General features: G+C 45.3%; 84 protein-coding genes (1 of these 84 running past the window's edge). 29 read left to right on the forward strand and 55 right to left on the reverse strand.

Annotation, left to right across the window (positions count from 1 at the left end):
- The 4 genes from MJ611_RS16240 to MJ611_RS16255 form a co-directional block, all read right to left on the reverse strand.
- Nucleotides 1–713, reverse strand: partial view of a TonB-dependent receptor domain-containing protein gene (locus tag MJ611_RS16240; RefSeq protein ID WP_250431239.1) — the 5' end (the start) only. It extends 1,723 nt beyond the left edge of the window; the window shows 713 of its 2,436 coding nt (coding positions 1–713); its start codon is at nucleotides 711–713; the stop codon falls past the left edge of the window.
- A gap of 315 nt (nucleotides 714–1,028) precedes the next feature.
- Nucleotides 1,029–2,159 (reverse strand): three-Cys-motif partner protein TcmP, encoded by a 1,131-nt coding sequence (tcmP, locus tag MJ611_RS16245; protein WP_250431241.1) that lies wholly within the window; start codon nucleotides 2,157–2,159, stop codon nucleotides 1,029–1,031.
- A 378-nt stretch (nucleotides 2,160–2,537) separates the two neighbouring features.
- The gene (locus MJ611_RS16250; protein ID WP_250431243.1) at nucleotides 2,538–2,972 is read right to left on the reverse strand and encodes a hypothetical protein; all 435 of its coding nucleotides are present in this window, start codon (nucleotides 2,970–2,972) and stop codon (nucleotides 2,538–2,540) included.
- A gap of 252 nt (nucleotides 2,973–3,224) precedes the next feature.
- Complete coding sequence (locus MJ611_RS16255) at nucleotides 3,225–3,728, reverse strand: ankyrin repeat domain-containing protein (protein ID WP_250431245.1); 504 nt, start codon at nucleotides 3,726–3,728, stop codon at nucleotides 3,225–3,227.
- A 253-nt stretch (nucleotides 3,729–3,981) separates the two neighbouring features.
- On the opposite strand from MJ611_RS16255, the gene MJ611_RS16260 reads away from it, so the two are divergent.
- The 5 genes from MJ611_RS16260 to MJ611_RS16280 all read left to right on the forward strand — a co-directional run bounded on the left by MJ611_RS16260 (nucleotide 3,982) and on the right by MJ611_RS16280 (nucleotide 8,445).
- Nucleotides 3,982–4,815 (forward strand): MBL fold metallo-hydrolase, encoded by an 834-nt coding sequence (locus MJ611_RS16260; protein ID WP_250431247.1) that lies wholly within the window; start codon nucleotides 3,982–3,984, stop codon nucleotides 4,813–4,815.
- A gap of 425 nt (nucleotides 4,816–5,240) precedes the next feature.
- Nucleotides 5,241–5,954 (forward strand): ferritin-like domain-containing protein, encoded by a 714-nt coding sequence (locus MJ611_RS16265; RefSeq protein ID WP_250431249.1) that lies wholly within the window; start codon nucleotides 5,241–5,243, stop codon nucleotides 5,952–5,954.
- A 12-nt stretch (nucleotides 5,955–5,966) separates the two neighbouring features.
- A complete protein-coding gene (locus MJ611_RS16270) occupies nucleotides 5,967–6,767 on the forward strand; it encodes a ferritin-like domain-containing protein (RefSeq protein ID WP_250431251.1) in 801 nt (266 codons plus the stop codon).
- 297 nt (nucleotides 6,768–7,064) lie between these two features.
- A complete protein-coding gene (locus tag MJ611_RS16275) occupies nucleotides 7,065–7,619 on the forward strand; it encodes an RNA polymerase sigma factor (protein WP_250431252.1) in 555 nt (184 codons plus the stop codon).
- Complete coding sequence (locus tag MJ611_RS16280; protein ID WP_250431254.1) at nucleotides 7,612–8,445, forward strand: anti-sigma factor; 834 nt, start codon at nucleotides 7,612–7,614, stop codon at nucleotides 8,443–8,445. The genes MJ611_RS16275 and MJ611_RS16280 overlap by 8 nt, the downstream gene beginning before the upstream one ends.
- A 38-nt stretch (nucleotides 8,446–8,483) precedes the next feature.
- Here the strand turns inward: MJ611_RS16280 and MJ611_RS16285 are convergent, their stop codons facing one another.
- The 5 genes from MJ611_RS16285 to MJ611_RS16305 form a co-directional block, all read right to left on the reverse strand.
- Nucleotides 8,484–9,008 (reverse strand): GreA/GreB family elongation factor, encoded by a 525-nt coding sequence (locus MJ611_RS16285; protein WP_250431256.1) that lies wholly within the window; start codon nucleotides 9,006–9,008, stop codon nucleotides 8,484–8,486.
- Between the two features lie 123 nt (nucleotides 9,009–9,131).
- Nucleotides 9,132–9,950: a 3'(2'),5'-bisphosphate nucleotidase CysQ gene (gene cysQ, locus MJ611_RS16290; RefSeq protein ID WP_250431258.1), complete on the reverse strand. Its 819-nt coding sequence runs from the start codon at nucleotides 9,948–9,950 to the stop codon at nucleotides 9,132–9,134.
- Nucleotides 9,951–9,991: 41 nt separating this feature from the next.
- Nucleotides 9,992–11,545, reverse strand: coding sequence for an N-acyl-D-amino-acid deacylase family protein (locus tag MJ611_RS16295; protein WP_250431260.1), 1,554 nt, complete (start codon nucleotides 11,543–11,545; stop codon nucleotides 9,992–9,994).
- Nucleotides 11,546–11,696: 151 nt separating this feature from the next.
- Nucleotides 11,697–12,188 carry a DUF2231 domain-containing protein gene (locus MJ611_RS16300; RefSeq protein ID WP_250431262.1) on the reverse strand — a complete coding sequence of 164 codons (492 nt, stop codon included), beginning with the start codon at nucleotides 12,186–12,188 and terminating at the stop codon, nucleotides 11,697–11,699.
- Nucleotides 12,189–12,192: 4 nt separating this feature from the next.
- Nucleotides 12,193–12,510 (reverse strand): hypothetical protein, encoded by a 318-nt coding sequence (locus tag MJ611_RS16305; protein WP_250431264.1) that lies wholly within the window; start codon nucleotides 12,508–12,510, stop codon nucleotides 12,193–12,195.
- 231 nt (nucleotides 12,511–12,741) lie between these two features.
- Here MJ611_RS16305 and MJ611_RS16310 point away from each other — a divergent pair, with 231 nt between their 5' ends.
- Nucleotides 12,742–13,884, forward strand: coding sequence for a DEAD/DEAH box helicase (locus MJ611_RS16310; RefSeq protein ID WP_250431266.1), 1,143 nt, complete (start codon nucleotides 12,742–12,744; stop codon nucleotides 13,882–13,884).
- Nucleotides 13,885–13,936: 52 nt separating this feature from the next.
- Here the strand turns inward: MJ611_RS16310 and MJ611_RS16315 are convergent, their stop codons facing one another.
- Nucleotides 13,937–16,483 carry a phytase gene (locus MJ611_RS16315; protein ID WP_250431268.1) on the reverse strand — a complete coding sequence of 849 codons (2,547 nt, stop codon included), beginning with the start codon at nucleotides 16,481–16,483 and terminating at the stop codon, nucleotides 13,937–13,939.
- 185 nt (nucleotides 16,484–16,668) lie between these two features.
- Nucleotides 16,669–18,954 carry an InlB B-repeat-containing protein gene (locus MJ611_RS20655; RefSeq protein ID WP_250431270.1) on the reverse strand — a complete coding sequence of 762 codons (2,286 nt, stop codon included), beginning with the start codon at nucleotides 18,952–18,954 and terminating at the stop codon, nucleotides 16,669–16,671.
- A gap of 52 nt (nucleotides 18,955–19,006) precedes the next feature.
- Here MJ611_RS20655 and MJ611_RS16325 point away from each other — a divergent pair, with 52 nt between their 5' ends.
- Nucleotides 19,007–19,372 (forward strand): hypothetical protein, encoded by a 366-nt coding sequence (locus MJ611_RS16325; protein ID WP_250431272.1) that lies wholly within the window; start codon nucleotides 19,007–19,009, stop codon nucleotides 19,370–19,372.
- Nucleotides 19,373–19,898: 526 nt separating this feature from the next.
- Here MJ611_RS16325 and MJ611_RS16330 read toward each other — a convergent pair.
- The 10 genes from MJ611_RS16330 to MJ611_RS16375 all read right to left on the reverse strand — a co-directional run bounded on the left by MJ611_RS16330 (nucleotide 19,899) and on the right by MJ611_RS16375 (nucleotide 32,125).
- A complete protein-coding gene (locus MJ611_RS16330) occupies nucleotides 19,899–21,326 on the reverse strand; it encodes a T9SS type A sorting domain-containing protein (RefSeq protein WP_250431274.1) in 1,428 nt (475 codons plus the stop codon).
- A gap of 516 nt (nucleotides 21,327–21,842) precedes the next feature.
- A complete protein-coding gene (locus tag MJ611_RS16335) occupies nucleotides 21,843–22,934 on the reverse strand; it encodes a glycosyltransferase (RefSeq protein WP_250431276.1) in 1,092 nt (363 codons plus the stop codon).
- Nucleotides 22,931–23,911: a glycosyltransferase family 2 protein gene (locus MJ611_RS16340; RefSeq protein WP_250431278.1), complete on the reverse strand. Its 981-nt coding sequence runs from the start codon at nucleotides 23,909–23,911 to the stop codon at nucleotides 22,931–22,933. The genes MJ611_RS16335 and MJ611_RS16340 overlap by 4 nt, the downstream gene beginning before the upstream one ends.
- A 181-nt stretch (nucleotides 23,912–24,092) precedes the next feature.
- Nucleotides 24,093–25,106 carry a glycosyltransferase family 2 protein gene (locus MJ611_RS16345; protein WP_317233148.1) on the reverse strand — a complete coding sequence of 338 codons (1,014 nt, stop codon included), beginning with the start codon at nucleotides 25,104–25,106 and terminating at the stop codon, nucleotides 24,093–24,095.
- A complete protein-coding gene (locus MJ611_RS16350; protein ID WP_250431281.1) occupies nucleotides 25,103–26,035 on the reverse strand; it encodes a glycosyltransferase family 2 protein in 933 nt (310 codons plus the stop codon). Before MJ611_RS16350 ends, MJ611_RS16345 begins: the two co-directional genes overlap by 4 nt.
- 7 nt (nucleotides 26,036–26,042) lie before the next feature.
- A complete protein-coding gene (locus MJ611_RS16355) occupies nucleotides 26,043–26,990 on the reverse strand; it encodes a polysaccharide deacetylase family protein (RefSeq protein WP_250431283.1) in 948 nt (315 codons plus the stop codon).
- A 75-nt stretch (nucleotides 26,991–27,065) separates the two neighbouring features.
- Entirely contained in the window at nucleotides 27,066–28,688 is a 1,623-nt protein-coding gene (locus MJ611_RS16360) for a glycosyltransferase (RefSeq protein WP_250431285.1), read from the reverse strand.
- Nucleotide 28,689: 1 nt separating this feature from the next.
- On the reverse strand, nucleotides 28,690–29,955 hold the full coding sequence (locus MJ611_RS16365; protein WP_250431287.1) for a glycosyltransferase family 2 protein: 1,266 nt from the start codon (nucleotides 29,953–29,955) through the stop codon (nucleotides 28,690–28,692).
- A gap of 19 nt (nucleotides 29,956–29,974) precedes the next feature.
- Entirely contained in the window at nucleotides 29,975–31,258 is a 1,284-nt protein-coding gene (locus MJ611_RS16370; protein ID WP_250431288.1) for an ABC transporter ATP-binding protein, read from the reverse strand.
- A 12-nt stretch (nucleotides 31,259–31,270) separates the two neighbouring features.
- Nucleotides 31,271–32,125, reverse strand: coding sequence for an ABC transporter permease (locus tag MJ611_RS16375; RefSeq protein WP_262921678.1), 855 nt, complete (start codon nucleotides 32,123–32,125; stop codon nucleotides 31,271–31,273).
- 850 nt (nucleotides 32,126–32,975) lie between these two features.
- On the opposite strand from MJ611_RS16375, the gene MJ611_RS16380 reads away from it, so the two are divergent.
- The 7 genes from MJ611_RS16380 (at nucleotide 32,976) to MJ611_RS16410 (ending at nucleotide 43,582) form a co-directional block, all read left to right on the forward strand.
- Nucleotides 32,976–34,241: a polysaccharide lyase gene (locus tag MJ611_RS16380; protein ID WP_250431290.1), complete on the forward strand. Its 1,266-nt coding sequence runs from the start codon at nucleotides 32,976–32,978 to the stop codon at nucleotides 34,239–34,241.
- Between the two features lie 381 nt (nucleotides 34,242–34,622).
- Nucleotides 34,623–35,480 carry a polysaccharide lyase gene (locus MJ611_RS16385; protein WP_250431293.1) on the forward strand — a complete coding sequence of 286 codons (858 nt, stop codon included), beginning with the start codon at nucleotides 34,623–34,625 and terminating at the stop codon, nucleotides 35,478–35,480.
- A gap of 363 nt (nucleotides 35,481–35,843) precedes the next feature.
- The gene (locus tag MJ611_RS16390) at nucleotides 35,844–36,845 is read left to right on the forward strand and encodes a polysaccharide deacetylase family protein (RefSeq protein ID WP_250431295.1); all 1,002 of its coding nucleotides are present in this window, start codon (nucleotides 35,844–35,846) and stop codon (nucleotides 36,843–36,845) included.
- A 66-nt stretch (nucleotides 36,846–36,911) separates the two neighbouring features.
- Complete coding sequence (locus MJ611_RS16395) at nucleotides 36,912–38,042, forward strand: aminotransferase class V-fold PLP-dependent enzyme (protein ID WP_250431296.1); 1,131 nt, start codon at nucleotides 36,912–36,914, stop codon at nucleotides 38,040–38,042.
- Nucleotides 38,043–38,131: 89 nt separating this feature from the next.
- Nucleotides 38,132–39,826: a GNAT family N-acetyltransferase gene (locus tag MJ611_RS16400; RefSeq protein ID WP_250431298.1), complete on the forward strand. Its 1,695-nt coding sequence runs from the start codon at nucleotides 38,132–38,134 to the stop codon at nucleotides 39,824–39,826.
- Between the two features lie 69 nt (nucleotides 39,827–39,895).
- Nucleotides 39,896–41,578, forward strand: coding sequence for a GNAT family N-acetyltransferase (locus MJ611_RS16405; RefSeq protein WP_250431299.1), 1,683 nt, complete (start codon nucleotides 39,896–39,898; stop codon nucleotides 41,576–41,578).
- A 597-nt stretch (nucleotides 41,579–42,175) separates the two neighbouring features.
- Nucleotides 42,176–43,582 (forward strand): undecaprenyl-phosphate glucose phosphotransferase, encoded by a 1,407-nt coding sequence (locus MJ611_RS16410; protein ID WP_250431301.1) that lies wholly within the window; start codon nucleotides 42,176–42,178, stop codon nucleotides 43,580–43,582.
- 177 nt (nucleotides 43,583–43,759) lie between these two features.
- On the opposite strand, the gene MJ611_RS16415 is transcribed toward MJ611_RS16410, so the two are convergent.
- The 13 genes from MJ611_RS16415 to MJ611_RS16475 form a co-directional block, all read right to left on the reverse strand.
- Nucleotides 43,760–45,067 carry a nucleotide sugar dehydrogenase gene (locus tag MJ611_RS16415; protein WP_250431303.1) on the reverse strand — a complete coding sequence of 436 codons (1,308 nt, stop codon included), beginning with the start codon at nucleotides 45,065–45,067 and terminating at the stop codon, nucleotides 43,760–43,762.
- Nucleotides 45,068–45,071: 4 nt separating this feature from the next.
- Nucleotides 45,072–46,091, reverse strand: a complete 1,020-nt coding sequence (locus MJ611_RS16420) for a DUF354 domain-containing protein (protein WP_250431304.1) — start codon at nucleotides 46,089–46,091, stop codon at nucleotides 45,072–45,074.
- 91 nt (nucleotides 46,092–46,182) lie between these two features.
- Nucleotides 46,183–47,133: a glycosyltransferase family 4 protein gene (locus MJ611_RS16425; protein WP_250431306.1), complete on the reverse strand. Its 951-nt coding sequence runs from the start codon at nucleotides 47,131–47,133 to the stop codon at nucleotides 46,183–46,185.
- Nucleotides 47,134–47,201: 68 nt separating this feature from the next.
- Nucleotides 47,202–48,362, reverse strand: coding sequence for a glycosyltransferase (locus MJ611_RS16430; protein WP_250431308.1), 1,161 nt, complete (start codon nucleotides 48,360–48,362; stop codon nucleotides 47,202–47,204).
- Between the two features lie 73 nt (nucleotides 48,363–48,435).
- Nucleotides 48,436–49,179, reverse strand: a complete 744-nt coding sequence (locus MJ611_RS16435) for a class I SAM-dependent methyltransferase (protein WP_250431310.1) — start codon at nucleotides 49,177–49,179, stop codon at nucleotides 48,436–48,438.
- A gap of 129 nt (nucleotides 49,180–49,308) precedes the next feature.
- Nucleotides 49,309–50,565 (reverse strand): O-antigen ligase family protein, encoded by a 1,257-nt coding sequence (locus MJ611_RS16440; RefSeq protein ID WP_250431312.1) that lies wholly within the window; start codon nucleotides 50,563–50,565, stop codon nucleotides 49,309–49,311.
- Nucleotides 50,566–50,649: 84 nt separating this feature from the next.
- Nucleotides 50,650–51,612: a glycosyltransferase family 2 protein gene (locus tag MJ611_RS16445; RefSeq protein WP_250431314.1), complete on the reverse strand. Its 963-nt coding sequence runs from the start codon at nucleotides 51,610–51,612 to the stop codon at nucleotides 50,650–50,652.
- Nucleotides 51,566–52,375, reverse strand: a complete 810-nt coding sequence (locus MJ611_RS16450) for an aminoglycoside phosphotransferase family protein (protein ID WP_250431316.1) — start codon at nucleotides 52,373–52,375, stop codon at nucleotides 51,566–51,568. Before MJ611_RS16450 ends, MJ611_RS16445 begins: the two co-directional genes overlap by 47 nt.
- Nucleotides 52,375–53,814: a lipopolysaccharide biosynthesis protein gene (locus tag MJ611_RS16455; RefSeq protein ID WP_250431317.1), complete on the reverse strand. Its 1,440-nt coding sequence runs from the start codon at nucleotides 53,812–53,814 to the stop codon at nucleotides 52,375–52,377. The genes MJ611_RS16450 and MJ611_RS16455 overlap by 1 nt, the downstream gene beginning before the upstream one ends.
- An 8-nt stretch (nucleotides 53,815–53,822) precedes the next feature.
- Nucleotides 53,823–55,061: a nucleoside/nucleotide kinase family protein gene (locus MJ611_RS16460; protein ID WP_250431319.1), complete on the reverse strand. Its 1,239-nt coding sequence runs from the start codon at nucleotides 55,059–55,061 to the stop codon at nucleotides 53,823–53,825.
- Nucleotides 55,062–55,095: 34 nt separating this feature from the next.
- Nucleotides 55,096–55,596 (reverse strand): UpxY family transcription antiterminator, encoded by a 501-nt coding sequence (locus MJ611_RS16465; RefSeq protein ID WP_250431321.1) that lies wholly within the window; start codon nucleotides 55,594–55,596, stop codon nucleotides 55,096–55,098.
- A gap of 198 nt (nucleotides 55,597–55,794) precedes the next feature.
- On the reverse strand, nucleotides 55,795–57,951 hold the full coding sequence (locus tag MJ611_RS16470) for a GumC family protein (RefSeq protein WP_250431323.1): 2,157 nt from the start codon (nucleotides 57,949–57,951) through the stop codon (nucleotides 55,795–55,797).
- Nucleotides 57,952–58,138: 187 nt separating this feature from the next.
- A complete protein-coding gene (locus tag MJ611_RS16475) occupies nucleotides 58,139–58,942 on the reverse strand; it encodes a polysaccharide biosynthesis/export family protein (RefSeq protein ID WP_250431324.1) in 804 nt (267 codons plus the stop codon).
- Nucleotides 58,943–59,614: 672 nt separating this feature from the next.
- On the opposite strand from MJ611_RS16475, the gene MJ611_RS16480 reads away from it, so the two are divergent.
- Together MJ611_RS16480 and MJ611_RS16485 are read left to right on the forward strand one after the other, a co-directional pair.
- Nucleotides 59,615–60,220, forward strand: coding sequence for a hypothetical protein (locus MJ611_RS16480; RefSeq protein WP_250431326.1), 606 nt, complete (start codon nucleotides 59,615–59,617; stop codon nucleotides 60,218–60,220).
- Between the two features lie 174 nt (nucleotides 60,221–60,394).
- On the forward strand, nucleotides 60,395–61,501 hold the full coding sequence (locus MJ611_RS16485) for a CapA family protein (RefSeq protein ID WP_250431328.1): 1,107 nt from the start codon (nucleotides 60,395–60,397) through the stop codon (nucleotides 61,499–61,501).
- Nucleotides 61,502–61,614: 113 nt separating this feature from the next.
- Here MJ611_RS16485 and MJ611_RS16490 read toward each other — a convergent pair whose 3' ends face one another.
- The 6 genes from MJ611_RS16490 to MJ611_RS16515 all read right to left on the reverse strand — a co-directional run bounded on the left by MJ611_RS16490 (nucleotide 61,615) and on the right by MJ611_RS16515 (nucleotide 67,467).
- A complete protein-coding gene (locus tag MJ611_RS16490; protein WP_250431330.1) occupies nucleotides 61,615–62,580 on the reverse strand; it encodes a calcium/sodium antiporter in 966 nt (321 codons plus the stop codon).
- 128 nt (nucleotides 62,581–62,708) lie between these two features.
- A complete protein-coding gene (locus MJ611_RS16495) occupies nucleotides 62,709–63,056 on the reverse strand; it encodes a hypothetical protein (RefSeq protein WP_250431332.1) in 348 nt (115 codons plus the stop codon).
- A 78-nt stretch (nucleotides 63,057–63,134) separates the two neighbouring features.
- The gene (locus MJ611_RS16500) at nucleotides 63,135–64,571 is read right to left on the reverse strand and encodes an RtcB family protein (RefSeq protein ID WP_250431334.1); all 1,437 of its coding nucleotides are present in this window, start codon (nucleotides 64,569–64,571) and stop codon (nucleotides 63,135–63,137) included.
- 224 nt (nucleotides 64,572–64,795) lie between these two features.
- A complete protein-coding gene (locus MJ611_RS16505) occupies nucleotides 64,796–66,079 on the reverse strand; it encodes an exo-beta-N-acetylmuramidase NamZ family protein (RefSeq protein WP_250431336.1) in 1,284 nt (427 codons plus the stop codon).
- A 54-nt stretch (nucleotides 66,080–66,133) separates the two neighbouring features.
- Nucleotides 66,134–67,018 (reverse strand): phosphodiester glycosidase family protein, encoded by an 885-nt coding sequence (locus MJ611_RS16510; RefSeq protein WP_250431338.1) that lies wholly within the window; start codon nucleotides 67,016–67,018, stop codon nucleotides 66,134–66,136.
- A 101-nt stretch (nucleotides 67,019–67,119) separates the two neighbouring features.
- On the reverse strand, nucleotides 67,120–67,467 hold the full coding sequence (locus MJ611_RS16515; RefSeq protein ID WP_250431340.1) for a hypothetical protein: 348 nt from the start codon (nucleotides 67,465–67,467) through the stop codon (nucleotides 67,120–67,122).
- A gap of 141 nt (nucleotides 67,468–67,608) precedes the next feature.
- Here MJ611_RS16515 and MJ611_RS16520 point away from each other — a divergent pair, with 141 nt between their 5' ends.
- A complete protein-coding gene (locus tag MJ611_RS16520) occupies nucleotides 67,609–70,347 on the forward strand; it encodes an alpha-L-rhamnosidase-related protein (protein WP_250431342.1) in 2,739 nt (912 codons plus the stop codon).
- Between the two features lie 313 nt (nucleotides 70,348–70,660).
- On the opposite strand, the gene MJ611_RS16525 is transcribed toward MJ611_RS16520, so the two are convergent.
- The 4 genes from MJ611_RS16525 to MJ611_RS16540 form a co-directional block, all read right to left on the reverse strand.
- Complete coding sequence (locus MJ611_RS16525; RefSeq protein ID WP_250431344.1) at nucleotides 70,661–71,116, reverse strand: cold-shock protein; 456 nt, start codon at nucleotides 71,114–71,116, stop codon at nucleotides 70,661–70,663.
- A 62-nt stretch (nucleotides 71,117–71,178) separates the two neighbouring features.
- Nucleotides 71,179–71,406 carry a hypothetical protein gene (locus MJ611_RS16530; protein WP_250431346.1) on the reverse strand — a complete coding sequence of 76 codons (228 nt, stop codon included), beginning with the start codon at nucleotides 71,404–71,406 and terminating at the stop codon, nucleotides 71,179–71,181.
- Nucleotides 71,407–71,546: 140 nt separating this feature from the next.
- Entirely contained in the window at nucleotides 71,547–71,738 is a 192-nt protein-coding gene (locus MJ611_RS16535; RefSeq protein WP_250431348.1) for a cold-shock protein, read from the reverse strand.
- 340 nt (nucleotides 71,739–72,078) lie between these two features.
- The gene (locus tag MJ611_RS16540; protein WP_250431350.1) at nucleotides 72,079–73,062 is read right to left on the reverse strand and encodes an ABC transporter ATP-binding protein; all 984 of its coding nucleotides are present in this window, start codon (nucleotides 73,060–73,062) and stop codon (nucleotides 72,079–72,081) included.
- Nucleotides 73,063–73,368: 306 nt separating this feature from the next.
- On the opposite strand from MJ611_RS16540, the gene MJ611_RS16545 reads away from it, so the two are divergent.
- The gene (locus tag MJ611_RS16545) at nucleotides 73,369–75,504 is read left to right on the forward strand and encodes an elongation factor G (protein WP_250431351.1); all 2,136 of its coding nucleotides are present in this window, start codon (nucleotides 73,369–73,371) and stop codon (nucleotides 75,502–75,504) included.
- A 41-nt stretch (nucleotides 75,505–75,545) separates the two neighbouring features.
- Here MJ611_RS16545 and MJ611_RS16550 read toward each other — a convergent pair whose 3' ends face one another.
- On the reverse strand, nucleotides 75,546–76,205 hold the full coding sequence (locus tag MJ611_RS16550; protein ID WP_250431352.1) for an SOS response-associated peptidase: 660 nt from the start codon (nucleotides 76,203–76,205) through the stop codon (nucleotides 75,546–75,548).
- A 78-nt stretch (nucleotides 76,206–76,283) separates the two neighbouring features.
- A complete protein-coding gene (locus MJ611_RS16555; RefSeq protein WP_250431354.1) occupies nucleotides 76,284–77,261 on the reverse strand; it encodes an SDR family NAD(P)-dependent oxidoreductase in 978 nt (325 codons plus the stop codon).
- A gap of 154 nt (nucleotides 77,262–77,415) precedes the next feature.
- Here MJ611_RS16555 and MJ611_RS16560 point away from each other — a divergent pair, with 154 nt between their 5' ends.
- On the forward strand, nucleotides 77,416–77,667 hold the full coding sequence (locus MJ611_RS16560; RefSeq protein WP_250431356.1) for a hypothetical protein: 252 nt from the start codon (nucleotides 77,416–77,418) through the stop codon (nucleotides 77,665–77,667).
- A 5-nt stretch (nucleotides 77,668–77,672) separates the two neighbouring features.
- Here the strand turns inward: MJ611_RS16560 and MJ611_RS16565 are convergent, their stop codons facing one another.
- Nucleotides 77,673–79,841, reverse strand: a complete 2,169-nt coding sequence (locus tag MJ611_RS16565) for a S9 family peptidase (protein WP_250431358.1) — start codon at nucleotides 79,839–79,841, stop codon at nucleotides 77,673–77,675.
- Between the two features lie 281 nt (nucleotides 79,842–80,122).
- On the opposite strand from MJ611_RS16565, the gene MJ611_RS16570 reads away from it, so the two are divergent.
- Entirely contained in the window at nucleotides 80,123–81,163 is a 1,041-nt protein-coding gene (locus MJ611_RS16570; protein WP_250431359.1) for an alcohol dehydrogenase catalytic domain-containing protein, read from the forward strand.
- A gap of 271 nt (nucleotides 81,164–81,434) precedes the next feature.
- Here MJ611_RS16570 and MJ611_RS16575 read toward each other — a convergent pair whose 3' ends face one another.
- Complete coding sequence (locus MJ611_RS16575) at nucleotides 81,435–81,851, reverse strand: hypothetical protein (protein ID WP_250431361.1); 417 nt, start codon at nucleotides 81,849–81,851, stop codon at nucleotides 81,435–81,437.
- A gap of 521 nt (nucleotides 81,852–82,372) precedes the next feature.
- Here MJ611_RS16575 and MJ611_RS20685 point away from each other — a divergent pair.
- The gene (locus MJ611_RS20685) at nucleotides 82,373–82,474 is read left to right on the forward strand and encodes a hypothetical protein (protein ID WP_377497520.1); all 102 of its coding nucleotides are present in this window, start codon (nucleotides 82,373–82,375) and stop codon (nucleotides 82,472–82,474) included.
- A gap of 15 nt (nucleotides 82,475–82,489) precedes the next feature.
- Entirely contained in the window at nucleotides 82,490–82,615 is a 126-nt protein-coding gene (locus MJ611_RS20690; protein WP_377497523.1) for a GIY-YIG nuclease family protein, read from the forward strand.
- Nucleotides 82,616–83,052: 437 nt separating this feature from the next.
- Here the strand turns inward: MJ611_RS20690 and MJ611_RS16585 are convergent, their stop codons facing one another.
- Nucleotides 83,053–86,544: a class I SAM-dependent DNA methyltransferase gene (locus MJ611_RS16585; protein WP_250431362.1), complete on the reverse strand. Its 3,492-nt coding sequence runs from the start codon at nucleotides 86,542–86,544 to the stop codon at nucleotides 83,053–83,055.
- Nucleotides 86,545–87,060: 516 nt separating this feature from the next.
- Between MJ611_RS16585 and MJ611_RS16590 the strand changes: the two genes are divergently transcribed.
- Complete coding sequence (locus tag MJ611_RS16590; RefSeq protein WP_250431364.1) at nucleotides 87,061–87,900, forward strand: hypothetical protein; 840 nt, start codon at nucleotides 87,061–87,063, stop codon at nucleotides 87,898–87,900.
- 203 nt (nucleotides 87,901–88,103) lie between these two features.
- Here MJ611_RS16590 and MJ611_RS16595 read toward each other — a convergent pair whose 3' ends face one another.
- Together MJ611_RS16595 and MJ611_RS16600 are read right to left on the reverse strand one after the other, a co-directional pair.
- Entirely contained in the window at nucleotides 88,104–88,652 is a 549-nt protein-coding gene (locus MJ611_RS16595; RefSeq protein WP_250431366.1) for a serine acetyltransferase, read from the reverse strand.
- A 121-nt stretch (nucleotides 88,653–88,773) separates the two neighbouring features.
- Nucleotides 88,774–89,421: an SIMPL domain-containing protein gene (locus MJ611_RS16600; protein WP_250431368.1), complete on the reverse strand. Its 648-nt coding sequence runs from the start codon at nucleotides 89,419–89,421 to the stop codon at nucleotides 88,774–88,776.
- Between the two features lie 220 nt (nucleotides 89,422–89,641).
- Between MJ611_RS16600 and MJ611_RS16605 the strand changes: the two genes are divergently transcribed.
- Both MJ611_RS16605 and MJ611_RS16610 read left to right on the forward strand, forming a co-directional pair.
- Nucleotides 89,642–91,180, forward strand: coding sequence for a M20/M25/M40 family metallo-hydrolase (locus MJ611_RS16605; RefSeq protein ID WP_250431370.1), 1,539 nt, complete (start codon nucleotides 89,642–89,644; stop codon nucleotides 91,178–91,180).
- A 247-nt stretch (nucleotides 91,181–91,427) separates the two neighbouring features.
- Nucleotides 91,428–91,835: a PaaI family thioesterase gene (locus MJ611_RS16610; protein WP_250431372.1), complete on the forward strand. Its 408-nt coding sequence runs from the start codon at nucleotides 91,428–91,430 to the stop codon at nucleotides 91,833–91,835.
- 37 nt (nucleotides 91,836–91,872) lie between these two features.
- Here MJ611_RS16610 and MJ611_RS16615 read toward each other — a convergent pair whose 3' ends face one another.
- Both MJ611_RS16615 and MJ611_RS16620 read right to left on the reverse strand, forming a co-directional pair.
- A complete protein-coding gene (locus MJ611_RS16615) occupies nucleotides 91,873–92,433 on the reverse strand; it encodes a 3'-5' exonuclease (protein ID WP_250431374.1) in 561 nt (186 codons plus the stop codon).
- Between the two features lie 98 nt (nucleotides 92,434–92,531).
- Complete coding sequence (locus tag MJ611_RS16620; RefSeq protein WP_250431376.1) at nucleotides 92,532–94,022, reverse strand: peptide MFS transporter; 1,491 nt, start codon at nucleotides 94,020–94,022, stop codon at nucleotides 92,532–92,534.
- 311 nt (nucleotides 94,023–94,333) lie between these two features.
- Between MJ611_RS16620 and MJ611_RS16625 the strand changes: the two genes are divergently transcribed.
- Nucleotides 94,334–95,248, forward strand: a complete 915-nt coding sequence (locus MJ611_RS16625) for a pirin family protein (protein ID WP_250431378.1) — start codon at nucleotides 94,334–94,336, stop codon at nucleotides 95,246–95,248.
- A 249-nt stretch (nucleotides 95,249–95,497) separates the two neighbouring features.
- Nucleotides 95,498–96,214 carry a 3-ketoacyl-ACP reductase gene (locus MJ611_RS16630; protein ID WP_250431380.1) on the forward strand — a complete coding sequence of 239 codons (717 nt, stop codon included), beginning with the start codon at nucleotides 95,498–95,500 and terminating at the stop codon, nucleotides 96,212–96,214.
- Between the two features lie 147 nt (nucleotides 96,215–96,361).
- On the opposite strand, the gene MJ611_RS16635 is transcribed toward MJ611_RS16630, so the two are convergent.
- Complete coding sequence (locus tag MJ611_RS16635; protein ID WP_250431382.1) at nucleotides 96,362–97,330, reverse strand: TerC family protein; 969 nt, start codon at nucleotides 97,328–97,330, stop codon at nucleotides 96,362–96,364.
- 257 nt (nucleotides 97,331–97,587) lie between these two features.
- On the opposite strand from MJ611_RS16635, the gene MJ611_RS16640 reads away from it, so the two are divergent.
- Nucleotides 97,588–98,490, forward strand: coding sequence for a magnesium transporter CorA family protein (locus MJ611_RS16640; protein WP_250431384.1), 903 nt, complete (start codon nucleotides 97,588–97,590; stop codon nucleotides 98,488–98,490).
- A gap of 417 nt (nucleotides 98,491–98,907) precedes the next feature.
- On the opposite strand, the gene MJ611_RS16645 is transcribed toward MJ611_RS16640, so the two are convergent.
- Nucleotides 98,908–99,315: a hypothetical protein gene (locus MJ611_RS16645; protein ID WP_250431386.1), complete on the reverse strand. Its 408-nt coding sequence runs from the start codon at nucleotides 99,313–99,315 to the stop codon at nucleotides 98,908–98,910.
- 379 nt (nucleotides 99,316–99,694) lie between these two features.
- Between MJ611_RS16645 and MJ611_RS16650 the strand changes: the two genes are divergently transcribed.
- A complete protein-coding gene (locus MJ611_RS16650) occupies nucleotides 99,695–100,624 on the forward strand; it encodes a hypothetical protein (protein WP_250431388.1) in 930 nt (309 codons plus the stop codon).
- The last annotated feature ends 596 nt before the right edge of the window (nucleotides 100,625–101,220 follow it).

The following is a 101,220-nucleotide window of genomic DNA, read 5'->3' on the forward strand; positions in this document are numbered from 1 at the left end:
ATCGTACCATTGGTGCCAAGGTTTTTATCGCGTTTCAGTTTGATATCGATGATGCCTGCGTTGCCGGCAGCGTCATACTTAGACGATGGATTGGTGATCAGTTCGATCTTATCAACGGAATTGGCCGCCATGCCGCGGAGCATATTCGCCAGCTCCGTGCCCGACATGGGTACCTGCTTGCCATCGATCATCACGATCACACCCGGGCGGCCGCGCATGCTGATGTTGTCGTTCTGGTCGATCACTACGCCGGGTGCTTTCTCCAGAACTTCCAGGGCGGTGTTACCTGCTGCTGCAATGCTGTTCTCTACATTCAGCACGGTTCTGTCGAGGTGCTGCTCGATGAGCGGGCGCTGTCCTTCCACCACTACTTCTTTCAGATTGGTGCTGCTTTGTTGGAGCATAAGAGGAGGAAGGGTGATGCTTCCGCTGTTTTCAGTTACTGTTACTTCGCTGCTTTTGGCTTTGGCATACCCTACCATGCTGGCTACAACGCGGTATTTGCCTGCTGCTACACCTTCAAACAGAAAAGCCCCGGTAGGCTCCGAGAGCATACCTTTCACCAGCGAAGAGTCCGCGGCATGAAGCAGGAGAACGTTGGCATAGCCCACTTCTTTTTTAGCTTCGTCCAACACGGTTCCTTTTATACTTGCCTGCTGTGCGTAGATGCTTGTGCTCAACAGCAGCAAAATGGGTAAAATTATGTACTTCATAGTTTTATAGATTTGGTTGATGTGTTCACAAGGGAGGTGGTTTTAGATCAGCTTCCTGAAAGGACGCATGACAACACTCGTGCCATTTGTGTAAAGTATTAATATTCAGTGTCTTGTTGTTGTAAGTGCTACGTGTAGAGTAGCTTCTGAACAGGGGCTATTGTCCAGTTGCGAACACCAAAACGTATGAAATCGAACACTGCGGCTGTGCGTGTGCTACGCAATTGCAGGTATGAAATGGGAGAGTTTCAGAGGTGAGAAGTATAAGCCGGAGTAGCAACCTTGACGATTTCTCCGGCTTATTACAGTGTCTGTTTATTTATACTTGATGATGGAGGCAAGGGTAGGTTTTCGGATCGCCTGCAGGGTTTTAGGATTCAGGATCTCTACTTTGCCCTGTACGCGCAGCACTTCAAAGGCTGCCAGGTAGTTATCAGCAATATAAGGGGTACCGCTGCTGTGGTCTTCGCTTATCTTTTCGATCGACTTGAATTTATACTTACCTGCACTGGTAGCCAGGTCTTCTGCCAAAAGCGAAACAGAATACCTCCGCCGCTGTGGGAACAAGGAGAGCTGCGGCTGCAGGGCATGATTGGCCGTAAACATGGGCACCCCGTCCTCATGATAATCACTGTAAGAAAGCATCAGCTCCCTGAAACGTTTAAAAGCCTTCTTGTTTTGCGAAGAAAAGAGGAGGTAATATGCGGTTTCATCTGCGTCAGGCTTGTTAATTTTAAAAGTAAGCGTGAGTAACTTTCGCTCCAGCAGTATACTTTCCAATTGCTCCGCTATGTACTGCTGCCTGCGCCGTGTGTTTTTCTCTTTCTTACAGAAGCTTGCGATTTGCACCAGCCGCTCACCAAACAAGGATGCCAAAGCTGGGCTAACTTTTTTCGCAGACAGGGCTTTTAGCATACTTTCGGGGCTGAACAGCAACAGCAAATCTGCATTGCCGGCATCAAGTGACTGTTGGAGCACTTGCTGCGCAAGCACGGAACTGAACGGATCGCCGAGCAGGAGGGAAGGATAACCGAGGGCCTGCAACTCCGCCAGCATGGTTTGGCTTACCTGCTCTGCCAGCGCTACTGGTGGGTGTACTAGGTTATCATAACAGGGCAGCGAAGCTAGCTTCTCGCCTATACTTTCGTGCACGGTCTTGTTGGCATCAGCAAAGAAGGCTCTGAGCAACGCATTTGCACCTTTATTATTACTCAGTGCTTGGCAAAGGTTTTCCAGCAGGTTGTCGGGTAGGGTTGCTAGCCCGGAAGGTACTAAGCCAGCTCCGGAGTTGAGATCAATGTAAAGGATTGCCTGCTCGTCGTCTGTTTCCGGAAGAGGGGGAAGTATGCCGCACCAGTCAGCAAGAAAGTTGCCGATCACCTCGTCTTTTATCTCCGCAAAGCTGCAATGCTCTTTAAAGAAGTCCTTCGGTACTGCTGCAGGCATAGGTAGTAGTAGCGGTGCAACAAGCACCTGGCAAGTATAATTTTTCTGTTCTCATTCAAGTATAGGCAGCCGGCTGACTATACTTGAATGCTAAATTACTTAGTATTTTGTTGTGTTTGCTATACTTGTTAGCTGATTTTATTTGTTGAATTCAGTCAGTTTTTACTAACGCGTTGTCAGCCAACTGCTTATGTTGCTTTCGAATATGGCAACCTCTTTTTGGTTTGTCATACTTAAACGATGGTGCTAACCAAGTATAAACTTCCGCTTGTCTACGGCAATAAACTGGTTTTGTGATAAGCCTTAAAAAACAAAGCAGCCGCTTCATCTGTAAGACAAAGCGGCTGCTGTAAAATGTACGTTGTTGTGAACGAAGGCTTAGTTATTTGGCCAGGCGTTCCAAGGAATACGGCTCAGGATCAGAATCAGGGCCAGACCGTAGAAAATAGCAATGCTCTTAAAGCCTCTTGAATCACCCAGTTGGCGCTTGGCACGGGAGTAACCGATCGTGATCAGCACTACAGCAATGATCATGGTAAGCGGGTGCTCCAGGATGTAAAGTCTTGAAGTGGAGTCTTTCATTGCCTCGCCTGAGAAATTAGACATACCCAGCGGCGAAACAAAGTATAAAATAAGGCCGATCACCCACTGCAGGTGCGTCGGAATAAGCCCCAACAGGCTGAGTTTTCTGTTTTTGTCTGTGAAAGACTTGTTGCCCAACCAGCCCGCCAGCGCAAGCAGAAAGCTGATACCCACCCCCAGAAGCACCAGGTAGGTTGTGTAAGAGTGTAAATGCTGTAGTCCTGTATACATAGTATCGTTTAGTGAAAACGGTTAACAATGTACAATATTAGCTAAAAGAGATGTACTTTGGAAGAAAACAGAGGAACTTACTGTCGGGGGCAACGTTTTGTTTTGCACTCAGCCTAGGGCCTATATGGCGTGGTATGCACAGGCGAGCGCACAGGTATAACCACCTGGCCTGTCTCAGGTGCAGTGAAGCGTACACCTTTGTCGTGCCGAAGAAACCAGAACCACTACTTTTCTTTCTGAGCGGGGAACCAGCTAAACAGATTTTTCTTTTTTCCCCTGGAATAGCTTTAATGCTTCGGCATTGCCAATGTTAGCAGCCATTTCCATAGCCGTCATGCCGCGGCTGTCGCGGAGGCTTTTATCTGCACCATGCTCCAGCATCAGCTCCACGAGCTTGTTACGGCCAAACATCGTGGCAAACATCAGCGCGGTTCCGCCGCTGCCGTTTTGAATGTTGAGGTCAGCTCCGTTCTCTATCAGCAGTTCTGCTATGTCGGACCAGCCGTTGAAGCATACGCCCATCAGCGCTGTGTTTCCGGCAAAATCCTGTGCATTAACATTTGCTTTCGCCTCCAATAAGAATTTAGTGGCTTCCATGTGATTGTTATAGGACGCGATGATCAGGGGAGTGAAGCCTCTGGGGCCTTGCACATCGATTGCCACACCTTCAGCCAGCATTTGCTTCAGTTGAGCGACATCTCCCTTTCGGGCGGCATCAAAAAACAAATCTTCCGGGTTAGTTGAATAAAATGTCATGTTGGGGCAGGTTTGGGTGTTGAACTTTAGTAGCTTAGAGATTTATTACGGGAAAAATGGGAGTAAGTATAAGATTGGGAGGAACGAGGAAGTATAAATTGCTGTTGCTCCTGATACATTACTGCCCATTTCCTGCATGAGCAGCGTAGGGGCAACATTTTGTTTTGTTGCGAGAACGAGCGTATTGCAGATCTTTTTCTCTGGCAGTTAACAAAATGAATAAAAGCTATAAATCAGGTTTCTTTGCATCTGTATGCAATTGTTTATAACATCCTTAAATTCCGGAAGCAACGGTAACTGCTATTACATCGGCAACGAGCGCGAAGCCGTATTGGTAGATGCCGGCATTTCCTGCCGCGAAACAGAAAAGCGGATGAAGCGCCTGGGCCTCTCCATGCGCAAAGTCAAAGCCATCTTTGTATCGCATGAGCATTCAGACCATATAAGAGGGATTGAGGTGCTGGCCCGCAAGTATGAATTGCCGGTATACATTACGCCTGATACGCTCCGCTATGCACGCATGTCGCTTGACCGGGTGGAGGTGGTACCTTTTGTAGCGCACGAGCCGGTTCAGATCGGTAATCTCTCTGTTACGGCCTTTCCTAAGTTTCATGATGCGACCGACCCGCACAGCTTTGTTGTTTCCTATGAGGGCGTAACGGTAGGCGTTTTCACCGACATTGGTGCGCCCTGCGAGCACGTTATCAACTACTTCCAGCAGTGCCACGCCATTTTCCTGGAAACCAATTACGACGAAGCTCTGCTTGACCAGGGATACTACCCGTACTACTTGAAAAGGCGCATCCGAAGCGACAGAGGGCACATGTCCAACGACCAGGCCCTGGAGTTGTTTGTCAACTATAAACCTTCCTTTATGAGCCATGTGCTGCTGTCTCACTTGTCGAAAGACAACAACTGCCCGAAGCTGGTAAAAGAGCTTTTTGACACGCATGCCGACGGAGCCGAGATAGTGGTAGCCTCCCGCTTCGAAGAAACACCCATCTTCAGCATCGACACAAACTTTGTAGCCATGGAAAAGCCAAAGGTGTTTATGGTGCCGGAAGCGCAGCAGCTTTCGTTGTTTTAAAGATACCTATACCTCTCCTCTTAAGGCTTATACTTTCAAAGGTATAAGCCTTTTTGTTTTCAGTCATGGCATTTAAACTGGTTTTGATCTATACTTCCTGGTGCCTCACCGGCAAGCATGGCTTAAACAGGTATACTTTTGCTTCCAATTTTTTCTGCCTTTGTGTTCAATCTCCTCCTCCTAAAACGTCATAGCTGCAAGTATGAATCCGCTTTCGGACACTGTTAAAAGTGTATCCTTCAGACGCTGATGTCGACTCGATCAGATAACCCTAACAGCTGCCTCTATTTATACTTCCAGCACCACTCCCAAAATTATTTTACTTAGCTGCAATCCGGACATCCTGGTCGGTTCGTAGGTCTCGCAATTCTACAGCGCATCAAACAGTCTGTAGAGGTAGAACTACTAATCAAAATTTAGGAATTATGGAAAAACCAACACACAAGCCTGAGCCAAAGGAAACAAGCTTATCGAGCTCGCTTATCGTTCCCATGCAGCGGCGACTTTTCTTTCGCTATGCCGGGGCAACGGCACTGGCCACAACGCTGCTCTTATCCACCACCTCCTGCGACGATGACGATGAGATGCAGCCAACCGACCCGGGCGTAGTTGACCTGGGAAGTGGCGACGCAGGCATTCTGAACTACGCCTATGCGCTGGAGCAACTTGAGGCCGCTTTTTATACTGAAGTGGTGGCAAAGTCGATGAGTATTTTTAATCAGTCGGAACAACAGATCATGCAGGACTTGAAAGGGCATGAAGGCATACACCGTGATTTTCTGAAAGCAGCTCTTGGCAGCGCAGCCATTCCGGCACTGGAGGTTGATTTCTCTTCGATCAACTTCAACGACAAGAACAGCGTGCTTACCACGGCCCGTACTTTTGAAGACCTGGGCGTAGCAGCTTATAACGGGGCAGGGCAGTACTTACAGGACGCCGGCTTCCTGACTTTAGCCGGTAAGATTGTGTCGGTGGAGGCGCGCCATGCAGCCGTAATCCGTGACCTGATCTCGAACGGTACTTTCTCTGATACCGCCAACAACCAGGGACTTGATCCTGCTATGAAGCCGGCCGATGTGCTTTCTGCCGCTTCTGCCTTCATCAAAACAAAAATATCTGCCAACAATCTGCCAAAATAAGGAGGACCCATCATGAACATATTCAGAATAATAGAAGAGATCGAAAAAACAGACCCTGAAGTATACAATCGCCTGGACTCTCGCCGCAGCGCTTTTAAAAACCTTGGCAGCATAAGTAAGAAAACAGCATTGGCAGCCTTGCCACTGGCACTTGGGTCGGTGTTTCAGAAAGCCTACGGTCAAAGCAACGGCACCGTGCTGGAGGTGCTGAACTTTGCCCTGAAGTTGGAATACCTGGAGCGTAATTTCTATACCCAGGCACTGGCAGCAAACGGGCTTATTACGGATGCTACTGCCAGAGGCGCCATTCAGAAGATACAGCAGCACGAAGCAGCGCACGTAGACCTGCTAAAGACTACGATTCAGAGCCTGAACGGAACGCCGATTGCGGAACCAACCTTTAACTTTGGTAAAAACTTCCCGGACTGGAATACCAATTACCAGACTTTCCTAACACTGGCGCAGGCTTTCGAAGATACCGGTGTACGTGCCTACAAAGGACAGGCGGGTAACCTGATTAACAACGATACAGTGCTGACAGTAGCCCTGCAGATACACTCCGTAGAAGCACGGCATGCAGCCCATATCCGTCGCATGCGCAACACGCAAGGCTGGATCATTGGTGCCGGTGAAAACAGCAACGTACCGGCAGGTGCACAGCCTGTTTATGCCGGTGAAGAAAATGTAATGCAGGGAGGTATCAACGACATCAAGACATTAGGCAGCGGTTACTCGGCCGCCATCGCGACGGCAGCCTTTGATGAGCCGTTGACTAAAGAGCAGGTAGCAGCCATAGTTTCTCTTTTCGAATAAGCAGCTTTAGAGCATTTGAATTAAGAAGAGAGCTGCCTGTGGTAGCTCTTTTCTTTTGTATGCTGTTGAATTTTTCTCATGCATGAATTTAAAACAAATTACCAGACAAGTATCAACTGATACGTGAAGGTTGTTGTTTTTAACTCATGTAAATTATAGTAGGATGTTTATTTTCACTTAATTATAAACAACGTGTAACAAAAAGACATAAATGCGGTTGAGTACATAGTTTCCGTTAAATATTCTTAATTTTGAGCAGGCTTCGCTTAAGGGGCTTTGTTTGTAACAGTTGATTCATTGCCAACTCAACCCGCACAGAAAATAACTGAAGAAGCCCTGGTGGCCCGCTTACGCTCCCGCGACAGCTCGGTAGTGTCGGTTTTGTATGATATGTACAGCCCGGCACTCTACGGTGTTGTGTTGCAGATTGTAAAAGTGGAAGAGATAGCGGAGGATGTCCTGCAGGATGCCTTTGTGAAGATCTGGGGATCGTTTGACAGGTATGATGAAAGCAAGGGCAGGCTATTTACCTGGATGATTAATATCTGCAGGAACCTGGCTATCGATAAGATCCGGTCTAAAGAGTACCGCATGCGGGGCTCCATGGATGGCTTGGAATACAACGGGCAGGTGGGATTTGCTACCGAAGCATTTAATCCGGAGCACATTGATATCAGAGAGGTGCTGGAAAAACTCAACCCGGACCAAAAGCAGATTATTGACCTGATGTACTTTGAAGGACTAACTCAAAGTGAGATTGCTGAAAACTACAACATCCCTTTGGGTACAGTAAAAACCAGAGCCCGCAGCGCAGTGAAGTTCTTGTCAAGATTATTTAAAGGGCGTGACTAACGAAGAATATATAGCATCCGGAATGCTGGAGCTTTATGCAGCCGGCGGGCTTACTCAGGCAGAGCGTGAGGAGGTAGAACTGCGTGCGGCAACTTCAACTGAAATTCGCGCAGCACTTGATGAAGCCTGTGCCGCTATGGAAGCATATGCCCGTCTCCATTCGGTGCAGCCTGCGCCCGCGCTGAAGAATAGGATACTGGCAAGTATGCAACAGCATGATGCAATAAACGCGAATGCAGAAGAAATTGATTCGGATCTTGTACAGATGTACCCGGCGGAGGTGGACGAAGGATCGCCTTACAAGTGGATGTTCGCCGCAAGTATAGCATTGTTCCTTTTATCCGGGCTGGTAAGTTTTCATTTTTATAACAAATGGCAGCAAGCCGAAGAACGCTTAGCAGTAGCCATGGCCTCCGAACAGCGCTTTGCCCAGAATCTGGAAGTGGTTTCGCTGAAAGCCCAGCAGCAGGAGCAGGCATTGGCTGTATTGCGGGACCCGGCTTTCAAAACTGTTAAACTCGTTGGAGTAGAAGGACACCCTGACGCCAACATGCGCGTCTATTGGAATCCACAGCGCCAGCAGGTGTACGTGGATCTGGTTAACCTGCCACAGCCACCGGCAGGTAAACAGTACCAACTCTGGGCGCTTGATAACGGCAAGCCTGTTGATGCAGGTATGATCGCTTACAGAGGCACTAACCTATCCATGCAGCAGATGAAGGCGATCGGTTCGGCACAGGCCTTTGCTGTAACATTAGAGCCTGCAGGCGGCAGCAAGAACCCGACACTCGAGCAACTGATGGTAATGGGCAAGGTAGAATCCTGAAGTATAGCTGTGATTTCAAAGTATGGAATCTCGATTCGTCAGCTGTTTTCATAACTGATTTTTACCACCTCCACTACTTCTTCCGTTCTGCCCAGGCGTAACGTTACAGACTCACCTAATTTGGCGCCGGTTACGGCGCGTGCAATGGGGGCTACAAAGGCTACGCGCCCTTCTGCCACCGATGCTTCGTCCACACCAACAATGGTAAAGCGTCGCTCAAAGCCTGGTTTACCGCCACTGCGCGTGCGTAAGGTAACGGTAGCTCCAAAGCGTACTTCATTTGTTGGTTGGTTGTGCGGTTCCACCAAGCGGGCGGTTGCAATGCGCTGGTTAAGTGCGCTGAGTCGGCCATTCAGGATCAGCAACTGCCTGGTACGATTAGCCTCATCCTCGCGATTAGCCTCTGCCTGTGTACGTTCCGTTTCCAGTTCCGCAAATTCAGCCCGCAGCAATTCCAGTCCACGGGGAGTTACATAGTTTGGTACACCCGGCGGCAGGGCGGCACGCGGAGGTATAATGGGCGGTTGCCCTGCATCGTCTTCTTTTACAAACGCTCTGCTCATAGTGCAGCTTAACGCAGGTGAATGCTACAGGTTACTTTTCTGATTCCATGAAAGCTTTTGCTTACGATGCTAAGGCAAGGTTACAGACGGATGTGTTTTGTAAAAGAGCCTTGGAGTATTGCACTAAAAAGCCACGAAAGAAGGGTTCAGCAACTGGGGCTTGTTGTAGATGAGCTCGGTTTCCAGATCAGCCTGGTAAATGCTTCTGTTCACTGCCCTAAGTATAGCATGTGCCGCTGCGGTATCCCATTCCATGGTAGGAGCGAAGCGCGGGTAGAGGTCCGCTTTGCCCTCGGCCAGCAGCATGAACTTTAAAGAACTGCCCATACTTACAAGTTGCACATTGCTGAACCGTGCAATGAACTGCTCTGTTTCCTCTGTCATGTGCGAGCGGGAAGCGATGATCTTTATACCTGATTTTTGCTGCAGCGCGTCAAAGCTGGTTCTTTCCGGCAATGGCTCCAACTGAGTCCGCTTGCCGGCTTGCTCCTTGTACACACCGGTTTTTTTAGAGCCAAAGTATAACGTACCCAGGGTGGGGGCATACACAACTCCCGCAACCGGAGTGGTTTTATACATCAGGGCGATGTTTACCGTAAAATCACCATTCCTATTGATAAATTCTTTCGTGCCATCCAGCGGGTCCAGCAGCCAGTACCATTCCCACTGCGCTCTCTCCTGGTAAGGACTGTGGAGGCCTTCTTCTGATAGTATGGGTAAACCAGTTGGCTCTAAGAGGTTGCTGATGATGGTATGGGCTGAACGATCGGCACGGGTCAGGGGCGAGTCGTCTGGTTTAAGCGCTACTTCCACATCGCCTGTTCTGTATATTTCCAGGATGGCTTCACCTGCCTTCAGTGCGGCCAGGCGCGCAGTTTCCAGCAGCTTTGTTATACTGGAGCCCCCTGCTGTAAGGGGATGATGTTCTGTTAATACTGACATGTTGTTTAGTAGCCTATGTGCACAGCCATTGTACCATCTTGCTAGTGTTTTACTCCCTTACGCAATACGTATCCCTGACGATCTGCCTGTAGGTTAGTTCCTTCTTTTACCACTTTGCCGTTCACCATTACAAAGTTGAAGCCTTCGGCCAGTTGATGCGGGTTTTGGTAGGTAGCTGTTTCATGCACCTTTGCCGGATCGAATAGCAGCAGATCCGCTTTGTAGCCTTGCCTGATGTACCCACGGTCTGAGAGACCAATGGTCTCAGCCGGCAACCCTGTCATTTTGCGGACAGCTTCTTCCAATGTCAGCACTTTCTTTTCCTGCACGTAGGTTTCAAGTATGCGGGCAAAAGCACCGAAACTGCGGGGGTGGCGCATGGTTGGGCTGCCATCGGTGCAGATCATGATATGTGGGTCTGTTAGAAAAGTTTGTTGCAATGCTTCGTCCATGATGAAGTAGGCTCCGTCAGCTCCGTAAGGGCCAATGTCATCCATCATCACTTCTTCGAAAGGCTTTTTCAATTCCTGTGAAATCTGCAGCAGGGTTTTGCCGCTGTATGGTCCTGAGCCGATCAGGGTGGCTTCCGGTCCGTTGCGTTTTGTAATCTTGTTTGTCAGGAAAGTATAGAGCTCTTTTCTTCTGGTTCGCAGTACTTCCTGGTAATTGTTCGGCTTTTTTGCCCAGTCCGGGAACAGGATCTCGATGCTGGTGTAGCTGGCGGTGTACGGGTAAAAGTCTGCCGTTAGCTTCATGCCGCTGGTTCTGGCACTGTCAAGCAGTTGCAGGATCTGTTGCCCTCGGTTTTTGCCTTTTCCATACACCACTTTAATGTGCGATACGTGAACCGGGCTATACTTGCCCTGCTCCAGTAGCTCACGGATGGAGGCCTCTACAAGAGCATCGTCCTCGTTCCGCAAATGACTCATGATAAGCCCTTGCTTTGCACCTACAATTCTGGCCAGTCGGTTCAGTTCAGTGCTCTTGGCATACAGGGCAGGTGTATACTCCAGCCCGGTTGTCATACCGTAGCAGCCGGCATCCAGCGCGTCTTTCAGCAGTTTTTCCAATGCCGTCATTTTATCTTCGGAAGGGATGGAGTCGTAGCCAACGCCGGACAAAAGACGCAGTGTACCGTGTCCGGCAAATAGCGCGACATTTACAGCAGGTTTGATTGTATCTACCGAATCCATCCATACTTTCAAATCCTTATGATTTGGACTAAATCCATCCTGACCAAGGCAGATGGTGGTAACACCCATTGAAAGGAAGTTCTTGAAATCGGGTGTTTTAATCGGATCTCCGTGCGCGTGGGTATCAATGAAGCCAGGTGTTAAGACCAGTCCTTTTGCATCTACCGTTCTGGTTGCCGGATAAGTTGATGTGGTGTCCCGATCGATCAATGCAATGGTGTCTGCCTTGATGAGCACGTTGGCGTAATAAGGTGTTTTGCCTGTTCCATCCACTACAGAAGCTTTCTTTATCAGGATGTCGTAGGTAATGACTTCTTTCTGGCTGGTTTTGCAAGAGGCCGTTAGGGCAGCTAACGATAGCAAAAGGGAGAGTTTACGTACTGTCAGGTTTAACTTCATCATGCTTAAAGTTAAATCATTATACCTACAGAACAATAGCCTTTACCCTGGGGGCTTTAAAAATGATTGGCAGCGCACTACGGCCCGCAAATTTATACTTGCTGGTGGAGTAGGGGAGAGTGGAAGGGAATTATGGATGTAAGTATACCATCTGCTATTCAAAGCCGGCACAGTCGGAGGCAGGTACGTTTACGCCGCCAGCCTGCTCGTATACTACCCGGGCACCCAGATGGCCGGTATACATCAGAAATGCGGAACCGGCTAGCATAAGCACTACCACCAGCAGGTGCAGCATTTTCTCCCGCATACGGATCAGCCTGAAAGCCAGAAAGAGATCCAGGGCAGTAGCTGCTGTAAACAAGTAAGCTAATGTAAAAGCGGCATTTTCATGGTCTTTCAGCACAGTAGGGTCGCATATCTTCCGCGATACAATGCCATCGGCCAGATCACCGGTGTAGATGCTGAACCAGGCTGCCACACAGCCTGCATAAAGAAGGTAGGAGCCGACCCGCTGCCAGAAACGATAATTTGCATCCTTTAGCAAAAGTGTTGCTGCTTTGGCCAGGGTGGCAACAAGCAGCAACGCAATCGGGAAGTGAACCGATAACGGATGATAGATTTCTGTTCGCCAGAAGGTCGGCTCCATTATATTACTCCAGAATCGTTACAGCTACCGGATCGAGTCGCTGACCAACTTTTTCAACCTGTACTTCCACTTTGCCGCCTTCCTTCAACTGATCGAAAGCTACGGTTTCACCGTTTTTGGTAAGTGTGGTAGAATCAGTGAAGTATAGTTCCAGCACTTTGTCATCGGCAGTTTTTACATAAATTTCTGTCTTTTCAGGTTCTACTTCCTGGATAACACCCTGGTAGGTACCTGACTCTACCACATCGGTTTTTTCTCCGCAGCTATAGAACAGCGGTGCAGCAGCAACAAGCGCCGGCATAAATAATTTCGCAATTTTCATGATACCTGTTTATTTGTGTGATGGCTAAGTTATGAAAATATATCCATAAGTAATTATTGATTTTATACTTAAAACCTGATTTGCAGTTTTGAATCATTGTTAATGCTGCTTACCCTTTCATAGGTTTAAGCAGATTCGTTTATGATCAGAGTATAAATCCAGGTATCCTTACTAAGAACACTTTCATAACACGTATCTTTACAGCAAAAGCACTTTATACTTTACAGCCCTATGTCTTTTTCCTCTCTTGGTTTATCGGAACCCCTGTTAAAAGCAGTGGCGGCACAAGCATACACACAGCCTTATCCAATACAGAAGGAAGCTATACCAGCCGTACTTATAGGCAGCGATGTGCTGGGTATTGCCCGAACGGGCTCTGGCAAAACGGCTGCCTTTGTACTGCCCATTCTGGAGCGGTTGCAGACTGAGCATGCCATCAGAAACAGGTATGTGCGTGTGCTGGTGCTGGTGCCTACCCGGGAGTTGGCTGTGCAGGTAGGAGATGTTTTCAAAACGTTTGGCTCTTCGCTGCCGAGGAGGGTGAAATCGCTTGCTGTGTATGGCGGGGTATCTATAAACCCCCAGATGATGCAGCTGCAGGGAACACAGGTATTGGTTGCTACGCCGGGCCGCCTGCTTGACCTGGTAAATTCAAAAGCTGTGCATCTTTCAGAAGTAGAAACCCTGGTGCTGGACGAAGCAGACAAAATGCTGAACCTTGGTTTTAAAGAGGAGATGGACAAAATCTTTTCGCTGCTGCCTGCCAAGCGACAGAACATACTTTTTTCTGCTACGCTGGGTCAGGATGTGGAGAATATCCGGGAGGTACTCCTGCACGATCCGGTTAAAATAGAAGTGAAAGAAGAAAGCCTGAACCCGGACCAGATAAAGCAGGTGGCCTATCATGTTGGTGCCGACCGGAAGGGCCCCTTTCTAAGGTACCTATTGAAGCAGGGCAACATGCAGCAGGTGCTCGTGTTTGTGTCATCTACAAAACGAGCTGACAATGTAACAGACAAGCTGAAGAAGAATGGCATCGAAGCGGTGGCCATGCACAGCAAAAAAAGCCAGGGAGGCAGAACCGAGGCACTCCGCAAGTTCAAAAACGGAAGTATCCGGGTACTCGTCGCCACAGACATCGCCTCACGCGGCATCGACATCGAAGCCCTGCCATACGTGATCAACTACGACCTGCCCCGTTCCCCAAAAGATTACGTGCACCGCATCGGCCGAACCGGCCGCGCTGCAGCAGAAGGTGAAGCCATCTCCCTGATCTCGCCTGAAGAGGAACATCACTTCAAGGTGATCCAGAAAAAAATGGGCCGCCGCGTGTCTGTGGTTGAGACAGATGACATTGAGTTGAAGGGGTATTAAATTTCTTATTTTCAGGTATACTTTCAGATGCTATGACTTTGATCCTTAAGGTCTACTTGTTGAGTAGAAGGGGTACGCTTCTGATTCCTCTTTTCGTTTCCAGTTTAACAATGTATAGCCCTGAGGCGAGTACTTGTCCGTCCAACTCTATTTTGCTTGGCTCGCCTGCAAGTGATTTGCCCTGGATGGTTTCTGTTACCTGTAGGCCCTTACTATCATAAACTGCAACGGAAAAGCTTTCATTTTTTTCGAAAGTAAAGCTTATTGTCGCTTCAGTTGTGAAAGGGTTGGGGTATACCTTTATATCACTAGACAAGCCAATTTCTTCTACTGCACTTGTAATGGGGTCGGCAGGTGTCGCAGCCAGTTCCAGGTCGAAGGCCAGTTCAGCATTGGAGGGATTGCTTTGGTGCACTTCAACTGCGATGGTGTTGATACCCGTTTTAAATGCAGTATCAGGTATGGTAAAAACTACAGGTGCAGTCCCGCCGCTGTGGGTTGTAGCCAGCGTAGTATAAGATGCGGTTCCGACAGGCATGTTCTGGCGGAATACCTCTGTGCCATTCAAGTATACCAGAACCCCGTTATTGCTCTCTACCTTAGCTGTATAGGAAGTATAAGCAGCCGAATCGGGAATGGTAATGGTTTTGCGGAAGTAAGTGGTAATATACTTTTGATCCGGGTTGCCGCCATAGCTGATTGTAGTAGCAGCAGTAGTGATGCCATACCCGAACTTGCCGTTTCCTGTCTTCCATCCTGAGTCGTTGAAGTCTGTAGCCTGCCAGGCGTTGCCCTGGTCGGAGCCGTCGTCCTGGTACCTCCACGAAGATTGAAAGGTAACCAATTGTTGCAGATTAGAGGGTGCAGGCTCGATGGTATAGGTCTGCCCTGTGGTAAAGCCCCCAGCAATGGCATTGCCAGAGACGTCTGTAATATTGGTCCCGCTACTCTTCAGATCTAGCCTTAATGTACCGCTGCCACTAATGGAACTGATAGCAACATCGTATAGATCCCCAGCCGTGCCAACACTCTGTATTGATGCCACAGTACCTCCTGCATTGCCAGAAACTGACGTTAGCGTGAAATCTGTCGCGTCTACACCGTTAACTTTTTCAGAGAATGTCGTTCTGTAAATAACTGACGTGTTACCATTGGTTTCTTCGGTGGGACTTTGTCGATTGATACTTACCACAATGGGCTTTGTTTGATCAGCTCCTACTATAGTATAGGTTTGCCCACTAGTATAGCCACCGCTAATGTTGTTGCCCGAAGTATCGGTAATGCTGGTGCCAGTATTTTTCAGGTCCAGGCGCAGTGTACCTGTGCCCGTAATCGAACTAACTGTCACATCATAGATTGTGCCGGATGTTCCGACAGCTTTTCCCTCGCTTATAGTTCCGGTTATACTACTGGTAACAGCTGTGATGACAAAGTCAGACGCGTCCACACCGTTTACTCTTTCAGAGAAGGTAGCTCTGAAAATAACAGATGTGTTACTCGTGTTTTCTGTGGTGGGATTTTGCCGAGTGATACTTAGAACAGTAGGTGCTGTTTTATCCGAAGGTGTTTGATTGATGACAGGAGGTTGTATTTTCAGATCGTTTCCTGCAATGTCTTCCCAGCGGTAGAGGTGAAACGTTTTATCAGTAGACATGGCTACAAAAACTCCTTTGGGAAAGTGCGGGAGCAGTGGGAAGTTGGCTACATCTGAGCCATCGCTTTCATGTGCTGCTACTTTCACTACCTTCACTAATTTATGGTCATGCGGATTTGCTGCTGTTCCATCCCGGGTAAAAATGTGGAACTCATCCGCTTGCTGATCTGAAACTAAGATATAGCCCGTGCCATCTTCAATTTTATAGATAGAAATGCCTTCATGTTCGCTTGCAAACCCATTGGATGCAAACAGGGCTAATTCATTGTCTCCTTTTTCCGGATCAGCATAATACTTTCTTACGCCGGCTTTTTCGTCTGAATAGTATATATACCCCAGTTCATCATCAACGGCAACAGACTCAATTTCCTGTCTTCCGCTATATTTGCCAAACTTCCTGACCAGTGTTCCTTTTACACTCCCCTTTCCATCGTCCTCCAGCAGATACTGCCAAAGGTATTCCCCGTCTGTTGGACCAGATTTTCTACTGACAATTGCGTAAACTTTACCATCTGTTGGCCTTTCGTATAATGCAATACCCATAGGTTCATCAATGCCCTCACCGGTTTCGCCTGCAAACACTTCTATACCACCATTATCAAGAGTCTGCATGTCGGGTACAGAAAAGATCCTAAGCTTGCCGGCATAGCGCTCCGTAGTAACGGCAATATCTACGCGCTTGCCATTTAGCATCAAGCCATAAGCTACATCAACATTATTCGGACGCTTCAAGTTTTTGATTACCTTATCGGCTATTATCTTGCCCTCCATGTTAAAGACATAGAGTGCGCCATCTTCATCTTTATCGGTACCTAGTATCAGACTGGCCGAAGGATCCTGCTTGTTGATCCAGATGGCTGGATCATCAGAATCATACTTTACCGGTTCTGTTACAAATAAAGGGGCAATAGCTTTCTGAGCATAAAGTTGAAGGGTAACGAACAAGAACAAATAAGCGAGTAAACAACCTAAAGCGGGCTTGATCATACTAATAGAAAACTTAAAAAGATGTATCATGCACCATAAGCTAATCCGGTATTAGAGGAATAGCAATATGAAGTATGCGCAAGTATAAAAACCATATTGCCACTGCCGGTACAGCAGCAGTGGCAGAGAAAAGCATACTTCTATTACCTGTCGAGCAGCAGCTTTACAAATTTGGTTCCTTCATTTGTATGGAGCCTGATAAAGTATAGTCCGTTGGCTAGTCCCGCACCGTCTACCTCTATACTGGTTAGCTGGCCTGCTTGGGACATACCATTTTTCAGAATTCTGACCTGTTGTCCTTTGCTATCATATAAGCCAACAATGTATTCACTTTCTTTAGCAAGAGTAAAGTTTAAGGTTGCCCTACCAGAGAACGGATTCGGATACACCTGTGCCTGAAGGGTTTTTGAATTATCCAAGGTACTTGCCTGCGATGTACTGTTAGCTGTCATTCCCGCTTCATTAACAATGGTGAAGTTAATGGTCATAGGAGTGCCAGCTGAACCACCACCGCTTGTAGCTGAATAAGGAGTAGCCGTTAAGGTATAATTTCCAAGGGCAGGCGGTCCCCAAACGCCAAAATAGTAGTTGCCGTTGCCATCGTCTCCGAACAGCGAGTAAGGCGGAGCGTTATCGGTGTAGTTCCTTGTTTGTGGTCCGGTGAGCACTAGCCGTACACTGCCAACAGTGGCCGGTGAAGTGTTAGCCCGAATACTAAGCTTAGTACTAGGCAACGTGGCCAGGTTGATCTGCTCACCTGAAACAATGGTCTTGATGTCCTGATCTGCCGAGGCATTGATGAGCGTAAAACTCACCACCTGCTGGCTGGAGGAGACAGGGGTGAAGGTGGCAGTTATAGCTTTGTTATCATTCATTGTCACAGAAAGCGGGTTGGTTGTACCGGAGGCATCGCCGCTCCAGCCCGAGAACTGGTAACCTGTGGCCGGCGTGACTGTCAAACTTACGGTGCTGCCGCTGGTGTAGGTAGCCTGATCAGGATTTTTGGTAACCGTGCCATTGCCAGTTGTGTTTACAGTCAGGATATACTCTGTCGATGTTTGCGTTTGTTCGATCGTATAAGTCTGGCCGGAAGTAAAGCCTGTGGTAATGGCATTACCGGCAGCATCGGCGATGCCTGTGTTGCTACTCTTTAGGTCGAGCCTGAGCGTGCCGGTGTCGGTGATGGAGCTCACGGTGGCGTCATAGGTAGTACCGCTGGTGCCAACGGCTACTATGGCATCTGAAGTAAGTGTGCCTGTTACCGTTCCCGAAACGGCCACCGGAGTAAAGTCAATTGCATTAACCCCTGAAACGCTTTCTGAGAAAGTAATACGGTAAGTAACAGCGGTAGCGCTTGTTGTGGCTGTTGAGGGTGACTGCCGGTTTATGCTGAGTACAGTAGGTGCTATTTGGTCAGACGGTGGTAATGTTGTGTTATCTTGAGCCAGCACACCAACGGCTTCGGAGCTACTTGAAGCCAAAACAACTATATCATCGGTAAAATTATCTTTTGTACTTGTGGAGTTATTATAGGTACCTCCTGTCATGAGAACAAGAGGCGAACTGAATGCAATAGTCGAAAAGGAAGATTCCCTGTACAGGATATCACCTCCGCTGTCTGCTTTAGTATAAATAACACGTATTTTGTCTATAGATTCATTCAGGAGCACAATAGGCCTTGTGCCTATAGGGGAAACTTCATAGGCTTTATGCCAGCCACCAGATGAGGATCGAACTAAAAGCATGATCTCTGGATATCCTTTAGTCTCATAACTGGTTTTTACAGCACAATAAAGCGTGCCGTCTCCTGCTACGGCCATGTTGAGGTGGTCGTCAGCCATTCCCCCGCCAATGCTCAATGCCGATTGTGAAGCAGGTACTTCGTCAGCAGACCAGGAGGTGGGGCTTGCACCATCAGCATGGGTTTTAAAGCCAAACTTTTTTGTGGTCTGATTAGACCAAAGTACCCCGATCTTACCAGGCATCGCAATCACAGCACCGATATCATCCGTCGTTACGCCTGACGCTACAGTTATTGGGGAGCTCCAGGTGTTGTAAGGGGCATCGCTCCACCTTACATGAATGGTTGTGCTACCGTCCGAAGCCAGCCACATCCTCCCGGTGCCATCAATATCGATGGTAGCCGTCTCAACGCCCTTTTCGAAGGTTAGCCCCACCGTAGACGTTCTCTTGGACCAGAGCTGGTAGGTGCCGGTGGCCGATATGTACTCCACCGAAACCATTTGGGAGGAGGCCCCCTGAAAGAGAAGTATGTGTGCCACGTTTCCCACCATCTTACAATCTGCTTTCGATGTTGTTTTTGTGGAGAGGCGTAAGACATTGGTCCAGGTAGTGCCATCCAGTCGCCATAGGTGCGTTCCGGAAGAGTTGGGAATTACCGCCCAATGTTTTCCTGCATAGGACCACACCTTTGATTGTGGTTTTTCTCCTGTATTAGTAGAGATGGAGATGGGGTTAAGCTTGGTTAATGAAGTAAATCCTACCGATGCAGGCTCAGGTAAGATTTCATCATTAGTAAAATCTTCAGCAAATAAGAAACTATTATCTATAGTACTTTTTGTATATTTAGAGATTTTTGGATTCGAGAATACTGATGTAGGTCGTATCGTTCCTGTCTTCCAACCGGTATCACTCTTCGGCTTAATCCCTATAGCACTGCTATGTTTAGCACCGGTAATGAGGTACTCCCAGGAAGAATTAAATAGTACAAAGTTAGTGTGTGCAGCTAATAGGAAGGATGAAAATAAAAGGCAAAATAGTGTAGTAGTAAACTTTATCATAACTAAAACGATAATTCATTGCTACAAATTTTTAGGTCAAGATTAGAGCCAGGCATTGTCCTCCTATTCATGGAATTCAGCCTGTGACAGTTCCTAGAATTGTGTAAGAGCCTTAAAGTAAATGGCTCAAACATTACCGTACTGGCGCCAGTTAAATTCTTTTATAAGTATTAATAATAAGATAGTTGTACTTTAAAGGGGTTTACTATGTTGAAGCCTTTATTAATTGAGGGAACGTTGTGTTAAGCTTCGTGAATAAAGAGGCAGGATAATGGCATAACAATATACAATGTTAGTAATGTACAGAAGATTCTCTTGTGTACAACGCGGGAGAAAGAGAGGCAGACGTGAGCTTTTCCTAAATAGAATAGTAGCTCTGTTTAGGTCTAAATTATCCTTTTAATTAATTTATGTTTTTTTAAGCATTCATAAAAATACTTTCTAATCGATAAACCTGCTACTGACGGGAATCTGGATGTGACAAGTCAACAAGTATACGAATACACAGTTTAGAACACTTATACTTTGAATGAAATGTAAAGCAAGCGGCTCAAGGTGGTGTTGATAGCCTGTTACTTATTATAGATTAGTTTCAGCGATTTACTTTCAGACTCAGCTTGTAGCCTTATCATATAAAGACCTCTGGATAAAAATTCTCCGTTTAGTTCTAGTGTATTCTCTCTGCGTGCCTCAGCTCTGCCTTTACCTATTGTGGCTATAAAGGATCCTTTGCTGTCGTAAAGGTCAATTGTGTAATCAGTAGCTTTTCTAAACAGGAAGTGTAACGTTGTTGTACTTGCAAATGGGTTCGGGTATACAGTAAAAGTATCACTGATGTTGCAAGCGTCAGAAGGCGAAGGGTTGTCAGATGCTAACACGCCAGCTACATACTTGTCATCCGAAGCTAAAATTACCACTTCAGAGCCCGGGTTGCTCTTCATGCTAGTGGGGTTATTATAGAATCCTTCAATTAAGGTATATTGTTCCCCAAAGGAGATATTATTAGTAGATGTTTCCCTATAAACTATTTTTCCGCCTGCGTCAGCAGATGTATAAACGACCCTTAGCTTACCCAGATCTTCATTAAGAAGAACAATTGGTCTGGTGCCTCTGTTGTTCACTTCATATAAATTGTCCCAGGTTCCGGAAGGGCGACGTACGATCAGGGAAACCAAAGGATAAGGTAATCTTTCATATTCTTTCCTGTATTCTGTCTTTATAGCGCAGTATAAGGTACCGTCTTTTGCTACTGCCATATTGATATGATCATTGGCCATACCTTTGCCAATGTCAAGTGCTGATTGCGAAGCAGGTATCTCATCTTCTGACCAGGTAGCCGGATCATCACCATCATTGTGGAGTTTAAAGCCAAATCTCCTTATGTTTTGATTAGACCATATCACCCCCACCTTTCCGGGAAGGGCTACTACGGCAGATATATCATCAGCATGTATGCCCTTCGCCAATAATATTGGTTCGCTCCATTCTTTATAAGGAGAGTCGCTCCACCGAACGTTGATATCATCCACACCATCTGACGCCAGCCACATCCTGCCGTTGCCATCAATATCAATAGTAGCCGTCTCCACTTCATTATCGAGCGTTATCGTTACGGCTGATGTTCTGTTAGTCCAATACTTGTAATTGTAAGCGGCAGAATCATACTCTAAGGATACCAGTCGGGATGTGATGCCCTGATAGAGAAAAACGTGCACAACGTTATCTACAACTTTGCAATCGGCTTTTGAATCTGTCTGATCTGAGATCGTAAGCATTTTGGTCCAGGAGTCATCGTCTAATCGCCAGAGGTGGGTTCCTGTTGCATTAGAGAAGACTGCCCAATGATAACAATCATAAGACCATACTTTAGACTGTGGCCTGTCTCCTGTATTGATCGTTGTTGCTTCCTGTTTAAGATTTGTAAGAGAAGAAAACTGTGCACTTAATTTTAAGGGTAATATTAAAATAAGGAGTATAAGGGAGGTAGAGATTTTTGCCATAGATAGACCTGTATAGTTAATATCCTTTATTGAACATATGGAAGAATAACGGCTAATCTACTTTAGAGCTCTGGAACAACCGTTGCCCTAAAATCTTAAGCGGTGTCTGGTAAATGACTACAGGAATCTTAGCTCCAGCATACCATCACTAGTAGAAGTCAACAAGTCTGGAGCCTAAGATCCGCAAGCGAAGAATATGTACTATAAAACGAAAAATTTAAAATAAAGATAGACGATTTGATATCTTTTTTCAGATATTTTAAAGGTATAAGATCTAAGAGAGATGGAGTTGAAGAGAATGATAGGTATATGTAAAAAGTTGATCCTGGATATATAGTGAAGCTTACATATTTAGGGGTGGCACAAAGTATTTGTTTCCTGTCTTAGATCAGGTACAGTAAGCCTCATGTATTTTGTAGTGGTAACACACATTGGCTGAAATTGGAAACAATTGTTACCCGTGGGCTACGAGTGTTCTAGTAGCTTATCCCTATACTTGCTGGATGGAACTGCTGGTTATAAGAAGATTTCTTTATTAAGAATTTTTCCTTTAGACAGATCTTCTTTCGAAAAGGAGGTCTTTTCCTTTTGCAGACTAGGCCGTAGTTCTGTTCGCTCAAAATCAACGATCCGGGAGAAGTTTCGACGCATGGTATTGTATTTACTGAAACTCAGTATCCTTGCTTTAAGAGCTATTATTCGTAGCGTATTCAGTTTTGCCTCATCAGACTCCGGTTTTTGCCATTGTTTCTGTACTAGCAGCGGCACCAGCTTTCGGATGTATGTCAAAAACGTTTTCAGATATTTTAGATGGAAGGACAAATTGCTCTTACCACCCATACTTACTCTAATGCGGTAGGGGATCAATACATCAAGACTTTGTGCTCCTTCTTTGTATAGGCGGACACAGTATTCCCAGGTAATTCGCTTCTCGGGCATAAAGTGCTTAAACCGGAGTTTTTCTTCATACCATATATCATAACCAGCCAAGGCAATAGCGTAACATAATTCGTAGTCGCCGCCAGCACTGAGGCAATTGGCTATTCTGTCGGTAAGCATCGGCCGGAAGCCTGCTTTTGCTATTGAATTATAAGCTGCTTTTCTTAAAATGAAGCCAGCACCATAGACATAATTGTGCTTTACCTTACCTGAACTTTTTCCCTGAGGCCCGCTTGCAAAGGATGTAAGCCCTTCGGCCCATTTGGGAGGAGGGGATTCGAATACCAGACTACCGTAGCCACCCAGCACACCTATCAAAGGTTGCTGCAGCATCAAATCATAGGCTATGTTTATGTAATCCGGGTTTAGCCAGTTATCATCGTCGCAAAACAATACGAATTCATACTTAGACTTTTCTAAAGCCAGCTCGCGGGCATAGGATAAGCCTTGCTTGGGTTGGTAAAGTAGAGAGAAGCTAACCGGATTTTTATACTTATCCCACTCTGCCTGAGCAACTTTAGCTGTGTTATCTGTGGAGGCATTATCTACCACGATAAACTCCCAGTTGATCTCCGGCCGCACTTGCTGTTGCGCAATATGCCGGATGGTTGGCGGAAGTAAGGAGGCTCCGTTGTAGGTGCAAACAATAACTGATATACCTAACCTCATGCTTTTTTGAAAAAAGTTTTTAAGTAAAACAGGGCAATCAGCAGGTATAATTTAGGGCTTCTGTCCAGGTTAAGAATCTGCTTTATCTGTGCTTCTACTATCTCTCTGTCATGGAATCTGTTCCAGAGCTTTTCCGCAATCTTCAATCCATAGGAGGCATAGTATCTTCTCGATTTACTTAATATTGTCTGTTTATTCTCATCTGGCAGGTGCTCCTGTATCAGCTTCATTACTGTTAACAGGTCCTGCAGATGTTCACCACTCCGGTACTTGCTCCCGGAAACCGAGTCGTGATGCATCCGGTATTCTGCTAAAACTTCTGGTGAATAGGCAACTGGATAATCACGCGCTATGCGCACCCACATCTCCCAGTCCTCACCATAAGAAGGACCATAAAAGGTTCCTAATTTTTCATATACTTCTCTTTTTACGACTATTGCAGCATACTGTATCCGCTGGCATTCACCTATGGCTGTAAGCCAATTTGGCAAAATCCCTTCATGCTGCATTTCAGGGCGTTTGTCGTGTAGAGTGCAGTCGTATTCATCTATATACCTATAGCGTGTAAAAGCCGCACCTGCTTCGGGGTACCTTCTGAAAAGATCTTCTATTTTATGATAATAGCCTTGCCTTACTTTATCATCTCCGTGCAGTAAATGGATAAACCTGCCCTGTGAGCGATTCAGGCAGGTCTCGAAATTGCGAAGGTTTCCCACATTGGTAGCCTGTCTGTAATACCTGACCCTGCCCTTGCCTATGTTATTTACCAGCAATTCTACGTCTGCATCCGTACTGCTATCATCAACTACTTCAATCTGCATTTTTGCTTCCGGTATATCCTGCATTAAAATACTTTCTAAGGTTTGCGGTAAGAACTTAGCGCAATTATAAACCGGTACCATAACAGACCACAAAGGCCTGTTTTTATTTTCAGGGAGCGGAAGTATAGCGGGGGGTGAGCCAAATATATTCGCCATTAGCAGATTTTATTCTCCTACATATTTGATTGATATACGGTGAAAGTAGATAATAGTATTCATATTTTGGTAAGATATATAAATTAAGTAAGTAAAAAATATATAAGACATGGTTTATAATTGCTTGTAACTGGTAGGTAACGCCTAAGCTATTACAGCTGGGTTAAGAAAGTGTGCTGTGTTATCGGTAAACAAATCTTTTTAAGGTCACTTTAAGCTGTTTGATAAGCGATTCAAATGTTTCGAGCTGATACAATAGCATAAGCTTCTGTAACAGGGGAAGTTGGTTGGTTAAATAGGAGATGATATACCTTCTTTTATAGTAAGAGGCAAGTTTGACTGGCGCACGCTCTAAATTAGGATTTGCTGTATTAAGTATAGATTGTGTGATGTAGTCGAGCTCTTTAACACAAGCAACAATGCGGTTAAGCTTTTTCTCAGCTAGCAGAGGCTGAAAGTTATGGCGGTAGCATTCTATAAAACTTATTGGAATTGTGTAGGAGTTACCGGCATAATAACGAAGGTTACGAAGCACCTGCGCTTGCTGGGCTTGCTCGTATTCTTCCTTTTTCAGGACCTGGTGTAAGCTCTGGCTTGTCTCCCGGTAGTCCAGCAGCGTTGCCGGCAGGGTGTGTATCCTGTATCTTCGGGAGAGTTGCCAGAAGAGCTCAAAATCTTCAGAGTAGGTTGCCGTATACATACCTACCTCCTTTACAGAATCTTTCCGGTACATAACTGTGGGATGATAGATCCAGCAGATAAAGGTCAGGTTATAGTAAAAATGCTCACTCTTCATCCTGTCCTGCCTGACAAATTGCCCACCTTCGTCTATTATTCTGGCAAAAGAAGATACCATGGCGCAGTCGGGGTTTGTCTGCAGGTAATGCAGTTGTTTTTCCAACCTGTCCGGGTAGCTTACATCATCCGCATCCATTCTGGCTATATAGTCTGTTTCGGCCAGTTCTATACCTTTGTTTAGCGTGGCTGATATACCTAAGTTTTTCTCATTTTGATAAAATCGTATGCGGGGGTCCTGGTACGATTGAATGATAGTTACGCTGCTGTCAGTAGAGCCATCATCAATTAACAGGAAATCGAAATCCTTATACGTCTGCTGTAGAATGCTGTCAATAGCTTCTCTGAGAAACCTTTCAGCATTATAAACTGGCATCAAGACAGTTAAACCTGGCATCATTTCCGGATTGCTTTTCTTATTCCTTTTCTGACGAAGCGTTTTACCTTGGCCGGTAGTTGTTCTGTAATAAAGTATAAATTGGGATACCGGTAAGGTACAAGCGCTTTCTTTAAGAGTTGGAGTGTCTTCTTATCCTGAATATGCTCCCGTATCAGGTACGCCTCTAGCCATTCCAGAAAGTAGCGCCGGACCAGGTGGTACTGTCCCTCTTCGTGCACCTGTTGCATAATAGAGCCGATGCGCTGGCGGTATTTGTTGTTACAGGAGGCAGATATAAATACTTTTTCCTTAAGGTATATCTTATGCAGGAAAGCCTGGTCCTCGTACAGTTGATACTGTTTTGTGAATGATTCTTCAAAGCCTCCGGCGTTTATGGCTGCCTGTTTTGCAACCATTAGTCCGGAGGGACACGGAGCCGCGCCATTGCTTAAAGGGTAAAGATAGCGCACCAGCTCTGCAGGCCGGTAAACTTTGCCCGCGGGCGCTCCCACAGGTATAGCAACATTCTTTTTATCATCACTGGCCCCACTGTACCAGTAAAGAGAGGCTTCTGCCACCATGGCAATATCTGGGTTTTGCTCAAAAATTTTTACCTGGTCTGACAATTTTTCAGCTAACCATACATCATCTGCGTCTAGAAAAGCCAGTAAATCTCCTTTTGACTGCCTGATGCCTTCGTTACGGGTGGCACTCAAACCTTTGTTGATGTGCCCGGCATGTTCGCAGTACATGATTTTACCCGGATGTCTCGCTGCGTATGCTTTGGCTAACCCCACACTTCCGTCTGAGGAGCCATCATCAACCAGCAGCAGCTCCCATTGGGAATAATCCTGTAGCAGCACGCTCTCTACAGCTTCGTGAAGAAACTGTTCCTCGTTAAAGAAAGGAATAATCACCGAAACAAGAGGCTGTTGGCTGTTTTGCATCATACTATTTTTAACAATAAAGGCTCCAATACTTTAGTCTGCTTTCAAATGCGGGGGCAGCTAAATTCTTTACCTGAAACCTGCCCATTTGATAAGCGGAACTATGATTGGTAATTATTTTTTCCTCTGTTGTGAAGGCTGCCAGAAAACCAAGGTCAGCGGCAAGAGCCATGGTTTCGCTGTTATAATTGCCATAGGGGTAGGAGAGGGTAGCCGCACTTCTGTTTGTTTTTTTCTCCAAATAACTTCTGTTTTCCATCAGCTCCTGTTTTTGGTAACTGGCAGGGTGATAACCTAGAGCTACATGCGAGACGGTATGAGCACCAATTTCAAAGAGACTATTCTTGGCCAATTCCTGCAACTGCTCTACTGACATGCTTCTGTAGTCCGACCTTATACTCTGTGGAGTGCCAACCCATTCTCTTATTGTTTGCAACTGGTGCTGTTGCTTTTGCGGTGGCAGCTCTTTAAGCAATTGCCATACTTGCAAAAACAGACGGCTTCGTACAGATACAGGAGGCTCATCAATTGCTTTCCATTGGCGATGTAAACTGTGTAATTCTTTATTTAGTATAGATTCTTGCCCCAGATTTGCTTCAACCAAAGTGCCAGCTATTTTTATACTTATAGTTTGTGGTAATTCATCCGTAAAAAGAAACAACTGCTCGAGTTCGTCCCACCAAAACTCTGCTTCTGTTCCTATATTTCCTGAGGTTACAAAAAAAGTGGCCGGTAAATTATACTTCTCCAGCAGTGGTTTCGCTACTACATAGTTATCCGCATAGCCATCATCAAACGTAATGGCTACCGTATTGCATCTTAGTTTTTTTCTTCGCACACGTTCTGCCAGTTCTTTTAAAGGCAACACCCTATAGCCTGCTTTCAACACCTGCAGTTGCTGTTCGAAGTTCTCCGGGCTAACAGCCATGTCCCAAATATCAACATCTGGTATTGCCACGCGATGGTACATCAGCACCAGGGCCCTGGGCTTAAAATACCTATTGATAATATGCCTAAGTTTGGCTCTCAACGTCTATCTTTTTACAGCTTTAACAGCAACAATAACCTGGTAGTGGGGGTCCTGTATATCCAATTTCTTTTGAGGTACTTCCGGCAGACCTACACCGTACAAAAAGGCACTTGCTGCAAATACGTTTCCATACGTTCTTATATCTGTGGCTCCTGCATCAAAGGTCTCCTCAAACAATTTTCGCATCGCTTTATCGGTAAAAGACCAGTACCAGGTTTCTTTCCATTCGCCATGGTCGATGGGCGTTATACCGGGTACAGTGAGAAGCAGCGTGCCTCCAGGTTTTAAGATGCGGTAGCAGGTGCCAAGCGCCCCTTTGAAATCATAGATCATCTGGAGTGTTTGCGTAAGGATAATACAGTCGAATAGATCATCCGGTATTTGTGGTGCATTGCTCAGATCGCCTATCAGGGTTGCCATCGGGTTACTTTCATTTACATGCAGTATATCGCTTTGCATTACCTTGGTGCCGCCAAACTGCAGGGTGTACTCGTTGTCACCTATTTCCAGCACCCGGCCTTGTATACTTGCTGCTTCTTTGCCCAGAAACTGCTCAATGTAATACCGGTCTATGGGGCCGCCTCTGTCGTAGCCAAAATCGGTACTAAGTGGCGTGGTTTTGTACAAGTCGCTTGGTTTAGCTTTGCCGGGCGCAGGGATGTAACTTTTGACAATTCCCATTCTGTGGAGAAGCCTCAAACTGGTAGCTGGCATTAGCTTCTTTACGTTCGCTTTGATCATGCTTTTCCTGCTCTTGAGTATGTACCGCATCAAAAGGGGTGGCCTGTACTTTAATAAGGTTAGTAAATTGGCTTTGGAAGGAGCTGTTTTATTCTGGCTCAGATTTTCGTAAAGTTCATGGCAGTAGTACTTTTTCCATATTTTTTGACCTGTTTTAAATGCCTTTCGCTCTTTTTCCGTTGTCAGCTTGTTTCTTTGCCGGTCCAGTGTACCCAGTACGCCGTTGAGCATCATCGGAACGTTGTTCGACATATTGGCCGAATGGATCCGGTAGACTGCTATCTTGTTCTGGTGGTGAAAAACCGGGTATTTCCGAGCAATGTTCAGGTATAGATCATAGTCTTCGCAGTTTCTTAATCTGGTATCATACAGGAATTCATCAAAAACCCATCTTCGGAAAAGGACAGTGGAGATCATGCCAATGTAATTGCCTTGTAGCAGGCGGCAGTAGTGGTCTGCGTGTACTTCCAGAGCCCCTTCCTTTATCGTATTTTCATTTATATAAAAGGCATCGAAAGTGCCAGAAACAAAAGCCAGCTCTTCATGCCGCGCTAGATAGCAGGTATTTACTTCTATGCCCTTCGGGTATAGCCAGTCGTCTGCATCCAGGAACAGTATAAAATCACCGGTACTATGGCGTATGCCTGTGTTGCGGGCTGCAGACAAACCTTGGTTCTGCTGGTAGATATACTTTACCCCCTCATACTGTTCTGAAACAGGCTTTGTATTGTCAGTAGAACCATCGTCTACTACAACTATTTCTGTGTACTTGTATGTCTGACGCAGTACACTTTCGATGGCCTTGTGCAGGTACTGCCCATGATTATAGCATGGGATGATAACAGAAACCAAAGGTTGGTTGCCAGTATGAGTACCTGTAGCCATACTATTTAGATATAGCGTTATTAAGTTTTCCCTTATTTCTGAAATAGTAAGCAAGACCAGATGCTGCACCACTTATTTGTGCCCACAGGGTACTATACTTTGCCTGATAATCAGGAAAGCCTTTTACAATGGATCTCGTGTATGCTTTCAGAAATAGCTTAAGAAGGTAGCGCTTGTAGCCTGCCTGCTGATGCTGCTTTTGTTGTGTAAGTGCTGCAGCGGTATGTCCGCGCATGTAGTAGAAAATCTGTTTCTTTAGCCCTGCTAATTCTTTCCTGTGCTCATGGAAAACGATGGCTCTTGGGTTATAAGTTATCGTTTGGCCATGTGCCAGGATACGGTACCACATCTCAGAGTCGCCGTTACATCCTGCAGCGCCTACATCCAGCATTTCATTGAAATAGCCAACTTCGTTGAAGATATCTTTTCTAAATGCCATGTTAGCTCCGGCTCCAATTCTCCATACCGGTGGCCCTTGTGTGAGTGTGGCACTAAAGAAAATGCGGTCGTATACTTTGTCGACGTAGCCTCTGTTAAAGCTCCAGTATTTTTCGAATAGATACTGTGCTCTTGTTGCTAGTTCAGAAGTGATAACCAGTCCTGTCATAGCTGCAACAGCTGGGTTCTGCAGGGTTTCCCACACATAATAGATCCACAGGGAGTGTGCCTGAACATCATCATCCACAAAGGCAACAATTGGAAAGGATGCTTTCTGTATACCAGTATTCCTGGCGATGTCAAGTCCTATCCTGGGCTCCCGTACATACTTCGCTTCCAAAAACTGATTTACTGTGTTGACTATGCTGTTTTCATCATCGGAAGCATTGTCCACTACTATAATTTCGGACGGTTTGCATCGTAGCTGGCTTAACATGTTAAGGCAGTTTTGCAGCTGAATAGGCCTGTTGCGGCTGCAAACGATAGCGGTCACCGGTACGATCTCAGGAAGCACAGCATGCGAGTAAGGCAGGAGCAGTTCACGCATCCAGCTGCTCCATTCTTCAAACTGATGGTTTATGATCCAGTGGTACCAGTTGGTGGCTTCTTTTTCCTGTAGTTGTGTATAGTAATTGATGGCCGGCGCTATAGCTTTTAATAATTCTTCACTATAGTTTATTTCTGTAGCGGGCTCTATAAATAATTGCCCCAAAGCTACATCCTGCCACCAGAACACCAGGTAGTTACCCTGCTGCGTAGCCAACTGTGGCTGTGTCAGCTGCTGATCTAGGTAAACATGGATGATGTGGTAGGGTGAATACTCTTTCATGAGGCACAGCTTGCTTGTGTTATTGATGAGCAACCATACTCTTTTGATGGAACAGGAACGGAAGCTTAGGCCGAACCGCTCCCCACCACTTGCCATACCACTGTATGTTTTCTCTGTAATCTTCCAGTTCAAACGACAGGCATTCCTCTAAGTAAAATAAAGAAACAGAGGTATCCTTTACTATGATAAGGGACATGTAATAAGCTCCGTCGTTGAGGAAATTACCCGGTATGGTGCACTCGCCTTCTACAATTCCTTTCTCGCATACTACCGAAGGCGAGGGAACATCAAAAATACATTCGCCGCCAGCAGTAAAAAGATGCAGACCAGACCCAAGCACGACACCATCCTGCATGTTCCAGAACTGAAATTTAACTGTTAACGGCACCCTGATGTCCAACGGATCCTCCGGGTTTTCCAGGTGTGGCACCAGTTCAACTGATTTAATGCGTACGTATTCGTTGCCAGGTGCCTCTGCCGATGTTTTCCAGCTTTGCCTGTACTTGGATTGCTGTATGCTCGAAATGTATTTGTTTACTACACCTGCCACCTCCCCAAAAGCCTGCATTTTGCCTTTGTTCAGCCAGATCCCTTTATCACAGAGGTTTTTTATGGCCTGCATGCTGTGGCTGACAAACAAGATGGTTCTTCCGTTTGCCTGGGATACTTCCCTCATCTTGCCTAGGCATTTCTTCTGAAAATCGGCATCGCCAACGGCCAATACCTCATCTACGATCAGTATATCTGGCTCTAGGTGGGCGGCTACCGCAAAGGCCAGACGTACGTACATGCCTGATGAATAGCGTTTTACAGGTGTGTCGATAAACTTTTCTACACCGGAGAAAGCTACAATCTCATCAAACTTGGCTTTAATTTCCAATCTGCTCATGCCAAGTATATACCCGCTGATGTAGATGTTCTCCCGGCCGGTCAACTCCTGATGAAAACCTGTGCCAACCTCCAGCAAACTACTTACTTTGCCTTTGCCTCTGACCACACCTGCTGTTGGCCGCACTATGCGCGAAATAATTTTGAGCAGTGTAGATTTACCCGAGCCATTGCTTCCGATTATACCAATCACATCGCCTTGCCTGACTTCAAAACTGATGTCCTGCAACGCCATAATAGACTGTGCTTGTTTAGAGGAATTGTATTCGTCTTGTAACAGGAAGAAAGGGTCTTGCCTTTTCAGAAAAGTGGAGGTCCACCACCGCTGCAGGTCCTGGCGAAAAGAGCCTGTACCGATTGTTCCCAGTCGGTACATTTTGTAAAGATGTTCTACTTCTATAACTACTTCAGACATGCAGCACCAACTTTATACTATATCAATCAACTTATCTCCCTGTTTGTTAAACAGCAATGTTGCCCCCAGCAACAGTAGGGCGGCAAATACAAAACTATAGAGTATCTGCAGCGGGGTAACATAACCCTCACCCAGCAAAGAAAAGCGAAACAGTTCAAACAATGGAGTCAGGGGGTTTAGGAGCACTATCCAGCGTACCTTCTCATTGATTACTGCCATAGGATAGATAACAGGTGTTACAAACATCAACAGGCGTACTCCCAAGGCAACCAGGTTATTCATGTCTCGGTATTTGGCGGTGAGTACCGAAAGCAAAAGCCCCATTCCCAAACCTATTGCCCCAATCAGTATGATGGCAACAGGAAACATGATCAGCTCTTCACTAAGGTGTACAGGCATACCTGCAAAAAGGCTGAAGTATAGGATTACTAATAGGAACATCAGCAGCTGCATCAGAAAGCGTAAAAATTGCGTGCTCAGCACAGCCATGGGCATAATGATCCTGGGGAAGTATACTTTGCTGAATATCTGCGCATTTTCCCGGAATGTGCTGGATGTGCCTGTAAAGCTTTCACTAAAGAAATTCCATAAAATAATACCGGAAGCATAAAATACCACAGGAGGTAAACCACCTGTTGAAATGCCGACAAGTTTGTTGAATACCAGGACATAGGTTGCCAGAGTCATAATCGGCTGGAAGAGTATCCATACGGGCCCAAGTATAGTTTGCTGGTAATGAAGTAAAAAATGCCTTCTTACAAGTCCAGCTAATAAATGCCGGTATGCCCAAAGCTCCTTAAAACTATGACTCCAAAAACTGGTTCTGTTATCTATCTGCCAATCCCATGTGTTTTTAGTTGTTGGCATACTTTTTTGTTTAGTGAAGATAGCTAATTCTACTGCCTAAACTTATAAAATGTTTAGATAAGTTATGCTTATTATGAGATTGATTGAGTGAAAAGATGAAGTTCGTATCTCAATAAGAATTTAATGCCTGCATAATCTCCGGCACTCTTCTCTATGGTTGCTTTCCTGCTACTACTTCCTCTGTTATGACTAACAAAGACCTGAGAATTCTTTTTAATAGTTGTAACCAGTTTACAATGAGAACATTAGCTTATATATTCTCTCTTTCTTTAAATCAATATTAACAAAATATAGGTATCCATCTATTTGGAGGGTAGTGCAATTACCGGTTTTTACTCCCAGTAGTCTTCTAAGTTTATTCCCTCATATTACGTTGACCTTCGACTACAACAGAGTTTTGTCATTTCTAATGTTAAGTTTCAATAACTATTAGAAATATACAACACAATAGAAGATTTTGCTTTTGCTATATTTTTAAAGAAAAGCAGTAAAAATTGTTAATAATATAATTAAACCAGCGCCAATAGTGTGAAAATAGAAGAATTTAGTGAATAATCGGTCTATAAGTTTTTTTAATTGGAAACCAGCGCTTTAAATTTGTGGAAAGCAATTAGTTAAAATATGCAATTGACTAACTGCTTGATAATTGTGTTTGTTTAAGCATGTGTTTGTTGGATCTTAAAAACCTGTTAAGCCTATGAATAAACTTCTAGATTTAAAAAACAATAAAAGTACAACTTTAACTAAACACCTATAATAATTAACCTTGATTGCATTAGTGAATATTTAACGCCAAAAATAATAATAGTGCAATCTTAAAATTTTGATTTTTAACTTTTAGCCAAACAAGATGAACTTTAAACTTCGTAACGTTTTAATGCCCCTTTTAGTAGGAGCAGTAGTATTTTCATGTGAACAAAAAGAGCTTGAAGAAATCACACCAGCAGGCTCTCTGAATGCAGAATCTTCAGGCAAGGCAGTATCTGCCAACATTATTTATAACGAGACTTTTGAGGGTAGCACTATATGGTCTGGGTTGCACAAGCAGTTTGGTACCAGCTATGCCTTCGGTACTTCAAATAGCCCTGTATTTGAAGGCCCTAAAGCTGGCCGTTTTGAACTACGCGATTCTGACCCGATCACCAGCGGTGGTACCAGAGCCGAAGTACTTTTCCCGGAGCAAAGCAACCTGCACCGTTGGTACGGTTACTCTGTTTACTTCCCATCAGCTGATTACGCACGTGATTCTTATACTGAGATCATCAGCCAGTGGCACCAGGGTGGTGGAACAAGCCCTTCAATTGCTTTAGAGATTAAAGACGACCGCTATAACGTAGTTATCCCTTCAGGTGCGTCTGGTACAGGCAGCACGCAGCGCATTGATATAGGTGCTGTAGCTAAAAATACATGGAATCAGTTTGCCTTCCACATCAAGCACTCATCCGGCTCAGACGGTCTGCTCGAGATCTACCTGAACGGCAAGAAGATCCTGAGCCGCAGCGGCTCGAACATGTACTCGCTTTCTTCTGCCTCAGCTCCTCGTTGGAAAGTAGGTATCTATAAGTGGAAGTGGAATGACAGCAAAACCACTGATACCAAGAAGCGTGTGCTTTTCTATGACAACGTAAGAATTGGTAATGAAAAAGCTTCGTTGGCTGAAATGTCATCCGGTGCTTCATCTTCTTCTACTACTACTGAGCCGGTTGCAAGCACTACTACTGAGCCAGCTCCGACTACATCTACTACCACTTCTACCTCACAGGCATCAAGCTTTACCTTGGTAGATGCTTCTTCAGACAAAGATGTAATGAATTTTGGCGACGGCGCTACTCTTGACCTAAGCTCACTGGGTGTAAGAAAATTCAACGTTCGTGCTAACATGGATAAAGTAGGCAGTGTGAAATTCGAGCTTACCGGTACGCAGAACCGTACTTATACTGATAACCAGTTCCCTTACGCAGTACAGGGTGACAGCGGTGACGGCAACTACTACTTCGGTAACTGGGAAATGCCTACAGCAGCAGGTACTTACACACTAAAAGTAACTCCTTATTCTAACAGTGGTGCTAGTGGTACTGCAGGTACATCTACTACTATCAGATTCACTGTAAAATAAAGCAGACTAATTCAGTAAAAGTGAACAGTTGTTGATGTTCAGCATCAACGCTGTGGAGTAAAGGTAAATTAAGCTTTGGTCCCTCACTTAACGCACAGTAATAAAAAAGGGCAGCTACTATTAGCTGCCCTTTTTTATTACTGTGCGTTAAATTTACTGATTGCTTTAAATCGCCTCGTAGTTATAAAATGCATGCCTCACTATCTATGAAAGACGATAACAGGAAACATTTGAAAGTATAATAATTTATCTAAACTAGCTACAAAGCGTAAGTATAGATTAGTCTTGGAGAAGTAGGCGGAAAGCGGAGCAGCTTACCAGGCTAGGATTATGAAAGAGCACCCAAGCTGATTATTGATCTTACTCTAAAGTCTTTTTCTGTTGAAGTACCGGCTGCTGATTATACCTATCCTATTATTACTCTCTTTCACTAATAATCAGGAAGAGCTGAAAATGGCTTTTGCCTTTGATGACATTAATGCAGCATCCAACAGCAATATCGAATCTTCTAACATAATTTTTTGTGAGGATTTTGAAAATGACTTTGTTTGGTACGGCTTACACAAACAATTTGGTACTAAATACGCTTTCAGAGTTGTTCGCAGACCAGTACTCGATGGGGCTAGATCTGGCCGTTTTGAGCTCCACGATTCTGACCCGATCACCAGTGGTGGTACAAGAGCCGAAGTACTTTTCCCGGAGCAAAGCAACCTGCACCGTTGGTACGGTTTTGCAGTATACTTCCCATCAGTTGATTATGCTTGCGACTCCTACACAGAGATCATCAGCCAATGGCACCAGGGAAGAGGTAAAAGCCCTTCTATAGCATTAGAAATTAAGAACGACCAGTATCGCTTGGTTATTCCGTCTAAAGCTTCTGGTACCGGGGCTATTGAGCGAATAGAATTGGGTTTCATAACAAAAGATAAATGGAATCAGTTTGCCTTCCACATCAAGCACTCCTCCGGGTCAGACGGTCTGCTCGAGATCTATCTGGACGGCGAGAAGATCCTTAGCCGCAGCGGTTCGAACATGTATTCGCTCTCTTCTGCCTCAGCTCCTCGCTGGAAAATAGGTATCTATAAGTGGAAGTGGAACGGAAGTAAAACAACCGACACTAAGAAGCGCGTGCTTTACTTTGACAATGTAAGGATAGGTAACGAAAAGACTAAAATTTCAGAGATATCGTTTTGGCATACGCCTTCTCCTAAATTTAAAACCAGATTTTCAGAAATTTAAGGTAGTATTTCATAGCGGCTACAATCGGGTATACAGTCAAAGTATACTTTGATTTACTGGGGTGTGAGCTCATCAACACTTACCTTTTTAAGAATTTAGCTTTCCTAAGCTTTGCTGCTATCCCTTCTTTTACATCCGCCTTTCTACTTACTAACTAGAGGCACATTGTAAAATTGTTTAAATGTTAGATTTTGGTTAGTTAAAATTAAACTTTTATAATAAAATCAAGTAAAGCAAATATAGACGCAGACTTAAAAGGAGGAGAGGATTGTTAGCAATTTCAGTCGAAGGTTTATGCTTTAGTTGTCTGAAATTAATCCCGGTTTTGCTTCATCAAGATAGAATCAGGTTACATCCAAGAGAATGATGAATATGAAGGTAAAAGTCAGGAATGTATGCGCATTCTTATTAGCCAGTATACTTATCTTATGTGGCTGTGTGCGTCGGGCAAGAAAGCGTGCCTTTAATGGAGAGTTTATTCTTTCCGTATATTTTCATAATCCTAGCAGGAAGGAATTTGAAACCTGTGTAAAGTGGTTTAAAAAGCATCGGTTTCGTTTTTTAAGTATAGCCGATCTGCAACAAATTGTTCAGCAGCGACTCCCTTTTCCTAAAGGTGCTGTAGTACTTACACTTGATGACGGGTGGCAGTCTAATGAGGCCAATGTTGTAGAAGTAGCTAACCAATACCAGGTGCCTGTCACAATTTTTGTTTCAACGGAGCCAGTTGAAAAGGGAACTTACTGGTGGTCTTATATCATAGAAGCCCAAAAGAAGAAGCTGGCATATCCTCTTCTTGATAAACTGAAGAAGCTAAACAATGATGAAAGATTAGCTATTGTTAAAGATTTCAGGATACTTCTGCCTTTACGGAGAGAAGCCCTAACGATCGAGCAGGTTAGAAAGGTTGCTGAGTCAAAATACGTTACCATTGGGGGACATACACATACTCACCCTATATTGATCAATTGTAGTGCTGGCCATGTTTACGATGAACTGGCGCTGTCTAAAGAAAAGCTTGAATCATGGACAGATAAAGAAGTCACTTGTTTTTCCTATCCGAACGGGGACTATGGCGAGCGTGAAAAGGAAATATTAAAGGATTTGAATTACAAACTAGCTTTTTCCAGCCAGCCGGTTTACATGACTCCGGGTACCCTGAAAGATATTTATACTTTACCTAGGTTCGGTTTTTTGGAAAATGCCTCTTTCGCTGAAAATATCTGTCGTATAGTGGGGGTTTGGAAGCCATTCACGGGAAATTTCAGAACCTTGTTTTCTAAGAATCAACATTCTAATGAAGTACTTATTGATGAACATCAGAGCAAATCGAGCGCATTTGCTATTGGTCAATTAGCCAAATGAGCTACTGGTAGGTGCATCAAACCAAGTAATGTAATTTCCTATAATTAGACCTTGAAATATAGTAGCATGTATACTCGCCGTCATTCTATCTGGCCTACATTACCGCCCAATGTATACCTGAAGCGTTCTACTAATTGGCGTCCCTTCCCACTAGATCAGACGAGGTGCAGAATATTTTCTCTTGCAAGGCACGCAATATTAAATGCATCTAAAGCTCTTCACTTAGGAAAAGGGGATGTTATTCTGGTTCCTGCTTATCATCACGGATCAGAAGTAGAAGCTCTTATGCAGGCAGGCCTTCAAGTAATTTATTATGAAGTTAATGATGAACTGGAGCCTGACTCCAAAGAATTACAAACGCTTTTATCTCCCAATGTCAAAGCGCTCTATATAATACATTACCTTGGTTTTCCTCAAAAAGCATCCTTCTGGCGGCAGTGGTGCGATGAGAGAGGTTTACTATTATTTGAGGATGCAGCGCAGGCTTTCTTAGCACACCACAACGGACAACCAGTCGGATCCTTTGGACATGTGGGAGTTTTTTGTCTTTATAAAACATATGGAATTCCAGATGGTGGTGCACTGATTTCCACCATTCCTCCTGCGGCACCTCAACAGAACTCAGGAAAAGGCTGGTGGAAAGTGTTCAAAAGGCACGTGAACTGGATTGCAGCACGAAGAGGGGAGATAGGCGCTATACATCTTCTGGTAAAACCTATTGTATCTTCGTTCAAAAGGATGACAGAACATACGCATAAAGAGTTTGAAGTAGGCAATCCATCTACATCCCCTTCAACAATGACTATACGTTTGCTGCCTAAACTGCTGAATAAAAGTACAGCTGACCGGAGAAGAGAAAACTATGAGTTTTTGTTAAGCCATTTAGGAGACATGGTACCATACCCTTTCTCTACTTTACCTGAAGGTGCTTGTCCTTTTGCCTTCCCTGTAGAGGTTGCTGATGCAAAAGAATTTCTAAATAGGCTTCACAGCAGAGGTGTTGTAGGGCTCTTGTTCTGGCTGAACCCACATCCTTCGCTTTTAGTCGCAGATTTTCCGAAAAGCAGAGACCTACGCGAGAAAATGCTGGCACTGCCTGTGCACCAGGAATTAACGAAAGCTGATTTGAAGCAGATTGTGAAAGCCGTACAGGAATGCCGCATTGATTCTACAGCCCGAGTTGCTACTTTCAGCTAAGGCCAATGTAACAGCATCCTTATCAATAGAACCGCTAAGGTAAGTTTGTTGAAAATTGCTACAAGTTAAATTTTTTTAATCCGCCGAGTATGCAGATAGATAAAGGTTTCAAAACCTCTGTATTAGCTCCAAAGGCAGCAGAAGTAGAAATTTTAGTGGGGGATGATGTTTTCAAACTGCTTACAGAAGAGCGTTTCTTGTCAAAATGGGATGTGCTTTCTGCAAACTGCACTTGGGGAACTGTGTTTCAAAGCCGCGAGTTTGTCAGTACTTGGTACAGAGTGTATCAACATGCGTATTTGCCCATCCTTATAAAGGCTGAAAAGGAAGATAAACTCGAAGGGCTTCTTACAATGGCCGTAGCATGTTCGGATTCACAAAGACAAAACTTAGATAAATTGAAAGGTCGCATTGTAGGGGCCGGGCAATTTGATGCCGAATATCAAACATGGTTAGCAGAAGCCACTAATGGGGAGAAATTTATTAAAGATGCATTGGAAAAAATCAGCAGTCTTTTTCCTCTTTGCAATATTGTTTTACGGTATCTCCCCCCTGATGTACCTTTGGACTGGATTAGTACAGACAACAGGTGGCGGAAAAAAGCTGTTATACAAGCTTACAGAAGGCCTTTGATGGAAATGGGCCATCCGGACCTGCCAAAGTTTTTCCGTAAAACCGAGTTCAGAAACAAGCTAAACCGACTGAAGAAGTTGGGTGATCTTAAATTTGAACGAATTACCCATATTGGTGTCTTTTCTTCTATACTTCAGGGGCTCACGATACAGTATGATTTCCGGCAGGGAGCCATGTTCAATAAAAATCAATTCAGAGATAGCCCCGAGAAATCTGAACTGCTGCTTGCTTTGTTTGAGCAGAACCTGCTTCATGTAACCACACTGAAAGTTAATGAGGAAATACTTGCCTGCATTGTAGCAGTATCTGGTAGAGGCTGGGTGCACCTGGGAGGAATAAACATACACACACCTTTTTACGCTAATTATTATTCTCCTGGCTTTGTACATTTCTTAATGCTAGGGCAGCAGTTAGCTCATGAAGGAATAGACGTATTTGATCTGACACCAGGAGGCGATTCCTATAAAGAACGCCTTGCTACAGGGCATGACTACGTTTATGAGTTAGTGATCGCCAATAGTCAGGTTTTTAATTTAAAAAGAAAATTACGAAAGACCATTCAGGAACAGCTTATAAAAGCCGGTAAACGTCCTATGAGCGTAGAACTGTCTTTAAAAAAGAAGCTATACTTGCTGAAGGGGAGGCTGAAAGATATAAAACAACATAAAGTCAGCGCCATACTTGATCTTGTAAGTAAAGAAAAATTAAAATTTTATCGCCTTGACTTAACTTCCTCTTTACTCGAATCTCCTTTACAAGTGCATAAAGATAACCTTTCCGATCTGCTCAACTACGAGCAGCGCGGCTCCCTGCAGACGCGGTGGGAGTTCTTGGAAGAGGCCATGCACCGGTTTGAGGTGGGAGAGCACTGCTACAGCTGGTCAGAACAGGGGCAGTTGCTTGGCTGTGCCTGGGTGGGGGCAGCAGATCAAGAAGCGCAGCGTGTGCACTTGAGTCAACTGCCCGAGGGAGTGGCTCTGGTACAGGGTATTTACTGCCATCCGGCCGCTTACGACCGGCTCTTGTCTTTTCTGGCTGCTGTGGTAAAAGAAGCACTAGGAGAGCCAAATGCACCAGCAATAGTTATCTCTGTGAAAGATGCTGCTTTGTGTAAAGTGATTGAAGCCTCTGGAATAAAGTCACTGTCCTAGTAGTTATAAGTTTCATGTTCATGTCACCTATACTATTTTATTATTGCCCTTATAAGATACTTATGATGTATGAGCATTGAGGTTAAACACACCCTGGAAAAGACTCTTGTTGCAGGTACTTCTACTAAACTTTTGGTAGGGGAGGAAGCGCTGCAACAGTTAACGGATGTATGTTTTCAAGATAATTGGGACAATCTATATAGAGCCTGCTCCTGGGGCACTGTGTTTCAGAGCCGCGCATATGTTACTACCTGGTATCAGTTTTATCAAAAAGAGTATTTGACTGTTCTTGTAAAAGCAGAGCACGAAGGCGAATTAACAGGCTTGCTTACTCTGGCGCAAAAAAAGGATGGAGTTTTTGTTGGTGCGGGAGATACGCAAGCAGAGTACCAGGTTTGGCTATCGTTATACTCTGGTGAGTCTTTTATGCAACAGGCCTTATTGCAATTACATAAATATTTCCCCAAAGCACGATTGCATCTAAAATATATACCAGCCACTACAAAGATCGGCTTCTTAAATAATAATGCTGAATGGCGTAACCGTTGTATAATCCGTCCGCACAGACAACCTTTACTCCATATAGATGACGCCTTAATAACACAACAATTAAAAAAGAAAAACAGAAGGGAAAAAATAAACAGACTGAATCGGCTAGGTGAACTGAAGTTTGAGCGGATCACCGATTTCGAGTTATTCCAGCATGTTTTTGATGACCTTGCCTCGCAGTATGATTTCAGAAAAGGAGCAATGCATAACCGTTACTTCTTTCGCACAGATGAACAGAAGAAAGACTTTCTTTTCTCATTATACAGACAAAACCTACTACATGCCACTGTTCTCAGGCTAGGAAATGAAATAATAGCCTCGAATGTGGGCCTGATGGGTAAAAATTGGGTGCACCTGCAGGGGTTAAACACACATTCCCCTCTATATGCAAAACATTCACCGGGTATGCTCCATTTTCTGATGATGGGTAAGTTGCTCGCTGAGGAAAGGATTGAGGTGTTTGACCTGACTCCCGGATTGGATTCCTATAAAGATGGGCTAGCGACAGACTATGCAACTGTGCATGAGCTTGTAGTAGAAAAAGTATTTAGCAGTTTTAAACGAAGAGCTACAATCATACTCAATGAGTATGTTAAAAAGAGTGGTTCGTTGTTTGGGATCAAAGCGTCTTCGTTAAGAAAAGCAAAGCTTGCCAGTTTGCAAGCTATTAATACTATCAATGGTTTGCGAGGTCATAGTATCCGGATCTTAGCTAATCACCTCCGCAATAAGATTAATCCTGCTCAGTACTTCCTGTTTCAAAATGATTCTTTCAAAAAGTGCTGGTTATATAAAAGCAATAAAGTAAAGCTAAATAAAAATAACCTATCCGATCTGCTCAACTACGAGCAGCGCGGCTCCCTGCAGACGCGGTGGGAGTTCTTGGAAGAGGCCATGCACCGGTTTGAGGTGGGAGAGCACTGCTACAGCTGGTCAGAACAGGGGCAGTTGCTTGGCTGTGCCTGGGTGGGAGCAGCAGACCAGGCAGCGCAGCGTGTGCTCTTGAGTCAACTGCCCGAGGGAGTGGTCTTGGTGCAGGGTATTTACTGCCATCCAGCCGCTTACGACCGGCTCTTGTCTTTTCTGGCTGCTGTGGTAAGAGAAGCACTAGAAGAGCCAAATGTACCAGCCATAGTTATCTCTGTGAAAGATACTGCTTTGTGTAAAGCGCTTACTATGATTAACTCAGCAGTAATAAAATAAGCTGCTATCTCTAATACAATCTGATGTCCTGTTTGCTAATTTGTACAGCTGCACCAAAAAACCTCAACTTTCACAGCTATTAACAACTGCTATAGGTGTTTACTTATTAAACCAATTGTTCCAAATCCAATATTTTCATAGGTTATATTCAATATATATAAACCTTTAAATATTGAACTTGTTTTTATTGCTATATTTTTTCCTAAATTTTAAATAAAACACATCTTTTTCTCTTAGTATAAGTATAATAAATGTAGATAATATTTAATTAAAACAGTGCTTTTCTAGCTTCAGTGTAATTATTTCATGTGTAAATAGTATATTAATTTTAGTTAGGATAAATTAGACTTTGTAAATGTTGAAATATATGATGCCTATGAATATATAGATTGCTACTCCAGAATATTAATATAATAGCCTTAGAAAATATAAATAATATTGAGAAAGGCTATCAATTTCCGCTTCTCCGCTTCCGTTCTCTAACGACTATCATACACCCTTATTGAAGTCAATTATAGAGTCACCCTTCTGTAGATCTAGGCTTCTAGATAGAGGCCTTCATATCCCTGTTGTATAATTGTTTATTGGTAAAGTGTTATGGATAAATCTAAACCTTTACGTCTCTCCCTGTATTTTGGAGGCGATTTGATAACTCTGTTTGTTACATTCTTTATTGCTTTTTATTTTTTCAAAGACACAGGCTATGGCGTATATAATAGTGACCTACTCAGAGAGTTTGAATGGGCTTATTTTATAAGCTTCGTGCTGCTATGGGGATTTATAAGTTACTGGCAGAGGCTTTATGATTTCAGCAATTCCAATGGCTTTAGTAAAAGAGCTTTCAACTACATCAAAGCCTATCTGATCCTATTGATTCTGGTCTTTTTATTTCATTCCTTATTTCCGTTTCCACAAGATATAAGGAGCCTGACTATTGCTATTGTTCTGGGCTTTCCTGCTTTGGGTATACCCATTAATTTAATACTTATCAATTTAATAAGTTTGAGTAAGTATGACCCTGTAAATAAAAAATATACGTTAGTAGCCGGAGTTGGCAATGTTGCCAAGAAAGTAGAGAAAAACCTACACACGATACCTAAATCACAATATGTAATAAAGGGCTATATTGATTGTAAAAAAGAGGACTGTGCGGTTGCGCAGGATAAAATAGTGGGAGATATTGAGTGCCTAAATCAATATTTGAGGGACAATCCAGTTGATGAAATTGTAATTGCGCTGCCAGTTAAGCCATCTAAAAAGATACGCAGCATTATAGAAGCCGCAGATTACCATGGGGTAAGGGTTAAGTACATGCCTGATTATGAGGGGCTCTTTGGTGACAGATACAAAACTATCAGGTATGGCCAATTTGAAGCTATCAATGTTCGTCAGCTTCCCCTAGACGAGACCTTTTCTTTCCTAATAAAGAACAGCTTTGATAAAGTATTTGCATTATTTGCGATGCTCCTGTTGTCTCCGCTGTTCCTTGTCCTAGCTGTTCTTATTAAACTGGAATCACCTGGGCCTGTTTTCTACTGCCCTATACGGATAGGAAAAGGAGGAAAACCTTTCAAAGTCTTTAAATTCAGAAGCATGCGTGATAATGATGCAGCTTTTGGTGGCAGTCTATCTACAACGAAAGATGATCCGCGGATTACAAAGATTGGAAAGTTGATTCGGAAGTATAGCATTGATGAATTACCTCAATTTGTAAATGTCCTTTTGGGTAATATGAGTGTAGTTGGACCAAGACCGCATAGAAGTTATCTGAATCAACAACTACAGGCTTCGGAAGACAAGTACATGATTCGCCATTATTTTAAACCCGGAATTACGGGCTGGGCGCAGGTTAATGGTTGGCGTGGACCTACAGAAACAAAAGAGCAAAAGAGCCAAAGAACAAAACATGACATCTGGTACATGGAAAACTGGTCTCTTTTACTTGATCTTAAAATCATCTTCATGACCATATTCAACAGAAAAGTGCACCGTAGCGCCTTTTAGAATTCTATTTATTAATAAAAATTAACACAACTGAATTCCTTTAAATGATAGTACTTTACACGGATAAACATATTAAAAAAAGAGAAAGGTTTTAAAATAAGATCTTTCTTAAAACAGAAAACCCTGCATCTAAATGCAGGGTTTTCTGTTTTAAGGGATGTTAAGCAAACAATTAAGCTACCAGCACAGTCCTTCATAGTTCGGAAGGCTCTCTAAATGATTTACCCTTACCAAGTCTATTACTGCATGTTTGTCTTTAAGTAAATGGCTGTAGGATGGAGCGTCGAAGTTTCTGTGATTGATAACGATCACATCATTGTCTTTTATTGCTGTTTCAAGATCTTCTATAATAAGCTCTGATAAATGAGGAAGACGTTCGTTTATAAACGCTTTGTTGGCACCAATCAATTTAGAAAGATGTACATTTTTATCATAGATGGTAACATGATAACCTTTCCCAATTAAAGTTTCAGCTAAATCCACAGAGGGGCTATACCTTAAATCATCCGTACCTTCTTTAAAGCTGAGGCCTATAAAGCATACTTTTCTTTTTCCGGTTTTTGCAACCAGTTCAAAAGCGTTTTTTTTCTGATTTTCATTTGATGCATCTATGCAGCCCAACACAGGTGTATTCACATAGTTGTCATGCCCCAGTGTAACAAAGCCTTTCAGATCTTTGGGTAAGCAGGAGCCACCGTAGGCAAAGCCAGGCTTAAAGTATGCCGTGGAAATATTCAGTCGTGTGTCTTTGCAGAATAATTCCATTACTTTATGTGAGTCTATTTCAAGTGCCTTACACACGTTACCTACTTCGTTTGCAAAAGCAATTTTAAGCGCATGGTAAGAATTGTTTACATACTTGATAACCTCTGCAATTTTGATATCTGTAACCTCGATCGGCGCATCAATACAAGCATAAATTGAAGCTACTTTCTCTAAAGCTTCTTCATGATCTCCACCAATTACTGTAACGGAAGGATGATAATAATCTTTAACTGCCGAACCCTCTCGTAAGAACTCCGGGTTTGAGATCACTGTAAAGTCTATTCCGCGTTTCTTACCGGAGCAAGCTTCCACTATTTCGCCATACTTTTGGTTAGTGCCAGGTAAAACAGTACTTCTGATAACTATAGTATGAAACTCATCTTTTGTCTTCAATGCAGCGCCAATCTGTTCGGCAGTGTTATAAATATAAGAGAGATTCAGGTGCCCGTGCGGAGAGGAGGGGGTGCCAACGCAGATGATGCTTATCTCGGTGTTCCAGACTGCTTCATCTGCACACATGGTAGCAGATATTTTGTCTTTTTCGTGACCATCTTTGATGATCACATCAATGTCCTTTTCTAAAATGGTGGCAATTCCTTTGTTAATCAATTCCACTTTAAAAGGACTGACATCAACACCAATTACCTGATGTCCGTTTTTTGCCAAGCATCCCAGACTGACACAACCGACGTAGCCTAAGCCAAAAATTGAAATATTCATTATTCTAGGATTTATAGTTGTTTATCTGTTCTTTCATAAAGCTGATCATGTCGTCCCAGCTCTCTAGCAGCAGCTGCCGGTTACGTATCTGCTTATCTTCATCAAACTCCTTGTTGATGCTTTCATTAATAAAAGGAAGTGCTTCGTTGCCGGGTAAGTGCTCCAGTAATCCCTGCTTCATCAGAACTTCATTGGCTTTCATTTTCCGGATACCGCAATAAACGCTTGGTACTCCCAGCATTGCGCCTTCGCGTGCCATACTGTCTCCGGATGATACAACCAGCTTGGAGTAGTAAATCAGAGAATGTATATCCCCGACCGGCTCTTCCAGTATAGACCAATGCTTTGGGAATTTGTCAGCTATACTTTTATCTTCTAAAGAAAGGACAACAGGTGTATCAGAATTGATTTCTTTGCTAAAACTGCATACGATCGCATCCTGCTGGTTATAGTAGTTAAAGGATTTGTTGCTCACCTCTCTTACAAAAACATACTTATGTGGCATCAGGCCATACTTTTCCAGTATGCTTGTGTCAGGCTTAAACCTTCTTGGGCTCAGGTAGCTCCATTCTTTCAGACAGTTGAAGGTGGATGTTTTCTTGTCTTTATTTACGATAGGAGGGAAAAACAACTGATCGGATAGTGTTGCATTGATGCTGTTTATTTTTCCTCTTTCAGGATCGTCGTAAAACTGTATGATTGGAACATTAGCGATTCTGCAGGCTAAAGCTAACGGTATACTGCTGGCGGCAACACAGATATTATACTTGTTCTTCCTGATCAGGTCCAGAAAAACCATCGTACGCCTTATGTTACCATCCCATACAATTGACCATTTTGTACCTCTGCTGCTACCCACAGCGATCGTGTTAAAACCTTTATACTCCCTCTGAATTATTTTAGGAAGCTTTCCCCGATCGAGGTAACATACGGTTACATCCCAGTTTTCTGAAAGCAGCTCCTGTGAAAGTCCTTTGAAAAGATTTAACTGGGCAGGGTGTTTTATGTCGAAGAGTATTTTCATAAAGATATACAGATGTTAGCCTCTTCGCTAGAAGAGAGATGCATGTAATATTTCTGGAAAAATTCTGGATTAAAGCGGGGTAGCTTGATGGCTATAAGACTATATAACTCAACACCTGAGTATAAATACTATAGATTTTCTGGGAGATAAGATTGTTGTTGAAGTTCATGATGACATGATCCCTGTTCATCACCCTTGCTTTTGAAGACGAAAGAACTTTTAGGCACTCAATATACTTTTCTATCTTCTTATCGATTATAAAACAGTTGTCAGTGCCTTCACAAATCAAGTCCACATCACCCACATTGTTCGACAAGACCGGTAGTGAGTTTAGAATGGACTCTTTTATAACCTGGGGGCTTCCTTCGCTTACACTGCATAGCAACAGTACGTCTGCCGCCTGCATCAGGCATGTCAGCTCATTTCTGGAGTATCCTTTCAATTCAATAAACTTAACAGGTCTTGTCGTAGTAGTAGAAAATGCCTCAACGATCCTGAAAGCAAATTCAGGGTCTTTTACTTTTCTGCTGAAACTGGAAGAAAACAAAATGACAAAATCATCTTCTGACCAGCCGTATTTTTTCCTTGTTGCGTCTCTGAAACATAAGTCAACATCTGTATCAATGCCACATGGTATAACCGTAGATTTCTTTCGGAAGTATTTTGCCATTTTAGGTGATACCAGGATGTTGTGTGAAGCAAAACGGCTTGCCAGCAAGCCTATTTTACGTTCAGATGATTTGTTGATATCACTCCCATGAAAGGTGATGACAATTTTGTAATTGTGCAGCGTTAGTATCTTGCTCAACACTGCTATAAAAGCCCACAACCCATAGTGAACATGAATAATATCTACCCTGTTTTTATTCAGGTATTCTTTAAGCTGAAGAACAGCTTTCAGGTATCCCATTACGCCTCCCTTCTGTATCAGGAAGTGCTCGATGTGGATGTTATAGTTCTTCATCAAATTGTCAGCCTGCTCCTTCACAAAAGGCTTTACCTCACCAGAGGGTGATCTGCTGACGAATACCACATTAATCATATAAGCAATTAGTAAGAAGTAAACTTAATCGTACAGCAATTCTGTAATAAAAAATCGAAGATAGGGTATCAGGAAAGTGTAGCTATGGCTCCTGATTTTACTTTTACTTTCATTTCATTGGTTAAAACAGATTCATAAACCTGTTCAAAAGCTTGCCCCATTTTCTCAATGGAGAAAGAATCCTCTATAATTCTTCTGCTCACTCTGCCAAAAGACTCACGTTTTTCTTTGTCATCAATCAAGTCAAGTATTAAATAGGCAATTTCTTCTTCGGACTCGTTTGTAACCAGATACCCATTTTCGTGGTGGTGTACAATCTCTTTTGTGCCACCTGGAGCACTGGCTATAACAGGTTTAGCAAGTGCCATATATTCCAGAATTGCATTAGAAATACCTTCGCCGTTTGTAGAAAAGAGCACGCCTATAGTACAGGCATTTACCAGGGCTTCTACATCATTGATTCTTCCGGGAAAAGAAATCCTTGTATGCTTAGAGCTCAGTTCTTTCATTCTGTTGTAGAGCGTGGCATCCTCGTATCCTCCTACACCAATAAATGTGACATCATCTCTTAATCCGGTAACAAAATCAGCAATCTTATAAAACAGGTCATAGTTCTTGTAATGAGAGAAAGTGGCGGCCATTACTACCACATAAGGTGTTGTAATACCATACTTGCCTTTTACCACTTCAGCATCAGGAAGATTGCAAAACCTGCTCATGCTCATGCCGTTGTAAATTACCTTGCACTTGTCTATAGGAGGATTGTAAGCGTCTAAACCTGCCTTCGAATTTGATAGTATGACTTTGGAAAAACGAAAGTTGAGGTAATCGATCAGATTGTAAACCGACCACTTAGAGGAATTAGTAGGAGCGCCTGTAATCTGGCTGTTAATGACAGGTATTTTTTGAGTAATGACTGCAGGCAGCGTGTAAAAAGACTGCATGCGCCCCCAGGTATGTACTACGTGAGGCTGAAAGGCCTTGCAGATTTTGTAAAATTCATAGAATACGTCAATGTTGCTTCCGGTCTTTTCTCTTTTTATAACTGTATAGGGTATGTTCAGTTTGAAGAAATCTACATAGTGCACTTCGTCTCTGGTGACTACCACCATCATATCGAAACATCCTTTCTTCTTTAGATAAGACAAAAGTTCGAGCAGGCGTCTTTCTTTTCCTCCACCACGCAGGCTACCAATAAAAAAAAGGATCCGGGTGTTGTTGTTGCTCATAGTAGGTAGGAGTTATATCTGCAGGTGCTTCAGGAACTACACAACGTTGGTTGTCATAGAATAATTTGGGGAGCTATTTCTCCATTTTAAATTTAAAACAACTGGATGTCAGGTAAGAAACAAAAGAATTTCCCATGAATACCTTGCCTACTTTACCGAATGTATTTGGGGATCTCCAGGCTACCTGCGGATTTTTGAAACCGATCTCCTGTAACATAGCAATCCAGGTACTTGGCTCCTGATGTTTATGCCACTCTATAGTTGGAGCAAATATGCTTTTGATACCAATTGCATTATAAAAATTTTTACAGCTGGCATCAGCAACGATAAGACTACCACCCTTGCTCATTTTATTATAAACATCCGTCATGATTTTCTTGTAAGTGTTGTAGCTTTTGGTGTCTTTCCGAAAGTTTATACATGCTTCTTCATCTAGATGGTTAATAGAGCTATGCATAACTACAACATCAAATTCTTCATCTTTTACCTGAGGCGTGTACGATTGCAGCGTTACAGGCGAAAGCTCGACGGGTAGGGTGGGTGATAGCTCTGTCTTAAATGCATTGAACTTATTTATCATGCCGGAACTAGACCCATCTGATTCTGGTTCGAGGCACACTACCTTGCTGGCCCCTTTTACCGCTGCATAAAACGATAATAATCCGGTACCACCTCCCACATCCAGTACTTTCTTGTTAGCTAGTTCTACATCATCAAAGATGTACTTGAGGTGAAATTTTAAATTTGATTTAGTCGAATACATTTTACGGTCAATCGCTAAATCAAGAAAGTTTTCGGTGATGTTATTGTTTTGCATACCTGTATGAATTGAATGTGATGAGATGTTTAAAATGTCGAAGCTTACCGTCTGCTTTAAAACTTTATACTTTATTTTGGTATGAAGTATAAACTGGTTCAGGTGGTAATAGGTGTAGTAGATTCTGACCTAATAACCAACTGTTATTTCTTCTTCCAATTCTACTTCTTCGGTTTCCTTTTCCTTTTTCGTCAGGCTCAAATTGCACACAAGAAACAGCAGCAACATAGAGTCAGCCTGGGTATAGCGGCCCGTGATCGTATAAATGGTGAAGACTATAAAGCAATAAAAAACGGTCATTGTATCTGCTCGTGTACGGCAAGCTTTTAAGGCGATAAAGAAAGCAGTCAGGATCATCAGCAGGTAAAGCCCGACCCCGATCAGGCCGCTGGAGTGTGCTATACTTGGCAGGTCGCCATGCAGTGTTCTTTCATAGAACACGCCTTGGCCGTAGTTTCCGGCACTATTAAACAATCCGAAACCCAACCAGGGGCTGTAGGCTTTGAGAACAAACATGTCTTTGTAGAGCATTTCATACTCAAAAAAACGTTTCTCTTCCTCAAGCTCTCTGTTATCAAGATTTCTCAGTTCATAACGCTCTTTAAAAACAGAAGCAAAATCTGATTGATAGTATAGCGTGGCTCCTACCACAGCGGTAAAGGACAAAAAGAATATAACTTTCTTCGCTGTTTTGGGAGTCAATGTAGAAATAACAGCAAAGGGTATTCCTATGATGCTTGCCATCATAACTGACCGTCGGAGGGTAAGCAATATAAAGGCTATGGCAATGATGTATATAGCGATCATGGCGATATTGCTCTTTTGTAATATCCTCAGCAGCACAACAAAAAGCGCGATTGCCACAACGTTAAAGCTGGTAAAGATCAGGTTGCCATAAAAGATCCCGTTACTAATGCCATACATGGAGTAGGGCGAAAATTTAAAAAGCGTGGCAAAGATCGTATTGGCAATAAAAACCAGCAGAATGAGTAAAGAAGCATTAGTCAGCTCTTTAAAGATGGTTTTGTAAGAATACTGTCTGTAAATATTATTGATAAGGGGCAGCGAAATAAAGAACAGCAGCACCGGAAAGATCAGACCTAGTTTCAGTGTATGTATCGAATCTGGTATGAGTATGATGTAATATAAAAACAGAACTACTGCAAAGGCATTATGGGAAAACAGCGCGTAGTTACGGTTTATTATTACGAACACGATAATTGTTACAACCGCATAAAAGCAGGCAATGGGTAATACAGGTGTAATAACGGTATGTGCAAAGACTAATACAGGTATATAGATTATCCCCAGATCTTTCTTTTTGGAAAGTATAAAATACGCAGCAACGTAGATCAGTACTTCAGTTAACAGAAAGAATAACTTCATAAAAGGGGAATGGCATTTTAACTTTTTGACTTTAGCAGATCAAAGTATATCCGGAAGGAGAAAGAAAGCGAACAACTAAAGGAACTACTTGATCAGTTGCTTTACCCAATGCTTCACTTTTCTGTATCGGGGCGACATGGTCTTCCACATCACAAGACCCTGATAAGGCACACGATTCAGAATATACAAATCCCACCAAAGCTTTTTAGACAGCACCGTGAACTCTGTTTGCTTCTCTATTTCGTTGCTTTTGTCACGGGAAGGGCTATAAGCATACCTGATGCCTGCATAAATAGCCTTTCGGGCAATGAATTCATTTCTGTAGAAATCACCCTCCTGGTAGAGATCAAACCAGGACTCCTTACAACTATCGATTCTACCCAAGCGTGCATTATGTGAAACACAGGTGTCTTTGTATACCGCCAGTACTTTAGGAGTGAATGCTATATTATACTTGGTTGCAATTTTAGCCCAGGTATAATCGTCTTCTCCACCTATCATCCCTACCGGGAAACCGCCAACATTATCAAACACGCTCTTATTAATAACGATAGCTGATGACCATGGAACGTGGTGTTTTAGCTTTACTTTAAAAAAATCGTCTACTATTCCTTCCTGTACTTCGTTCCCGTAAATCGTGGAAGTGACCGGGTTAATTGTGGAAGTGACCGGGTTAATTTTTTTATATGCAGCAGCATAGAGTCCGCAGAATGGGTATTTATCGATAAGGCGTTTCATCTCAGCCAGGAAGCCAGGCTCCCAATTATCATCTGCGTCCAGTAGAGCAATGTATTGGTGATTGGATTTCTTTATTCCGTGATTTCTGGCATCAGAGACACCACCATTTTTTTTAGAAAATACCTTCAGCCTAGGGTCGGTAATGCTGAGCGCTATTTGCAGGCTCTTGTCTGTAGAGCCATCGTCAACTACAATTAACTCAAAGTCGCGGTATGTCTGGCTCAGAGCTGAATTTATGGTTTCAGCAACGTGTGCCTCTTTGTTATACAATGGAATCACTACGCTGAACATTGGCTTCTTTGAATTCATCAATTATGTTTTTTAATACATAATTGTATTTTGCAATTACTTTTTCAGGGATCACTTCTAGGTTTGAGAGCTGTCCTATCTCTCCGGATATTCGGTTTATAGAGTAAGCCAGGCGTAAATGGTTGGACGTAGTTTGTAGCTCCTGGGCTAGTTTATCTAAATAGGGCTGTTCTTTTAGGATTGATTCTGTCCAGCTCTCTCTATAGTAGATTGCCTGTCCGTAATTATGGTAATGAATGTAATCTGTGATAAAGCTCCCGTTGCAGGTGAACATGCTCCAATCTATTATTTTGATCTGATGATCTACATGTACCATATTTCCCTGGTGCAGATCGCCATGAGCACTGGTTACAGGTAAATTAACGGATCTGAGTATATTTTCTGCTTTCTCCAGCAGCCCTGGTTTCAAACCAATGTTTTCTAAATTTCGAAGATATTTAAAATCGAAAGCATTGCTGGAGGGCTGCACAGGGTACCCTAGTGCCTCTTGCAGTTTTGATTCAATAAACTGTTCTGCCAAAAGCGAGTTTTCGGCACAGATCGGCTCTCCTCTTTTCATGACCAAGTAAAAGAGCCTGTGTTTGATACGCAGAACCTGGCCAGACCAGAACATTGAACCTAATGCGCCGTGATTACCCTGTAGCTCCGCAATTTTTGATGCTTTACCGTTAGGGGTAAAGATCTTAAAGGTCCACTTGCCAAAATGGTAAATAAAAGACGGCTTGCTGTAGTGGTAACGACCAAGTTTTATTATCGAGCGCATTAGCCTTTATTTACCAGTTTATAGCCTTTCTTTATTTCTGATATAAAAAATAGGGTGTAAGTAAGTATACCTGTAAAACCTGCAGCAATCAGGTTGTATAGCAACGGCATCTCTATATACGAAACGCTATAAATCATGCCCAACATTACAGCTGCAGCTAATAAAGGTTTTTTTAAGGCTAGTATCACATCCCCGTCAGTCACATTGATATACTTCTTCATGTAGTAATGAAAAGTAAGCCTGGAGGTAGTATAGTGTATGCAAACGGCATATGCTACACCAACCAAACCGAAGTATTTAGTTCCAAAATACATCAAGGGAAGCGCTACTAAAAAGGTGTTGGTTATATTCAGATAAAAACTTACTGAAGGCTTTCCAATACCCTTCAATACTTCTGCCGGGGTGCCTGATATCGCAAAAATCATAGATGCGACAGATAGCACACGCAGGGGAGCCGCCGCTTCTATCCAATTGCTGCCAAAAAGGTATTGTATAAGGTCCTCGGCTAAACCAATGAACAGGACCGACACCGGGAAGGTGATGGTAGCAGAGAGTGTCATCACTCTTAGGTAATAGTATTTTATCTGCTCTCTATCGTCTTGAATTTTGCTGTAGACTGGGAAGAAAACCTTATTAAAAATAGAGTACAGCTGCCCTCTTAGTGTTTCGGAAAGCGTGAATGCCAATGTGTAAATACCGAGTGTATGCGCACTCATCAGTTTTCCAACTATCAAGTAATCAATGTTATTCCTGAAAAAGAAAAGAATGTTGTTGATTTGTGTGTAGGTGCTGTAACCTGCCAGATTTGTTAAAGAACTACCCTGAAAAACAAATTTGGGTCGCCAGCCAACTTTTATCCAATAGGAGATAAAAATTATAAAGGAACCTAAGATGGACTTCAAAACCAGGCTCCATACACCAAATCCAAGTATGGCTAGTGCTATAGCTGTAATCGAACTTACTACGGTGCCTGCAATGGTGATCCGAACCAGGTTATTAAAATCCAATTTCTTGGTAAGAATAACCCTTGGTATAATAGTCAGAATGTTAAAGAACAGATAAATGCTTAGTGCATTTAATACAGGTACCAGCCTCGGCTCCTTATAGAACGCTGCTCCATAAGGAGAGATAAAGAAATAGAACAAGGAAATGAAGGCAGTTGCCAGTGCTAGTAAAAACCAGAAGGCACTGGAGTAACGGACTTCTGTTAGCTCATCTTCCTTTTTCTGGACCAGGGCATTGAATAAACCCATATCCGAAACAACCTGTAGGAAGCCAATTATGATCATTGCCATTCCTACTATGCCGTATGCATCTGGTAACAGAAGCCTGGCCAGAATCAGCTTTACAACAAAATCTGTGGAGCGGGTTGCGACGACACTGATCGTATTCCACTTTATTCCGGAATAGACACTCTTTTTTAACTGCGTTGTTGACATAAGCAGGATCAGTTGCAGGGTTCCGCTATGAGGAAATGCTTGTAAAGCTTTGGATGGTTGTATATTTCGGAGACAATCAGATCGGATGCTTCGCTTATGGACATGCTGGATGTATCGATGCTTTTATACTTCCCATTCGAAACTTTATTGGCCACCGTTCTGAATTTCTCTGTATCTGCTATGCTTCGTTCCAGACTTGTTTCATGTGGTTTTCGCTTTACCAATACCTCCGGGGCAGCATGTAGAAAAAATACAAGGTCCGGATCAGGAAGTATGAACTTGTATAAAAGTTTAGGACCTGCATTTTTATCCTGATAAACAAAGCCCGGAAACCTGTCGATGAGTGTAATTGTATATTTCGACTTCCGAACTACAGGGGCTATCCGCAGCATGTACTCCAGGGGGAGTACAGCAAAAGTTTTAAAGAGATTGTATGCTTTCTTCAGTGGCCATGTGCTAAGATTATAGGTGTATATCTTTTTTACAGTTTCAGACGACCAATTGCTTTCACCAGTTCCTAAATAAAGCCTGTTGTTTTTAATGTTTAGTTTTTTACCAACTGCTTCAACCAAAGTAGTTTTTCCTACGCCATCTGTTCCTAAAAAAAGCACACTCAGGCCGTAACCATACTTGAAAGTAGAAGTTGATCTGATCATTTTCTTACGCTCCTGAATAAAGTAGGGATTAAGTATTTGCTGGAGCTTAGCGGTGTTTAATGGAAACTCACGATCTAGCCATTCCTGTATTTGTTCTATTACCCCCAAGTGCTCACTGCCTATCTCGTGTAAGTACAAAGAAATATATTTTTGCAAGTATGCCTTATGTTTTCCCTCCAGTTTGCCACGCTCTTTGTAGCCTAAATGTGCAGCATACAACATTACTGCATCAAATCCTTTTGGCCGGTAAATGCTAACCTCGTTTAAAACAGAGTCGGAGATCGTGTGGCTGGCACCCGAGTAGGTACAGCAAACAGCATCACTTTTTGCAAAGGTTAAGGAATATTTTACATCCAGGTATTGCTCAGAGGAAGGGGAAATGTAGAAAAAGTGGTTTTTATGGAATGCTGGTTCTTTTCTTCGATACCACCCTAACTCAAAGATTTTTTTTTCAAATGCTTGCTTACCTGCAGGAGCTACAAAAAGATCAATATCATTCGAGCTAAAATCACTTTCAAAGTCGGTTAAAAGAAAATATTCTATACAGCTGCTATTTAGATGATCAAACAACTGATGTAAGTAGTTACTCATATCTTCTTAAAGTAATGTATAATAACCCGACAACTTATTTTTTTACAGCTTTTACTAAACTATCCTTGTCAAGCTCGGCATGTAAAATATAGCCCAGCGAGGGGAGTGCCACTTTTACGGAATTATTCTTTATGGCTATAATCGTACCTTCTCTGTCGATCAGTGTGCCTCTGTTAATTTTTACAGAATCATGGACGTTAAATTCTGCCTTCTCTACCTGCACATTTTGGTGCTCATTCAGAAATCTTTTGATGGTATCTATTTCCTCGTCTTTGATAACGGCAGGCCTTCCCAGCCAGTAAACCAGGTTTAATACACCATTGACTTTGCTTAACTCACCGAGTTGTTTCTCAGGAAGATGAACAAAGACGTAAGACGTAAATAGAGGCATCAATACCATCTTCTTTCTATCGCTCCACTGGCGTACTACTTTGTTCAGAGGGCAGTAACTCTCGATATTCTTCAGACTCAGCAATTCTGCTACTTTTTTCTCCCAACGAGGTTTCGTGTAAACTGCGTACCACTTTGCATTCATAGTATTATAATCTAAAGTAAAAGCTCGATTGGCTAAGGCTTCGCCTACCTCAGTCACAAAGTAGTAACCGGGTGAAAAAGTGTGAAAGCATTCTGTTAAATCCGGTACAATGCAAAAGGCAACCTGTGAGGATCCTCATGCTTGTAGTAAGAGCGCAATGCTTTACAAACCTTATTTTTACAGCAAGCTTCTTATATTTTAAGCTTTGGTTTTTTTCATTCTGGCCCTGTAGGTCTTATCGCTATACTTGTTTTCGTAACCATAGCCATAACCATAACCATACTGGCCTTTAACAAAACCACGAGGCTTAACACCATTAAATACAATGGCAACCTGATTCAATTTTTTCAGCTTGTTATCCTGCGCCATGCGCTGCACTATCTGCTTAGGTGTATAGGCATGGCGCATCACTAACAAGTTTATATCACAGAATTCCGAAAGGAAGTAACCGTCAGATACTAATTCCAGAGGAGGGGTGTCGAGTATAATATAATCGAAGCGTTCTTGAAGGTATTCAAACAGCACTTCCAGTTTGCCGTTTGCTAAGACATCTGAATGGTCACCGATGTTAACTCCGGCAGGTATCACATACAGGTTCTCGAAATCTGTGTTCATGATAATTTCTCCGGGCTGCGCTTCACCAAAGAGATACTCTGTAATGCCTTTCTGATCTAGCAAGTCAAAGAGTTCAGAAGCTCTTGGGTTTCTTAAGTCAAAATCCAGCAGGGCAATTTTCTTGCCCGACGAAGCCAAGCTGAAAGACAGGTTAGTGCTTACATAACTCTTCCCTTCACCTGGTATACTGGAAGTTACCATGATCTTTTTCTTGGTGAAAGTACGCCCATATAAACCCATTGTAGACCGTAGTTGCCTGAACTGCTCTACAACTGAAATTTCTGTAGGAGCCTTAAATAGTTTTTCTTTTTTCTGGTGCTTTATATTTGCCAGTTCTGCTACAATCGGAGCATTCGTATACTCTTCGATCTGTGATCTGAACAGTAGTTTATTGTTTAAAAACTCTTTACCGGTAACCAAAGCAATACCTGCACCGCACGCTACTAAAGCAGCGATAAGGTAGATATAAGTGGCATTCGGGCTAGTGGGATAAATAGAAGCCTCAGCCATATCAACCACTCTGAAGTCTCCTGCGCTTGGAGCGTAAGAAAGTACGGTTTCTTCTCTTTTCTGAAGCAGGAATCGATACGCTTCGTTTTTGATGAGTTGCTGGCGACTGATATCCAACAGTTCTTTTTCCTTCTGCGGGATCGTCTGCAAGGCAGTGTTATACATGTTGTTTGTAGAGGCCATGTTGGCCTTGCTTGCCTCCAGGTTCACGCGTTGGTGACGAATGTTTTCCAGTATACTTGGTCTTATTTTTTCAATCTCATCAGCCAGGGTAATTAGCAGCGGATTGTTTTCTGCAGTAGTAACTCTAAGTTTTTGGTACTGGATCTCAGAATCATACAGTTTCTGCAAAAGCTGCGACAGAACCGGATCATTAACTCCCAGGGTGGAAGGAACGATGCCTGCTGATTTATCTTTCGAAATAACGTATTTTTCGACATTGTTGAGAACGGCAAGTTGCGTATTGATCTCAGCAATTTTACGGTCATTGTCCCCAACATTCTGTAAGAATAGCCTTCCTTGTTCACTTAAATCAACAGCTCCTTTCCTTGATTTGAACTTTACCACCTGGCTTTCCAGATCTTCTAACTCTTTCTCTACAAGTTGTATGCGGTCCTCCACAAACTTAAGGGTATTGGCAGCCAGGTCGTTTCGTTCATCAATGGCTAACTGGTTATAGGCGTAGATCAGGGTATTCAATATGTCTTCGCCGCGTTTCGGGTTAGGATCCTGAATGCCAAGCGTGATTACAGTAGATAGCTTGCTCGAAGTTTCGATGAATACCTGGGCAAGGAGGCTGTTTGTTGCCTTCCTTGGTTGCATGATGTTAAAGTAAAGCGCACCCTGGGGGCTCTCTTTTTTGTTTTTGTTCCTGGTAAAAAGTATTTCACCATAAGGTGTCTGCACCCATTCATTCAGAGGATACGCTTTGTTTTCTATATGTACTTTGTTATCTACTTCAGAGAAAGTAAAGTATATATTATAGTACTCCTGTGCACTCTCAGGATTTTTAAGTTCTATTTGTAAGGGAGAAGAAGTGTACGCCGGAATGGTTTTATACTTTCCTTCGTCATAAATAGGAGCATACAGTTTTAAATTCGTTACAACCTTGTTCATCAGGTTGTAGGATTTTAACACGTTTATCTCGTTCTCAACGATCTTATTAGAAGTAAAAGCATCAATAGACTCTGTCATTCTGGAGTCGTCAACGCCTTTTCGCTCATCCTTCATGATCAAGGATGCAGAAACATAATAAGTAGGTATGGCAAAATAATTTACGTAGACCCAAGCTCCAGTTAAGGCAACAGATACTAAAAAGATGTATAAAGGCCAGAATGGAATATATTTGTGGATCAATGCAGAAATCAGAGTATCTTCTGTGCTTGATGTCTTTTTGTCCATATGCTTACGGAAAATATTATCTGGTTAAACGATCAATCGCAATCACTATCACTGATACGCCACTGAATACCACAGGCAGCCACAACTTTGCAGGACTCACGCTTTGAATCTTTGAATTATTGGGCTCAACGTAAATAATGTCGTTTGATTTCAGGTAGTAATAAGGCGAGGTAAAGATCTCATCCGTTGTCAGGTTGATGCGGTTCAGTTTTTTTTTCCCGTTTTCTTCCCTTATCAAAAGTATGTTTTCACGGTTAGCAAAAATGGTTAGGTCGCCAGCCAGACCAAGTGCTTCCAACAGTGTTATTTTTTCGTTTGGGATTGTAAATACAGATGGGCGGGCAACTTCGCCAAGTACCGAAACTTTATAGTTCAGATAGCGGATATCTATAGTAGGATCCAGGAGTAGCTTTCTGTTTATCAATTCATCGCGCATGCCCTCTCTGAGTGCCTTTTTGGTTAGCCCGGCTGCTTTAACTTTGCCTAAGTAAGGAAATTGTATATAACCGTCCTGATCAACAAGGTAGCCTACAGCCTGTGTGTTGACAGTTGCAGAGGACGAACCACGTGGGCCGCTTGAATTTAAAGCATTGAATATTTCGGTAGCCTGGGGGTTTAGGCTGCTAACGGAAATACTTAACAAGTCGTTTGTCTGAATGACAGGTTCTAAATTCTGTAGTCTTTCCTGATACTCAGTGCTTTTTAAATTGTTAAAGTACGTTACGTTTTTATTCGTTGTGCAGGAGGTCTGAAGAGTTAAAGTAAGTATAACTGCAATTACAATGTACTTATATGGTTTTGTAATATTAGTATGCGACATGAGCAGGGTGTCTTTAGATAGAACATGAAAACTAATAACGTTTAATTAGAATAGTCTAATAAAAAAGCCAACAATTACAATACGATTAGACCCATACTAAGTTTCTGTTGTTATAACTCTTTCTATATATTTTTTTTAATTTTTAAGTGGTAATTGTTTTTGTTCAAGGGTAAGTGTAATCTAAACGCTGATAAATGCAATGCTAGTCGAATGAGGCTGTGAATTAGAATAGATGAATATTCAAAGTATGGCATGAGTTGTTTAATTATACTTGGACACAGTAATATATCTTATGTTCCATATTTAGATACGTGCATGTTGCCTGCTCAAAAAGATGCACAGGTAAGTCATTTTTATTATTGTAGCCGGACTAGGTTCTTCTTTACAATATGAGCTATATTTTTATCGAAAAGTGTAGCAAACCATTACCATAAGGTTGGGCCAGATCAGACTTGGCTACTGGCAACTCAGTTACACCTCAGCAGCGAACCCATCTGACTTAAAGAAATACTCTTCTTTATTTACAGGATAAACCCAGCACCTGGAAAGAATTGGCTTGATATCGAACTAAGAGCCGTTTGATTTCTAACGACTTACGTAGTTGGAATTATTAGCTTCGTTAATAGTATAAATATCGTATCACAGAAATCTAAACCGGCCTCTTCGCAAATCATGAAAAGAACACTAACTATTTTTGCCTTGCTTATGGCAGGTGGTATTGGCGCACAAGCGCAGAACGCAACCATCCCTGCTTCCGAAATTCAGATCAAGGCAGCTGTCCTGGCGGCTCCTGCTGAAAAACGAGCGGGTGCCGCTGTGTATGGCTATAATTCAAAGGGAGATTTCGTGCTGTTGCGTAAAGGAACGAACGAAATGGTTTGTATTGGGGATGATCCTGCACAAAAAGGGTTCTCCGCTTCCTGCTACCATCGGGATTTGGAGCCCTTCATGGCGCGTGGCCGGGAGCTGAGGAAGGAGGGAAAAGATTCAAAAACAATATTTGATACCCGGGAGAAAGAAGCCAAAAGCGGAAAGCTGAAGATGCCAAAGCAACCTGCCAGCTTGTTTGTTTACAATGCTCCAGACGAGAATTTTGACAAGTCTACCGGCAAGGTAAGTAATGGGTATCTGCGTTATGTAGTGTACATCCCTTTTGCAACAGCAGAAGGTACCGGCTTGCCCCTGAAACCGGAAGCCCCAGATATGCCCTGGATCATGCATCCGGGTACACACGGTGCTCATATTATGATCAATCCGCCAACCGATCAGAAACAATAGTTCAGGAGGCTTAATCAAGTATAGGAGTGAGACAGAAAAAGCAACTATGCATAACAGGTAAGAATATTACATCAGCTTTTCGGAATGATGTTATGGAAGTATGTTTTCGTGCTTCTGATACTTAACACAATAACTTCAGATCAGGAGCAGGCTTTACCTTTCCATTCTTTTGCCATGCCCTCAACCCTTACCTTGTTTTTGTGTGGCGATGTGATGACCGGAAGAGGGATTGACCAGGTGTTGCCTTATTCTGTTGATCCGAAGATCTACGAGGCTTATGTGAAGAATGCCAAAGACTACGTCAGGTTAGCCGAACGAAAGAACGGTTCGATACCGCAACCCGTGAGCTATACCTATATCTGGGGAGATGCCCTGCAAGTATGGCAGCAGGTAGAGCCCGATCTGAAGCTGATTAACCTGGAAACCAGCATCACCGAACAGCCGGAGCCCTGGCCAGGCAAGGAAGTACAATACCGGATGCACCCGAATAATGTGGAGGTGCTGACTGCTGCTGGCATAGATTTCTGTTCCCTTGCCAACAACCATACGATGGACTGGGGCCGCGCCGGATTACTGGAAACCCTTCAAACCTTATCAAATGCTAACATCGCTTTTGCCGGAGCAGGGGAGAATAAAGCAGTAGCAAGCACGCCGGCAATTCTAAATACAGCAAAAGGGCGGGTGGTTATCCTTGCGTATGGCTCCGAAACAAGTGGTGTGTACCGGTCATGGGCCGCCACGGAAAATGAACCTGGTGTTAACCTATTGCCGGACATGAGCGATGCAACTGTACAGATGATCTCAGAACAGGTTACTCAAGTTAAAAGGGCAGGAGATGTGGTGGTTCTTTCGATCCATTGGGGGAGTAACTGGGGCTATGATGTTCCTCCAGTACAACAAAGATTCGCACATCAACTCATCGATAAGGCTGGTATAGATTTAGTCTTCGGCCATTCTTCGCATCATCCGCGTGGCATCGAAGTATACAACGGAAAGCTCATTATCTATGGTGCCGGTGATTTCATCAACGATTATGAAGGCATCAGCAGCCATGAGCAATACCGCGGAGATCTGTCGCTGATGTACTTCCCAAAGCTTGATCCTGCCACAGGTAAATTGCTTTCTCTCCTGATGGTGCCAATGCAGATAAAGAACTTTCGACTCAGTTATACCTCCAGGCAGGATGCCCGGTGGCTGGCTGATGTACTGGATAAAGAAAGTGAAGCATTCGGATCCGGTGTAGCATTGCAGAAAGACGGCAGCTATTTACTGACGTGGTAACAGAGCATTAAACCCCTGCAACAAGCTTTTATACTTAGTTTGATACTATTCTAAATCCTTGCGATTACGCAGGCACAAAGGTAACCATACTTCTAGGCTCCGGTCTCTATAACTTATACTTGCTGCTGCTGACTAATCAGGAGTGCCAGGTAGCCCAGGTACAACAGCAACAGGATTATACCTTCCCATCTTGCCAGGCGCCTTCCTGTGCCGGTAAAAATAAAAATAAAGAGAAGCAGACCGGCGGCAATGTTCATAATCATATCGGTTGATGAGGTAGCGGCGACCTGCAACGGCGTAACGATGGTGGAAACACCCAGAATGAAGAAGATGTTGAAGATGTTGGAACCAACTACATTGCCTATAGCAATGTCAACATTTCTTTTTCGTACTGCCACTACAGAGGTGGCTAATTCCGGCAGCGAGGTGCCTATGGATACGATGGTCAGGCCGATGATGCGTTCAGATAAACCAAATGCCTGCGCCAGGCTTACTGCACTAGTTACTATAAGCCGGCCACCTAAAACCAATCCAGCTAAACCTAAAATAATAAAAAGGAAGGATTTCAGGTAAGTATAATTTTTCGTTTCTACCTCACCTGACTCTGAGCCACCCAATGCCAGCGTAAGGTTATATACCAGGAAAATACAAAAGAAGAGGAGCAGGACTATACCATCGGCTCTGGAAATGTAGTTACCTACGGCCTGGTCTAAATAGGCGTCGCTTGCAAATACAAGCACTACTATTGCTGCCAGCAAACTTAGCGGAATCTCCAGCCAGGTGGTATTTCGCTTAACCGTTAAAGGGTAAATGATAGAAGATATCCCAAGAATGCCCAGCACGTTAAAGATGTTACTTCCCAATACATTTCCCAATACCATCTCGGTATTCTTGTTGATGGAGGCAAACAGGTTTACAACCAGCTCTGGTGCTGATGTGCCAAATGCCACAACCGTTAACCCGATTACGATGTTGGGTATTCCCACCTTTGCTGCCAGGCTCGAAGCACCATCAACCAGTTTGTCAGCGCCGAAAATCAGCGCTACAAACCCTGCAACAAGCAATAAAATATCTAGCATCTATTGAATTTTTGCTTCCTGTAAGTATTTAAATAGGTATAAATTCCTGCGCGCAGGTCTTAAGTTAAAAGAATGATTGCAGCATATGCTATAATGGCATGCTGCTTTTCGGCCTTAATTTATACTTTCTAACCTTGTACCGGCAGTTTTACCTGTCCTAACACATCGATCAGTTTCTTCGCATCAACCTCGTTATACTTGCTGCGGATAAAATCTTCTTTTATCTGGAAACTTGGTGCAGCAGGATCACTGTCTATTACATACTCACCTCCTGCACCTGGCAGGTTTATACTTTGCATCAATGCTTTTGCGCGGGAGTCGAGTGCTGTGCGTATGAGGTTTTCAGCCTGCTTGTCATTCTGTAGTTGCCCGGTGCTGTTGGCCAGAACCTGCTGTTGAATAGCTTGCGGGTCTATTTCGTTTATCTGACAGATCTGGTGAAATACAGCCATTGCAGTGTTTGTTTTATCTTCCATAGTTTTGATGTAGTTAAATGGTATCTGTATGTGCTATTCGTAATGTATTAGCGGCTTTGTGTATGGCAGGTTTATACTTTAATCCACCTCCATGTACTTTTCATCGCCGTTCATACGCACGATCTTCGGCTGGAATGTACCCACAATCTCGACAAGGTCTTCCTGAGAGGCCATCACCTTGTGAATGTCTTTATAAACCATAGGCGCTTCGTCCAGGCTGGAACCAATTACTTCGATGCCGGCCTTCTTCAACTGCTTTTGTACGTCGGGCAGGGAGAGCGTTTTTTGTGCCTGTGTTCTAGACATGACACGACCGGCACCATGCGATGCGGAATTGAGAGAGGCAGGATCACCTTTTCCCCGTACAATGAACCCAGGTGTGGCCATCGAGCCGGGTATAATGCCCAGCACGCCTTTACCTGCCGGTGTAGCCCCTTTGCGGTGCACGATCACCTCTCTTCCTTTGGCGTCTTTTTCTTTCCAGGCGAAGTTGTGGTGGTTCTCGATGGTTGCCATGGGCTCAGTACCCAAAGCAGCCGAAAGCCGCTGATGTATCTGGTGGTGACAGGCCGAGGCGTAATCGCCGGCCAGGTTCATGGCCATCCAGTATTCCTGTCCGGCTTCGGTATCCAGGTCCAGCCAGGCTAGGTGCTTGGCCTCCAGGGGCAGGCGGCACACATCCATTGCTACTTTGGTATAGTAACCGGCTATGTTCGCGCCCAGACCACGGGAGCCGGAGTGGGAGAGAACCGAAAGGTAAGTGCCCAATGGCAGCCCGAATTCATTGTTCGCATCCTGTATTTCTACCGTACCGAACTCCACAAAATGGTTGCCGCCCCCAGAGGTGCCAAGTTGCTGATAGGCCCTGTCCTTTAGCTCGTGCACGATCGGTATTTCTGAGAATTCATGCCGGTCCATTACCTCGTGGTACATTGGCTTTTTAAAGGATGTAAAACCAAAACGGGTGTTATCCATCAGCATTTTCTTCAGCTCTTCCCGGTTCTTGTTCAGGAAACCATGATGGATGTCGTAAATGCTCATGCTCATGCGGCAGCCAATGTCTACGCCTACGCCATAGGGGATAACGGCGTTTAGGGTGGCCAGCACGCCACCAATGGGTAACCCGTAGCCTTGGTGCGCATCCGGCATGAGGGCGCCTGCATGAGTTACAGGCAAACACATGGCAATTTCCATCTGCTGGAACGCTCCTTCCTGAATGCCCTCCGCACCGTAAACTTTATACTCCTGGCGTTCCTGCTTCAGGTCGACAGGCTTTGTTTCGTTGCGGGCAAGTATGGCTTGTGCCAGTGGCCCAAGGGTGGCGTGCAGCTGGTACTGATCGGGTGCGGCCATCACATCCTGCAGCAACTCGATCTGATGGTTTTTACCGAGGTCAGTATAATAGGTATGGATGATGTTCAGTGCAGTGCCAAGTGGTTTTCCTGCCGGAAATCCGATTTTTTGGAGATCCGAAGCGGCAAGTTTTGTACTCTTCTGTTTATTCTTCTTCTTCATAGTTCTACGCGCTATAGCAAAACAGTGTACGCAGATTTGCAGATCGTAGGCACAGAAAAAGGACCTGTACCTGCATGGAATGTGCCTGTTGATGGAAGCATAATGGGTTTATGTAAGGGGGTAAGAAGGGGATGTGAATAGACGGCTAGTATAATCGTTTTAAAAGAAGAAGGCTGCCTCCTACAAAGCAGCCTTCTCAGATCAGTTACATGATGATGTTAGTTTTAGTATAGCAGGTACTTGCTCCGGACATTGCGAAAGTAAGCCAGCTGATCTTCCCACTGTGATAGTATCTGCTGTGGCGAAAGCCCGGCTTGCAAGCTTTTACGAACTTCCGGTGTTCCCCATAGTTTATCCATGCGGCTGTCGCGCCATTCCAGTTTCTTTGGGTATAACGTTTGCAGCGCATGCAGGATGTAAACGCCCGCCTTTGCAGATTCAAATGCATTCCGGTCCGTTACCACCATCTCGGTTCCCTGGCACTGCTGGCCCACAAACTTTGGCGGATAGATCCTGATCCCATCCACGACGCTGTCTGGTACGAACGCAACCGGACGGAAGGTAACGCCAGCCATACCATAACTGTTTAGTTGTTGAGTTAGTTTTTCACCATCCATCCAGGTAGCGGCAATGCGCTCGAACGGGTGGAGGGTGCCGCGTGCTTCAGAAATGTTGGTGCCTTCCAACAGGCAGGTGGCCGGGTACACAGTGGCTGTAGTCAGGGTGAGCATGTTAGGCGAAGGCTTAACCCAGGGCAGGTTTGTCTGGTCGTACCAGAGCTGGCGTTTATAATGCAGCATGGGCACGACTGTGAGTTGCGCCTGCGGCAGTTTCCGGGATGCCCGTTCTGTATTGAACATGGTTGCCAGTTCGCCCACGGTCATGCCGTGCACAACCGGAAGCTGCGCTACACCCGTAACCGGCTCGTTCGCTTTTTCACCTACCGGGCCATCTACATACTGTCCGCCAATGGCATTGGGCCTGTCAAGTATAATGTAGGGCTTACCCTGTTCAGCGGCGGCCTCCAGCACATGGTTCATGGTAGCGATGTACGTATAAAAGCGGGCTCCCACATCCTGTATGTCAAATATCAGCACATCCACGTTCTGTAGCATTTCCGGTGTAGGTTTCCGCACCTTGCCATAAAGCGAGACAATGGGCAAACCTGTCTTGGAGTCGGTGCCGTCTGCTACGTGTGTATCGGCATCGCCCCGTATGCCGTGCTCCGGTCCGAAGAGTACCGTTAATTTGGTGTCCTTTCGCTCATGCAGCACATCCACCAGGTGGCGGCCATCCGGCAGCAGACCGGTATGGTTCGTCACCAACCCGATTCGTTTGTTCTGGATGAGCGGCAAAAATTCTGGCGTAAACAATCGCTCGGCACCTATCACTACTCGGTTAGTTGACGGGACAGCAGCAGGTGGTGTAGCCGTTGATACTACCTGACGGGTGCAACTGCTAAAGCACAAGGCCAGCCAAAGTAAAAGCAGGAGGGGAGATCTTTTCATGAAGTATAAATAAGTGAAGTATAACAGTGAGAACGTAGAAGTATAAAACAGCTATTACAGCGAGCGCCTGGAGACCTTCCTGATCAGGATACAGTTGGCAACTGCACGTTCGCCTTCATGATCATAGGCTTTGTTATCGCTGGGGTAATTGACAACGCCGTTCGTGCCTTTGCCCTGTATCCACATGGTGGTGGAGCCGCCGCCGTCCAGGTTAATGGCCGACTGGCAGCCCAGAGAGTGCATGAGCTGAGCGAGTTCTTCATTGCTCATGCCATAGGCTTCGCTGGAGCGCCCGTCTACAGTTACCAGCAGCATGTGGTTGTCCTTGGTAAAGCCGATGGCCGTTCTCGGGTGCCTGTTTGTATTAAAGGCTTGCGGCACCATTGTTTCAGGCTTGCCTTCATAAACAAGCAACGGACCTGAAGCCAGCGCCTCCTGCGCGTCAGTTTTCTGCCAGCCGGCAGCAGGTTTTCTGATCACAGCAGGCTTACCGTCAGCATTGATGGCAATAGCTGCATTCTCCCTGTATTCAGGCATCGTTTGAATAGTGTTGGCTTTTACTTCCCCGTCAGTCTTCAGGAATACCACAGAGCCACCTTTTTTAGTATCAAAGTAGGAGCCGTTTACTGCAGCCAGTGCGCCGTTATTCCGGGCAAACATACTTGTTTTGATCAGTGCAGAATCAGAATGGGCTAAGCTTACTTCAATAGCTGCCTTGTTGAGGTTGATGTCGAGTACATTTATACTTTGGCGGGAGTTATACAGGCCGTTGCCGTGGTAGTAGCGCCAGTGCATGCCGCGGCCTATTTTTTCCTTTTTCCAATTGCTCCGGTGCAGTTTATCTTGGATAGCAGTAGCCTCCGGTGCCTGCGCATGAATTTCCAATGATACCGTTTGCAACAGACATACAAACAGTGGCAGCAGTAAAAGTCTTTTCATGGGTTTGTGCTGAAAGTTGAGAGTAAGCAATTCAGAAAAGCAATATAGAAAACCAAGCCTAAAGCATTTTACTTTACATCTATAAGCTTTTGCGGGTGCAGTTATACTTTGTCCGCTTCTTTTTTCCTGATCCGGAGATAGCCTTTGTTGTAGTCCTTTTTACTGGTTTCCTCGTCTACTTCGTACCATACATCCAGTGTATAAGATGGTGTGATGTAGGTTGTCACGAACTCGTTTCTGCCATCGATTAGCTTGTAGTCGGTGATCATTTCGTAGCCATCTTCCAGTGCTTTGTAGTAAGCTTCTTCGTCATCATCATACTCCTCCCGGTAGCGGTTGTATACGCGGTGGTAGCTGTCTGTTATCGCTTCGTAGCAGCGTTGCAGGTCAGATGGCTCAAATGTCATGAACCCTTCTTCGTCTTTCGTCCAGGTGCCTTGTAGTTCCATTTTGCTAAGTTAAAGGAATAATGTTCCACACGTAAGCGTCTGCACAAAACAAATATCCACGAAAAGCTATAAATTGACGTGTCCTTTACGTATGGCTATGTTCCTGCCGTATAGGAACAGTTTTAACCAAACCTTATGTACATGAAGCCTATTTCGCTCCGGTCCAGTATCCTTTTCTCGCTGCTGGTGTTGGGTTCCTGCCAAACCCAAAAGCCCTCCGGCACTGCTGCCGAAACCGTGTCTGCCAGCGTTGATGTTACGCCGGCCAAAGCTATTTACCAATCAAAAGCCTATGCTGTTTACCCTGACAGCGTGGTGCAGGGCGAATTTGTCGCACGGGTACTGTCCTCTAAAGAGCTCACTTCCAATTACCAGAGCCCGGTCAATGCGTTCATGAGCCCAAAGGTCATTTTCAAGTTTGCCATTAACGGGCGCGACAATGAAATGCCTTCAGGTGTCGATCATATATTTAACTGTGTAGCCAGCAACGGCAACTGCGAGACGCCTGTTATCACCTTCGGGAAACAGTATAAAGACGAAACCCAGGTACCTAATGATGTATACCTGGCTCCCAACACCCACATGAAAGTACGCCTGGACATGCGCCCGGTGCTGGAAGCGTTTAAAAAGCAAGGATTTTATACTACAGCTACCGGTGATAAAATCTATAAAGAAGATTTCAAGGGCGTATACATTGCAGGTAGCACCGATCCATTGAGCTGGGATTTTGACAACCTGGGCGGTAAAAAAGAAGCCCAGTTGCAGGACCCGGAAGGTGATGGCGTCTACGAGATCACACTGCTGATGAACGAGAACCGGGAGGAGAAGATGACGGCCCAGCAGTGGAAGATGACCCGCAACACGGCTGCTTTCCCGCAATACCAATCCGATTACCCGGTATCGGATGCGCTGTACAACCTGGCCATAGAAGAAATGATCAATGCCGTGGAGCCAGACAGTACCTTCCGTACCGGAAAAGAGTGGGCGGGCGTCTGGACGCGCGACATCAGCTACAGCATCATACTTTCGATGGCGCAACTCCAGCCAAAAGTATCCCGGTACAGCCTCATGCGGAAAGTAAAAGACGGACGCATTGTGCAGGATACCGGTACGGGCGGCGCTTATCCAATTTCCACCGACCGCATGATATGGGCAGTGGCTGCTTGGGAAGTATACAAAGCTACCGGCGACGAGCAGTGGCTGCGCGATACCTATGCCATCATTAAAAAATCGTTGCTGGATGACCAGAAAAATGCCCTTGACACTGAAACAGGTATGATGCGGGGCGAGTCTTCTTTCCTGGATTGGCGCGAGCAGACTTACCCACGCTGGATGCAGCCGGCAGACATATACGAGTCCGAAAACCTGGGTACCAATGCAGCACATTACCAGGCCAATATGGTAGCCGCTCAAATGGCGGAACTGCTAAAGGATACGGAGGCAGCTGCCGGTTTCCGTAAAGTGGCTGAAGGTATAAAAGCAGGTATAAACAAGCACCTGTGGCAGCAGGAAAAAGGCTATTATGGACAGTACCTATACGGCCGTAACTATAAAATTCTTTCGCCAAGAGCTGAGGCCCTGGGCGAAGCTCTGGCTGTGTTGTTTGGCGTAGCAGACGAGGAGCGAAGCAAAACCATCGTGGCAAAAACACCGGTCACAGATTACGGTATTCCGAGCATTTACCCGACCATACCGGGTATTCCGCCTTACCACAACAACGGGGTTTGGCCCTTTGTGCAATCCTACTGGGGCCTTGCCGCAGCTAAGGCAGGCAATGAAGCCTCGTTAACCGAAAGCATTAGTGCCATTTACCGCCCCGCTGCCCTGTTCCTGACCAACAAGGAGAACTTTGTAGCCGTTAACGGCGACTATGCCGGCACACAGATCAACTCCAGCAACATGCTCTGGAGCCTTGCTGGCAGTTTGAGCATGGTTTACAAAGTCTTCTTCGGAATGGACTTCCAGGCGAATCAGTTAGAGTTAAAGCCTTTTGTGCCGAAAGCTTTTGCCGGCAATCGCTCTCTTACCAACTACAAGTACAGAAATGTGGTGCTGAACATTGAGATGAGCGGTTATGGTAACCAGATCAAAAGTATAACCATGGACGGCAAACCGATGGAGAGAGCCGTTATACCTGGCAACCTGACCGGCACCCACACCATTAAAATAGAACTGGCTAACAACGAAGCAGGAGGGGAGCTAAACCACACCGTAGATTATACTTCTCCGGAAACACCTCAGGTAAGCTACAAAGGTGGTAAACTGACCTGGCCTGCCGTTGAGGGCGCGGTGACCTACCAGGTGATGAAGAACGGCCAACTGCTGGAAAAAACGCCGAATACCAGTTTTGCAGTCAGTGCAGATAGCTATGCTGAGTACATGGTGCTGGCCGAAGACAAACAAGGGGTAACTTCCTTTGGCAGCGAACCGGTAATGGTGGTGTCAGCCAAGTATAAACTGGTGTATGAACTAGAGAAAGCGGCGCCGAAAGCCCGCCTGCCTTACCGCGACTTCTCAGGTACCGGGTTTGTAGAGACAAGCAAGCAAAAGAATAAGCAGGTACAGGTTAAAGTAACCATACCAGAGCAGGGAGTTTACGCCATCGACTTCCGCTACGCCAACGGCAATGGCCCGATCAACACGAGCAACAAGGCTGCCATCCGCACGCTTAAAAAAGGAAATGCCACTGTAGGCACTATTGTGCTGCCGCAACGTGGAAACGATGAGTGGAGCAACTGGGGCTTTACCAACGCCGTGGAAGTGCCGCTTGAGAAAGGCACCCATACTTTCTCCTTAACCTTGGAGCCGCACAACGAGAACATGCACGGCGAAGTAAACCAGGCAATGCTCGATTACATGCGACTTGTTAAGATCAAATAGGTTTTGAAGCACTGTACCAAACAAAAACAGGACCCGGCGAGGGTCCTGTTTTTGTTTTAAAGCCTGGGTGCAAAATTTTCCCAAATAGCTTGCTGCAGTTCTTATCGGAGAATACCCCGCTTCGCAGAAACCAATATCTTTAACTAATCAGTGATTATCTTAAAAGAGGTAATTGTTTTGGAAGAATGTTCTTTTCCTATAAACTAAATTCCGGAGCAAGTACAGCATACCACAACTACCCGGCCCAGTCTACTAAGAGGTACCGGAACGGGACTTATACTAACCAGAAAGTGTCTGTAGAAGCGGTTTAAGCTTAAGCTGCAGGTTTAACGTTTACGGCAGTAGGGCCTTTCGCTCCTTTTTCCACCTCAAACGTTACTTTGTCATTCTCCTTGATCGGGCGCGTTAAACCGGTCTGGTGCACAAAGATTTTTTCCTGTGTCTCCTGATCCCGGATAAAGCCGTATCCCTTTGCATCGTTGTAGAAAGCTACTGTACCCTTACGGATAAGATCCGCCGGATCTATAGGAGCCTGCTTCGATACATTGATCTGGATATCTTCCTGATTGATGACTTTCTTTTTCTTTGGATCCGGTGGCGTAGACGTAATATTGCCTTCGTCATCTACATAGGCCAGCATTTCGTCAATGCCTTTGCCTTTGCTGGAATGCGCTTTCCGGTCTTCCTTCTTCTGTTCTTTATCCTGACGCTTCTTCAGCCTCTGCTTTTCTTTTTCTTTTTTACTAAATGTTTCCTGAGATCTACCCATATTATATTTTAGATGTTGTTCTTTTCAGCGTTTTCTGAGCGTTTAAGGTACGTCTGCCAAACTCAATACTTAAATAAGTAATTGGTGCCATTGCGTATCCACTTCTCAAAAAAGGAATTGTCATTATACTCGCCCGACAGCAACTCAAAATCTGCTTCGTCTTTATTGGTACGGGAATTCATAAATTCAGGTAAGGCTTCCTGGTTATTTGGTTTCCATTCCTGTCCTTTTAGTAATGCTATGCACAGGTATTCGCGTGTGGTGGTATCTACGATGTATTTTCTATTCATAATAATAAAAAAGTAAGGGAAACAGGTTCCGGTAAAAAATGAGGGGGAGAAGGGCAGGCTGAGAAGCGGGAGTGCCGGGCAAAAAAATAAAAAAGCCTTACACAAAAGTAAGGCTTTTTGGTATGCGTTATATAAGCAGCTTATGCAAGCTTTACATTAACTGCATTTAGTCCTTTTCTACCTTCCTGTAGATCAAAAGACACTTTGTCGTTTTCTCTGATTTCACTAACCAGGCCAGATACGTGTACAAAGTACTCCTGATTTGAATTTTCTTCTTTGATAAACCCGAACCCTTTCAGGTCATTGAAGAATTTTACTGTTCCGTAATTCATAAGATGTTGATTATTATATACCTACTACATTAAAAGCGGTATATTTGTTCATTAATTTTTTACAATGTACAATAAATAATTTACAATTCCTGTTTCAGAGGCTTTAAAGAGGGTATTTATTTTTTACGGACAGGCAAATTCTATTCTTCAGTCATAAATAACTTAGCCATTTAGCTGCGATTTATGACTTAAAGAGTGAGCCTGTTACTAGATTGCCATTGTCGCTGAAAAAGGAGTATTGTTATACTTGCTGCTTTAGCCGGTAGTTTGCTAAAGTTTGGGTGGGTTTGAAGTATAGAATGATAAATTATAGTTTATAATGAAATATACTTCAAGAAGCCTATACAAACCATACATCAGCAGGAGAGAGGGTTACCTGCACTGTATCCCCTTCAGTTAACTCCTGCTCAGCTGTTCTTATTTTGATCAGACTTTCTGCCAGCTGCACTTCTACCTCAGAATAGCTTCCGAAATACTGCACCTTGTTTACTTTACCGGAAAGTGCCTGATGTGGGGCGTTCACCAACCTGAAATTTTCAGGACGGATCAGCATTTGCTTACCGTTTGAAGCTGTGCCCGTAAGTGCAGCAAAGGCTTCTGTCTCTGATTGGGACAACAGGTTGTACCCCCCGAACAGGGCGGCAGTGTACTCATCAGCCGGCTGGCTGTAGATGTATTTTGGAGTTCCACGCTGTATGACCCGGCCTTCTTTCAGCACCAGGATCTCATCTGCCCAGGAGAGCGTGTCCAATGGGTCGTGGGAAATTAGAATGCACGTAATGTCCAGGTACTCGCCAATGTCCTGGATAACGGATTTGAGGATGTTCTTGTGGCCGATGTCGAGGTTTGAGAATGGCTCGTCCATGAGCAACAGGCCAGGCCAGGAGGTAAGCAAACGGGCCAGGGCAATGCGCTGCCGCTCTCCGCCGGAAAGCTGATTAGTTTTGCGTTTGGCCAGATGGCTGATGCGGCATACTTCGTACAAGGTAGTTGCCTGCTCTTCCGATAGGGTATTGGCGTACCGAAGCACCTGCTCCACGCGTAAGAACTGCGGCAGCTCAAACTGCTGCGACAAGTAAGCAATGCCCGGATGGCCCGGCACCAGTACTTCGTGCGGCCCTTGTACGCGCTTGTTTTCGAACAGTACCTCGCCCGATGCGGGTTGTACCAGGCCTGCTATGGTTTGCAGCAGGGTGCTTTTACCGGAGCCTGTCTCTCCCGCAATGGCTATTTTCTGGAATTCCTGCTGGGTAAAGCTGATCCCCTTCAACACTTCGTTCCCTTCTTCTGCTACACGGATATCATTTACTTCTAAAAAACTCATCTGTTCTGAAGGGGGATTTTAATACAAAGGTTGGTTTATACTTGCTCTCATTGCTACCACAAAGGTAAGGCCTAATCTCCTCTCATTCCCATGTTTGATGTTAAATACTTGGCAGGCAGGTATCGCAGCTTAGCTAAACAGAATTTATACTTTGTAATATTTAGGATTTAATTCAGATTAGAAATAACCTTTTTGCTTTGTTTCTCGCATAAGTGATTACCTTAAAGTACTGTCAGTAAGCATATTTGCTGCTACATCCCATCCTTCTGAACTGTTTTATTGGAGCTATAACTTAATACCGCCCATATGAAAACGTACGACGAAAAACATATCAAAAACGTGGTGCTCATCGGCCCTGCAAAAAGCGGCAAAACAACCCTCGCCGAAACCATGCTGTTCGAGGCGGGCATCATCAACCGGCGAGGTACGGTAGAAGACAACAGCACGATCTCGGATTACCACGAGGTAGAACATGAGCGGGGAAGTTCGGTGTATGCCACCAGTCTGCATACCGAATGGCGTGACTACAAGATCAACATCATCGATACCCCCGGTCTGGATGATTTTATCGGCGAGGTGATCAGTTCGATTCGGGTTTGCGATACGGCAGTGCTGTTGCTCAATGCACAGAACGGTGTGGAAGTAGGAACCGAGCTGCTCTGGAACTATGTAGACCGGTATAACAAGCCCACGATACTGGCAGTGAACCAGCTGGATACCGACAAAGCGAGCTTTAGCCAGACCATGGAAGAGGCAAAGGCTTTCTTTGGACCGGCAGTCACCATCATGCAGTATCCTTTAAACACAGGAACTGGCTTCGACAGCATCATCGATCTGCTTAAAATGGTGATGTATAAATTTCCGCAGGGCGGCGGGAAACCGGAAAAGCTCCCGATACCGGAAAGTGAAAAGGAACGAGCTGATGCGCTGCACAACGAATTGGTGGAGAAAGCAGCCGAAAACGACGAGGGGCTCATGGAGCAGTACTTCGAAAAGGGAACGTTGGATGAAGACGAAATGCGACAGGGGCTTAAGATCGGGATGATGAAGCACCAGGTGTTCCCGGTTTTCTGCCTCTCCGCTAAAAAGGACATGGGCTCGGGCCGCATGATGGGTTTTATTGACAATGTGGCGCCATCAGCTATTGAAATGCCCGCTGAGATAACGGAAGAAGGGCAGGAAGTACCCTGCGATCCGGCAGCACCCACCCGCTTGTTTGTGTTCAGAACGCTGGTAGAACCACGTCTTGGCAGACTATCCTTCTTCAAAGTATTGGCAGGGGAGGTGGCACTGGGCATGGAGCTTCAGAATGAAAAGACCAATACTTCAGAGCGCATCGGACAACTTTTTATAGCCGATGGGAAAAACCGTAACCCGATCGAAAGACTGAAAGCAGGCGATATCGGATGCACGCTGAAGCTGAAGAATACCTATACCAACCACACTCTGAACGGCAAAGGGGCGACCGGTAACATACAGCCCATCGATTTCCCGACCCCTAAACTGAGGGTAGCCATTACGGCCAAAAACAAACAGGATGATGAGAAGCTGGGAGAGATACTCAACGAGATTCACATCGAAGATCCGACCATTGAGGTAGAGTATAACCAGGAACTAAAACAGGTGATCCTCGGTACGCAGGGCGAACTGCACCTGGCAGTTACCAAATGGCGGCTGGAGAACTTATACAAAATGCAGGTAGACTTCCAGAAAGTGAAGATTCCTTACCGCGAAACCATACAACGTTCTGCTACATCCACTTACCGGCATAAAAAACAATCCGGTGGTGCGGGTCAGTTCGGAGAGGTATCGCTGAAGGTAGAGCCATATTACGAGGGCATGCCGCCGCTGAAGGAATACCCGGTGCGGGATACAGAAACAATAGAGTTGCCATGGGGCGGCAAACTGGTGTTCAATAACTGCATCGTGGGAGGGGTGATCGATGCCCGTTTCCTGCCTTCTATTATGAAAGGCGTGATGGAAAAAATGGCCCAGGGGCCACTAACCGGATCTTATGTACGCGATGTGCGGGTGAGTGTGTTTGATGGCAAAATGCACCCGGTAGACAGCAATGATATTTCCTTTAAGATTGCCGGTATGATGGCCTTTAAAGAAGCTTTTATGCAGGCAGAGCCCCAGTTGCTGGAGCCCATACAGGAGTTGGAAGTACTCGTGCCAGCTTCGCTGATGGGGGATGTGATGACAGAGCTTCAGATCCGCAGAGGCATGATCTTAAGTATGGAAACGGAACACGACAACCAGTTGATCCGGGCCCGCACGCCGTTGGCTGAATTGGATAAGCTGATGACTTCGTTACGTAACCTGAGCCAGGGCAGAGCCATCGTGCGCAGCCATTTTGCCGAGTATGCGCCGGTACCGGCGGATCTGCAGAAACGCATCAGCGAAGAATACAGCAAAGTAGAAATGGCAGAAGCGCATTAGCGCTTCTGTTGTTGCCGGATGGTGCAGCTGTTGGAGTATGATCAGAGGGAGTTTATCACTTCCGGTACGTTATTTACAGCAGAGTTTACCAGCGGAGAAACGGGGTAAGACTTCATCTTGTCCGGATCAAAAGGGTGGAGCAAAGAAAGTAAATCCTCCTGCGATTCGTGCTCGTCGAGCCACAGTTCTTCTGCATCCGGAGACAGGATTACGGGCATGCGGTCGTGTATTGGCTTTACCAGTTCGTTCGCATCGGTAGTGATGATGGTATACGTATGCAGGAGCTCGCCTGTGCTTTTGTCGACCCACTCATCCCAGAGGCCGGCGAAGCTAAACGTTGCCTCATCTTTCATAAGGACTCTGTAAGGCACTTTTCCATGGGAGGTAACCTGCCACTCAAAAAAGCCATCGGCAGGCACCAGGCAGCGTTTTGATGTCAGAAGCTTTCGGAAAAAAGGTTTTTCTGCTAAGGTTTCCGCACGGGCGTTTATACTTCGTTTCACCGACTTCACATCTTTTGCCCAGAAAGGCTGCAGGCCCCACGAGAAAAACTGTACGGTGTCTGGTTTGTCGTTCGTGATAACGGGCAGGTTTTGTGATGGTGCCGCGTTGTAATGTGCTTCTTTCAGGCTCTTTGCCAGGAGTTTTGCTGATTTTGAGTTTCCCTTTGCTTTGGGAAGGACGGAGTATCTGCCGCACATAGTGTATTGGGATTAGTATACAGATTTTACGCAGGTAAATATTTTATAGCTATAGCTAAACCGGTTGATCTATGCAGCTTACTCCTGTTTCTTTTGTTTACGTTGCCGCTTTTCCTCTTTCATTCGCTGGCGAACGTTATCGTCTACGCCTCTGCCGCTTTCCATGGGTTCATGCACCGAGCCGGAGGTGTTGGGCGCAGGCGGTGCGTTTTCGATCTGGTATTTGTGCACGACATTGGCAGACATCTTTTCAATTAAATGAGGGAATAGGCTATGCCCATAGTATGTGGCCCTTGCCTTCCAGCCAACAGGTAGCTCCTGCTTTGGTTTTAGAGAAGCCCTGATAACGGCATTCACAACCTTTTCCGGAGGGTCCATAGCGCCCATGCGTGGGGTGCCGCCGCTGTAGTTGGCCGCATGCCTCCAGAAGGGTGTGTCGATCGCCCAGGGCTCTACCGTTACCACTTTTATATTTTTATACCCGTTTAATCGGAGCTCATGGTTAAGAGCCTGGCTCAGGTTTCGGATACCTCCCTTGGTTGCGGAATACGTAGCATGATAGGCCAGCGGATCAACACTCTCGATCGAGCCCATGTTAATGAGGGTACCGTAGCCCTGTACCCTGAACTGCCGGATAGCAGCATAACTGCCGTAAATAAATCCTTTCAGGTTAACATCTACAATGCGTGCCTGGTCCTCAAGCGGTATATCCCAGAAGCGGCCAATGCCTCCCACGCCAGCCATGTTGATCCAGACATCAATCGTACCATACTGCCTGACAGCAGCCTCTGCCAACCGCTGCACGTCATCGGGTTTACTGATGTCCATGGTAACGACCAGGGCTGTTCCGCCTGCGGATCTTACTTTTTCTGCAACCTCATCCAGCAGATCTGTTCTGCGGGCCGCCAGCACCACATTGGCCTTATAGGCACCCAATTGTTCTGCCACCCCACGACCTATGCCGCTGGAGGCCCCCACGATCACAAAAGTTTTACCTGCTGTTTTGCGCTGACCCGCTGATCCTATTTTTGAAGTCTCACAACTACTTAGCAGCATACCACAAAGTATAAAAAGTATGGCTACGCTTTGTAAGTGCCGGCATAAGTACACGGGCTTTGTTCTTTTGAATTTAGGTGCCGAAGCCTGCATAATTCTGTTGCGCTTCGTTCCCGAGTCATAGACGGCGCAGATTAATTTTGCCTCAGCTGATTTGTATTTTCTTCTGAGCAGCTTTGATGCCGTTTCACAAAGTTTTGGTCTGGCCATTTGGTTGATGTATGAATTGAGCAAGAATGATCGGGTGCTGCGCTTTGCTGCTCCTGATATGCTTTGCACGGAAGAGTATTCCTGGGAGTTATACTTATTTACCTCCTTTGGGAATAGGAGTGAAAGGCAAAGTATACTTGATAGGGTAAAAACGAAAGAGGCTCCTACGGGAGCCTCTTTTATACTTTGCTGCTAATCTAATTACTGGGCTTGCTTGTTCAGCCAGCGCTCGAAGAATTCGTAGGTTCGCAGCATCTGGTCGATGCGCTGGCGGTTGTTACCGCTTCGGGTGATTTCGTGTGTGGCGCCCGGGTGGCGCACATATTCAACGGGTCTGTTGAGTATCTTCAGGCTCTTGTACAGCATCTCGCTCTGGATCACACCGGTTCGCAGGTCGTTTTCGCCGTGGAAGATGATGAGCGGCGTGGTGATGTTCTGCACGTACGTCAAAGGCGATTCGCTCTGGATCAGGCTTTTTGATTTCTCTTCCCAAGGGTAGCCGCCGAAGTAGTTCGGAACCAGTCTCCAGGCGTTGCCTTCTCCGAAGAAAGTGCCCAGGTCGTATACGCCACGCTGCGAGCAGGCAGCTTTAAAGCGATTGTCATGGCCCAGTATCCAGGATACCAGGTAGCCCCCATATGAGCCTCCCGTAATGGCAAGACGCGATGTATCAGCCCAGCCCTCGGCAATGGCACCTTCCAGTGCAGTCAATACATCGCTGGCAGGACCTGCGCCCCAGTCGCCTACGTTGCCGCGCATAAATTCTTCGCCATAGCCACCGGAGCCTCTCGGGTTACTGTATACCACGCCATAGCCGCGGCTTGCAAAGTACTGGTACTCGTGCCACATGCTGCTCTCGCCCGGTCCCCACATGGCGGTAGGGCCACCATGTATCTCGAGCACCAGCGGGTATTTTGTACCGGCAGTAAAGTTAGTCGGCTTCATCACCCAGTATTCCACTACCTGGCCTTTGTTGTTTTTGAAGGTCTTTTTCTCCGGCAGGCTGAGTTTCTTATCTTTTACCCAATCGTGGTTAAGCGACGTGATGCGCTTTGTTTTTTTAGCATGTTCATTAGCCAGGTACAGCTCGTTCGGGTTAGCAACTTCGGTTTTGGAAAAGGCCAGTTTGTCTTTTTTGATGTCGAAGCTGTTTACGCCGCTGTTTTCATCGGTCAGTTTCTCTACTTTACCGGACTTTACATCGGCACGGTTAAGCAGAATGCCGCCGTTGGCAGGAGAGGTAAAGTATAAATGCTTCTCGTTCGAGGCCCACACCAGGTTGCTCTTGTTGCGGTCGTAGTTAATTGTTTTTATATCGGCTTCGCTGCCACCCAGCGGCATAATAGCCAGTTTGGGGATGCTTACCGTTTGTGTCTGGTTATACTGGAAGGCGAGCCATTTGCCGGAAGGGGATAAGGTGGCGGTGTTGTAGGAAAAACCTTTCTTGCCCAGCAACTGCTTCAGGTTGCTGCCATCAGCATTTACGATAAATATTTCAGATTCCAGCGAGCGGTTCGGGTGTTCGGTATCATCGGAGTCTCCTTCAAATACCACGCGCTTTCCATCGGGTGTAAAGGCCGGGTTAAAGCTGGTGGAGAAGCCCGGTGTCAGGTCTTTGGGTGTAGCACCTGGCACGGCATCTACAATAAAGATGTGCGACAAGCTGATGTTCGACGATACATTTGCTTCTTCCTGGAAGTCGAGCTGGTTGATGACCTTGGCTTTTTCGTCTTTCTCGTTCTGATCAAGATAGCCGCGAATCTCTGCCAGGGAGCCGTCGGGGTTAGGCTTTACCGTGCTTACCTTCAGGTGTTCGTTCTGGTAAAAACCCGGTTTCTCGTACGACCATTTCGGGATGGAATTGTTCGGATTCAGCAGCGAATCGGAAAGTAATTGCTTTAATCCGAAGCCGGACGTGAAGAGCAGCTTTTTGCCGTCAGGACTCCAGTACGGACTGTTGGCGCCATACTTGAATTTGGTAAGTTGCATCGGCTCGCCTCCGTTCAGGGAGAGCAGGAATATCTGCGGCTTCTCATCTGCCACCCGTACAAAAGCGATCTGTTTGCCGTCGGGGCTCCAGGCAGGCTGAGAGCCGCCTTCTTTGGCAAAGGTAAGCTGGCGGGGTTTTGCACTGCCGCTGGTAGGGGCAAGGTGCAGCTGTGTCAGGTACTTGTACTCGCCTTTTTTAGATGGGTCCGGCTCAATGGTTTTTACGGTATAGGCAACCCAGTTGCCATCGGGGCTGATGGTAACAGAACTTGCCTGCTTGATCTTCAGCATGTCTGTAACCTTGATCAGGTTGTCAGGTGATTGCGCCCGGGCGATAAATACAGCCAGGAACAACAGCACCGCAGTAAATTTTTTCTTCATGGGTGGTGAGTGAGTTTTGTGTAACGTAATGCATTCAGTAAGCTCTTTGGGCTTAGCCTTTCAGAACCAGTTGATGCTCATTTAAATCTAGTTATTTTATACTTTAAAGCCATACCCGAAAATGGTTTTCTGAAAGTGCGGGTTGATAGTATCAAAGCAATGGGCTGTTACCAATCTTAAGCGAAGTATAAACCAGCAGCCGGACAGGCCATGAACCTCTCTTTTATAGGTGCGATGTGCTATCTGTGCGTACTTTTACCACAGCAACCAGAATAAATCGTATGATCGAACGCAGTGTTTACCGCATGCCAAAGGCCGGTTCCATCAACAACCTGAAACTACAGACCGAAAGGTTAGACCAGCCTGCAGCAGACGAAGTATGTGTGAAAGTGCAGGCGATCGGGCTGAACTTTGCCGATGTATTTGCCATGCAGGGCCTTTACAGTGCCACGCCTGAAGGGGCTTTTATACCCGGCCTGGAGTTCTCTGGTGAAATAATCGCAGTAGGGGAACAGGTTACGGAGTGGAAAGTTGGCGACCGTGTGATGGGCGCTACGAAGTTTGGCGGTTATGTATCACACATCAACATCCATCACCGATACGTGATCCCTTTGCCTGACAGCTGGAGCTTTGAGGAAGGAGCAGGGTTCCTGGTGCAGGGGCTTACGGCATATTACGCGCTTACCGAACTGGGCAATCTGCAGCCCGGCATGACCGTGCTGATTCATAGTGCAGCAGGTGGGGTAGGTATACTGGCTAACCGCATCTGCAAGAAGTATGGAGCCTATACCATTGGTACGGTGGGGCAGGCAAACAAAGTAGATTTCCTGCGCCAAGAGGAAGCGTACGACGATGTTATACTCCGGGGAAGCAATTTCGGGAAACAGCTCAACGCTGCGCTTTCTGGTCGGCCGTTGCGCCTGATCATGGAGTGTATTGGCGGCAGCGTGCTGGCGCAGGGCTGGAAGGCGATGGCGCCGATGGGGCGGATGGTGGTGTATGGCAATGCCAGTTTCTCCAGCCACGGTTCCAGACCCAATTACCCCAGCCTTATCTGGAAATTTTTCCGGCGACCGAAAATCGACCCGCTCCGTTTGCCTACCGAAAACAAGTCGCTGATGGGCTTTAACCTTATCTACCTATACGAGCAGACAGAGATGATGCACCAGTTGCTCCAGAGGTTACAGGCGTTGCAACTTCAGCCGCATCACATCGGGCATGTGTTTGCGTTTGGCGAAATGCACGAGGCCATTCACCTGTTCCAGCGGGGCAAAACCGTAGGCAAGGTGGTGGTAAAAACAGAACACGCATCGGAGCTATAACCGGACCTGCACCTGGTCAGCTTTATTCCGTACTTTAAAGAAATAAAATCTATAATTCCCATGCAGCATTACCTTCTTCGTCAGCGTCAGTGTTTTGGCAAGAACTTCCGGGAACAAGCCCGAAAGTTGGTGCCGGCGTATAAACTGCAAGCTTCTAAAAGTACGGTAAGGAAGTCTTTTATAGCGGAGGGCTACAGTGATTACAGCAGCCCTGTGTGCTATGCGCATCTGAAGGGTATGCGGGAGGGGTTTGAGGAGTAGCAGTACAGGTTCAGTTTTTTAAACTGTTGTTCACCCACTCCAGTGCGTCCAGTTTATTCGGAAAATACCTTATCTCCGGGCTTTCTGTGCTATAAGGAACAGGGGATGGTAGTATGTCATCCGGCGGAAGTACATGGGCGATCACCTGCACATCGGAAGTGCTTACTACTTTTTTATCCCATACCTGTTTTGTGAGCGCTGACAGGAACCCGGTAGGTGCGTTAAAAAACTCCTGCACGTCGTTTACGATACCCCGGCAGTCATACTTCCGGAGCATTTGCAGCACGCCTTGCTCTACCTCTTTTATACTTTCTTCAGTGGCCGTACCTTTCCAGATCAGGGAGAGGATCTTGTTCTCTTCCATGTAGCGGATGGTACAGTAGCGGCGGCCCAGGCTGTTGTGGTAATGTATAAAGTTGTGCTCCATTAGCTGCCCTGGGTTTGATATGTTAAGTATACGCGAATGCGGTCTCCGTGCTTTGTCTAAAAAATTAATAGCCATAAGTTCTACCTTCCTTTTCAGGTGGAGGTCTGCAACAAGATACTAAAATTTATCCGTATTTCCACGGATGCGCTGGCTTTCTCCGGCTCAGGAGTGAACGGGTTGACACCCGCCATTCCTGGCGTTTCGAGTACAGCGGGAAACCTGGGATAACATGTGTGAGAATGTAACAGATTTCTCCTTTCGTCGAAATAACATTCGCAGCATTTGCCATCTCGACCACTCTTGAGGCGATAGCCGAAGAGAGCCAGCGCAGCTGTGAGAGATCTGAATTAAAATACCTTTCGTGACCACTTCTGATTTCTCTCGATGGTCGAAATGACAGAATGGGGATCTCTTAACTTGCAAACAGCATTATTTACACCTGCGTAAGGCTGTACATGCGCGGCCACAACTACTTTGTATACATTGTCACTAATCCGGCAAAGACAGTACTTTATATTGGTATGACCAATACGCTACAGCGACGGCTGGAGGAGCATGCGCTGAACGCAGGCATTCCGGATACCTTTGCCGGGCGTTACCATTGCTATAATCTGGTGTACTAAGAGCACTATACCCACGTGCAACACGCAATTGAGCGCGAGAAGGAGCTTAAAAAATGGAGCCGTAAAAAGAAGGAAGCACTCATCGAAAGTATAAACCCCAAATGGTATTTCCTGAATGAGGAAGTGGAGGAGGATGAGTAGGGGAGCTAAGGTCTTTTTGTCATTTCTAACGCTAGTGAGAAATCTGAAGTACAATACTACTCTTGACCCAGATTCCTCCCTGTGGTCGGAATGACAGGTTGGGTTAACAAAAAACGATCCCTGTCATTTCGAACGTTAGTGAGAAATCTGGGGCATACTTTCACTTGATTCAGATCTCTCCTTTCGTCGAGATGACAACTACAAATCTGTCATTTCGAACGTTAGTGAGAAATCTGATACACTTGTACTGGCATAAACCCAGATCTCTCCCTGGCAGTCGAGATGACAAAAAACGATTCCTGTCATTTCGAGCCCTCTTGAGGCGAGAGCCGAAGAGAGCCAGCGCAGCTGTGAGAGATCTGATACACTTGTAATAGCATAAACTCAGATTTCTCCCGTTGGTCGAAATGACAGTAGTGGAAATGACAGTAACAGAATTACTTCACATACTGCTCCTGATCGGTTTTCCTCAGCAAGCCCAACCCATGAAGCGTTTGCAGCAGGCTGTCGATCTGCTGGAGGCGCTGGGGTTGCTGGGCTTTGGCGACGGGCTTGAACTGAAGTATAAGCTCCTGTGCAGTGGCCGGGCGCTCGTGCAGCTGCAGGGCGCGTTGCACAGCCTGTGCCTGCTCCGAGAGGGTTTTTGGCCAGGCCAGCTGCTCTTTGGCTGTGGCCGCAACGGCTTTGCCTGCCTTTTTGCTTTCAATGCCCAAATCGCCTTGCTGGGTGCCTTGCGGGTTCTGGTACTCTGGCCGGAGCCAGCGGATGTGGCCGCGTGCTTCTTCGGCGGCGCGTTCTTTGTTAAGCGCAACCAGGCGCTCGAGTATCTCCTCTTCGGGCAGGTTGGCGGGCCAGCCATAGGCGGCGGCCACGGCGGTATCCAGCTCCTGGTGCAGTTGCAAAAGTATACTTACCAGCCCCTGCTCGTGGATTTTCTGCTCTTTGGCGTTCAGTGCCTCGCCCGACTGAAGTTTCTCGAGCACGTTATACATGTCGGTTATGGTGAGCGTGGGGTGCTGCGCCTGCCGCTGCTTGCGGTGCGCGTCGAGCTGCTCGGCTATACTTCGGATCTGCTCCTGCTGCGCTTCGGTGGCGGCAGGGAAGGGGAAGGGGTCGAAGCAACGAGATTTATTATAAATAGGGTCATTACCTGCTCCCATACGACCACCCGCATTAAGAGCCCAAGTAACGTGTATTTTACTACTTAACACACCTAAATTATATGCATCTGAAAATGCAATTGCTATAACAGCATCATCTGGGAGAATACTTGCATCTAAGAATCTGAAGAATCTATGTTTAGATGTTTGAACAGTACCAATATATCTTGGAAGACCATTTAAAGCTTTCCTTATCTCTGATCTTGTTTTTCCAAACAACCACCAAAGTTTAGCATATCCTGCACCATCCTTGGAATGTGATTTTGCATCCCTTTGTGGCTTCACTCTATTATAAACCCATTGATATACTTCAGGGAATTTTTCTCTGACTTCTTCAGCAGTAAGGCCATACAAGTCAATTACTTTTACACCACGTGGTGTGCTTGTAATATCTTTCCCATTTAGATAATCTTTAATATGATTTTCTAAACCATCATGTTTTCCTAATCCTAAATCTTTCGCTTCTTCAGGAGTAACTATAAAACCTGAGCCAATTAGCTGTACTCCACGACTTGCTAAACCATCATTTGACAAAAGGGGTAATGCTGACAATGTATCAGCACCAACAGTTAAATCAGCCTGAACCTTACCTTTCTTTTCAATAAATGAAACTTCAATTTCTACATCTCCTTTAGCTTTTTCACTTGCGACAAAATCAATACGACCATCTAAAATACCTTTACCGGCAACAGTCATGGCAATCCTAACAGCAGCTCCATCTGCACTATCTACCCAAGGATGGTTTGGTATAGCATACAAAAGTGAAAGCGGATTATTGGATTCTATGAAGCTTTGTAAAACTCTTCTATTAAATATCTGCTTTAAGCTGTTGGTTGTAATAAAACCTAACCTTTCAGCTTTACCACTGGATACTAATTCGCCAGCCTTATGCCACCAGTACATTACAAAATCTGTACTGTCAGAAATATCTTTAGTATATGCTTTTCTTAGTGCTTCAGTATAACCATCTCCCAAAGCATCACGCATATATTTTGCACCAATAAACGGCGGGTTGCCAACTATAAAATCGGCTTCGGGCCAGGTGGCGGGTTTGGGGTCGAGGTAATCGTAAACTATAGTTCTGGCGGTTTCGTCGGGCACTTCCTGTCCGGTAACCGGGTGCGGTTTGGTGCTGTGGCCGTCCCAGCGGGTAACGGGCTGGTTGTTGCTGTCGAGGCGCGGCTTGCGGTCGGAGTAGCTCAGTACTGCGTCCTGCTGCTTTATGTTGCCGTACTCGCGAAGTATAGGGTTGCTCAGGCGGGTGGCCGAGCCGTGCGCCCTGAAGTGCCATTGCAAATACCCGATCCAGAGCACCACGTCGGCAATGGCCGCTGCCCGTGGGTTTACTTCCAGGCCCAGCAGCTGCGCCGGCGTTACGGTATAGCCGCCCGTCATGTCGAGGCCCAGCTGGCGCGGGAATTGGTCCAGGTGCTTGATTACTTCGCCTTCCAGCCTTTTGAGGTGTTCCAGGGTGACGTACAAAAAGTTGCCGCTGCCGCAGGCCGGGTCCAGCACGCGCACCGAACACAAGCGGCGGTGGAACGCTTCGATCTCTTTGCGGGCTCCGGCTTCGTCGCCGCTGTCTTCCAGTATAGCCGAGGCAGTGCGGGCTGCTTCCCACTCTTGGTGCAGCGGCTCAATTACAGTTGGCTTTACCAGGCGCTCCACGTAGGCGCGGGGCGTGTAGTGGGCACCCAGCTTGTGGCGCTCGCGCGGCTGCAAGGCCCGCTCCAGCAACGTACCGAAAATGGCAGGCTCCACTTCGGCCCAGTCGGCTTCGGCGGCAAGTATAAGCAGGTCGAGTTGGGCTTCGGTAATGGGCAGCGCTTCGGGGTCTTTAAACAAATAGCCGTTAAACTGTGGGATGTTTGTGCGCAGGGCCGGGTCGAAACCGCCACGGTCCATACTTTGCCAGAGCGCCTGCAGGGCATGGGGGAAGTAGGTTATACTTTGGCGGTAGTCCTGCAGCAGCCTGGTAAACGATTTTTCGGGCAGCAGCTGCACGTCTTCGGCAAACATGGTAAACAAACAACGCATCAGAAAGCCCGACACCTGCTCCGGAGTATAGCCAGTGTTCTCTAGTGATGCTGCCAGTTTCGCCAGCCGCTCGGCCAGCTGCCGCGTAACACGGGCTGCACGCCGGCTCGGGTCCAGTTCCAGCGGCTCGGTAAAGAGCAAACGCAGGCGCTCGCGCACTTCCTCCCGGTGCAGTTCGTCTAAGATTATTCTATAGTTCTGCGGGTCCGGAAACGGCACATAGGTCTTTCCCTGCCGCGCAAAGTCAGCATACAGGTCAATGCAGTAGCCCACATCCACCACAGCCAGGAAAGGCGGCCAGCCTTCGGTAGTCGGCAAGGAGCGGGCATAGCGCAGGGCCTGTTCCTTGGCCTTTTTCATTTCGCGCTCCCAGGTGCGGGTGTAGCGGGTGGCGGTGCCTGTCTTGGTCTTTGCCCGTTCTGCGCCCAGCAGTTCGGCCTCGGTTAAAGTTGCCTTGTCGGAGCCCTGCTTGGCCTCCAGCACAAAGCAGTCTTTTTTGTAGAGGTCGATAAAGTAGGTGCTGGTCTTACCCTCGCCATCGTCGAACACCACGGGCCGCTCAAAAGTATAGGTTGCCTCGTGTACCTTGTCGGTTGCCGGCATCGGCTTCTCCACGCCCAGCAGCTCGCACAGCTCGGTTAAAAACAGCTGGTAGTTCGCACGTTCCGAAGCGCCGGAAGCTTTCCAGCGGGCGATGAAATTTGCAACGGCAGGGGTAGAAGTGTGGCTCATGTAAAGGGTAAGGTTTTGCTGTTGCAGTATATTAAAATTTTACGATATTTACGCTGTTTAAACATGATTTTGATACAGGCCTTGGAGGTACAGGCAGGTTCTTTGGTAATGAGGCGCTCTTTTGACAATTCAACTACTTCCCGTCATCTCGACCGTCAGGGAGAGATCTGGTGTAATGCGTGTAATCTGTTTCAGATTTCTCGCTACCGATCGAAATGACAAAATACTATTTGTCATCTCGGCTTATTTGTCATCTCGACGAAAGGAGAGATCTGTAAGAATGGGAGATTGTATCAGATTTCTCACTAGCGTTCGAAATGACAGAGTTGTAGTTGTCATCTCGACCTGCGGGAGAGATCTGAGTCAAGAGAAAGTAGACTTCAGATTTCTCGCCAGAGCTCGAAATGACAGGGGGGTAGTTGCCTGCTGGAGAAAACACGCAGCAAGGAAGAATAGCTAAAGTGCTGAACAGCTACTAATTATAGTTTTGAAAAATAATTTTAATACAAATAGAGAATGAAGAGAAATTTACTTTACCTGTTGGGCGTGTTGTTGCTTTTATCGGGCTGTTTTGAAAAGGAAGACAAGGAGGAGGTACCGGAACCGGCAACTGAGCCTGAAATAATCTGTTACCTCCAAAAAATAGAGACTACCTATACTTATGCTGATGGAGCATCTGGCAGCACCAGAGAATATTTTACCTATGATACCAGCGATCGCCTGATCAAGACAGCGAAACATAGCAGCGATGGAATGATATTTAGCAACACGTTCGAATATGATGCCAACGGACGCCTGACGCGTGAGAATATGCTTGATGGAGACGGCAATATTGATAGCTACTACGACAATGAGTATGATAAGGAAGGAAAGGTAATCAGCTACACGCTCTCGGTTTACAGCAACCAGTACGGAAAGCTAATACCGATGAGCAGGACCGTTTGTAGTTATGAAAGCGCTAAGCAAGTAAAATCTTTCCATCATTACGTTACAAAGGATGGTGTAGAAACACAGAATGGAACTACCCAGTTTACTTATACCGGCGGGCTTATGACACGTAGTCTTCGCCTTGATAAGAATAACCAGAAGGTTAAAGAAATTATACTTGCCTACGACGATAAAAAGAAATACATGAGCGCTTTGCCTGCTTACTGGGTGCAGATGGTGGCAGAAGGTTTCCCGCACGAGCACAACATCATGAGCAAAGCAGTTACTGATGCTACAGGCAATGCTGTAAACAAAGAGTCGTTTACCCAAACAGCCACGTACACGCCTGAAGGTTACCTGGCCAGTTACTCCAGAAAGTATGCCGATGTCAAAACAGAGCAAGCTACCTATACTTATACTTGTAAATAGCGCCTCACATATCTGAGGGATAGTATGTTGCAGTATAGAGACAAGGCCAGAATCTGGTGAATACTAATTTTGTTCTAAAAGAAAAAGCCCGTTTGCATGAACGGGCTTTTTCTTTTAGAAGCAGTATAATGCAGCTACATAGGTTGGGTATTTTTCGGCTATAAGAGCAGAAGTCTGTGAGGGCTGATTACTGCCCGTGCAAACTACATACTTACTCTCTCCGGCTCATACGTAACCGCTTGGTTCACCGGCTCTATGGTCCTGATCACGCGGGCGGGGTTACCTACGGCGATAGAATTGTCTGGTATATCCTTTACCACCACAGAACCAGCACCAATTCTTACGTTGTTTCCGATCCTTACTTCACCGATAATGCAGACATTAGAGCCCAGCTCTACGTTATTGCCAATGATAGGGGAGCCCGTGTACGAGCCATCGTCGCGGCGGACGTTGCCAAGTGTGGTAGAGTGCCTGAAAAAGCAGTTTTCACCGATAATGGTACACCCGTTAACCACCAGGGCATGGCCGTGGCCCAGGTAAAAGTTCTTACCAACCTGAGTCCAGTGGGGCAGTTCGATGCACAGGAACCACTCCACAAACAGTTTGTAAAATGCCAGGTAAGGCAGCCAGATAATCCGGAGAAGCTTGTTGTTAAGAGAAGCAGGACGTGCAAGCCTGAACAGCACCATCACAAGGCGCCCTTTCAGGTTGCCCTTGTTTGCATCCCAATCCTGAAAAACATAAGAGATCATATACGGGTAATTTAATCGCGTTCGGCTTTACGGTTACGGAGCATTAACGTTTCGCATACTTGCAATCTGCTTCGGCCAGCCGTTGCTGGTACGCTGACCAGCAAGCCTTGCCTATACTTCGCTACCCTATTTTCCAGGTAATTGTCACGGTCTCGGTAACATCGATGTCGTCCGGCTCAAAGTCCGGGGCAGCGTCGTAGGTAGTCATCATTTCGGCTTCGTACACCGCGTAATCGTGTCGCTGCGACCGGATGGTCAGTTCCCGGTAAGAGTAATCAATGTCGAGGATCTCCAGCAACTCTACGCCCGTGGCTCCTGCAATAAGGCTGGCATTTTCTTTTGCTTTGGCTATTGCCTGCAGGATCAGCTGTTGCTGCTGTTCTGCCGCGTCCTTTACCCCGAAGGCAATGCTGAAGTCCAGATTCTCCATCCCTTTAGTTATCCGGCCCAACAGGTTGTTGATGATCTTTTTATCCAAAGGCAGCTCCAGTTCCATGCTATGCGAGGCCCGGAATCCGTTAAATTCATGCTTTTCTGTCTTTTTGTTCCAGGCAGTGTCTTTCCGGATGCTGAAGTCTTTTGTCTTCAGGCTCTTCCTTTCTATCCCTTCGCTCCCGATAATCGTGCGGAGCTCTTCCACTTTCCTGTTAAGGGCATTCACTGTCTTTTCATATTCCCATTCATGCGCGGTGGCGTCGAAGGAAAGGATGATGATGTCGGGTGTTACGGAGAGCTTGCCCTTGCCTGTGATCTGGAGTTTTCTTTCCATGGTTGCTGGTTATGCAAAGTTTGTATGCTAATATATAGTTTTTATTGTATAAAACCTGCCAATATAGTCTTGTTTTACAACCGTAACAGAAAATGTGCAATCGTGCGCTTTAAGTTTGAGCAGGTTTGGTTTAAACTTCACCATCCTATCAAATAGATACTTATATTAGCATAAGCTTCAGCGGGCTTTTGCCTGCTCTATACTTTAAATTAAATCACACATGAAGATCAGCACCTGTAAAATCCTTGGATTCGCTTTGGCTTCTGTTTGCCTGAGCTCTACCCTCCAGGCCCAGACGATTCAAAAGTATGTAAGCAAAAACGACAAACAGCTGATGGAGGAATACATCCGGTTTCTCTCCATTCCGAATGTTTCTACCGATACGGTCAACATCCGGAAGAACGCAGCTTTTATACAGGAAATGATGGAGCGCAGGGGGATTAAGGCGGAGCTGCTTACCGGCACTACGGCTGGTGTTACGCCGGCAGTGTTCGGGGAGATCAAAACGCCGGGTGCCACCCGTACCATCGGTTTTTATGCGCACTACGACGGGCAGCCGGTAAACCCGAAACAATGGCATGCAGGGCTGGAGCCTTTCAAACCGGTACTGATCTCTGCCCCGCTTGAAAGTGGCGGTAAGATCATGGGGCCTTATAAAAGCGGCGACGCTGTTAACCCGGACTGGCGCATTTCAGGCAGGGGAGCCGCTGACGATAAGGCCGGCGTTATGGCGATACTGAATGCCTATGAGGCGCTTGTGAAGACGGGGCAGCGCATGAAGGTGAACATCAAGTTTTTATTTGAAGGGGAGGAGGAGATAGGCTCTATTCACCTGGACGAGATATTTAAAAAGAACAAGGCAAAACTGCAGGCCGATAGCTGGATCATTATTGACGGACCAAGGCATGTGTCCGGCAGAAAGACCATCGTTTATGGGGTGCGTGGCGATGTGAACGTGGGGCTTACCGTTTACGGGGCAAAACGCCCGCTGCACAGTGGCAACTACGGCAACTGGGCTCCGAACCCTGCGCTTAAACTGGTACACCTGTTAGCCTCTATGAAAGATGACAAAGGGCAGGTGCTGATCAAAGGTTTTTACGATGACGTAACCCCGCTGACAGATACCGAAAAGAAGGCACTGGCTCAGATCCCGAACCAGGATGAGCTATTGAAAAAAGAACTGGGCGTGCACACCCCTGAGAATCAGGAACGCTCGCTACTGGAATCTATCATGCTGCCGACTTTGAACATCAACGGCGCGCAAAGCGCCAACGTAGGTCCGCTTGCCAGCAATGTAATTCCGACCAAAGCGGAAGCCGTGCTGGACCTGCGGCTGGTTAAAGGGAATGACTACAAAAAGCAGGTCGACAAAGTAATTGCCCATATTAAAAGCCAGGGCTATCATGTGGTAGCAGCCGAGCCAACCGAAGAGGAGCGAAGCAAGTATCCGAACCTGATCAAAATAGAAGTGGAGCATGGCTACAACGCCCAGCGCACGCCTATGGACCTGCCTATTTCGAAAAGTATACAGGCGGCTGTACAGTCTACCACAAAAGAGCCTTTGGTGCTGTTCCCGTCTATGGGTGGCAGCCTGCCTTTATACCTCTTCGAGGAAATCTTGGAAACCAAAGTGATCACGGTGCCGATCGTGAACTATGACAACAACCAGCATGCGGAAAACGAGAACGTAAAGATCCGGTACCTGTGGGAAGGTATCGAAACGATCGCTGCCATCATGCTCATGGATCGGAGCGCTTAACCAGCACCTTAAATTATACTTATGCTGAAATAAAAAGGGGATCAAACTTCGTTTTAATCCCCTTTTTACATTCTGATTGGTATCACATATACTAGTTAAGATAGTAGCCTTCAGTATTTACCCCATCAGGCTTTATTTCAGATCTTTTATTTTGCTCTATAAGCCACATAGAGATAACGTAAGCTTTACTACGAAACGAAATCTTTCCTTAGGTTTGGGAGGAACATTGTCGGATTAATAGCATTGTATGAGCTTGAAAGAAAAGGTAGCGGAGTTTATGACAAGGGAGTTTCCGCAAACGAACGTAGTCGTGGAAGAGGTGGGAAACAGATCGGCCAAGGTCAGGCAGCCCATAGGAGAAGAGCACCTGCGGCCGGGAGGAACCGTATCGGGCCCTGTGCTGATGGCGGTTGCAGATGTGGCCATGTATGCAGCCATACTTGGCGAGATCGGCCTGGTAGCGCTTGCTGTTACCACCAATTTTACCATCAACTTTCTCCGCAAGCCTTCTGCTACCTGCGACATACTAGGGGAGTGCCGGCTAATGAAAGTAGGCAAACGACTGGTAGTTGGCGAGGTGCTGCTGTACTCGGAAGGCGACCTGGAACCAGTGGCGCATGCCGTAGGTACGTACTCCATTCCGCCAGTCAGGTAGTTTTTTATACTTTACCTCTGAACAGGGCTCTACAGGTTTACTTGCAGAGGTGCGTAATGGTGCTCTGCATTTTAAGCGTGAACTCCGTTTCTGACCGGGTACCGGTAAAATCAAGCGCTTTTAGCGTGAGTGCTGCGCAGGCATGAGAGTCAGAAGCAGCCCGGTGGTGCAGGAAGTTGATACGGTGCATGTTGCAGAGCGATTTCAGGTCATAAGCTGCCAGCCCTTTCCAGATGTTGCGGGAGAACTTCAGGCTGCAGGCAAAGCGTGCGGCGGGCAACGGAATGTTATAGGTAGCAAGTGTTTTGCGCAGCACACTAAAGTCAAAGCTGGCGTTGTGCGCGATCAGCAATTGACCTTCCAGGTAGGGTTTAACCACAGGCCAGAGCTCCGCAAAAGAAGGCTGGTGTGCTACATCAGCAGGCTTTATGCCGTGAACCGCTACGTTGAAATGGTTGAAATGCGGGTAGTACAACGGCTTGATCAGCCAGGATTTAGTTTCTGCAATTTGTCTGTCGCGCACAAGGGTAATCCCGATCTCGCAGGGGCTGTCCCGCTGAGGCGTAGCGGTCTCAAAATCTATGGTAACAAAATCCATGGCTAAAAGGAATTATAAAGAACTGCAAAGATAGCAGCAAAGTATAGCATTGGCCTACATTTTAGCACAAACTATACTTTGCTGCTGCAGTTTATACTTTACCGCACATCGCTCATTAACCTGCGGATAAGCGGCACTAATACAATAAGCACCACACCAATCCCGATCGAGTACATGCCTATTTTGCTGATGATGTCGGCGTAATAGGGAAGCGAAAGCACCGGGTTATCTACCACATTTTCCGGTACACTCATCAGGGCACCGATCTTGCCTGCCAGGAACTCGCCAATAGCGCTTGCAAAAAACCAGATACCCATCATCATGGCCACAATATTGGCCGGGGATAATTTGGTAACCATAGACAAGCCAATCGGAGAGAGGCACAGCTCACCGCATATAATAAAGAAGTAGCCAAGTATAAATGCAGGAAGTGAGATCAGGCCGGACTCGGCACCCAGCAGGCAGGCAGCATAAAATACGCTAAACCCGATCCCCAGGAATACGAAAGACAAACCAAACTTTAAAGGAGTTGACGGTTCTTTCCCTCTGCGGTTTAGCGCAGGCCACAACCACGCAAAAGGAAAACTAAGCGCAATTACCCAGGCCGGTGGCAGAAAATTGTTGACTGCCAACGCAGGTAACTCAAAGCCGGCTACGTGCATATCCACGTTGCGCATTGCAAACAGGTTAAGTGATCCCGCATTCTGTTCGTAGAAAGCCCAGAACAGCGTGGAGAAAACGATCATGATAAGCGCCGCAAACAGCTTATTTCTCGCCTCTGCCTCAAGTTTTAGCGCGATGTACAGAATATAAACCAGGGAGACAGCTCCAAGCCCGAACATGATAAAGTCCATGATCTCGTACCGGTTGAAGAGGGCAACGATAGCCGGGATAACCAATAGCGCAGCAGCATAAATGCCAAATTCAGTTGGTACGCCTGCAAAGAATGGTTTTCTTAATGCTGCAGGATTTGGTGGCAATCCTTCTTTAAGCGACTTTTTGCCTATGGCAAACACCACCAGCCCCAGGATCATGAAAATACCTGCCAGGCCAAAGCCATAGTGCCAGTTTATCTGCTGCCCAACATAGCCGCACAACAAACCGCCTAAAGCAGCGCCAATGTTAATGCCCATGTAAAATATAGAGAAGCCGCTGTCCCGGCGCGGATCGTTTTCGGGATACAACGTACCTACAAGGCTGGAAATGTTGGGTTTGAAAAACCCGTTTCCGCAGATGATAAAAGCCATCCCGTAAAAGAAGCTCCAGTCTTCGGGCACGGCCAGTACCAGGTGGCCAATACTCATCAGGATGCCGCCAAACATAACTGCTTTGCGGTAGCCTAAAAAGCGGTCGGCCATCATACCTCCGAATAAGGGCATGGTATACACCAGTGCGGCATAAGAGCCAAGTATGGCATAGCCTTTCGGCTCATCAAATTTCAGCTGTGTAACCATGTAGGCCAGCAGCAATGCCTTCATGCCGTAAAAGGAGAAGCGCTCCCACATCTCAGCAAAGAACAGCATGTACAGCTGCTTCGGGTGGCCGGTAGCTGGTGGTGCTTCGGCGAGTTTAGGTTCTGTTAAATCCATAATTGGTTTTGGAAGAAAGGTCGTGTTTCTGTTTAAATTAAGATGCTGTTATAGGAGCCTGAATCATTGTGTGAATAGTTATTTGGGACCTGCACAACATGCCAATATAAGTATAATATAAGAAGATAATGCGCTTACACTATCAACGTAAAGAAGTTTGATTTTTGATTTATACTTACCGCTAGGTATACCTGGTACAGAACAATCAATAACTTGATCTAACTTTAATTACCCACACGGGAATAAAGCGCAAGTATACTTTTGTTCATAATTTCTTAATTCCCGTTCAAGATATAAAACACAAGCCTGATATGCTGGATATAGTGATCGAAGCCCGAAAAGCATCCCTGGCACCTGGGATGAATGTACGAAGGATACTTCCTTTCCGCCTGCGCAGGATGGTTGGGCCCTTCATCTTTATGGACCATGCAGGGCCTGTAGACGTTCAGCTGGAACTGGTGCATTCGATGGACGTGCTGCCTCATCCGCACATTGGTTTATCTACGGTAAGTTACTTGTTTGGCGGCCAGGTAACGCACCGAGACAGCCTGGGCGTGGAGCAGGTAATCCGTCCGGGAGAGGTGAACTGGATGACGGCCGGCAGCGGAATTGCGCACTCTGAACGCTTCGAAGACCCTGCCGCACTGGCGGGAGGAACGCTCGAAATGATCCAGACCTGGGTAGCCTTGCCGGAGAAAGACGAAGAATCCTCCCCTGCTTTTACGAACTATAAACCGGAGCACCTCCCGGTTTTCACCGATACCGGAATCTGGATGCGGCTTATTGCAGGCGATGCCTACGGGTTGCGGAATGATGTGAAAACGCATTCGCCTTTATTCTACCTGCATGTTGTGCTGCAGAAGGGTGCCCGCTTCGGTTTACCTACCGGCCATACTGAGCGTGGTATATATGTTGCCAAAGGAAGTATAGAAGTGTCCGGTGTTACCTATACGATAGGGCAGATGCTTGTCTTCAACAAAGGGGTAGATCCTGTTATACTTGCAAAAGAAAACACAACGCTGATGCTGTTAGGAGGGGAGCCATTGGGTGAGCGTTTTATCTGGTGGAATTTTGTTTCGTCCAGGAAGGACCGGATCGAGCAGGCAAAAGCAGACTGGAAAGAAGGCCGGATCATTTTACCACCTTCCGACAATCAGGAATTTGTTCCGCTTCCTGAAGACCGCTCCAGACCAGCCGGAGATCCTGCGCCTCAGGCACTTTCCTGAAGTATACTATAAATAGCAATTCTAAAAAACATTGGATTCGGTCCAGTGTTGTATAAGCTGAAAAACAAATCAAACTTTGTACTGCGTATTAGCTAATTTCCGCCCCTACTGCATCTGGGTTATTTAGCTGTTTAAGCTAACCAGGTACAAACTGGAGTAAATATATTACCGATTGAAATCTATTTAATTGATGCCGGAATGCTACCAACATTCCGGTTTTTGTGAACCATAAATACAAGTATAGAAAGAATGCAGTCATTAAAAGATAAGGTAGCGCTGGTGACCGGCGCCAGTAAAGGCATAGGTAAAGCGATAGCGATCGCTCTGGAAAAGGAAGGTGTGCATGTGGGGTTAACGGCCCGAACAGAAAAGGACGTAAAAGCCGTAGCAGACGAAATTACAGCATTGGGTGTAAAGGCTTCTTTTGCCACTGCCGATGTAAGTAACAGGGCCGAAGTTGAAGCTGCTGTTGCAAAAATCCAGGATGATCTGGGCCCAATAGATATTCTGATCAACAATGCGGGTACTGCTACGTTTGGTAAGTTCCTGGAATTGGAGCCGGAAGTATGGGAACAGCAGGTTAAAGTAAACGTGTTCGGCGTTTATTATACCACACGCGCTGTGTTGCCGCAGATGATCGAACGCAAAACCGGCGATATCATCAACATCTCTTCAACTGCCGGTAAATCGGGCAGCCCGGTTACCAGCGCCTACAGTGCTTCGAAGTTTGCTGTGTTTGGCTTATCGGAAAGCCTCATGCAGGAGGTCCGCAAGCACAACATACGTGTTACAGCATTGGCACCAAGCACAGTAGTAACAGACCTGGCGCAAAGTGCAAATCTTATCACAGGCGATCCGGAGCGGGTAATGCATCCGGAAGATTTCGCCGAGCTCATCATCGCCCAGCTGAAATTAAACAGAAGGGTGTTTGTAAAAGAGGCCAGCATTTTTTCTACCAATCCATAAACCTGTTAGCAGCTGTAATTCTTCTGAAGGAAATAACTGACTAAACTATAATAGCCGCTCTGTTTACACCGGGGCGGCTTTTTTTATACTTGCCTAATTTGGTTGTCAAAAGTAATAAGATCTTTTACAACTTGCTAAGTATAACAATTACTCTTCAGGACAGGTAAGGCTTTCTTTTGCAGGAAGGAAAGCAGATACTTTCTTTTCTCTTTCAGGAAACAGCAACGAAGCCACTACAGAAACAGCCAGTATTGCAGCTACAGCGATCAGTGCATACACCATATCAATGTGGTAGAAGTCGCTTATGAGCAGTTTAATACCAATAAAGGCCAATATCAGGGACAACCCGTAGTGCAGGTAATGGAATTGCTGCATAATTCCTGCCAGGGCAAAATACAGCGCACGAAGTCCCAGCAAAGCAAAAACGTTAGAACTGTATACTATAAAAGGCTCCTGCGAAATGGCCAGTATAGCCGGTATGGAGTCGGTGGCGAAAATTAGGTCTGTGCTCTCAATCATAACAAGCACCAGAAACAGGGGAGTGGCACGCAGCTTCCCATCTTCTTTTACAAAGAACTTGCCTCCGCGCGTTGTCTGGGTAACGCGCATGTGCCTGCTGGCCCATTTCACCAAAGGGTTATGGCATGGGTCCATGTCCTTTTTAGTAGTAAATGCAAGCTTAACTCCCGTTACGACAAGGAAAAGGCCAAGTATATAGATGATGAAATCAAACTTCGTGATCAGGGCAACGCCTGCCAGTATGAAAGCAGCCCGCAGCACAAGTGCTCCTATTACTCCCCAGAACAGGAGTTTGTGCTGGTATTTTAGAGGAACCTGGAAGTAGTTGAAGATGAGAATGAATACAAATAAATTGTCTACACTCAAAGATTTTTCGACGAGGTAACCTGTGAGAAATTCTAATGCTGCCTGCCGGCCCTGCCAGAAGTAGATCAAAAGGTTGAAGCATAGGGCTAATACTATCCAGAATAGGGTGGTAAGTAATGCTTCCTTTATCTTTACTTCATGGTTTTTACGGTGTAAAACAAACAGATCCAGACCAAGCAGCAGCAGAACAAAAGCATTGAAGCTTGTCCAAAGTATGATATCGTTTGTCATTGGTATGACACTAAAACAAAATACGCTTCTGCTTACATCAGTATAGACTCTAATTTAGAGACTACAAGTTAAATACAGCGTTTTATACTTTGTTTAACGTAATACCGGTAAGTTTGGGATGGCTGAAACCAGCTTACTTGTATTGTAAGCCATCTTTATACTTACAATTGTGTTAAGTATAGTTTACCTCCGGGTAGCATGAGAGCTGCTATAAGAAACCATCATCTGCCCGGCACAACAAAACAAACAACCTTTACATGATAGCAAACTTAGTGTCAGAAGAAACGGCTGCCTGGCAGTGGATAGACCTGGAAAGCCCTACCGAAGCCGAGCTACAGGATGTGGCGGCAACGTATGGCCTGCACCCTTCTTCTGTTGTCGACTCCCTGCAGCCAGAGCACTTGCCTAAGTATGAGGCCATCGGAGATATTGCCTTTATGATTGCCCGGGTTTATGATACCGAAGCGCACCGGGAGGCAGATACCATTCAGGAACTTACCAATAAGATTGCCATATTCTTCTCTTCAAAATTCATCATCACGATCCACCGGAACCCTACTGTCCTGATTAAGGATATACAAGAAAAGTATGTTGCAACCGGGATAGTTAAAACACCTGCGGACCTGCTGGTTCAACTGATAAAAGCTGTTTTCAGGACGTACGAGGCACCTGCCCGCAGCCTGGCCGAGGAGCTCGATTATTACGAAGCCAAGACATTCCTGAACAAGAAGATGCCGCCGCTCACCAAAGGACTTTACCACCTGAAGCGCAAAGCTACCGTTTGCAAGCGCGTGCTACGTTTGTCGGAAGTGATATTGTCTAACATGCAGCAGAAGAGTTTTCAGCCCACCGCTGTACAGGACTTGCGCGACCTCTATGTGCATTTGGAAACCCAGTACGAAGAGGTAAACGACGGCACAAACAACCTGATCAATACTTACATTTCGCTGTCGTCTCAAAAAACGAACGAGGTAATGCGAGTGCTTACCATCTTCTCGGCTTTCTTTCTGCCGTTGACCTTTATAGTTGGTGTGTATGGTATGAACTTCGAGTTTATGCCCGAACTGGAGAAAACATACGGTTACCCGGCTGTATTATTCATCATGGGGCTTGTGACACTCTTTATATACTTATGGTTCAGAAAGAAGGGGTGGATGTAAGATATCTCCAAGGTACGCCTTGGTGTTATCTAAAGGTGCTTTTATTTGATTTCACAAAATATATAGCTATATTTAGATATGGAACTGATACTGGAAATAGCCTTTATTTTGTCAGCGTGGTGCTTGTGGAAGCTGAACTGGTGCCATGTAAACGAAGCGCAGCGTTTACTAGGTTGAACAAGGTACCATTGATGTAGGCAAGAACTGAATTCAAGAAGGTCATCTTATACTATACGCCTTTGTATCTTGTCATCTAGAAGTTCAGCGTTGAAATAACCCTCCCTTTGTACCTTCTGTTATACCTGAAACAGAAGGCTCACTTTTCTCCTCTTCTTAAATAACTCTATGCGCTGATTGATATCTTAGCTTGTCAGAGCCCTGAAACAAGTATCGGTTTATACTTCTTAGTCAGATAAATTAGCTTTGCAGCCAGGCAAGGGCTACGGTTCTGTCAGAGAAGTTTTGCAGTTCGAAGGGGAGCATTTGTGACTTATTGAAGTACTGTATAGTAGATTTTGCTCTTGTCTCCACTGTGTTGTCCAGGGACTGCAATCGGGCTAATTTCTGCAGGCGGGTACTTGCCAGGCTAAAGGCCATGTGTGTGGCTATTTCTCTGCTTTCTTCAGCAGTTACAGACATTACCGTATCTGTTGAATCGATCAGCACTTTCTTCACATCATAATTCTTAACAGTATCCACCAGTATGTCAATGCTGTGCTTGATCTCAGGAAGTATATACAAGTGTAAATCAGGGTACTTTACGTCGAGTATGTCAGTAGCCGGAGTGTAATCAAGCTTTATGATGCTGTTCTCAAAGAGAATCATGTAGTGTAAAAGTTAAGATGGTCTGCAAATATAAGTAAATAGCCTTAGTTGAAAAGGCATTAACCGGGATCACCCCTAAATGTTAAGAAGTAAGGCAATTTCTTTCCGAACATGAGGTTACATCATGTAGATTCAATGTGTTTAACAGTAAATGTTGAATGATCTGATATAGTATAGAAGTATTTTGCCTGGTACACATACCTCATACTTGATTCACTTTTATCTTCCTGATTTAATATTAACCTGGACGTACGCTCCCAAAATGTAATTAAATACAACCGGAACCACTAAACAGTACAAACAAGCTATTCTTTGCAGTCTAAAAGTTCGCTTTTTTCCCGCTAAGAACATACATTGTTATACCGTACCAAATTCTGCTATGAAACCAAACTTTCTTACCCTTAAGTTTAGCTCTTCTCTGAAATTCCTGATAGCTTCTTGGCTGCGGCCTGTGAGTAGCGAAGAGTACCGGGATGGACTCCGTGTTATTGCGTTGTGTACCGTCACCTTGAAGGCAGAGCTTGCCCTGATGGATCTTTCACAAATTGGTATGCCCTCGGAAAGGGATCTTCATACTACTGCACTCTATCTGAAGCAAATAAAAGCAAACACCTCACTACGCCGAAGCGCAAGGGTGCTGGCGAAAGATAAATCTCAGTGGCTGGCCTATGCTCGTGTCATGGAATGTACAGAGGGATTACCATATCAAACGAACGCGTTTTTATCTAATGAAGAAGCAGAGTCGTGGCTATTTGAAGGTCTTGAGATTGAAAGTCGTGTCCTTGATGATCTGATTACCATACCGAATAATTGCAATAGCGCAGCACTTAGAAAGCTTGTTCAAACTGAGCCTGCTGCAGCGAGTATTAATAAGTCAGTAGATATTACAACACAAGCTACAATAGAAAGTGAAGTACTGTATGAGACAGACTTCGTCCAGATTGCTATGGATAAGCAAAAAAGCATTCTGTTGCTTCGTTGGCTTCGTCCTGTTGAGAGTACTGAGTACAAGGTCGGCATTCAAAAGGCTGCTTATTTTGTGGTTGAACTTAAAGCTAAAAAAGTGATGGTAGATAATCATTTGATAGGCGTTCTCACCATAGATGATCAGCGTTTAGTTACCAAAGTCTCTATAAAAGTTTTTTCTGAAGTTAAGTTAGAACGCATGGCAGTAATCTCATCCCCTGACACATTACAGCAGATTACATTCGAGAAGTTGATCAGTAAGATCGAAGAAAAAGTCCCGTTCGTTCATACCCAGTATTTCTTCACAGAGAGCGAGGCGCTGGAATGGCTTATATTATCGTAGCAGAAGAGCTTGCTCCGAAAGTAAAAACTTACAAATGGCTACTATGCTTCTGAATAACAAATTGTGACACTTAATAAAGCCAGTAGTATAGTATAGTATAGTATAGTATAGTATAGTATAGTATAGTATAGTATAGGGTGAAAAGATATACTATATATAATAGGAGAGAGGCAGATTATTCTTAACTCTATAGTTATGAATGAACAAAGGTATTCTATACCAAACATGAACTCTGCATGAATATCAAGATGTTTCATAAAAGCCGTCGCATAGACATAAGCAGGCTAAAGGAAGACAGATTGTATGAACATCCTTTGTCTTAAGTATACAAGAAACTAAGCGGCAGGTAAACCCTGAACTATTTTCCAATGTTTTCCCGTAGCCCTTCAGGCAGTTAGCAGAAACCCGCCTAGGCTGAGCAGCAAAGTTAAGGGCAAGGGCTTGCAAAGCCAGAAACAAGCCCTACCTTTGCACTCCCAACTGAGAAGAAGGGGAGAGGAAAAGAGGCTTTGGCAGAAAGCCTGCAGGGTAGTGAAAGCAGAAGGCGCAACTCCGCGGCAGCAACCGGAAAGAAAGTAAAAATAATTTTCCCCGGG

Origin of the sequence: Pontibacter ruber (assembly GCF_023630205.1) — a bacterium.
GTDB classification, from domain to species: Bacteria; Bacteroidota; Bacteroidia; order Cytophagales; family Hymenobacteraceae; genus Pontibacter; species Pontibacter ruber.

What these genes read in the sequence shown, in the direction of transcription:
- tcmP (WP_250431241.1), bottom strand. Translation starts at nt 2,159, where the DNA reads ATGCCTGCAGCAGTACCGAAGGACTTCTTTAAAGAGCATTGCAGCTTT.
- MJ611_RS16250 (WP_250431243.1), bottom strand. Translation starts at nt 2,972, where the DNA reads ATGTATACAGGACTACAGCATTTACACTCTTACACAACCTACCTGGTG.
- MJ611_RS16255 (WP_250431245.1), bottom strand. Translation starts at nt 3,728, where the DNA reads ATGACATTTTATTCAACTAACCCGGAAGATTTGTTTTTTGATGCCGCC.
- MJ611_RS16260 (WP_250431247.1), top strand. Translation starts at nt 3,982, where the DNA reads ATGCAATTGTTTATAACATCCTTAAATTCCGGAAGCAACGGTAACTGC.
- MJ611_RS16265 (WP_250431249.1), top strand. Translation starts at nt 5,241, where the DNA reads ATGGAAAAACCAACACACAAGCCTGAGCCAAAGGAAACAAGCTTATCG.
- MJ611_RS16270 (WP_250431251.1), top strand. Translation starts at nt 5,967, where the DNA reads ATGAACATATTCAGAATAATAGAAGAGATCGAAAAAACAGACCCTGAA.
- MJ611_RS16285 (WP_250431256.1), bottom strand. Translation starts at nt 9,008, where the DNA reads ATGAGCAGAGCGTTTGTAAAAGAAGACGATGCAGGGCAACCGCCCATT.
- cysQ (WP_250431258.1), bottom strand. Translation starts at nt 9,950, where the DNA reads ATGTCAGTATTAACAGAACATCATCCCCTTACAGCAGGGGGCTCCAGT.
- MJ611_RS16295 (WP_250431260.1), bottom strand. Translation starts at nt 11,545, where the DNA reads ATGATGAAGTTAAACCTGACAGTACGTAAACTCTCCCTTTTGCTATCG.
- MJ611_RS16300 (WP_250431262.1), bottom strand. Translation starts at nt 12,188, where the DNA reads ATGGAGCCGACCTTCTGGCGAACAGAAATCTATCATCCGTTATCGGTT.
- MJ611_RS16305 (WP_250431264.1), bottom strand. Translation starts at nt 12,510, where the DNA reads ATGAAAATTGCGAAATTATTTATGCCGGCGCTTGTTGCTGCTGCACCG.
- MJ611_RS16310 (WP_250431266.1), top strand. Translation starts at nt 12,742, where the DNA reads ATGTCTTTTTCCTCTCTTGGTTTATCGGAACCCCTGTTAAAAGCAGTG.
- MJ611_RS16330 (WP_250431274.1), bottom strand. Translation starts at nt 21,326, where the DNA reads ATGGCAAAAATCTCTACCTCCCTTATACTCCTTATTTTAATATTACCC.
- MJ611_RS16335 (WP_250431276.1), bottom strand. Translation starts at nt 22,934, where the DNA reads ATGAGGTTAGGTATATCAGTTATTGTTTGCACCTACAACGGAGCCTCC.
- MJ611_RS16340 (WP_250431278.1), bottom strand. Translation starts at nt 23,911, where the DNA reads ATGGCGAATATATTTGGCTCACCCCCCGCTATACTTCCGCTCCCTGAA.
- MJ611_RS16345 (WP_317233148.1), bottom strand. Translation starts at nt 25,106, where the DNA reads ATGATGCCAGGTTTAACTGTCTTGATGCCAGTTTATAATGCTGAAAGG.
- MJ611_RS16350 (WP_250431281.1), bottom strand. Translation starts at nt 26,035, where the DNA reads ATGATGCAAAACAGCCAACAGCCTCTTGTTTCGGTGATTATTCCTTTC.
- MJ611_RS16360 (WP_250431285.1), bottom strand. Translation starts at nt 28,688, where the DNA reads ATGGCTACAGGTACTCATACTGGCAACCAACCTTTGGTTTCTGTTATC.
- MJ611_RS16365 (WP_250431287.1), bottom strand. Translation starts at nt 29,955, where the DNA reads ATGAAAGAGTATTCACCCTACCACATCATCCATGTTTACCTAGATCAG.
- MJ611_RS16370 (WP_250431288.1), bottom strand. Translation starts at nt 31,258, where the DNA reads ATGTCTGAAGTAGTTATAGAAGTAGAACATCTTTACAAAATGTACCGA.
- MJ611_RS16375 (WP_262921678.1), bottom strand. Translation starts at nt 32,125, where the DNA reads ATGCCAACAACTAAAAACACATGGGATTGGCAGATAGATAACAGAACC.
- MJ611_RS16380 (WP_250431290.1), top strand. Translation starts at nt 32,976, where the DNA reads ATGAACTTTAAACTTCGTAACGTTTTAATGCCCCTTTTAGTAGGAGCA.
- MJ611_RS16390 (WP_250431295.1), top strand. Translation starts at nt 35,844, where the DNA reads ATGATGAATATGAAGGTAAAAGTCAGGAATGTATGCGCATTCTTATTA.
- MJ611_RS16395 (WP_250431296.1), top strand. Translation starts at nt 36,912, where the DNA reads ATGTATACTCGCCGTCATTCTATCTGGCCTACATTACCGCCCAATGTA.
- MJ611_RS16400 (WP_250431298.1), top strand. Translation starts at nt 38,132, where the DNA reads ATGCAGATAGATAAAGGTTTCAAAACCTCTGTATTAGCTCCAAAGGCA.
- MJ611_RS16405 (WP_250431299.1), top strand. Translation starts at nt 39,896, where the DNA reads ATGAGCATTGAGGTTAAACACACCCTGGAAAAGACTCTTGTTGCAGGT.
- MJ611_RS16410 (WP_250431301.1), top strand. Translation starts at nt 42,176, where the DNA reads ATGGATAAATCTAAACCTTTACGTCTCTCCCTGTATTTTGGAGGCGAT.
- MJ611_RS16415 (WP_250431303.1), bottom strand. Translation starts at nt 45,067, where the DNA reads ATGAATATTTCAATTTTTGGCTTAGGCTACGTCGGTTGTGTCAGTCTG.
- MJ611_RS16420 (WP_250431304.1), bottom strand. Translation starts at nt 46,091, where the DNA reads ATGAAAATACTCTTCGACATAAAACACCCTGCCCAGTTAAATCTTTTC.
- MJ611_RS16425 (WP_250431306.1), bottom strand. Translation starts at nt 47,133, where the DNA reads ATGATTAATGTGGTATTCGTCAGCAGATCACCCTCTGGTGAGGTAAAG.
- MJ611_RS16430 (WP_250431308.1), bottom strand. Translation starts at nt 48,362, where the DNA reads ATGAGCAACAACAACACCCGGATCCTTTTTTTTATTGGTAGCCTGCGT.
- MJ611_RS16435 (WP_250431310.1), bottom strand. Translation starts at nt 49,179, where the DNA reads ATGCAAAACAATAACATCACCGAAAACTTTCTTGATTTAGCGATTGAC.
- MJ611_RS16440 (WP_250431312.1), bottom strand. Translation starts at nt 50,565, where the DNA reads ATGAAGTTATTCTTTCTGTTAACTGAAGTACTGATCTACGTTGCTGCG.
- MJ611_RS16445 (WP_250431314.1), bottom strand. Translation starts at nt 51,612, where the DNA reads ATGAATTCAAAGAAGCCAATGTTCAGCGTAGTGATTCCATTGTATAAC.
- MJ611_RS16450 (WP_250431316.1), bottom strand. Translation starts at nt 52,375, where the DNA reads ATGCGCTCGATAATAAAACTTGGTCGTTACCACTACAGCAAGCCGTCT.
- MJ611_RS16455 (WP_250431317.1), bottom strand. Translation starts at nt 53,814, where the DNA reads ATGTCAACAACGCAGTTAAAAAAGAGTGTCTATTCCGGAATAAAGTGG.
- MJ611_RS16460 (WP_250431319.1), bottom strand. Translation starts at nt 55,061, where the DNA reads ATGAGTAACTACTTACATCAGTTGTTTGATCATCTAAATAGCAGCTGT.
- MJ611_RS16465 (WP_250431321.1), bottom strand. Translation starts at nt 55,596, where the DNA reads ATGAATGCAAAGTGGTACGCAGTTTACACGAAACCTCGTTGGGAGAAA.
- MJ611_RS16470 (WP_250431323.1), bottom strand. Translation starts at nt 57,951, where the DNA reads ATGAAGGATGAGCGAAAAGGCGTTGACGACTCCAGAATGACAGAGTCT.
- MJ611_RS16475 (WP_250431324.1), bottom strand. Translation starts at nt 58,942, where the DNA reads ATGTCGCATACTAATATTACAAAACCATATAAGTACATTGTAATTGCA.
- MJ611_RS16480 (WP_250431326.1), top strand. Translation starts at nt 59,615, where the DNA reads ATGAAAAGAACACTAACTATTTTTGCCTTGCTTATGGCAGGTGGTATT.
- MJ611_RS16485 (WP_250431328.1), top strand. Translation starts at nt 60,395, where the DNA reads ATGCCCTCAACCCTTACCTTGTTTTTGTGTGGCGATGTGATGACCGGA.
- MJ611_RS16490 (WP_250431330.1), bottom strand. Translation starts at nt 62,580, where the DNA reads ATGCTAGATATTTTATTGCTTGTTGCAGGGTTTGTAGCGCTGATTTTC.
- MJ611_RS16495 (WP_250431332.1), bottom strand. Translation starts at nt 63,056, where the DNA reads ATGGAAGATAAAACAAACACTGCAATGGCTGTATTTCACCAGATCTGT.
- MJ611_RS16500 (WP_250431334.1), bottom strand. Translation starts at nt 64,571, where the DNA reads ATGAAGAAGAAGAATAAACAGAAGAGTACAAAACTTGCCGCTTCGGAT.
- MJ611_RS16505 (WP_250431336.1), bottom strand. Translation starts at nt 66,079, where the DNA reads ATGAAAAGATCTCCCCTCCTGCTTTTACTTTGGCTGGCCTTGTGCTTT.
- MJ611_RS16510 (WP_250431338.1), bottom strand. Translation starts at nt 67,018, where the DNA reads ATGAAAAGACTTTTACTGCTGCCACTGTTTGTATGTCTGTTGCAAACG.
- MJ611_RS16515 (WP_250431340.1), bottom strand. Translation starts at nt 67,467, where the DNA reads ATGGAACTACAAGGCACCTGGACGAAAGACGAAGAAGGGTTCATGACA.
- MJ611_RS16520 (WP_250431342.1), top strand. Translation starts at nt 67,609, where the DNA reads ATGAAGCCTATTTCGCTCCGGTCCAGTATCCTTTTCTCGCTGCTGGTG.
- MJ611_RS16525 (WP_250431344.1), bottom strand. Translation starts at nt 71,116, where the DNA reads ATGGGTAGATCTCAGGAAACATTTAGTAAAAAAGAAAAAGAAAAGCAG.
- MJ611_RS16530 (WP_250431346.1), bottom strand. Translation starts at nt 71,406, where the DNA reads ATGAATAGAAAATACATCGTAGATACCACCACACGCGAATACCTGTGC.
- MJ611_RS16535 (WP_250431348.1), bottom strand. Translation starts at nt 71,738, where the DNA reads ATGAATTACGGAACAGTAAAATTCTTCAATGACCTGAAAGGGTTCGGG.
- MJ611_RS16540 (WP_250431350.1), bottom strand. Translation starts at nt 73,062, where the DNA reads ATGAGTTTTTTAGAAGTAAATGATATCCGTGTAGCAGAAGAAGGGAAC.
- MJ611_RS16545 (WP_250431351.1), top strand. Translation starts at nt 73,369, where the DNA reads ATGAAAACGTACGACGAAAAACATATCAAAAACGTGGTGCTCATCGGC.
- MJ611_RS16550 (WP_250431352.1), bottom strand. Translation starts at nt 76,205, where the DNA reads ATGTGCGGCAGATACTCCGTCCTTCCCAAAGCAAAGGGAAACTCAAAA.
- MJ611_RS16555 (WP_250431354.1), bottom strand. Translation starts at nt 77,261, where the DNA reads ATGCTGCTAAGTAGTTGTGAGACTTCAAAAATAGGATCAGCGGGTCAG.
- MJ611_RS16565 (WP_250431358.1), bottom strand. Translation starts at nt 79,841, where the DNA reads ATGAAGAAAAAATTTACTGCGGTGCTGTTGTTCCTGGCTGTATTTATC.
- MJ611_RS16570 (WP_250431359.1), top strand. Translation starts at nt 80,123, where the DNA reads ATGATCGAACGCAGTGTTTACCGCATGCCAAAGGCCGGTTCCATCAAC.
- MJ611_RS16575 (WP_250431361.1), bottom strand. Translation starts at nt 81,851, where the DNA reads ATGGAGCACAACTTTATACATTACCACAACAGCCTGGGCCGCCGCTAC.
- MJ611_RS20685 (WP_377497520.1), top strand. Translation starts at nt 82,373, where the DNA reads ATGACCAATACGCTACAGCGACGGCTGGAGGAGCATGCGCTGAACGCA.
- MJ611_RS16585 (WP_250431362.1), bottom strand. Translation starts at nt 86,544, where the DNA reads ATGAGCCACACTTCTACCCCTGCCGTTGCAAATTTCATCGCCCGCTGG.
- MJ611_RS16590 (WP_250431364.1), top strand. Translation starts at nt 87,061, where the DNA reads ATGAAGAGAAATTTACTTTACCTGTTGGGCGTGTTGTTGCTTTTATCG.
- MJ611_RS16595 (WP_250431366.1), bottom strand. Translation starts at nt 88,652, where the DNA reads ATGATCTCTTATGTTTTTCAGGATTGGGATGCAAACAAGGGCAACCTG.
- MJ611_RS16600 (WP_250431368.1), bottom strand. Translation starts at nt 89,421, where the DNA reads ATGGAAAGAAAACTCCAGATCACAGGCAAGGGCAAGCTCTCCGTAACA.
- MJ611_RS16605 (WP_250431370.1), top strand. Translation starts at nt 89,642, where the DNA reads ATGAAGATCAGCACCTGTAAAATCCTTGGATTCGCTTTGGCTTCTGTT.
- MJ611_RS16610 (WP_250431372.1), top strand. Translation starts at nt 91,428, where the DNA reads ATGAGCTTGAAAGAAAAGGTAGCGGAGTTTATGACAAGGGAGTTTCCG.
- MJ611_RS16615 (WP_250431374.1), bottom strand. Translation starts at nt 92,433, where the DNA reads ATGGATTTTGTTACCATAGATTTTGAGACCGCTACGCCTCAGCGGGAC.
- MJ611_RS16620 (WP_250431376.1), bottom strand. Translation starts at nt 94,022, where the DNA reads ATGGATTTAACAGAACCTAAACTCGCCGAAGCACCACCAGCTACCGGC.
- MJ611_RS16625 (WP_250431378.1), top strand. Translation starts at nt 94,334, where the DNA reads ATGCTGGATATAGTGATCGAAGCCCGAAAAGCATCCCTGGCACCTGGG.
- MJ611_RS16630 (WP_250431380.1), top strand. Translation starts at nt 95,498, where the DNA reads ATGCAGTCATTAAAAGATAAGGTAGCGCTGGTGACCGGCGCCAGTAAA.
- MJ611_RS16635 (WP_250431382.1), bottom strand. Translation starts at nt 97,330, where the DNA reads ATGACAAACGATATCATACTTTGGACAAGCTTCAATGCTTTTGTTCTG.
- MJ611_RS16640 (WP_250431384.1), top strand. Translation starts at nt 97,588, where the DNA reads ATGATAGCAAACTTAGTGTCAGAAGAAACGGCTGCCTGGCAGTGGATA.
- MJ611_RS16645 (WP_250431386.1), bottom strand. Translation starts at nt 99,315, where the DNA reads ATGATTCTCTTTGAGAACAGCATCATAAAGCTTGATTACACTCCGGCT.
- MJ611_RS16650 (WP_250431388.1), top strand. Translation starts at nt 99,695, where the DNA reads ATGAAACCAAACTTTCTTACCCTTAAGTTTAGCTCTTCTCTGAAATTC.